Raw genomic sequence first — 115,343 nt, forward strand, 5'->3', positions numbered from 1 at the left:
GTTCCACCCCGCTCGGGTCCAGGTGGCGCTCTACAACCTGGCGGAGTCGGGCGACAGGAACATCGACGCGGCGATCAGCGAGATGCGCCAGGCCGCCGTCGTCGATGCTCAGTACAAGAACGTCGAGGCGCTCGTGCACCTCGCGCTCCTGTACATGAAGCGCGGCAACCAGGTCGCCGACAACGATGGCCCCAACGACTTCCAGCGCGCGAAGCGGTACATCCAGAGCGCGCTGGCCGTCGACGACGCCTTCATGCCCGCGTTCAACCAGCTCGCTATCTACTACCTGGAGACGGCGAAGCAGAAGGCGGGCAGGAAGTCGGGCAAGGCGGTCGCGACCAACGTCAGCAAGCAGAAGAAGGTCGACACGCAGGCGCTGGAGCTCGCGGCGCTGGTCTGCTCCCAGGCCATCCGCAAGAACCCCAACTACGCGCCGATCCACAACACCGCGGGGATGATCCAGGTGGAGCTCGCGAACCTGAACGGCGCCGTGCAGGAGTTCAACATCGCGAGGAAGCTCGACCCGACCTTCTACGAGGCGCAGATGAACTACGCGGCGGTGAACCTCCAGTTCCGCGGGTTCCAGCAGGCGGACGAGGCGTACCGCGCGGCCCTGAAGATGCGTCCGAACGACTACGACGCTCATCTGGGCCTCGCGCTCGCCCTGCGCGGTCAGATCGATGACTCGAACTTCGACAGCATGGTGGCGTCCGCCAGCGCGGAGCTCGATGCCGCCAAGAAGGTCGCCCCCGAGCGCGCCGAGACCTACTACAACGAGGCGATCCTGACCCAGGAGTACAAGGCGAAGTCGGGCGGCAAGGGGGCCGAGGGCGCCCTCATGTCGGCGAAGGGGCTGTTCGGTCAGTTCATCCAGAAGGCGGGCGCCAGCACCGAGTTCGCCGACGCGGTGAAGCGGTCGAAGGAGCGCATGAGCGAGATCGACCAGATCATCGCCTTCAACAAGCAGACCGAGGCCGAGCGAAAGGCGGCCGAGGCTGACATGAAGACGAAGGAAGCCGAGCAGGAGGCAGCTGCCGGGAGCGAGGGCGAAGGGGGCGAAGGGGGCGAAGCGACGACCCCGGCCCCGGCTCCTGCCCAGTAGCGGAGCCTCGTCCTGGGCGCTGTCCGGGTCGCAAGGAGGGTGAGCGAGGGATACGGTAGTATTCCGGGCGAGCTCGACGGGCGGGTCGGACCGCGTGGCGGTGCGACAGACAACGGCACCTGAAGCCCCCTTCTCTCGCTGCACGAAGCTGCATCAAGGAGAAGGGGGCTCGTTCTTTTCGTCTTCGTCGCAGCGCTCTGGGAACCTTGGGTGGAATCGGTTGTCGAGGCGTGTGTGGGTCGTGCTCTCCGACGCCTCGATAGCATGCGAAGCTGGTTGACCGGCCGCCGCGGAAGGCGGTACAATGGCACTGTAACAGCGTCGAAACATTGTGAGGAGGCTGGAATGAGAGGGTTGACCCGATTGGGTGCGGGAGTCGTGGCTGCCGTTCTTATGAGCGTGGTCGCCTCATCGGCGTTCGCGCAGGGAGCGGCTCCTGGCGCTGGGAAGAAGGATGAGGGGTACGGGTACGAGTTCTCGGACGATCCGCTGAACGCCGGCGGGTTCGGCCCCAACGACGCCACCATCCGCGTGCGGCCCGGCCCTGTCCGGACGACGCTGATCAGGCCCCGCACCTCGTTCGTTCCGGAGATGCTCAAGTCGGTCGAGAACCTCTGATGTGATGGGCAGGTTTGGCACCTGCCCTATCGATTTACCCCCCGGTGCTGGGGGCGTGCGCCGCGCGGCGCACAGGGAAGGCTGGCGGAGATGGAAGGCAAGCAAAGGGTCGCTCTCACATTTGCGCTCTACCAAAACGAGGCGCTCGTCCGCCGGGAGACGATCACCCAGGATATCGTCAAGGTAGGCAAGGACGCGAAGAGCCATCTGCGTGTCGATGACGAGCTTGCCTCGCGCATGCACGCGGTCATCGAGGTCGCCTCCCCGCAGGACATCACGCTCATCGATCTCGGCAACGAGCCGGGCACGATGGTGAACGGGGCGCGCGTCAACAAGTGCAAGATCAGCCCAGGCGATCAGCTGCAGATCGGCGGCACGAAGATCATGCTGGAGCGCGCGGAGCCGGTGGCGGTCGCCGCGGCGGCGGGCCCCGCCAAGCCGGTCCCCGCAAACCCGTTTGCGGCGGCGCCTGGTGGGAACCCGTTCGGCGCTGCGGCGCCCGGGAATCCGTTCGCGGCCGCGCCCCCTGGGAACCCGTTCGCAGCCGCCTCCGCGGGCGGGGCGGACCCGTTCTCCTACAACAACCCGTTCGCGCAGTCGGCGCCGGCCGTCGACGAGGTGCCCCCGGACGCGCCGGAGGGCTCCTACACGTACACGCTCGTGAAGAACGGGCCGGACGTGCCGAGCGAGGAAGTCGAGGTCCCGGCGGCCTCCGTCGAGGTCATGATCCTGTGGGATGCCGCGGTGCTCCACGTCGAGCACCTCACGCCGCCGCGCTCCTTCTACGTGGGTGAGGAGGCGGGGAAGAACTTCAAGTGCGACTACTTCATCCCCTCGGAGAAGCTCGGCACGACGCGGGCGCCCATCCTCCTCGCGGATCGCTCCGGCTCGGTCTCCGTGGTGCTCCTGCCCCGCGCGACCGGCACCATCGAGATCCCGGGTAGGCCGAAGATGACGGTGCAGCAGGCGATCGATCAGGGCCTCACGCAGCCGTGTTCCGAGCTCTCTGGCGCCTATCAGATGGCGCTTCCGTCGGGCGGTAAGGCGAAGGTCGAGCGACGGCATCGTCTTCCAGGTGTCCGCCGTGAACGCGGGCAAGGTCGTGGCTGGCCACCTCCAGCTGGACACCCAGAGCCTGCTGTACACGGGCCTCTCGATGGCGGTTCACCTCGGGCTGCTCGCTGCGATGGCCTTCTTCATGCCGCCCCTCGGCGATACGGGCGAGGACGGGATCTCCGCTGACCAGCAGTTCCTGATCCAGCAGTACCTCGCGGCGGCCGCCGAGAAGGAGATGGAGGAGAAGGAGACCGAGCAGGTCGCCGAGAACGCGGCGGACAACAAGGAGGGTGGCACCGGTACACGCGCCAAGGGTGAAGAGGGTTCGATGGGTAACCCGAACACCAAGGCCACCGGCAACCGCTACGGCGTCCAGGGGCCCGCCGACAACCCGGATCCGCACATCGCCCGCCAGGCCGCGCTCCGCGACGCCGCGGAGTTCGGCATGATCGGGCTGCTGAACGCCGGCGCCGGCGGCGATCCGAACGCGCCGACCGCGCCGTGGGGACGCGACGATTCGCTCGGGAACGATGCGCTGAGCGCCCGCGGCAACATGTGGGGCGATCAGATCGGCGACTCGTTCGGCGCTGGCGGCCTTGGCCTCTCCGGCATCGGCGAGGGTGGTGGCGGGCGCGGCGAGGGCATCGGCCTCGGCTCGATCGGCACCATCGGGCACGGCGCCGGCACCGGCACCGGCCAGGGCTTCGGCTCCGGCCATGGCCGCCTCGGTGGGTCTCATCGCACCAAGCCGCCGCAGGTGCGTATGGGTGCGACCAGCGTGAGCGGCCGCCTGCCCCCCGAGGTCATCCAGCGTATCGTCCGTCAGAACTTCGGTCGATTCCGGCTTTGCTACGAGAACGGGCTCAGGAACAACCCGAATCTGCAGGGCCGTGTCGCGGTGCGCTTCGTCATCGGGCGCGACGGCGCGGTCTCCAACGTGGGTAACGGCGGTTCGGATCTGCCCGATAACGGCGTGGTTTCCTGCGTCGTTCGGGCGTTCTACGGCCTGTCGTTCCCGCAGCCCGAGGGCGGTATCGTCACCGTCGTCTACCCGATCATGCTCAGCCCCGGCGGCTGAGTTCGCCTCGCCGCTCGGTTCGAGCGAACGCCCCGCACCTCGCGTGCGGGGCGTTTTCCGTTTCAGCGCTGGACGCGGCTGGCGCTGGGCGTGGCCGGGGGTCTGCGGCGAGCGCCCGTGGGGTGGCCAGCTCGGCGTTCGCCGCGCGGGGGAGGGTGGGGGCCCGGCGTGGAGGCGCTGCAGCGAGGCGCATGCGCGGGGTCTGAAGCCCTGGACTTCCGCGGTTGCCTCCGCCTATTCTCGCGTCGCCGCGCGAGGTTCGACGCGCGCCACCTCGGGACGCTTGTGACGGTGCCACACGGAGCGGCGCAGCCGTCTCCGGGATTGGGGACGGAGCGGCGCAGCCGACTCCGGGACACTGAAGGAGCGGCGCAGCCGGCTCCGGGACGTTGAAGAGGGGCGACGCGACGCCCAGGTCACTCAGAGGCCGGCGATGCCGGGGCCATTCGAAAGGTGAGCGAGATGAAGCTTGGGGCATTCTTGATGGTTGGCCTGGTCGCGGCGAGCGCGGCGGGCCTGGGCTGCAGCCGGCACCGCCAGGAGGCCGTCATCCTGGCGAATCAGGCCGACAAGGAGGTCGCCGTCAACCCCGACGGTGCGGCCAACAAGTACGAGCAAGCGACCAAGCTCGACCCGACCAACCACCGCATCTTCTTCAAGCTGGCGATGGCTCACAAGAAGCAGGAGGAGTGGGACAAAGTCGCATCGACGCTGTCTCGCGCCACGCAGATCGCCCCGAAGTTCGCCAACTACTGGTTCGAACGGGGGTGGGCGCTCGAGCAGCAGGCGAAGAAGAAGACGATCTCCTACGAAGAGTCCAAAGAGCCGTACCAGAAGTGCATCGAGAACGACCCCAACTTCGCGGACTGCTACTCCCAGCTCGGGAACGTCTATCTCTGGACGGACGACGAGCAGAAGGCGCTCGAGAACCTCACCAAGGCGATCGAGCACAACCCGAACGAAATCCGCTACTACGCGGCGCTCGCCGACCTGTACTCCCGTCTCGGGTACACGAAGGAGGCCGAGCAGGTGCTCAAGGAGGCGATGTCGTTCGCGAAGCCGGGGGACAAGTACCTCTTCGGCATCCACAGCCTGCTCGCGTCGGTCTACCAGGACCGGGGGTCCACGGCGGAGATGGTGTCCGAGCTCGAGGCCGCCAAGGCGGTGGCGCCGACGGATGGTCCCGAGTCTGTACAGATCCTCTGGAGTCTCGGGAGCACCTACGCGACCCTGGATCCGCCGCGCAAGCAGGAGGCGATCCAGATGCTCAAGGGGTTCACCACCCGCGCCTGTAAGGGCTCGAAGGCGGCGAGCTTCAAGACCGAGTGCGAGACGGCGAACACGCTCGTCGCGCGGCTCGGCGGTCAGTAGCCGTGATGCCGCGCGCGGCACGGGGCACGTAAGCGTTTCAATTCGTTCGAAGGTCGGGGCCGAGGGTCGATAATCAATGGATCTTGCGCAGCGTCTCAATCATCTCGAGTCGGTTCATGACTGGCAAGGGCTCGTCGAGGAGCTCGAGAAGGGGATTGCGGCCGAAGGGGACGCCACCCGGAAGGCGGCATATCACCTGAAGCTCGGGCGGCTGCTCGAGGAGAAGTTCCTTCAGGCCGTCAAGGCGCTGAAGCACTTCCAGGACGCCTACAAGCTGAATCCAGCGCTGCTCGAGGCGCTGGAGTCGGCTCGTTCCATCTACTGGGACCTCGGCAAGACCAACATGGTCCAGAAGCTCCTGGAGCTCGAGCTGAGGAACGCCCCCGAGGGGACCGCGGCCGCCGAGCTCCGCGTGGAGCTCGGCGACGTGCTCTGCGACGCGGGCGATTTCGAGCGCGCGACGGAGATGTACGCGAAGGGGCTCGCTGCGTCCGGCGGGACGAGCGAGGAGGCGAGGGCCTGCCTCTTCGACATGCAGGTCGATCAGTCGTCGTGGTCGGCGCGCATGGCGGAGCTGGTGGACGCGGCCGACGCGGCCGCGAGCAACGACGAGCGCAAGCGGCTGCTGCTCCGCGCGGCGCGCCTCGCGAAGCGCTTCGATCGCGGTCAACTCGAAGACCTGCTCCGGAGGGCGTACGAGACCGCGCCCTCCGACAAGCAGGCAGCGACGATGTTCGAGGGGCTCCTCGTCGAGGCGGAGCGGCCGCAGGCGATCGTGGAGACGCAGCGCCGCATCCTCGACGCGCGCGCCGGCGTGGCGCGCGGAGAGGCGGCCTTCAAGTTCGGCGTGCGCTGGGCCACGCGGCACCAGAACGTCGAGATCGGATCGAAGCTCCTCGAGGAGTCGCTCCGGTTCGATCCCTCGAACGAGGCTGCGTTCGCCTACCTGCGCGAGCTCTGGGGGACGAAGGAGGGCAACTGGGAGCGCGTCGCGTCGCTGGCGGAGAGCGCTGCCAACCAGAACGGCAGCTCCCCGTACATGATCGCGCAGGCGGGCGGCATCGCCTGGCGTCAGCTCGGCAACCTCATCCGGGCCAGGAGCTGGTTCGAGAGGCTCTCGGCGGTCGCCCCGACGCACCCGAGCGTGAGCGCGTTCGAAGCGCAGATCGGCGAGCGCCTGACGGCCGCGCCTGTCGCGCCGTCCGCGCCTCCGCCGGCTGCTGCCGCGCCTGCGCCCGTCGCGCCCGCGCCCGTCGTCGTCGCGCCCGCGCCCGTCGTCGTCGCGCCGCCTGCGCCCGTCGCCGTCGCGCCTGCGGACGCCACGCCGCTTCCCACGAGCGCGCCTGCGCCCGTCAGCGCGCCTGCGCCCGTCAGCGCGCCTGCGCCCGTGAGCACGCCAGCGCCGCTCAGCACGCCAGCCCCGGTGAGCGGCAGGGTGAGCGCGCCCGTGAGCGCTCCTGTGGATGCCTCGTCGGTGGACGAGCGCGACGCGAGGTCCTCGGTGGCCGACATCGAGCCGCCGCCGCCTGCGCGGGCTCCCGCCGAGAGCAGGCCTGCCGATTCGGAGGTCGGCCGGCGGCCGACGGCGCCGCCGCCTCCGGCCGCGGAGGCCGCGGGCCGCGTCGAGGAGCTCAAGGCCAAGGCCCAGAAGCAGGAGCAGGCCAAGCGGTACAACGAGTACGTCAAGACGCTGATCGAGATCGCCGAGGCGGTCTCGGATCCCGCCGAGAAGATCGACAACTACGCGAAGGCGGCGGATCTCTACTCGGGCAAGTTCTCGAACGCGGCCGAGGCGGTGAAGTGCTACGAGGCGATCCTCGCGATCGACGGCGAGCACGCGCAGGCGATCGACTTCCTCCGCCAGAGCTACGAGAAGCGGCGCGACTGGGAGAAGCTCATCGGGCTGCTCCGCCGCGAGGCCGCGGCGCTCCCGGAGGGCGGCGATCGCGCAGCGAAGTACCTCGAGATCGCGAAGCTCGCGTCGGAGCGGGTGAAGAAGGTCGACTTCTGCATCGAGCTCTGGGACGAGGTCCTCGCGAACGACCCGGAGAACCCCGAGGCGCTGAACGCGCTGGCCGGGCTCTACGAGAAGAACAAGGACTACCAGGCGTTCGCGAGGGTGCTGCAGAAGCAGGTCGACACGACCTTCGACAGCACCCAGAAGCTCGCGCTCCTCAGCAAGCTCGCGCAGCTCTACGGCGAGCGCCTCAAGGACGACGAGGCGGCCGTCAAGGCCTGGCAAGAGGTGATCGCGCTGAACCCCCAGGACCGCAAGGCCCAGGAGGCGCTCAAGAAGGCGTACCTCCAGCTGCAGCGCTGGGACGATCTCGAGGTGTTCTACGCCGAGAGCGGCAAGTGGGACGAGTTCATCCGCGTCCTCGAGTCGCAGGAGGCCAAGGAGACCGACGACGCGGCCAAGATCAGCCTGCTGGTCAAGATCGCCGATCTCTGGATGGTCCAGAAGCAGAAGGCGGATCGCGCGGCGCGCGCCTACGAGAAGGTGCTCTCGATCGACGGCTCGCACCTCGCCGCGGCCGAGGCGCTCATCCCGATCTACACGCAGGCGAACAACCCGAAGGGGCTCGCCGGCGCCATCGAGGTGAAGCTCTCGCACGACCAGGACGACGTCTCCCGGCTCGACCTCTACCGGCAGGTCGCGGCGCTTTACGAGACGCGCCTCAAGGAGCCGCAGCGGGCGTTCGAGCGTTACCTCTCGGCCTTCCAGATCGCGCCGCAGGACGAGCAGTGCATCGATGACGTCGAGCGGGCCGCGCGCTCGACCGAGGGGTGGGACGCCCTGATCCAGGCCTACTCGTCGGCGATCTCGCGCGCCGAGGGCGAGGGGGACATCGCGCTCGGGGTCGATCTCCGGCTCCGGCTCGGGCGGGTGCTGCTCGATGAGGTGAAGCGCATCGACGAGGCGCTCTCGCAGTTCCGCGCCGTGTACGAGGCGGACGGCGAGAACCAGGCCGCGATCGGCGCGCTGGAGCGGCTCTACCGCGAGACGGGGCGGTTCGGCGAGCTGCTCGGCATCTACGAGAAGAAGCTCGGCATCGTCACCGAGCCGGAGGAGCGCAAGCAGATCCTCTACGCGATCGCGGAGCTCTACGAAGGGGAGCTGCGCGACGCGGCGCAGGCGATCGGGACGTACCGCCAGGTGCTCGACGACGAGCCGACGGACCCGCAGGCGCTCGCGGCGCTCGACAAGCTCTACCGCGAGCAGCAGGACTGGGCGTCTTACGTCGACGTGCTCCGCAAGCGGATCGACTCTCCGCTCGACGAGCAGGCGCTCATCGACCTCAAGTTCCGGCTCGGGAGCACCCTCGAGAAGCACCTGAACGATGCGGCCGGAGCGCTCGAGAACTACAAGGAAATCCTGATCCTCGATCCGGGCAACGACGCGGCGCGCCTCGCGCTCGAGGCGCTGCTCTCGAACGAGTCCCTGCGGGCCGAGGCGGCGGCCATCCTGCAGGAGATCTACGAGGGGCGCGGCGACTGGGAGAAGCTGATCCAGGCGCTCGAGATCCTCGCCGCGGCCGAGGGCGACACGGCGACGCGCGTCGCGCTGCTCCGGAAGGTGGCGCGGACGGCGGCCGAGAGCCTGAGCGACCTGGGCCGCGCGTTCGACGCGCAGTCGCGGGCGCTCAAGGACGACCCGTCGCACGCCGAGACGCGGGCGGAGCTCGAGTCGCTCGCCGCGCAGGCGGGCGCCTGGGACAGGCTCGACGTCATCTTCAGCGAGATCGCCGATTCGCTGAGCGACGCCCGGCTGAGCCGCGAGTACTGGATGCGCCTCGCGAGCATCCACGAGCGGCTCGGCAAGGTCGAGGAGGCGGCGAACGGCTACCTCCGCGTGCTCTCGATCGATCCCGCCGACTCGGAGGCGCTGGAGGCGATGGACGAGCTCTACCGGCGCACCGAGCGCTGGGGCGATCTCATCGGCGTCTACCGGCGCCGCATCGAGCTCGTCCACGAGCCGGCCGAGCGCGAGGGCCTCTATGCGCAGATGGCCGAGGTCTACGAGCAGCGGCTCGGGCAGCCGGAGGAGGCGATCGCCGCTTACCGCGAGGTCCTCTCCATCGACAACACGAGCATGGTGGCGCTGGCGGCGCTCGACGGGCTCTTCAGCCGCCAGGGCATGTGGGAGGAGCTGGCGGACAACCTCGAGGCGCAGCTCGGCATCGCCGTCGACGAGGAGTCCCAGATCAGGCTGATGCTCCGGCTCGCCGCGCTGCGGGAGTCGCGGATGCGGCTCGTCGACTCGGCGATCGACATCTACAGGCAGGTGCTCGAGCGCGAGCCGACGAACGTCGAGGCGCTCGGGGCGCTCGAGCGCCTCGGGAAGGTCGCCGAGCACGAGCTCGCGATCGCGGAGATCCTCGAGCCGCTGTACCGCCAGTCGGGCGACTTCCAGAAGCTCATCGGGGTGCACGAGGTGCAGGTGCGGCGCAGCGACGACGTGACCCGTCGCGTCGAGCTGCTCCACCAGATCGCCGTGCTCTACGAGGACGCGGGCGGCGACCTCAGCTCGGCCTTCGACACCTACGCGCGGGCGCTGAGCCAGGATCCGGCCTCGGAGTCGACGCAGGAGGGGCTCGACCGGCTCGCGCGCGCGACCGGCCGCTTCGCCGACCTGGCGCGCGTGTTCGAGACGCTGGCGGCGCAGCAGACCGACGCGGAGCTCGCGAGCTCGCTCTACACGATGAGCGCGCGGATCTACGAGGGAGACCTCGGCGACATGGACAGCGCCGTCGGGCACTACCGGCGCGTGCTCGAGATCGATCCGCGCAACCTGCACGCGGCCGAGTCGCTCGAGCGGCTGTTCAGGACCGCGGAGCGCTACAACGAGCTGTCGCAGATCCTCCAGCAGAAGGCGGACATCCTCGACGACCTGAACGAGAAGAAGCTCGCCCTCTTCCAGGCCGCGAGCATCGAGGAGGAGGTGCTCGAGCGGCACGATCCGGCCATCGCCGTCTACGGCAAGGTGCTCGAGCTCGACGCCGAGGATCTGCGGGCGATCGACGCGTTGACGAAGCTCTACCTCAGCCTCTCGCGCTGGCAGGAGCTCCTCTCCGTCTACGCGAAGAAGGCCGATCTCGTCCTCGATTCGAACGAGAAGAAGCGCATCTACTACCAGATCGGCGCGGTGTACGAGCGCGAGCTCGGTAACGTCGCGAGCGCGATCGACACGTACCAGCGCGTCCTCGAGATCGATCCGGACGATCTCCAGGCGCTCGGGCGGCTCGACGTCCTCTACCAGACGTCGCAGAACTGGCTCGAGCTGCTCAGCGTGCTCCAGCACGAGGCGGAGATCACCGCGGACCCGGCGGAGGGGATCAGCTACCAGTACCGGATCGCGGAGCTCTACGAGAAGCACCTCGACGACGTGTCCCGGGCGATCGAGCTCTACCGCGATCTCCTGCAGCAGATGCCCGATCACGAGCCGACGCTGCGGGCACTCGAGCAGATCAAGGACGGCAGCCGTGAGCCGCTCGGCGCCGCGCTGGTGCTCGAGCCCATCTACGACGCGTCCGGCGAGTGGCAGAAGCTGATCAGCGTGCTCGAGGTCCGGGTCAAGGTGGCCGAGGACCCGTACGAGAGGGTCGATCTGCTCCACCGCGTCGCGCGCCTCTCGGAGGAGATGCTGAGCGACCACGTCACCGCGTTCGAGACGTACGCGCGGGCGGTGACGTTCGACATCGGCAACGAGGAGTCGCTCTCGAACCTGGAGCGGCTCGCGATGATGGTGAACCGCTGGCCGCAGGTCGCCGCGCTGTACGACACCGAGCTCGGACGGCTCGGCGAGGAGCCGGCGCGCTTCGTGGAGCTCGGGCTGCGGCTCGCGCAGATCTTCGAGACGCAGCTCGACGACATCGACAGCGCCGTCGCGCGCTACAGGCGCGTGCTCGAGGTCGAGCCGGAGAACCAGACCGCGATCGCGTCGCTCGATCGCCTGTTCACCGCGACCGAGCGGTGGAGCGACCTCGTCACCATCCTCTCGCGCGAGTCGGAGATCGCGCAGTCGCCGGACGAGATCCTCGAGTTCAAGTACCGGCTCGGCGTGGTCTATCAAACGCGGCTCAACGACCTGCCCGCGGCCATCGGGGCGTACCGCGAGGTGCTCACGGCGGCCCCCGAGCACTCGCCGACGCTGGAGGCCCTCGAGGGGCTCTTCGCGGCCGGGATCAAGCAGATCGAGATCGGCGCCATCCTGGAGCCGCTCTACCAGGCGGCGGCGGAGTGGGAGAAGCTCGGCGGGGTGCTCGAGGCGGAGCTCACCCACCTCACCGAGCCGCAGGAGCGGCAGGCGATGTACTACCGGCTGGGGGAGCTCCAGGAGGAGCGCCTCATCTCGCCGGACGGCGCCCTCGCGGTCTTCATGCGGGCGCTGAAGGAGTACCCCGGCGACGAGAAGACGCTCGAGGAGGTCGAGCGGCTCGCCGGCTCGGTCGACGGCGGCTGGGAGATGCTCGCCAACGCGTACGCCGACGTGCTGGGCATCCACAGCGACAAGGACGTCCAGACAGGCATCGGCAAGCGGCTCGCGCGGGTCTTCGAGACCGACCTCAGCGACGTCGCCAAGGCCGAGGAGACGTACCGGTACGTGCTCGGCATCGAGCCGCTCGAGGCCGAGGCGCTCTCGAACCTCGATCGGATCTACACGCAGCTCGAGCAGTACCCGGAGCTCGCGAGCGTGCTCGAGCAGCGGGTGCGAGCGACCGAGGATCGCCCGGAGCTCGTCGACCTCTACCTCCGGCTCGGGCAGACGTACGAGGAGCGGCTCGGGCAGCTCGACGACGCCATCCGCGCGTTCAGGCGCATCTTCGACGAGCTCGAGACGACGAACGAGCAGGCGATCAGCGCCCTCGAGCGCATCTACACGGCCAAGGGGGCCTGGACCCAGCTCAAGGTCGTGCTGGAGCGGGAGCTCGAGAACGCGATGGGCGACAGCCAGGAGGCGGACATCCGCGCCAAGATGGCGCACCTGCTCGCCGATCGGCTGAACGACGTCCAGGGCGCGGTCGAGACCTGGAAGCGCGTCCTCGACCTCCGCGGCGAGGATCCGGAGGCGCTCGGGGCGCTGTCCAACCTCTATGAGCGGGTGGGGCAGTGGTCCGAGCTCTGCGACGTCCTCGAGCGGCACTACGACATCGCGATCGACGATGAGTCGCGCGTCGCCGTGCTGCTCCGCCGCGCCAAGCTGTTCCACGAGCAGCTCGGCCGCGACGACTCGTCGCTCGACGACTACCAGCGCGTCCTCGACATCGACTACGCGAACCTCGAGGCGCTCTACGCCATCGCGGCGATCTGGCGGCTGCGCAACGAGCCCGAGCAGATCGTGAGCTCGCTCCACCAGACGGTGGATCGGGCGCGGGACGTGCTGCCGGCCGAGAACGTGATCGCGCTGTACCGCGAGCTCGGGACGACCTACCAGCACGTCCTCGGGCAGGCGTACGACGCCATCGACGCCTGGAGGAAGCTGCTCGAGGTCGACCCGAAGGACTTCGAGGCGATGGCCGCCCTGGAGAACCTGCTCCGGGCGGAGGGGCGCTGGGTCGAGGTCATCGACGTGAAGATGGGCCGGGCGGCGGCCTACGAGTCGCCGGCGGACAAGGTGCGCGAGTACCTCGAGGTGGCGCAGATCTGGGAGCACCAGGTCGAGGAGAGGGACCGGGGCACGCTCGCGTACGAGAAGGTCCTGGAGCTCGAGCCGACGCACGATCAGGCCTTCGCGGCGCTCGAGCAGCTCCACGACGCGGCCCGGCGGAGCGAGCCGCTCATCGAGCTCTACCTCGCGCGGCTCGACTCGCGCGAGGAGGTCTCCGAGAAGACCGACATCCTCCGCAAGGTGGCCCGGGTCTTCGAGGAGCAGCTCGAGGACAAGCCGCAGGCCTTCGACGCGCTGCTCACGGCGTTCGAGATGGACTTCTCCGACATGGACACGGTCCGCTACCTCGAGCGCATGGCGCAGGCGACGAACCGCTGGCCCGAGCTCGTGCAGACGGTGAACGGGTGGCTGCAGCAGCAGACGGCCCCGCTCCAGAAGATCACGCTCTGCCTGCGCCTCGCCAAGTGGTACGCGGAGGACCTCGGCCACCCCGAGTACGCCCAGCCGTACTACCAGCAGATCCTCGCGCACGACCCGAACAACGTCGCGGTGCTGCGCCAGATGGCGAACTTCTTCAAGAAGACCGGCCAGTGGCAGCAGCAGGGGCAGATGCTGACGAGCGCCCTCAACGTCGCGGTGACGGACGTCGATCGGAAAGAGGTCCTGACCGAGCTCGGCGAGGTCCTCGAGAAGCACATGGGCGAGGTCGAGCAGGGGCTCAGCTTCTACCGGCGCGCCCTCGACGTGGATCCGCTGCACCTGCCGGCCCTCGAGGCGCTGGAGCGGATCTACACGGATCGCGATCAGTCGAACGATCTCGTCGACGTCCTGCTCCGCAAGGCGCGGGCCGTGAGCGAGTCCGACGTCGTCGCGGCCGTGAAGCTGCGCACCGCCGGCCTCTACGAGTCCAAGCTCGGCCTGATCGAGAAGGCCGGCGCGGTCTACCGCGAGGTGCTGGACATCGACGCCTCGAACCTCCTCGCGATGCGGGGGCTCGAGCGCGTCTACACGGCCACGCACCAGTGGCCGGATCTCGTGCGCGTCCTCGAGATGCAGCTCGACGTGGTCACCACGGAGCGCGAGCGCATCGACGTGCTGATGAAGATCGCGAACCTCCAGGAGGAGCAGTTCCTGAAGCCCGATCTGTCGGCCGCGCGCCTCGAGCAGGTGGTCGAGATCGACCCGAGCCACGAGCCCGCGCTCGAGGCCCTGGAGCGCTGCTATCGCCGGCTCCGCCAGTGGCACGATCTCATCAACACCTACGATCGCCACATCAACGCGGCGGAGGATCGGCAGAAGAAGATCGAGCTCTGGGCCCAGACGGCCAAGGTCTACGCGGAGGAGATCGAGGACCTCGACCGCGCGATCGACGCGTACCTGAACATCGTCGACATCCAGGACACGCACATCCCGGCCCTGGAGGCGCTGGCGAAGCTCTACGAGAAGCAGGACAACTCGGCGAAGGCCATCGAGTACATGACGCGCGTCGCCGACCTGACGGCCGACGGCAAGCAGCGCGTCGAGATGTACTTCCGGATCGGCCGGCAGCTCGACGAGAAGCTCGGCGAGCGGGTCCAGGCCCAGGAGCGCTTCGAGATGGCGCTCGATCTCGATCCGTCCCACGTGCCAACGCTGGCGGCGCTGCGGGTGATCGCGATCGACGCGGCCGACTGGGACCGGGCGGCGCGTTACCTCGACCAGGAGCAGATGAACACCGACGCGCCCCGCGCCAAGGCGCGGCTGCTCGTCGAGCTCGGCAAGCTCCGGGACGACATGCTCGGCGAGCACGCGCTCGCGGTGCAGGCGTACGAGATGGCGCTCCAGAGCGATCCCGACAACGAGGACGCCGCGATGCCGCTCCTCAACGAGTACGTCTCCACGGAGCGGTGGGCCCAGGCCGAGCCGCTCGCGGAGATGCTCGTCAGGAAGAGCGGCAAGCGCGACAGGTCAGAGCAGCACCGGCTGCAGCGGACCTTCGGGCGGGTCCTCGAGCGCCTCGGCAAGGACGACGCCGCGCTCAAGGCGTACACGGCTGCGCACAACCTCGATCTGACCGACCAGGAGACGATCCGGGGCCTGGCGGACGTCAGCTTCAAGCTCGGCGACTGGGCGAGCGCGCTGACGAACTACCAGAAGGTGCTCACCAGCCTCGACGAGGCTGAGACCGAGGAGCGCGCGACCGTCTACTACAAGCTCGGCTGCATCAAGCAGGCGCAGGGGCAGTCGAAGCAGGCGGTCAACAACTTCGAGAAGGCGCTCGGCGCCGAGCCCGCGCACCGGCCGACGCTCGAGGCGATGGTCGCCGTCTACGACGCGCTCAAGGACTGGAAGCAGGTCTGCCACTACAAGCGGCTGATCCTCGACAACATCATGGACGGCGTCGAGCGGTTCAGGATGTTGAACGACATCGGCGACATCTGGGTCGACAAGGAGAACAACATCTCGAAGGGCGTGGAGGCCCTGGAGGAGGCGCTCGACCTGGAGCCGCAGAACCACGTGCTGCTCCACAAGCTGCTCCAGCTCTACCAGCGCACGGGGCAGTGGGAGCGGATGGTGGACTGCCTCCAGCGCATCGCGGAGCTCGAGCCGCAGCCGGATCGGAAGAGCCGTTACCTCTACACGATGGCGCAGATCTACCGCGACAAGCTGGACGACCCGGCGCGCGCGGTGGAGCTGTTCAACGACACGCTGGACCTGAACCCGCACTCCCTCGAGGCCTTCGAGCGCATCAACAAGATCCTCACGGCGCAGAAGGAGTGGAAGCAGCTCGAGCGGGCGTACCGCAAGATGCTGCACCGGGTGGCCGGCAAGGGGAACACGGACCTCGAGTACAGCCTCTGGCACGCGCTCGGGCTCATCTACCGCGATCGGCTCGGCGACAGGACGGCCGCCGTCGAGACGTTCCGCATGGCGTCGCGGCTCAAGCCCGAGGACGCGACGGAGCACCTGATCCTCGCGGAGCTCTACGAGCAGTCGGAGCAGTTCGATCTGGCGACCGGCGAGTTCCAGGCGATGGTCAAGATCGATCCGATGAAGATCGACCCGTACAAGCGGCTCTACCGCCTGTACGTGGACAGCAAGCGCTACGACCAGGCCTGGTGCGTCGCGGCGGCGCTGTCGTTCCTCCGCAAGGCCGATCCCGACGAGCAGCAGTACTTCGAGGACTACCGCCCGCAGGGGCTCATCCAGGCGAAGAGCCGGCTCGACAACGAGCAGTGGATCAGGAACCTGTTCCACGAGGAGGAGAACCTCTACGTCGGCAAGATCTTCGAGATGATCGCGGGCGCCGCGCTCAGGGCGAAGATCGAGACGCTCAAGCAGCGCCGTGAGCTGCCGGTCCTCGATCAGCGCTTCCTGCAGGATCCGGCGACCTCGACGGTGACGTTCGCCCGGACCTTCGGGTGGGCGGCCAACGTCCTGGGCCTGCCGGCGCCGCGGCTCTACGTGCGGAGCGACGTGCCCGGCGCGCTCGTCGCGGTGGCGAACGAGCAGCCGGCGTCCGTCGCGGGTCAGACCGTGCTGACCGGGTTCTCGCCGCAGGAGCTCACGTTCATCGTCGGCAAGCACCTCGCGATGTACCGCGGCGAGCACTACATCAAGACGCTGTTCCCGACGGTCACCGAGCTGACGGTGCTGCTGTTCGCCGGGATCAAGCTCGTCGCGCCCGACACGTCGGTCCCGCCGGACATCGAGAAGCAGATCACGGCGACCGCGCAGACGCTCCGCGGGTTCATGCAGCCGATGCAGCTCGAGGGGCTCCGCATGGTGGTCAAGAAGTTCCTTGCGGAGGGCGCCAAGGCCAACATCAAGCGGTGGGTCCAGTGCGTCGACATCACCGCGGCGCGCACCGGCCTGCTCCTCTCGGGCGATCTCGAGATCGCGAAGAAGATCATCGCCGCCGAGCCGCAGCAGCCCGGGGATCTCCCGCCCCAGGACAGGCTCAAGGAGCTGATCGTCTTCTCGACGAGCGATCAGTATTTCGCGCTGCGTCAGGCGCTCGGGATCGCCATCGGCGAGGGGTGATCCCGCGCGGCAGTCGGGCCTAAGTAGCGGAATTCACCTCATTAACCGGAGCACCCGGGGCATTCAGGGGGAGCGCGCGCGCGCTCCTCGCCCCGGGGCTCCGCTGTGCCGGAGGGATGCACATCTCCATGAGTCTGCTTGACGAGTCAGCAATCCTTACGAACGATCAGGTGCTGTGACCTCGTCATCGATGATCGTCCGGCTCCCCGTGCAGTCCGCGAGAGGCTTCGGGAGATACAGGCTGATCGCAAAGCTTGGGCAGGGAGGGATGGCCGAGGTCTTCCTCGCTGCGCATCGCGGCCCGCTCGGGTTCGAGAAGCTGGTCGTGATCAAGCGGCTCAAGCCGGGGATCGCGACCGAGCCCGAGGTCAACGCGATGTTCCTCGACGAGGCGAGGCTCGCCGCGCGGCTGAACCACCCGAACGTCGTGCAGACGTACGAGTGCGGCCAGATCGACGACCAGTACTACATCGTGATGGAGTACCTGGAAGGGCACTCGCTCGATCGGATCTGCAGGAAGATCGACCCGTCGCGTCACCGCGCGGTCTACCTGGCGATCCTCGCCGACGCGCTCGCCGGGCTCCACTACGCGCACGACCTCATGGACTTCAACGGGCAGCCGCTCCAGGTGGTCCACCGCGACATCAGCCCGCACAACATCTTCGTCACCTACGACGGGCAGGCGAAGGTCGTCGACTTCGGCATCGCGAAGTGGGCGACGCGCGACGCGGACACCAGCACGGGCGTCGTGAAGGGGAAGATCCGGTACATGGCGCCGGAGCAGGCCCTCGCGACGATGGTCGACCGCCGCGCAGACATCTTCTCGATGGGCCTCATCTTCTGGGAGCTCGTCGTGGGCGAGCGCTTCTGGGGCGATCTCTCCGACGTGCAGATCCTCCAGCGGCTCACGTTCGGCGAGATCCCGAAGCTGCGCGAGCGGTGGCCCGCGGCGCCTGACGCCCTCGAGCGGATCTGCTCGCGCGCGCTCGCGATGGCGCCCGAGGAGCGGTACGCGACCGCGGCCCAGATGCGCGACGACGTCGAGGCGTACCTGGCGACGATGGGCCGCCGCCCCTCCTCGGCCGAGATCGGTCGCCTCATCGGTGAGACGTTCGCGCACCGCCGCGCCGAGGTGAGGTCCGCGATCAGCGACCAGCTGGGGCGGCTCCACGCCGGCGCGGCCGAGGGCGGGGAGGAGTTCGAGATCCTGCCGGTGCTCGAGGAGCGCGGCGCCGTGCCGTGGTCTCAGCGCATGCCGCTCTCGCAGATGTCGCAGCAGTTCTCCGCGCCGGTGGGGGACCAGATGCTGGGCGACGACCCGTCGCGCGAGGACAGCATCTCGAACCGCCAGACGATCCCCACGATCATGGTCGCCAACACCAAGTCGACCCGGCGAAAGGCGCTCTGGAGCGCGGGGATCGCCGTGCTCTCGGTGCTGCTGATCGGCGGCGCGTGGGCGGTCCTCACGCTCCGGACCCCGAGGACCCCGCCGGAGGGCGATCTCCCGGCGGAGACGAGGGACGAGCCCACGACCCCTCCTCCTACGACCTACGCGCCCCCGGTCGCCAACCTCGTCGAGCTCCGGATCATCGCCACGCCGCTGGACGCGAAGATCTACCTCGACGACGTGGAGCTCCCCAGCAACCCGTTCTTCGCGAGGTTCAGCCGGGATGGCACCGGGCACCGCATCCGGGTCACAGCCGACGGATACACCCCGGAGGCGCGCTTCGTGGTGTTCACGCGCGACGAGGTGCTGACCATCAACCTCCGCCAGGTGCCGTCGACGTCCCCCAAGGCGGGCGGCGGCGCCGCGCCGCGGAAATGACGGGCAGGGCCGCGGGCTCGGCCTAGCCGCCGGAGGCGCTGCGCGGGGCGTCGGAGCGCCGCGCGGGGCGTCGGAGCGCCGCGCGGGCTCTACGGCCGGCCGCTCAGCATCGCCTCGAGCTCCGGCGGCACGCAGCCGTAGGCCTCCGCGGCCACGAGCAGCGCCGAGTTCTGCGGCAGGTTGAGCAGGAACGAGCTGGCGTAGGGCGTCCCCTCGAGGCCCTTCAGCCGGCGCAGGAGCGGGGGCATCGCGCGCTCCATCGCGGCACGCGCGCCCTCCAGATCGCCCATGTCCACGCAGGCGTCGTGGAGCGCGAGGTAGATCGGCGCCTCGTTGAGCAGGCTCGGCGCGCCCGCCTCGACGAGGGCCGCCGCCTCCCGCGCGATCTCGCGGGCCTGCTCGGCGTTGCCGAAGCGGCGCTCCGCCTCGGCGCAGAACCCGAGCGCCACGGGCAGGACGTCGCGGTTGTCGGTGACCCGGTACGCGTCGGTGGCCTTCTTCAGCAGCGAGCGCGCCCGCGCGAGGCCCGACGACTCGAGGCGCAAGAGCTCGCAGCCCCGGTAGAACAGGATGCCCAGCGTCACCCGGTCGCGCACGACCCACATGCTCCCCGCGGCCTCGTCCGCGCTCGCGCGCGGCTCCGCGAGCACGGCGTCGAGCCGAGGCTCGGGGCCGAACGTCGCCGCCCAGCAGAGCAGGATCATCTGCCCGTGCCGCGCCGCCCCGGAGCTGCCGATCGCCTGCGCCCTGGCGATGCCCCCCTCGATCTCCTGGAGCGCCTCCTCCCGGGCGCCGATGGTCGTCAGCGCGAAGCCGACGTTCATCGTCAGCATCGCCTCGCGCTCCTGCAGCCCGGCCCGGCGCGCGGCCCGCGCCGCGTTCCGGCGCGCCCCCAGCGCAGCGGCCGGCTCGCCGCGCGTCTGGTGGGCGACCGCGCGCGTCTGCCACGCGTCGACCGCCGCCCAGACGAGGTTCCGCCGCGCCGCCAGGTCGAGCAGGTGCGCGGCCTCCTGCTCGGCCATCGCCAGCTGCCCGGCGAACGCGTGGACCTGCGCCAGCGTCGCCGAGCACTGCGCCTCCTCCTCGACGAGATCGATCGACCGGGCGCGGTCGCGCAGCGCCGTCAGCCGCTCCTCCAGGTCGATCCCGGAGCCGCACGCGTGGTCGTAGCGCGCGCGGGCCGTCAGCGTGCGCAGCTCGCTCGCCTCGTCGAAGACGTTCTCCCACATCGCCCGGATCGCCGAGTCGCGCTCGGGCGAGCGCGCGTCGAGCCGCGAGTACGCCTCCTCGAGGAGGACCGCGCGCGCGAACGCCGTCGGCTTGTCGGGGGAGAACACGAGCGCGCGATCAGCCATGGTGACCGCGTCGCGGAGCGAGTTCGTCGCCAGGGCGCGCCGCGCGGCGGCCTCCCAGCGGATCGCGGCCTCCTCGTGCTCGCCGCCGAGATCGAAGTGCTGCGCCACCGTCGCGCTGTCCTCGCCGAGCCGATCGAGCCAGCGCGCCGCCGCGGCGTGCAGCCTCTTGCGGAGCTCTTCGCCGACGGACGCGTACGCGACGTCGCGGACGAGCGCGTGCTTGAACAGGAACTCGCGCGCGGCCGGGAAGCGCGACGCGGGCTGCGCGACGAGGAGCTCCGCGGCGATGAGCTTCTTCAGCGCCGTCGCGGGCTCGGCCACCCCGACCTCGGCGAGGCCCAGGTCCCACACCGACAGGCCGAAGACGCTCATGCGCACCACCGCCTCCCGGGTGGGCTCGTCGAGCGCGTCGAGGCTCACCTGGATGGCCGCCTCGATGGTGGGCGCCGTGGCGGCGTCCTTGCCTGACGCGATGACCCGCGCGAGCTCCTCGGCGAAGAGCGGGGAGCCGGCCGCCTGCTGCGCGACGCGGTCGAGCGTCGCCTCCTCGAACGGCCGCGCGGCCGCGGCCGCGCTGAAGACCGCCCGCGCGATCTCGCGGGTGGCCCGGCGCGCGATGGGGCGCAGCTCCACGCGCACGTGGTCGCGGCCGGCGAAGCGCTGGCCCTGGTCGCGCCAGAACGCGGGGCGCACCATGAGCAGGATGAACAGCGCCCTCCCGGTCGCCCGCCCGAGGAGGTGATCGAGCCACGCGACGCTCTCCGGGTCGGCCCACTGCGCGTCCTCGACGAGCAGCGCGCACGGCTCGCTCGACGCCGCGTCGACGGCGATGTCGGTCATCGAGAGGTAGAGCGCGTCGCGCGCGCCGCGCAGGTCGACGCCGTCCGGGAACGGCTGGTTCGCGAGCAGGCGCGCGAGGAGCCCGCCGTCGCCGTGGAGCGGCCGCCGCGCGCGCACCGCGTCCTCGGCCTGCTCGAGCGACGCGCCCTTCGGCAGGCCCATGAGGACCCGCAGCGCGTCCGTGGCGACGCCGAGCGCCTGCGCGCGGCCGAACGACTCGCAGCGCAGCTGGACGAGCCGCGGCGGATCCGGTCGATCCACGATGCGGGCGACGAACTCGCGCGCGAGCCGGCTCTTGCCGATCCCCGGCGGCCCCGAGATGCTCATCACGACCGGCGTCCCGTCCTCCACGCACCGCTCGAACGCCGCGACGGTCGTGATGAGCTCGGCGTCCCGCCCCACGAACGGCGTCTGCGCGTCGGGCCGCTTCGGCGCGCGCGCGAGCACCCGCACGGCGCCGCTCTCCAGGGGCTCGCCCATGAAGCGCCCGCGGGACAGCTCCACCGTGGTGGCGTCCGCGAGGACCCTGCCGAGGCCCGCCTCGCGCGCGAGCGCGACCGCGCGGTCGACGACCTCGCCGGCGGCGCGCGTCCTGTCGACGCGCATGCGGCCGGAGGCGACGCCGACGCGGCCGCCACGGCCGCCGAGCGCGAGCCCGAGCTCGAGGGCGCGGGACGCCTCGTCGCCGTGGGCCTGTCGCACGCCGAGGTGGGCGGCGATCGAGTCCGTGCCGAGCGGCAGCGCGTCGGCCCCGCGGCGGCGCAGCGCTTCGAGCTCCCGCTGCCGCTCCTCCCCGGTGGCCACGTGCAGCGCCACGATCGTGGTCACGAGCCGCGTCCCCATCGCGCCCGGCGGGTTGTCGCTCACGCGCAGCGGCGACGGGGTGGGCAGGTACGGCTCGTCGGCGAGCGCCGCGAGCCTGTCCGCCACCTCGCGCGCCGAGCTCGGCCGGAGCTCCCGGTCGGCGAGCAGGAGCGCGTGGATCAGGTCGTCGAGCGCCGGGACCACGTCGAGCAGGAACTCCGAGAGGCGCGGCGCGGGCGTCGTCGCCAGGCGGACGAGGGTCGCGATCGAGCTCGGCCCCATGTGCGGGGGCCGGCCGGCGACCAGCTCGAACAGCGTCGCGCCGAGCGAGTAGAGATCGCTGCGCGCGTCCACCGTCGCGTCGCCGCGCGCCTGCTCGGGCGAGATGTACGCCGGCGTGCCGACGAGACCCCCCGCGTCCGTCGTGAGCACGACCTCCTTCGACGCCGCCACGCCGAAGTCCACGAGCTTGGTGCGGAGCGGGGCGTCCGGCGAGCCGCGCAGGAGGATGATGTTGGAAGGCTTGATGTCGCGGTGGACGACGCCCGCGGCGTGCGCGGCCGCGAGCGCGTTCGCCACCTGCCGCCCGACCTCGATCCCCTCGCGCAGCGAGAGCGGGGAGCGCTTCTGGCGCGCCGCCAGGTCCTCGCCGTCGAGCCATTCCATCGCGATGAACGTCGCGCCCTCCTCGATGCGCCGCCCCTCCGCGTCGACAGCGCTCGCCTCGAGCGTCCCGAACGCAACGACCCTCACGATCGCCGGGTGATCGAGCTCCGAGAGGACCTGCCCCTCGCGGGAGAGCCGGGCCTGGCCCTCGGCGTCGACGCCGACCGCCGTGATGATCTTCAGCGCGACGTAGCGCTCTGTCTGCACGTCGAAGGCGCGGTGCACGGTGCCGATCCCGCCGCGGCCGACCTCGTGCTCGATGTGGAATCGGCCTGCGACGAGCGGCCTTGCGGACTCGATGCGCGCGGAGCTCATGCGCTAGCCGACGTGGTTTGTGGGATGGGCGCCGAGGGGGCTCCGGCGCAGCGGAGAGGCGATCTCATCGCGTCGGGCCGCGTGGGCCTGCGGTGTTCCGACAGGGCGCATTCGCGAAAGAGACTACGCCGTCGCTCATGGCAGTTCCAGTGTCGCGGTCGCTGGGACCCGGCAGCGTGGCGGACGCGGCGAGCCGGCAGGAGATGTCGTAGAGCGCGCGGCGGGCCTCTCTTGACGGATCCGGCGGCTCCTCCTACGGTCTTCGGCTCCGCTGCTCCTCCAACGTTGCGCTACGTTGCGTTACGTTCGAGCGGCGGGAGCCATTTCGATGCTCGATCGCGTCGCCGTTCACCAGACCCGGCTGCGCACGCCCGGCCTCGGGCTCGACGCCAAGGGGGTCGCGCTCGGCGCCAAGGGGCTCGTCCTCCTGCCGTCGATCGATCGGCTCGTGGCCTTCCTGGCGCTCTACACGCGGCAGGGCTCGCTCGCGGACATCCTCCGCTCGCTCGTCGTCGAGATCGTCCGATCGAAGCTGGGGGCGCGGGAGGTCACCCTCCTGTTCGCGGCCGAGAGCAGCGATCGGCTCGACCGTGTCGCCGAGATCGCGCGGCTCGCGGGCGGCTACAGCTTCACCGGCACGAGCCGGCACTTCGTCCAGTACCGCGACGCGGCCGCGCCGTTCGGGTACGACGTCCCGCAGATCCTGCCCAGCGACGCGGCGCTCTCGCTCTATCACAACGCCTTCTCGCAGACGTACGAGGTCGAGCGGCGCGTCGACGTGCGCACGCTCCTGCTCCGGCTCGAGCCGCACCTCGATCCGGCCGCCGGGCGGGACCCTGGCCCGCGCTGGCTGCTCGCGGAGTCGGGGCTCGGCCCGGCGCTCATTCGCTACTTCTCCCGGAGCAGCGTCGAGGCCGAGGTCGGCCTGTGCGAGTGGCCGCCGGAGTCGAGCTTCGACGACGCCCCGGTGCTCCGGTACCTCTTCCGCGCGCCGGCCATCCCTGCCCGGATGGTCCCGCTGCTCACGAGCACGCCGGGGCTCGGGTATTTCGTGCCGGTCGCGCCGGGCGCGGCGGTGGAGGTGGGGTTCCGGCACCCGGTCAACCTCCGCGCCTGCCCGGTGTTCGGCGAGGCGGGCCTCGTGCTCTTCCGGGGCGGGGGCCGCGAGGCGCTGGAGATCGCGAAGCTGCCGGCGATGGGCGACGTCGCGGCGTTCGCCCGGGTGGAGCTCGGCCGCGAGCCCGTCGCGGCGAAGGTGGCGGCGGAGGGCGACGCGCAGCGCCCCGCGTCGGTCGTGCTGTCGCTCCGCCTCGTCCCGAGCTCCGAGCCGTGGCGCTCGGTCACGGCTTCATGGATCCGGCCGCAGGAGATGCCGCTCCTGCGGCACGTCGCCTACGCGCTCGGCCCCGAGACCCTGCGCCGCGCCCGCATCGCCTTCACCGCCGCGGGCGCGTTCCTCCGGCACCCCACCGGCATCGAGGGGATCCCGGTCGGCGAGTTCTTCCGGGAGGTCCATCCGGGCCTCTACATCCCTGCCGGCTACGACGCGGTCCCTGCGGTCGCGCCCGGCGTGCTGTTCCGCGCGCTGGGCGCCCCCGCCGGGCAGGCGCTGTTCATCGGGCGCGACGGGGGGGCGATCGGCGTGCCGGAGGAGGCGTTCGTCGCCCTCGAGACGGCGCTGCTCGAGGCCCAGCAATGGTCGGCGGTGGCCGCGTCGTCCGCGGGCCTCACGGCGGCGCTGGCCACCGAGCTGCCCGAGGTCGTGCTCGGCGGCGTCGGCATCCGGCCGCTGCGCGATCTCGCCCCGTCCGAGGCGCTGGCCGAGCCGAGGGCGCTGCCGCCGGGCGCTGGCCGGGCGCCCCAATGACCCAGGCTGAAGCGATCGCCGAGCGGCTCTCCGAGCTCCAGGCGAACGTGCTCGCCCCGCTCGTCCTCGGCGGTCCTCTGCGCCCGGTGCGCCCCTTCGGCGTCCGGCTCGCGCTGCTCCTCGGCGACGGCGCGCCGGCGATCGATCGCGACCTCGGCTCGCGCATCGATCTGGTCCGCGTCCGTGTCGCCCGCCTCATCGCCCCGATCGACGTGCTCCCGGGGCTCGCCGCTGCCGAGTGGGCGCTCCTGGCCGCGCTGAACGACCTGCTCCAGCTCACGAACCACGAGCTCGCTGGCGTCCTGACGCGCAGCCGCTATCCCCGCCTGCTCGCGAGCGTGCGCGACCTCTGCGAGCTCGTGCCCGCGCCGGTGGACGTCGGGGCCGCGCTCTCGCGGCACGCGACGTTCGCGCGGGTGCTCGACTGCTTTCGCACGGACGCGCTCGTCGCCTGGTGGACGGGCCGCGCGAGCTTCCGCGGCCAGCGTCCGCCCGCGCGGCTGCTCCGGTGGCGGCAGCTGCGCGGCGTCCAGGTCGACACCCGGCGCGTCGGCCTCGCGGACATGGGCCACGACGTCCCGGGGCTCGCCCCGCCGGACTTCGCCGAGGCGCTCTCCCTCTGGATGACGCGCACGCCGCTCACGGATCTCGCGACCGCCGCGCGAAAGGACCCGCCGTTCGCGTGGTCGGCCTCGACGCTCGCGGTCGTCGCGACGCCTCCTGGCCGGAGCCTCGCGTACCGCGTCCTCCTGCGCCAGCCCCACGACCTCGCCGTCGCGGCGCTCGCCCGCGCCGCCCGGGAAGTCCCGCCGCGGTTCGGCCAGGCGCGGGTGCTCGCCGAGTCGTTCGCCAGCGAGGTCGCCGCCGGCATCAAGCTGCTCGACGAGCGCTCCGCGGCCGGCTGACCCGCGCCTGCCACGCGCTCGTCCTGTCATCTCCACGCACCGCGCGCGGCTTTGCTCGGCTCAAACGGTGCGTGGTACGCTCCGTCCTCCTTGCAGTGCGGAGGCGCGCCGTCCTTGCGCTCGCGCCTTGGACATCACCTCACGGGCATCGCCCTGGGAGCGACGGACCGTTTGAACCGGCAAGACGCTGAGACTTCCGACAAGTTGCTTGCTTCCCCCTGGCGCGCGCGGCGCCGCGGATCCTGCGTCGAGGCGTCGCGGCGCGCCTGGAGCGCCGGGCGCTCCTGCGCGCGCCTCGCCGGCGTCGCGCTCGCGCTCGCGCTCGCGGTGAGCCCGGGCGTCGCGTTCGCGCAGGCGGAGGCGCTGCTCGACGAGGGCAAGAGCCTGATGAAGAAGGGCAAGGTCGCGGAGGCCTGCCCGAAGCTCGAGGAGAGCTACAGGCTGAGCCCGAGGTCGGCGACGCTCCTCGCGCTGGCGATGTGCCACGAGAAGCAGGGCAAGGTGGCGACGGCGTGGGCCGAGTACATCGATCTCGGCGCAGCGGCCCGCAAGGAGGGCAACAAGCGCCTGGAGGCCGACGCGAAGGCGAGGGGAGCGAAGCTGGAGCTGTCGCTCCCGCGGCTGACGCTGAGCGTGCCGCGCGCAGCCGCGGTCGAGGGGCTCGAGGTGACGCTGGACGGGGCGCCGGTCGACGGCGCGCTCTGGGGTCAGGCGAGGCCGATCGATCCTGGCCAGCACAAGGTGAGCGCGAGCGCCCCTGGCCGAAAGCCGTGGGAGAAGTCGGTCTCGATCAAGCGGGGCGAGCGGAAGACCGTGGCGGTGCCGGCGCTCGCCAAGGACGCCTCGGCCGCTGCGCAGCCTGCGCCCGCAGCGGAGGCGCCCGCGGCGGCGGCGCCGGTGGCGGCGGCGTCGGAGAAGGGGAGCGCGGCGGCTGGGGACGGCGCTGCGGGGCCGGGGAAGGGCGCTGCGGGGCCGGGGAAGGGCGCTGCGGGGCCGGGGAAGGGCGCTGCGGGGCCGGGGAAGGGCGCTGCGGGGCCGGGGAAGGGCGCTGCGGGGTCTGAGAAGGGCCCGGCTGCGGCGGAGGCTGGGAAGGGCGCTGCCGGGCCTGGGAAGGCTGCAGCGGGGCCGGAGACCGATGCGTCGCCTGCGGCGCCTCCTGCAGCCGAGGAGCCGGAGCCGAGCTCTGGATCTTCGCCGAGGCACACCGGGAGCTTCGTGATCGAGGCCGGTGTGGCCGGCGGCGCGTTGATCGGCCTGATGGACTCCGGCAGCTTCGGCGATCTGAGCGCGTACTCCTACAGCTACAACATCCCGGAGGGTGAGCTCATCGCGCCTTGTGACGATGAGGTCTGCCATGCCAGCTTCGATCCGGCGATCGGGCCGTTTGCTGGCGGGGAGGCGTTCATCGGGTTTGCGATCTCCGAGGATCTGCACCTTGGCGCGCGTGTGCTGGGCGGCTACCGCTTCGGCGGCGGCTATTTCGTTGTCGGCGGCCCCTCCGTCTCGATGCGCCTCGGGCGCGTCTGGCTCGGCCTTTCAGGGCTCGTGGGCCCGGTGGGGCAGCAGGCGAAGGTCACCGGGATCAAGGGGGAGATCCCCTCCGAGGTGGTCCACCTCAACTACGGTCGGAGCGAGGTCGCCGTGAACGCGCGCGAGGGCAGCCTCCCCGAGAGCGCGCTCGTCGAGACGCTCGCGTTCGGCGGGAGCGTCGACGTGTCGCTGGTGCTCGCGGACCTTCCGAGCGCGGGCTGGACGTCGGGCGCGCTCCTGCTGAGCGTCTCCCCGACGGTCATGAAGGGCCTCGACGGCTGGGTCTTCGCGGCCCCGGCGAGCCTCGGCTACCGCTTCTACTGAGCGGGCCCGCGAGCCGTCGCCCGACCGAGCGCTCGATGACGCGGCTGCCATCGATGCACAGCTCGACGTGCTCGTCGCGGCGGTCGACCCGCAGCGCGAGGCTGGTCGGCAGCATGACAGCGTCGAGGCGACGGTGGAACGAGATTCGCGAGGTCGTCGTAGTCCCCCCGAAGCTAAAAGAGGAATCCTCCGAGAGGAAAGCCGGCGATCGCCTCTCGATCTACTTCTTCGAGGCCGGCGCGGATCCGGTCCGTCCAGATCACGGCGGGCCAGTCGGCAAACTGGGCGACGAGATCGGCGGGGGCGCCGTGGCGCGGAACGACGAGCCGCTGCAGATGAGCGAGATCCCTCCGCCGCGTGAGCAGCGCCTCGTACATGCCGCGTTGGGGCGTGATTTGTGACCAGAGATCGAGGCTCCTGAGCTGTGCCATGATCGGTTCGTCGAGCATTGCGCTCGTTGACTTTGCGTCGAGCGGAGCGTCCCACAAGGCGAGGTGCTGAAGCGCCGGGAGCTGGTCAGCACTGAGTGCAGCCAAAACCGAGGACAGCTGCGCCGCTTCCCAGCGGACCGTGACACGCTCGAGCTGCAACAGCGGCGCAGCGGTCCAGCCGCCGAGCGATCGGGCGTAGCAGGCGAGGGCACGCAATCCAGGCAACGACGGTCCGAGCGCGCCTCCGGCTCGCGACGTAACGGTCAGGTGCGAGACGCGGTCGATGCGCCCGTGCTCCATGAGGAGAGAAAGGAACGGTTCGAGCTCCGCGTGGACCTCGATGCGCAGACGGCGGATGAAGCGTCCGGCAGGATGATGCAGCAAGCGGCGGAGCGCGTGGATGGCGTAAGTGTGGGGTGCTGGTCGATCGACGCGGGGATCGAAGCCGAGCTCCCGTCGATCGGCACGCAGCAGCGGTGGTTCAAATCCGTCCGCAAGGGCAACAGCGTCGGCGCCTGCGACGGACGCCTCGCGAACGAACCCAAGGAAATTCTCGTACGAGAAGGTGCCTGGAAGAGCGCGCTGAACATCATCGAGGGCACCAAAGAGGTGGCCCCCGTGCGCCCGGAGCAGATCCTCCTCGCGCCTGCGCAGATCCGGCGTGTCCGCGTGAAGGCGTGCAGCTTCAATCTCAATGAGCTCACCGCGTGGGTCTGCTGACGCGCGGAGCAGCTCCGCGAGAAGCAGGTAACCTGTGGGCTCTTCAGGCTCCTCGTCGATGAGCGACTCGACGTCAGCATGGAGTGAAGGAGGTGGCAGGGCATGGCGGAAGCCTGCCGCGAGGAGCTTCATCAACTGATGCTCGAACGCTGTTACCGCCGCGATCGCGCTATCCAATCTATGATGCTTGGCTTCGTGAATGCCGCCGCCCGCGAGGCTCTGCTCGAAGATGTGGCCGAAAATGCGCAGTGTTGCGAGCTGAGAGGTGCTCGGTTCGACAAGGTTGAGTTCGAATACTCCGGCGGGGAGTGAGTCTCGATGCTCCGCTCTCATGCTACGATCTGCCATGGAGTAAGTCCCTAAGAGCCTTTGTGGATGAGCATCGAGTGCGCGCTCAGCGGTTCAGTGACGGTGCCAGAATCCGCGCTCTTCATCATATGTCCAGGTGCCGAGCCCGCTGCGTCCGGGTGTCTGTCCTGGAGTCCCGCTGCGGTTTCGTGGATCGTTGAAGCTGGAGGCAGTGCGGTTGCTGTTGTTGAAAAGGAAGCCGCTTGCGGGTCTGGTGGTCCTTGTCTGAGTCCCACTGCGTTCCTGACCCTCGTACCCCGGAGCAATCACGCCGTTCGGTGGATTCATCCCGGCGAGCGTGTAAAGGCGGGGGATCGTCTGTGAGCAGTTGGGGCACGACGCGCGTGGGACTCCGGCCATGGACGAGGCGATGCCGTCGTTCTCGTTGATCTCGCGCATCGCTTTTCCCAGGTGTTTCCTCCAATTTGGATCACCTGGCCGGCACGATAGGCCAGTTCTGCTCTCCCAGTCCTCCAGATGGGCGCTCAACGCCTGCGGTTCGGCGCAGTCCTGTGGCAGGACGTTCGCGTCGCTGCCGCGAGCGTTCGATGGAGGCAGCGCCGCCTGAACGGCAGGGTGGATATCGCTCCGGCGCCGCCCGCGGCTTAGTGCCGTGATCGTCGAGCCATCCGTCCGCGTGATGGTGCACTCCATCCGCGTAAGGCCGTTGAAATCGACCCAATCCACCGGGTAGTTGTCGACGTACGCATACGGCTTGAGGCTCCCTTCGATCCCGATCGGCTCCGGGCTGAGGTACTCCCCGGTCTCCGGGTCGTAGTACCTGTGCCCGTTGTAGTGGAGCCCGGTCTCCTCGTCGGCATACTGCCCCGGAAGCCTGAGCGGTGTGATCCTGGCCTGTTCGGCCGACAGGTCGCCGTACAGGCCTGCCTCGAGCTCCGTCGCGGCGCTCCCGTCCCCCTCGAACAGCGCCTCCGGAAACCCGTTCACCCCATGCACGAAGTACCTGAGCGCCCCCGCCGCGCCCTCCCTCTGTGCGAGCGGCAGAATGCTCTCCGGCAGCGTGACGTAGCTCCGCTCCTCCACGACGGGCGCCTCGTCGTGCAGCGCGCGCTCGGTGCGCTCGTGCACCATCACATCGCCGCGAAAGGCATACCGGGTCACGCTCTCGACCTGCCCGAGTCGCGCCACGCGCTTCTCGACCCTGCGGCCGAAGGCGTCATAAGCGAACGAGATCGTCCTCCCCTCCGGGGTCCGCGCCGCCATGAGCCGCCCGTCGCCGCTCCAGTCGTACGTCCACACGCGCTCGCTCCGCACCTCGCCCTGGCCGTCCAGCTCGCTCACGCGCTTCCGCACCACGTCGCCGCGCTCGCTGTACTCGTAGTGCACGGTCTCTTGTCCCGCGCTGCGTGCCGTCAACCGCCCCCCAGGCGCGTAGGTACGTCGCTCGCCAGCTCGCTCCATCTCTCCCGCAGCGGTGAAGCGGAACCGCTCGGCGGCTCTGCCCGCCTTGCGCCGCTCGACGACGCGGCCGTTCGCGTCGCGGAGCAGCTCTCCCATCTTGCCGCCGAGGTCCTCGTGGGTGCGTAGCAGCCCCGCAGGCGACCAAGCGTACGTCTTGCGCCACGTCTCGCGCGACGGCATCGGGCGGGCTCTCCCGGGGCGACGCGCGGCGCCGTAGCCATCCCGAGCACCCGCTGCCGATCCATCCACCCGTCCGCGTCGACGTCGGTCGCAATCGTGCCGCCGCCTGGCAGGAGCCGCTCGACCTCGAAGCCGCGCGCATCGTAGGCGAGGCGCAGCGGCTTGCTCTCCCCGCCGATCTGCACGGCGACGGGCCGCCCCCTGAGGTCGCGCTGCACGCTCATCTCGCCCCCCGGCCCGCGCACGGAGGTGGCCTTGCCCATGGCGTCGTAGGTCCACGCGAACGCCGCGAGCACCTCGGCGCCCCGCCGCGTCACCTCGGCCGTCACGCGCCCCCGCGCGTCGTAGATGTACTCGCACTCGATGTCGCCGCTGACCGCGCGCTCGATCCGGCCGAGCGGATCGTACTCAAAGGTATCTTCGCGCCCGTCGGAGGTGCTCCGCTTCACGAGCCTCCCGAGCGGATCGTACGCGAGACCGACGCTCTCGGAGCCACACTCCCTCCGTACGATCCTGCCCAGCAGGTCGAGCCTGTACCGGATCGCCCGCCCATCGAAGGTCCGCTCGCCGGTGATGCGCCCCTCGGCGTCGCGCTCGATCCGGTGCTCCTCACCGGCCTCGTTGACGATGCGCACCAGGTCCTGCTCGCGGTCGTAGCGATACCGCACCGCGCTCCCGTCGGGCCGCACGAGCTCGGTGACGACGTGGAAGCCGCCCCAACGTAGCGTGGTCGTGCGCCCGTCGGCGTCGCTGATCCTCGCCAGGTTGCCGTCGACGTCGAAGTCGTAGCGCGTCACCGCGCCGCTCGGCCCGAACACGGCCGCGAGCCTGCCGCAGGCGTCGTAAGCGAAACGGGTCTCGTGCCCGCGCTCGTCGGTGAAACCCATCACCCGGCCGAGGAAGTCGTATCGGATGCGCCGCTCGGCGCCGTCGGGTTCGATGACTCGGATGCGGTTCGCGAGCGCGTCGTACTCCATGCGCGTCTCGCCGCCGTTCGGCAGGGTCGCGCCGACCAGCAGGCCACGCATGTCGTAGGCGAATCCGACGACGAACCCCATGTCGTCGTAGACGGCCACCACATCGCCGCGCGCGTCGCGCTCGTAGCGCGCCGTGCCGCCGAGCGCGTCGATCATGGCCGAGACGAGCCCGCGCGCGTCGTGCTCGTAGGCGGTCCTGTTCGCCATCGGATCGACCTCGGCCAGAACCCGCCCCTCGGTGTCGCGCTCCCAGCGGAAGACCTGCCCCAGCGCGTCCTGGTACGCGCACAGCGCACCGGTATCGTCGTAGCCGAACATATGCACGCCGCCGCCGGCTCCCCAGACCATCCTGTCGAGCTTGCCGAAGGCGTTTCCGTCGACCCGTCGGATGGCGCGCGAGGTGATCACCTCGGTGAGCGCGACGTCGTGGTGGTCGATCTTGACGTGCAGGAACCCCTTCGCCGGCGAACCGTCGCCCAAGGCCCCCGGCACGCCGTCGTCGAGCGCGTCGTTGCCCTCGCGGTGACACCACGCTTCGATGCAGCGCGTGTCCTTGTAGCGAAACTCCGCCACGAGCCCGCCGGGCTCTTCCCGCCGCACCAGGCGATGGTCCTCGTCGTACGCGAACCGGTGCGCGTGCCCCGCGGCGTCCTCGGCTGCGATGAGGTCGCCGCGCGCGTCGAACGCGTACCGCCGCCGTGTCTCCCATCGACCGTGCGCGAAGGCGTTCTTGACCTCGAAGGCGGCGATGTGCCCGTCGCTGTGGCGACGTACGCGCACGACACGGCCTGCGCTGTCGATGACCTGCACGAGGCGGCCGTCCTCGTACGCGAGCGAGATGGCGTTGTCGTGCGCGTCGACGATCCGGCTCAGCAGCCAGCGGCTGCCGAGCGGCTCCGCGAACAGATACGCCAGCCCATCGGCCGCGAGCGCGTAGCCCCAGGGATACCGGGTCAGTACCCCGCACGGCAGCCGCACCGATTCGCCCTCATCGAGCTCCTGCGGCAGCTCCGTCGCCGCCGCGTGCGGCTCCAGCACCCGCACGCCGCGACGCCGCTCCTCGATCTGCCACGCGAGCGAGTGCGTCCAGCCAAAGCCGAGGCCGCAATCGTCCTCGACGAGCGCCGAGCTGTAGCTGCGCTTGACCACGAGCGGGATCGCGCCGGGCAGCGCGAGGTCGACGACCGCCACCGTGTAGACGCGCCCTGCGATCGGATCGACCGGATCGCCCGCGTGCGTGCCGCCTCCGCCGCCGTGTGCGGGGTTGGGACAGCCGCCGCCGCTGCCGGGCCCGCAGCTCCCCGCGTCCTTGCCGCCGCCGCGCGCGCCGTTGCCGCCGTTCTTCCCATCGCCACCTTGACCGCCGCCGCGGCCATTTCCGTTGCGGCCATTGCCACCTCCGCCGCTTCCGCCGCCGCCGAGGATGAAGACGCCGGGGTTCATGCCGGGGATCACCGCCGCATTCGGAAACGGGGCCGTTCGCGCCATGCGGGCATGCTCGGCGACGGGCGTGCCGCTCGCAACCTGCCGGCGGTTCCTCGACGCCGTCCGCGGCGGTCCCCGCACGCGGCGGTGCATGCCGGCGGGCGTCCCCGCACGCGGCGGTGCATGCCGGCGGGCGTCCCCCCACGCGGCGGTGCACGCCGGCGGGCGTCCCCCCACGCGGCGCTGGCCTGCCAGGCCGCCCGCCGGCGGCCGGTTCCGGGCATCCGCGAGAGCTCGCCCTAGCGGACCGCGTTCCCAGAGAGGCATCGACGGCCGACCTCTCCCGGCGCGCGCGATGCCCCGCAGGCCTCCGCCGCTCCTTGGTGCCCCCACTTGGGCAGGCTACCGTCCCGCCATGTCCAGGACCGGGCGGCGCAAGCAGAAACCCACGCCGCGGCAGGGCGCCCCGGAGCTCACGCCGAAGAACGTGGCGCGCATGGAGGTCGACGCCGCGGTCTACCGCCTCGTGAAGCTCCTTGGCCGCTACCCGGACGGGCACCCCGACGCGAAGGCCCGCGGCGCCCTGGAAAAGACGCTGCCCGTCCTCGACGCGCTCCGCGCGAGCCACCCGGACCACCCGCAGGTCGCCTGGGTCTCCGGGATGATCCTTCGCAAGCTCGGCCGCCTCGACGAGGCCGTGCAGCTCGCCCGCCGGGCGTTCGAGCTCGATCCGACGTTCGCGACCGCCGTGAGCCTGGCCTACGTCCTCCGCGAGCGCGGCGAGATCGACGCGGCCCGCGACGCGTTCGAGGCCGCCGCTCGCCTCGATCCCGAGGACGTCTCGGCCCGCTGCGACCTCGGCGCCATGCTCTGCGAGGCCGGCCGCACCGACGAGGGGCTGCGCCACCTCGAGGCCGTCCTCGCGGCGCAGCCGGCGCACCCAGCCGCCTTCCCGATCCACGCCTACCACCGCGCCGCGCGCGACGGCGACGCCTCCGCATATGACAAGCTCGCGGCCTACGCCAGGGCGCACCCGGAGAGCGCCGCCGCCGCGTGGGCGCTCGAGCGCCTGCGCGCCGAGGGGCTCCACCATCCCGCTCCCGCCGCGGTCGTCGAGGGCTTCGTCGCGGGCGCCGCCGAGGCGCTCGACCACCTCCACCGCGATCACGATCCGTGGCTGAACCGCTTCGGCGCCCGCGCGCACGGATACCGGCTCCACCCGCCGCTCACCGCGCGAGACATCGAGCGCGTCGAGGCCTCGTGCGGCGCTCGCATACCCGCCGATTACGCCGCCTTCCTGACCCGCGTCGGCAGCTCCGGCGCCGGCCCGTACCACGGGCTCCTGCCGCTCGACGGCCCTGGACAGCTCGAGAGCCTGACCGGCGAGTTCCCCCATACGAGGGCCTACCGACCCGATCCACGGACGCTGACCGCACCCCAGCGCGCCGCGCTCCAGACCGACGAGGTCGTCCGCGGGACCGTCGCCCTCGCGCACATGGGCTGCGGCTACTTCTCCGTGCTCGTGATCCGCGGCCCGCGCGCGGGCAGCGTCTGGGCGGATCTTCGCGCGGCAGGCCTCGGCGTCGTCCCGACCCACGACAGCTTCACCGCGTGGTACCGCGGCTGGATCGAGGCGCTCTCCAGGGGAGAGCCGGCGCGGATCCCCGTGGAGCCAGGACGGTGCTCGGCGCCCGCGGCGCTCAGCGACTACCTTGCTTCATGGGAGCGGGAACACGCGCTCCGGCCCGGCACCCTGGACGAAGCAGGGACGCGACGGGCGCTGCGCGAGATCCCCGACGCCGGGATCGCGATCCAGGCGGCGGCGTCCAGGTACTTCGACGCCGGCGATCCCGTGGACCCCTGTCCCAGCTGCCAGCACATGTTCGATCACTTCCTCCGGAAGAACATGCTGCAGCCCGCGCAGATCCGCCCCGGCGTGCCACCCAGGGCAGCGCGGCGGGCCCCGCCCGAGGCGTAGCCTACCCCCTCGGATCCGCGCGCCGCCTCCGGGCGCGGCGCGGCTCGCCGCGGACGCTGTCCGCCCCGCTGGCGGGCTCGGGCGACGGGGCGAAGCCGATCGCCGCGAGCTCGCTCTCGCCGATGACGTCGCCCTTGGCCACGAGCGCCGCGCGGAGCAGGACCGCGCCCATCTCGGCGTCGTTGCCGGGCCACGGGTGGTCGAGCACGGCCTGCAGCGCCCGCAGATCGAGGCCGAACGGACGGCCCCGCAGGCGGACGCCGATGCGCGCGAGGTGATCCAGCGCGAGCGCGCGGAGATCCTCGGCGCGCGACGACAGCGAGGGCAGCGCGACGGCCCGGTCGCCGAGCCGGTCCGCGAGCCGCTCGCTCAGCTGGCCGGTCGCCGCGAGCGCGTCCACGGTCTGGGGCACCGCCACGACGAGCCCCACGTCGTCCGGCAGCGCCGCGCCGAGGTAGCTCTGCACCTCCGACGGCAAGGCCTGGGCGTCGAGCACGAGCAGCGTGCCCCCCCGCGCCGCCTCGATGGGCGAGCTGTCCGGATCACGCCACAGTGCGAGCGCGGTCGGCGTCCCCGAGGAGCCCTCGATCGCCGCCGCCTCGTCGCGCGCCGGCGCAGCGCCCCGCTCGTCGCGCGCCGGCGCAGCGCCCCGCGCCTGCGCGAACGCCTGCGCGAACCCCTCGGGGAGGGGCGCCGCGCCGTCGACGATCGCCAGCGGGCCGCCCGCGCGCGGCGAGGTCAGGTGGACGACCGCGCCCCACGCCACGGCGTCGATCCCGGGCGCCGTCAGCAGCGTGACCGGGCCGCCGGCCACGCCGAGCCGCTCCAGCTGCTCGAGCGCCGCGCGGGCGGCGGGGCTGTAGGCGGCGGCCCGCGCCGGCCGCGCGAGCAGCGCCGCGATCGCGCGGAAGCGCCCCGCGCCCTGCGCCACGGCGCGCTCGAGCCGGCTCACCTCGCGCGCGCGCTCCTCGGCCTCGCGGCGGGCGGCGACCTCGCGGCCGCGCGACCCCGACAGCATCGCCGACACCGCGATCACCGCGCCGAGCCGGTCGGCGACAGCGCGCAGGCCGCTCACCTCCTCCAGCGTCATCGGCGACGCGCGCCGGGCCCGCGGGATGGCCAGGGCCCCGATCGGGCCCTCCGCGTCGTTCACCAGGGCCACGACGCCGACGTCGCGCTCCGCGAGCCAGGCGAGCAGCGGGCGCACCTCCGGCCGCCGGACCTCGACGGCCTCGGCGGCCTCGACGCGAAGGACGCGCTCCGGCTCGATCTGGGCGAGCTCGATGAGGCGCGCCGGCACCTCCGCCGGCTCGGTGTGCGCGTAGCCGGCGCGATCGACGGTCACCCGCTCGGGCGGCGAGAGCAGGTAGAGCGCCGGCGGGGCCTGCCCGGCGACGCCGGCGTCCGACGCCTCGCGCAGCGCGGAGAGGGCCGCCTCGAGCGCCGCCTCCGGCTCCGGGTTCATCGCCGCGCGCGTCGCGGCGTCGAAGGCCCCGAGCCAGCGCGCCCCCTCCGGCGCGAACCGGCGCGCGAGCGCCGGCGCCGCGAGCCCCGCGAGCGCGCACAGCGCGCACGCGCCGAACACGGCGACGCCGACGGAGGACTGCGGCGCGCCCCGGAGCCCGAGATCGCCGCGCGGCGCCTCGTGCACGGCGTAGACCGCGAGCAGCGCCGGCGGGGTCGCGAGCGTCGCGACGGCGAGCGTGCCGCGGAGCGCGCGCGAGACCTGCGCGGCGTCCGCGGCCACGGTGCAGAACGCGACGCAGACCGCCGCGACGGCGCTCGTGACCGGCAGGATCGACTCGGGGGGCGCGACGCCGACGAAGGCCGCCGCGAGGCCGACCGCCAGCGCGGTCGCGGTGAGCAGCAGCGCGGCCTCGACCCTGTCGGCCACGCCGAGCTCGATCCGCCGCGCGATGCGGACGCGCGCGATCGCCACGAGCGTCACCGTGAGCGAGCCGAGCGAGGCGGCGGACGTGGCGTAGTGGACGAGCAGCGGATCGAGATCGGCCGTGCGCTCGGGCGCCACCGCGGAGACGGCGGGCAGGGCGATCGCCACGGTCCAGAAGAGCGAGGCGAACGCCGCCGCGTCGAGGCGCCGCGTGCTCGGCGGAGGCTCGAGAAGGCCGCCGAGGCCCGCGATGCGCGCGAGGCCGACCAGGGCGGCCATCGCCGCGGCCGCCGCGCCGAGGTTGCCGAGCGCGATCAGCGCGAGCCCGGCGGGGCCGCTCCGCGCGGCGGCGAGCATCGCGGCGCCGGTGAGGCAGACGGCGGCCGCGCTGCGGGCCGCCGGCTCGATCCGGTCCTCTCCCCGCGGCGGCCGCTCTACCCAGCGGAGGCCAAGCGCGAGCAACGCGGGCAGCCCGAGCAGGGCGAGCCACGCGGGCCCGTGGCCGCCGGACGCCCGGAGCGCGGCGAAGGCGGTGTAGGCGACGGCGGCCGCGGCGATCCAGAACGAGCGCCGGCGCAGCATCGCGGCGAGCGTAGCGTCTGGTCACGGGGGCGCCAACGAGGCGGTCTCATCGAGGTGACGACCGCGCCGCCCGCGCCGCTGCCGCGGCCAGACGCTCCTTCGCTACCTCAGGGCGGGAGCGCCGCGATGTAGTCGTAGAGACACTTCTTCTCGTCGGCGCTGAGCTCCGGGCCGAGCGGCATCCGGCTGTCGCACGGCGGGGGGTCCGAGAGCTTCATGTAGAGCAAGCTGGCGTCCGGATCGCCCGGCACGATCACCGTGCCGTTGCCGCCGCAGTCGGACGCCTGGCCCGCGACCCTGGTCTCCCAGCCCGTCGTCAGATTGAGGCCCCCCAGGTTCGCTTGCCCATCGTGGCAGCCCGCGGTGGCGCACTTCGCCGCCACCAGCGCCTGCGCTTCCGCGCATCCGGTCCCACCGCCGCTGCTCGCGCTGGTGGTCGCAGCGTCGCCGCCGCTGGTGGCCGCAGCGTCGCCGCCGCTGGTGGCCGCAGCGTCGCCGCCGCTGGTGGCCGCGGCGTCGCCGCCGCTGCCGGTCGTCGCGCCCTGGCCGTTTCCGCCGCCAGGCCCGTCGCCGCCGGCGAGGTACTGGTCCTTGTCCTCGAGGGTCCCCGCGCAGCTGATGATGAACGCAGCGCCGCTCATCACGGCGGCGGCGAGCGCGGTGCGCCCGCCAAGGAAAGCGATGTACGTCACGTGCTACCTCTCTCTCTCGCTCAGTAAACGTAGGCTCCGGCGAGCCGCACCCCAAGGTACTGGTCGATCGCCCCGCCGGCCACGTACGGGTCGCCGATCGCGGGCTCGAACGACGAGAAGAACCGCGCGTACTCGACGAGGAGCCGCGCCTCGACGCCGGTCGTGACGGGCACGAGCACGCCGGCCATCGCGCCGATGCCCTGCACGCTCGCCCCGGCGAACCGATCGTAGACCGGGCCTGACGAGAGCGGGAAGAGGTAGTCGGCGCCGAGCGCCAGCGCGACCGGGCCGGCCGGCACCCGCAGGTCGAGGCCGCCCCGGACCAGCGTGTAGGAGACGTTCGGCACCGTCCTGGCCAGGGCCTCCGGCGCGTCGACCTCGAAGGTCAGGAGCCGGAGCCCGGCGGAGATGCCGAGCACGGCCGACTCGCCGATCGACAGCCGCTCCCGCAGCCCCAGGTTGACGCGCTGGTAGGTCGTGCTGATCGGGTCGCCCTCGCCCACCGCCGAGTTGAGGCCGAGCGCCAGCATGTACCCCGCGGTGATGCCGAGGCCCTTGAGCACCGGGATGTCCGTCGACGCGAGCGGGTACACCTCGCCGGAGATCGACACCGCGGGCTGACCGAAGACGTCGTAGGGCCGGAGGTTCTGCGTGACCGGATCGGAGTACTCGAACCAGCGGCCGGTGAACTCGACGCCGGCCTCGACTGAGAACAGCGCCGAGCGGGGGTCGTGGCGCTTGCGCTTCCCGCCCTTGTCGCCGTCGTCGCCGCCCTTGTCGCCGTCGTCGGCGCTCTTGTCGCCGTCGTCGCCGTCCTTCTCGTCGTCGCCGTCCTTCGCGCCGTCGCCCTCGTCGCCGCCGTCCTTCGGCTTGTCCTCGTCGGCCGCGGCGGCCGCCGGCGCGATCTGCGAGAGCGTCGGGCCGAGCAGCTCTTCCAGCGCCTTCTTGCGGTCGTCCCGCGAGCCGCCCAGCGGCACCGCGCCGTCCACCGCGAGGTCGCCGGCGTTCTCGTCGACGTAGACGAGGTGGACCTCTTTCTTCTTCTTCTTGTTCGTCCGCGAGACGCCGTAGATCACCCCCTCCACCTTGGCGGCCTTGCCCGCCTTGCGGATGCGGTCGATGGCCTTCTTCCGCTGGGCCTTCGCCACCAGCGCGTCGCCCACCGGCTTGGTCTGGCCGGCGCCGCGCAGCGACTTCGAGAACGCGTCAGCGTCCACGACCTTCAGCGTCTCCGGGACGAGGGACGCGATGTCCTCGCGGATGTCGTCCGCGTTCGGCCCCTCGATGTGGATCGCGATCGACTTCGACCCCTTGGGGGCGGCGAGCGCGATGGGCGAGAGCGCGAACGTCGTGACCGTCGCGGCGGAGAGCCCGAGGAGGATCCTCCCGCAGAGGCTCAAAGAGAGGGACAGCGTTCTGAACCTGGTCGGCTTCCGCGTGGGCCTTTTGCCGGCAGCGGCGTCAAACGAAGCTTGCACGCGCGCGAGCCTACAGGCGATGTCGCGGCTGGATCCAGCGTCTTTCGAGGGGGGTGAGCGACATTTCTGGTGACGCGCAGTGTCGCTACGAGACTCCGCTGCAATCGGACTCGCGGGCCTCGCGGAGCCTCGTCTTCCTTGGCGCCTTGACGGGCCCCAGCGAAGGGAGAAATGTCGTCGCACGATGCGCAGCGCCGCAACGCAGCGCATCGCGGGCCAGCGCGTCCCCCCGGGGAGAGGACAGATGGATCGGTCAAGAGGACGGCACCGCCGCGCGGCGCGCGGCCCCGGCGGCTCTCTCGGGCTCGCGATCGTCGTGGCGGCGGCCGCCGCCTGCTCCGGCGGGCGCGGCGGCGGGGCCGCGGGGGGAGCGGAGGGCGAGGCGCCGCGCTGCGCGGACATCCGGCCGGGCGCGTCGCCGCTCCGGCGGATGACGCGCTTCGAGTACAACAACACGATCCGCGATCTCCTGGGCGACGACAGCGCGCCGGCCGACGCCTTCGTTGTCGAGGAGGAGGCGCTCGGGTTCAACAACCAGGCGGCGGCGCTCGGGGTCACGCAGCTCCTCGCCGAGCAGCTCATGAAGGCCTCCGAGGCGATCGCGGCGCGGGCCGCGAAGGATCTCGGGAAGCTCCTTCCGGGGTGCGACCCGGTGGTGCAGGGGCCCGACGTGTGCGCTGCCGAGCTCATCGAGCGCCTCGGCAAGCGCGCGTTCCGCCGTCCCCTCGCGCCCGCGGAGAGCGAGCGGCTCGCGCGGCTCTTCGCCTCCGGAAACGACGAGCACGGCTTCTCGACCGGCGTCGAGCTCGTGATCCAGGCGATGCTCCAGTCGCCGCACTTCCTTTACCGCGTCGAGCACGGCATGCCGGATCCGGCCGGCGAGGGCGTGGTGGCGCTCTCGGACCACGAGATCGCCTCGCGGCTCTCGTACCTGCTCTGGAGCTCGATGCCCGACGACGCGCTGTTCGCTGCAGCCGACGCGGGGGAGCTCCGCACCGCGGAGCAGATCGCCGCGCAGGCCCGCCGCATGCTCGAGGATCCGCGCGCCCGCGCCGCCGTCGCGAACTTCCACGCGCAATGGCTGCAGCTGTCGAACATCGACACCCTCACCAAGGACCCGGCGGTCTACCCCGGCTTCCACGCCGGGCTCCCGGCGCTCCTCCGGGCGGAGACCGAGGCGTTCCTCGATCACGTCGTGTTCGAGGACGACGCCGGCGACGTGGCGACCCTGCTGACGGCGCCCTACTCGCTGATGAACGCCGAGCTCCGCGCTTTCTACGGGCTGGGAGCGGCGGGCGGCGCGGAGGCGCCCGGCGCGCTCTCGGTCGTGCCGCTCGATCCCGCGCAGCGCGCCGGCTTCCTCACCCAGGCCAGCGTGCTCGCGGTGCTCGCGAAGCCGGACCAGTCGTCGCCCGTCCATCGCGGCAAGTTCGTCCGGGAGCGGCTGCTCTGCCGGACGCTGCCGCCGCCGCCGCCCGACGTGGACATCCAGCCGCCGCCGGTGCGGGACGGGATCCCGACCCGCAGGCAGTTCGAGCGGCACGCGGAGGACCCGGCCTGCGCCGGTTGCCACCGGCTCATGGATCCGATCGGCTTCGGGTTCGAGCGCTACGACGGGATCGGCCTCTACCGCGAGGTCGACCAGGGCGTCCCGGTCGACGCGAGCGGCGAGATCGTGGGGAGCCGGGACATCGATGGGCCCTTCGACGGGGCGGTGGAGCTCGCGCACCGCCTCGCGGAGAGCGACGAGGTGCGCCAGTGCGTCGCGACGCAGTGGTTCCGCTTCGGCTACGGCCGCGCCGAGCAGGCGGAGGACGAGTGCAGCATGCGCCAGATCCAGGCGGCGTTCGCCGAGAGCGGGTACAACATCAAGGCGCTGCTCGTGGCGCTGACCCAGACGGACGCGTTCCGCTACCGCCGCGCGGCGCGGGGCGCAGGGGGCGCGCCGTGAGCGGGGCCGTGCAGCGCCGCGCGTCGAGGAGGCGCCTCGATCGCCGCGCCTTCCTGCGCGGGGCCGGCGGGCTCGCCCTCGCGCTCCCCTTCCTCGACGCCATGGCCGGATCGGCGAGCGCGGTCGATTTCCCGAAGCGCTTCGTCGTCTTCTTCACCGGCCTCGGCACGGTGAAGGAGGCCTGGCAGCCGATCGGGACCGAGACGTCGTTCGAGCTCGGAGAGATCCTCGCGCCGCTCTCGCCCTACCGGGACAAGCTGCTCGTCGTCGAGGGCATCGACATGGAGTCCGCCTACCACGGGCCGGGCGACTCTCACCAGCAGGGCATCGGCCAGGCGCTCACGGGCACGGAGCTCCAGGAGGGGACCCTCTTCCCGTACGCCTGCAACCCCGCCGCGCGGGTCGGCTGGGGCGGGGGCATCTCGGTCGACCAGCTCCTCGCCGCGAGGCTCGGGGCTCGCACGAAGCTCTCGTCGCTCGAGCTCGGCGTCCAGGTCCAGTACGCCAACGTCTCGTCGCGCCTCTCGTACCTCGGCCCGGGCCAGCCGGTCCCGCCGGAGGACGATCCGCGCGCGGCCTTCGACCGGCTGTTCCTGGACCTCAGCGCCGACCCCGCGGAGCTCGCGCGGCGGCGCGTCCTGCGCCGCCGGGTGCTCGGCAGCGTCATGGAGGACTACGGCGCCCTCGCGCGCGAGCTGGGGGGCGAGGACCGGCAGAAGCTGGAGCGGCACCTCGACGCGCTGAACGACATCGAGCAGCGGCTCGACGTGCCGGCGCTCCTCGGCGGCGCGTGCGCCCTGCCGGCGCTGGGCGAGCCGCTCGACGTCTACGCGAACGACAACTTCCCCGCGATCGGGCGGCTGCAGACCGATCTGCTCGCGATGGCGCTCGCCTGCGATCTCACGCGGGTGGCGTCCATCCAGTGGAGCGCGACCCAGGCGGGCAAGGTGTTCACGTGGCTCGGCCAGTCGGAGACGCACCACGCGCTCTCGCACTCGAACATCGCCGACGCGGACAAGCAGCGGCAGCTCGTCGACATCGGGCGCTGGCAGGCGGAGCAGCTCGCGTACCTGCTCGAGCGGCTCGACGCCGTCCAGGAGGGCACGGGCACGCTCCTCGACAACACGCTCGTCCTCTGGTGCACGGACATCTCGGAGGGGCAGAGCCACTCGCGGCGCGACATGCCGTACGTGATCGCGGGGGGCGCCGGCGGGGCGCTCAGGACTGGAAGATTCTTGCGCTATGCCGGCGATCCCCACAACAACCTGCTCGTCGCGCTGTGCAACGCGATGGGCGTGGACGTGTCGACGTTCGGCAACCCCGCGTACTGCACGGGGGCGTTGCCGGGCCTCTCGGTCTAGTTGCGCGCGCCGGAAATCCCTCCAGGGATCGCTGACGCGCGCAACCAGGGCGACCGCGAAGCGGACGCCGGGGTCCGGGGCGGAGCCCCGAGGAGCCAGCCGCCGGCGCGCGTCCGCCGGGTGTTTTGGGCTTTTCGTCGCGCGCCGATTTTGGCAAGTAGGCCCGCATGGGCGCCCTGCTGTCCTCCGGGAAGCCTCACGGTGCGCGGCGCGCGGCGCGCCTCGCTCTCTGTCTCGCTCACCTCGCGGCGCTCACGGCCGCGGCGTGCGGCTGTCGCAAGCCCGCGGACGCCTCCGCGGACGCGGGGGCCGCGGCCCCTGCCGGCGACGCGGGCGCCGACGCGGCCCCCTCGGCGCTCACAGCGACCGAGGGGCAGGCCGCGCCTGCGGCGCCCGCGGCGTCCGCGTGGCCGCCGAGCGACAAACCGCTGCTCGGCGTGACGGCCTTCGTGGCGACCGTCTACAAGGAGCCGCGCGACACGTCGAAGAAGCTCGGGTACCTGCGCGTCGGCTCCAGGGTGCCCCGCTCCGCCGAGCCCGCCGGCACCGCGGGCTGTCCGGGCGGCTGGTATGCGATCGAGCCCCACGGCTACCTCTGCGTTGGCGAGGAGGCGACGCTCGACCTGAACGACCCGATCCTCAAGGCCGCCGGCCCTGGGCCGAACCTGAGGACCGCGCTCCCGTACCGGTACGCCTTCGTCCGCGCGGTGCTGCCGCTCTACCTGCGCGTCCCCACCGCCGAGGAGCAGCGCAAATCGGAGTTCAAGCTCGACGAGCACCTGTCGTGGTTCGAGGAGAACAAGGCGACCGTGCAGCGGGTCGTCCTCGGCGCGAACGACGTGGCGATCGACGCGCGCGGCGTGCCGCTTGCTGGCAAGCAGCTCGGCGAGCTCGGCCTTGGGAAGAACTCGCTCGAGATCGGCGAGGGCGCGCTGCTCGGCGGGGAAGGGGACGGCGACCCGATCCCGTTCTGGCTCGAGGGCGGCAAGCGCCTCATCCGCAACATCAGCGACTTCAAGGTCCCGGACTACGCGGTCTTCGCCGATCGCGCGCGGCGCTTCACGGGGCTGTCGCTGATCGGATCGTTCACGACCGGACCGGAGTCGCTGAGCCGGCGGTTCGCGATCACGACCGATCTCCGGCTCGCGCCTGCGACGAAGATCAAGCCCGACACCGGCTCTCCCTGGCACGGCGTCGAGCTGACCGACGCGCTCACGCTGCCGCTCGCCTTCGTCCGCGCGCGGAGCGCCCGCGACGTCCAGATCCAGGGCGACAAGGCGACGCCGGGCAAGGAGCTGCCGTTCCGGGACATCGTCCCGCTGACCGGCAGGATGCGCCGGATCGAGGGCGTGAAGTACTACCGCACCCGGGATCAGCGGTACGTGAGCCAGCTCGACGTCGGGCTCGCGGTCGCGCCGTCCGCGTGGCCGGAGGTCGCCGAGAAGGGCGAGAAGTGGATCGAGGTGTCGATCACGCACCAGACGCTGGTCCTCTGGGAGGGCAAGCGCCCGGTCTACGCCACGCTGGTCTCGACCGGCCAGGCCGGGGTGGCCGATCCCAAGACCACGACCGCGACGGTGCGCGGCATCTTCCGGATCCGCAACAAGCACATCACGGCGACGATGGACTCGAACGAGTCGTCGAGCGTCGGCGGCCGCGCGGAGACGACCGCCGACGCGCCGTCGGCCTCGCGCGGCGCGAAGCCGGAGAAGGGCGGCTCCTCGAAGGAGCGCTCCTCGAAGAAGCCGGGCGCGAGCGCTGCGGCGAAGCCCGCGGCAGGCGAGAAGGTGGTCCCCCGGAAGGGCGACGGGGAGTACGGCGTGACGCGGCGCCGCGGCGAGGGGACCTATGCCCTCAAGGACGTGCCGTACATCCAGTACTTCGCGAGCGGCTACGCGCTCCACGCCGCGTACTGGCACGACGTCTTCGGCACGCCGCGCAGCCACGGCTGCATCAACCTGTCACCCATCGACGCCCACCGGCTCTTTCTTTGGACCGATCCCCCGGTGCCGCCCGGATGGCACGCCATCAACACAGGCGAAGAGCTGGGCGAAGGAACGACGGTCATCGTGCACGAGTAAGAGACGCGATCGCTGTCTGGATGAAGGGGTGCGGGGGCGCTTCAGTGCTTCGGCGCGGTGCGGAGGAGGTCGGTCAGGGCGTCGTCCGCGGAGGCGGCGAGGGCGTCGAGGAGCGCGGCCAGGCGGGCGTGCTGGTCCGGGGTGAAGGGGGGCATGCCGAAGCGCGCGCGGACGCCTGAGAGGCGAAGAGCTAGGCCGGCGCCGTCCTGGTAGCCGGCGATCCAGGGGCCGCGGAGGAGCTCGTCGCAGATGCGATGGAGCCGCGACTCGAAGGCGGCGCGATCGGCGAGGGCGCCGGCAGGGGAGGGGGCGCGCTGCTGGAAGTGGTGGATCGAGGCGGCGGTCTCGGTCGGGGCGCCGTCGATGGCGTCGAGGCCGGCGCGGAGGTCGTCGAGGAGGGGCGCTAGGCCCGTCCTGCGGACGAGCGCGCCGTCGAGGCACATCTCCCAGAGCACGTGCGCGAACAGCGCGAGCCGGGGCGCGCCGAGCGAGGCGGCGCGCAACGCGGCGGCGAGGCGGCGCTCACCCTCCACGAAGACGGGGGCGGCGTGGAACCAGCGGTCGACGGCGACGTGGTGGTCGATGCCGGCCAGCACCTCGGCGAGGCGGGGCGGCGGGGCGGCAGGGCGATCGGGCGCGCGGGAGGGCCTGACGCGCCGGTCGGCCATGCGCCAGAGGTCCGGGAGCATCGCCGCTGCGCCCGCGGCGGCCGAGCCGAGGTCGCGCGCGGCGAGGTGGCGATGAAGCAGGAAGTTCATGCGTTCAGGATGGCGCTGCCGTCCGCGGCGGTCGACGATGAACCGACGCGGCGCGCTCTCCCTCGCCCTTTCGATTCCCGCTCTGGGGCAAGGGATACTGCTTCTTCGGCGTCCCTGCGCGCCCGTGAGCGCCTGAAGCGCAGGCCGACCGTGACAGGCAAAGAGCGAGTTCGGCCGCTGCGCTCATGTAGGCAAATCAGCGCCGTCGAGCTCGAATCACCGGCCTCATCATGACCCGGCCGGCGGAGGCGGCTCCATGCCAGTCGCCCGTCGCGGCCGTCAGGGCCTCTTTCCCTCCCTGGAGCCGCGGGCGAGGGGATGTGCGAGGCGGGGCGCGCGTGGAGACGGGCCGCTGTCCGAGCACTCTTGCCGCTCGCGCCTCCCACGCGCAGCGAGGGAGGCGCGAGCGGCCCATGCGAGTTCGGCGGGCCCCACGCGCGCCCCGCCTCGCACATCCCCTCGCCCGCGGCCGTTGCTTCTCTTGCTCGGGGTTCGGCGCAACAGGTAGCCTAGGCAACGATGCAGGCCAGCGACCCGTTCGGCTGGGTGGGGTCGATCATCGACGGCCAGTTCGCCGTCGAGGCGCTGGCGGGCGAGGGAGCGTTCGGCGTCGTCTACCGGGCCCGGCACCTCGGCTTCGATGCGCCGGTCGCCGTCAAATGTCTCAAGATCCCCGCGGGTCTAAGCCCTGACCAGCAGGACGGCTTCCTCGCCAAGTTCCGCGAGGAGGCGCGCCTGCTCCACCAGCTCTCGCGCCGGACGATGGGCATCGTCCAGGCGCTCGACATCGGCGCTGCCGCGGCTCCGAAGGGGCCCTGGACGCCGTACATCGTCATGGAGTGGCTGGAGGGCGAGACGCTCGAGCAGGATCTCAAGCGCCGCAGCGCCGAGAAGCTCCCGCCGAGGAGCCTCGGCGACGCGATCCGGCTCCTCGCGCCGGTCGCCTCCGCGCTCGCCGTCGCCCACGACGAGAACGTGTCTCACCGCGACGTCAAGCCGGCCAACCTGTTCCTGCTCGGCGACCGCATGAAGGTGCTCGACTTCGGGCTCGCCAAGGTCTTCTCGGAGACGCCGACGTTCGCAGAGGCGCTCGTCCAGACGGGACGAACGTTCCGCGCCTTCACGCCGCAGTACGGCGCGCCGGAGCAGTTCAGCCCGCGGTTCGGCGCCACGGGGCCCTGGACCGACGTCTATGCGATGGCCCTCATCCTCGTCGAGGTCGCGAGCGGTCAGCCCGCCCTCTCGGGCGGCGACGTCATCCAGCTCTTCGTCGCCTCGAGCGACGAGGCGATCCGGCCGAGCTTCCGTTCCCGCGGGGTGAACGCGAACGCCGACGTCGAGGCGGTCCTCGGCCGCGCGCTCGCGATCAACCCCTCGCAGCGGTTCCACAACCTCGGCGAGATGTGGGCCGCCCTGGAGGCCGCCCACCGCTCCAGCATCGTCGTGGTGGCGCGCGACACCCTGCGCGCGCCCGCCTTCGGCCCGAGCGACACGAACGACGACGCGGACGGGCTGCTCGACCTCGCCACCGTCCACCTGCCGCCGCTGCCGCCGCCGCCGGCGCTGTCGGTCCCGCCGCCGTCGCTGCCGCCGTCGTCGAGGTCGTGGCTGGCGCCGGACAGCAGCGGGATGAGGGGGAGCGTGAGCTCCGATCGCGGCTCGCCGCGGACCCGGGCCGCGCTGCCGTTCGAGGGTGGAGAGCACCGGATCTGCACCGTCCTGTTCGCCGATCTGTCCGAGGCGACCGCGCTCTCGTCGCGGCTCGATCCCGAGGACGTCAAGGACGTCGTCGACCGCTGCTATCAGGAGCTCGCGGAGCACGTCGAGCAGATGCACGGGATCGTCGAGCGGCCGATCGGCGGGCGCGTCATGGCCGTCTTCGGCGTCCCTCGCTCGACCGACAGCGACGCCGAGCGGGCGATCGTCGCGGCGCTCGGCGCGCAGGCCGCGATCCCGCGCCTCGCGCTGCCGCGCGCCGCGCGATCGGTCCGCCTCTCGGTGCGGTTCGGGATCGCGACGGGGCGGGCCTTCGTCGGCGCGGGAGGCTCGGCGCGTCAGGACCTCGCCGTCATCGGCGACGCGGTCGACGGCGCGGGGCGCCTGCAGCAGCTCGCGCCGCGCGGCGCGATCGTGATCGGCCGCGACACCCACCGCCTCGTCCTCGGGCGCTTCCACGTCGAGCCGATCGACGCGGGCGCGGGTGCGGTCCGGGCGCCGGCGGCGCCTCCGGCGTCCACCGCTCACGGCGCGGCGCAGCCGATCTACCGCGTGCTCGGCGAGGCGCCGCTCCACCACGCGTTCGCGCCGCCCGATTTCCATGGGCTCTCGACGCGCCTCGTCGGGCGCGGCGCGGAGATGCAGCGCCTGTGTGATCTCGTCGAGACCGCCTTCCACGAGCGGCGGCCGCGCCTCATCACGCTGGTCGGCGCGCCCGGCGTGGGACGGACGCGGATGCTCGCAGAGCTCTTCGCGGGCCTCCGCGACGGCGGCGCCGGGGGCGGCGCGCCCTCCTCGGAGCGCGGGTACGCGCTCGCGCCGCCCGGGGAGCTGCTCACCCTCTCGGCGCAGTGCTCGGCGCTCGCGCAGGAGTCGAGCTATGGCCTGGCCGGCGCGCTGCTCCGCCGCTGGTTCGGGATCCACGAGGCCGATCCAGCCCAGGTCATCCTGCGCAAGCTGCGCCGCGGTCTGCGCTGGATCCGGCTGCGCGCCGCGCGCGCCCGCGTCCGCGCCGAGCGGGAGGCCGCCGGGGCGGGGGCCAGGGCCGCCGCGCTCGGGGGCGCGTCGCCCATCGTGACCCGCGCGTCGTCCGTCCCGCTCCGAGGGCCGATCAGCTCGACCGTCAGCGGGCGCAGGGGAGCCGGGGCGGCGCGGTACGAGGACGACGACGAGCTCGATCCGTCGCCCTCGCTGTCGAGGCCGAGCGGGGGGAGCGACCTCGAGGAGATCCTCGCCCGGCTGGCGGCGATCCTGGGCGCGCGGCCTGCGCCCGCAGGGCTGCTCGAGGCCGCGGCGCGCGGCAGCGTGCTGGCGAGGCGCCGGATCGCCTCCGCGCTCGTGCTGCTCGTCACCTTCGCCCTCGAGCGGACGCCGATGGTGATCGTGTGCGACGACCTGCAGTGGGCCGACGACGCGACGCTCGACCTCGTCGAGGAGCTCGTGGCGCACGCCGAGGGGCTGCCGCTCTGCATGGTGTGCACCGCGCGCCCCGAGCTCTACGAGCGCCGCCCCGACTGGGGCGTCGGGAAGGAAGCGTACGTCCGCGTCGACGCGTCACCGCTCGCGCGGCGGCACGCGGAGGAGATGATCCGGGATCGGCTCCGCGGCGCCTCCGCGCTCGATCTCGAGCTCGTGCGCGCGATCGCCGAGCGCTCCGAGGGCAACCCGCGAACCGTGGAGGAGACCCTCCACCTGCTCGTGGACGCCGGCGCCATCGAGGCCCAGGAGGGCGCGTGGCACGTCCGTGACGACGCGCTCAGCGCGCTGAGCCTGCCGCCGGCGGTGCACGGCGTGGTCCAGGCGCGCCTCGACCGCCTGGACGAGGCCGCGCGCGGCCTCCTCGCGCAGGCCGCGGTCGTCGGCCGGACCTTCTGGGAGGGCGCGGTCGAGCGGCTCCGGAACGACGCCCCGCAGGCGCGCTCGCCGATGTCGAGCGAGCGCATCCTCGCGGAGCTCCAGGATCTCGATCCGCCGTTCTCGGTGCGCCACGGCGGCAGCGCGTCCACCGCCGAGCTGCTCGCGCGCCTCTGCGAGCGCCAGCTGATCCGGCTCCGCTCCCCCGCGTCGTTCCCCGGCGAGCGCGAGTACGTGTTCGTGGAGCAGGCGACGTGCGAGGTCGCCTACGAGATGCTGAGCCTCAAGATCCGCCGGCGGATCCACCTGCTCGTCGCCGACTGGATCGAGCACCGCGCCCCGAACGCGGCGGCGCGCGACGAGGGCGCCGCCCTCCTCGCCCACCACTATGAGCGGGGCGGCGATCTGCGGGCGGCCGCGGCGGCGTACGACCGCGCCGCGGCGCACGCCACCGCGATCGGCGAGGGCGCCGCGGCGGCGCGCCACGCGGCGCGCGCCCGGGAGCTCCACGACGAGCTCGCGGCCGACGACGCGTAGGCAGGCCGCCGCTACCGCGCCTTGCCGCGCGCGTTCGGCAGCCGGGCGCCCGACACGACCAGCGCGTGGCGCAGGGCGTCCTCGAGCGCGCCGAAGGTCTCGAGCATCCGCGCGTCGCTTCCCAGCGTCACGATGGCCTGCGCGACCCCGGGGGAGATGCCCGACACGAGGCAGCGGCTGCCGAGCAGGCTCGCGGCCCGGGCCACCTGGAACAGGTGGTCGACCGTCGGCGTGTCCGCGACCTCCACGCCGGTCAGATCGAGCACGGCGAAGTGGGCCTGCGTGCGGACGATCTCCCCGAGCAGCTTCTCCATGATGTCCGTGGCCCGGACGCCGTCGAGCGCGCCGATGATGGGCAGCACGAGGACGCCCTCCCACGCCTGGATGATCGGCGTCGACAGCGCGCGGATCGCCTCCTGCTGCTGGCGCAGGACGCTCGCGGTCCGCTCGCGTTCGGCGTTCTCCGCGGCGAGCATCCGGTTCTTGCCTTCCAGCTCCTCGGCGTACACCTCGAGGCGCTCGATCGACTGGCGCAGCTGATCTTCGAGCCGCTTGCGCTCGGTGGTGTCCCGCATCGTCACGGCGACGCCGCCCTGGATCGGCACGATCTGATGGTGCACCCAGACGCCCGGGCGCGACGCCTGGGCGGTCGGCGCGGGCAGGAGGATCTCCTCCTCGATCGGCGCCCCCTTCCGGAGGCCGCGCAGGCACCTCGCGAGGAGGACGCCGGCCTCGACCGAGTGGACGAGCTCCGAGAGCCGCTGGCCGAGGAGCTGCTCGCGCGGCATCGACAGCATCGTCGCGGCGCGCGCGTTGAGCCCCGTGATCACGAAATCGGAGATCTCCTCGCTGTCGTCGCGGCGGGAGGCCAGCGTGAGGAACGCGTCCATGCTGGCCTCGACGGCCGCGTGGAAGCGCGCCTCGCTCTCCCGGCGCTGCTCCTCGGCGCGCCGGCGCTCGGTGATGTTCTCCCCCACGATGAGCGCGTTCGTGACCTCGTCGGCCCCGCGGATCGCGCTGACGTGGTTCGCGTACCACGCCCGCCCGCCGTTCGCCCCGAGGCCGACCACCTCGTAGCTCGCGCGGCCCCCCTCCTGGAGCACCGTCCGGAGCGCCTCCCTCACCGTGGCGTGGTACTCCGGCGCCGTGAAATCGTAGAGGCTCCGGCCGACGATGCTCTCCTCCCGGACCCCGGGAGACGGCCGGTTCACCGAGACGATGCGCGCGTCCTTGTCGACGACCACCAGGTGGTGCGGGATGCCGTCGTAGAGCGCCCGCAGCTTCTCCTCGGACTCACGGAGCGCGATCTCGGCGGTCTTGCGCCGCGTAACGTCGCGGGCGACGAAGTAGACGAGCCCCTCGTCGAGCGCGAGCATCGCGTTCCACTCGAGCCACCGGTACGAGCCGTCCTTGCAGAGGAAGCGGTTCTCGTAGGTGATCGTCTGCGCGCCCGTCGAGAACGTGTCTGTCTCCGAGAGGGTGCGCGCCTTGTCCTCGGGGTGGATGAACTCGAGGTAGGGCCGCGCCATCAGCTCCTGGCGGCTGAACCCGAGCGTGCGCTCCCACGAGGGGCTGAGCTCCTTGAACCGCCCGTCGAGCGTCGCGGCGCCGAGCATGTCGACGGCGAGCGCGTAGAGCCGCCGCTGCTCCTTGTCCTCTTCGCGCACGACCGCGCGCAGGATCGGCCCTGCTCGGTCGGGGAGGGGGAGCCGCGCGATCTGCGTGTCGGCCTGGATGAAGTCCCCGCCTGGGCGCCGGTAGAGCCACCGAAACCGCTGCGGCTCGCCCCGGCCCGCCGCGTCGAGCCGCTGCGCGAGGCCTTCGGCGGAGGCCTGTCCGTCGGGCTGCAGGAGCGGCGCGAGGTCCGCGAGCTCCCGTCCGACGAGGCCGTCCGCGGACCCGGCGAGCAGCCGGATCGCGCTCGGGTTGGCGTCGATCACGCGGCCGTTCTCCAGGAGGAGGAGCGCGTCTTCGGCCGCCTCGAACGCGGCGCGGTGGAGATCAGGCTGGCTCATCGTGGGCGCCGCAGGGTGTCAGGAGCGCCGTGCCGCCGGGTTGTCCTCTCGATCTCGATCGCCAATCAGCACCTCGAGCGGCCGCCGACACCCCCGCTCGGTCGCTGCCGCCAGCGGCGCATTGTGCAGGAAGCCTCGGTCGAGGTCCATGAGCCCGCGCGCGGCTCGGCGCGGGCCGTTGTCGTCGTCGCCGTCCTCGTCGTCTTCGTCCCCGTGCGTTTCGTCTCTCATCCGCTCCCTGGTTCGGGATCCGTTCCGGTGCAGGCCGCTCGCGCGGCGGCATTCGAGCGCTGTTGCCTTCGTCAATGTTGTCTGCCTGCCACCTGCTGGCGACGGCCTCTCGCGTGCTGCGGGCGCCGTGGTAGCGTTGGTCTGTATCGCGGGGGGTTCCTTCTGCGCTGCCTGTCGGCAGGCAGCTCTCGCGCGGTGCGAGGGGGTTCGATGATCTCAGAGGCGTGCGGGCTCTGCGCTTGGCCGGCGAGCCTTCTCGTCGACGACGTACAGCGGCACAAGAGTGCGCTCCTGGACATGGCGCTGCAGATGCGTGCGGACGACAAAGAGCCGCTCGCGCGCGTGGCCTTCCGGGGCGCGCTCTACTGGCAGCGCTGGCTCCTGACGAAGGAGCCTGGGCTCCACGAGGAGGCTCGGGTCGTCTCCGGGCTCGAGTTCGCCCGAGAGGCTGGCGACTGGAAGGAGGCCGACATGCTCCTTGCCCACGCCGACGGCTCGAGCGCCCTCGCCGGTCTGCCGTTCGTCGATCACTGGAAGGCGCTCGTCGCGCAGCACTTGCCGGAGCAGGTGAGCGACGAGCACGAGCTCGAGGAGACGTTCCAGGAGTTCCGGCGGCACCCCAGCGAGGAGGCCGCGGAGAGCGTGCGGCGCTGCGCCACGGCGATCGCGCCCCTCGGGTCGCCGGTCCCGGTGCACAGCCTCCTTGCGCGTGTGGCGATGGATCTCGGCCAGACCGAGGAGGCGGAGTTCCACCTCGCCGCGCTCGTCGTCTGCAGGCCGCTCTGGATCCCCTACGTCGTGCAGCTGGCCGAGCACCAGGCGAGGCTCGATCTGCCGCGCGCCCTCCGCACGATCGAGGACGCGCGCCGCCTCTTCGGCCCCGACTTCTGGCTCCCTCTTTGAGCGGGGCTCACCCGCTTCGGATACGGGCCCATCTCGGCGTTTTCGGTGCTCAGCGCACGGGAGTGCGCCTGCGCGCCGAAAACGCCGATCTGGACCCGTCTCCTGTGCGGGTGAGCCCCGCTCGGCGACGCAGCTCGGGAGAGCGTCAGCCGTCGACGGCCTTTGATCCTTTGGAGCGCACTTGTGGCCGGATCCAGTGCCCCCGGCCTCGCCTCAGGCGCTCTCGAGCGTGCGCATCCAGCCGCTGATCCGCGTCCCCGCCGGCTTGGGCCAGCCCATCCGCGCGAAGCGCTCGAGGAGCTGCGGCGTATGGTCTCCGGTGCGGCTGTCCTTGAAGGCCGCCCGCGCCGCGTCGAGCTCGCGCGCCGCCTCGTGGAAGCGCCCCTCGTGGTACGCGAGCCACGCGAGCGTCAGGTGCCGGTGCTGCCGGGGCTCCGCCTCCGCGAGCGCCACCGCCTCGCACGCCATCAGGTGCTCGCGAGCGAGCTCCGCGTCCCCGCGGTGGAGCGCGATCTGCGCGAAGAGCAGCCGCGCCTCCACCAGGCCCCACGGATCCCCGAGCCGCTCGAAGAGCCTGCCGGCGGCGAGCGCGTGCTCCTCGGCGAGCTCCGGCGCGCCCGCGTCGAGCGCCACCATCGAGAGGAGGCGCTCGCACCCGGCCTCGCCGCGCGGGTTCGCGACGTCGCGGAAGCTCTGCCGCGCCGCGAGCGCGCCCGAGCGCGCCGCCTCGAAGTTGCCGACGCGGTGGTCCGAGTGCGACAGCGCGAGGTCGCACTGCGCGAGCCCGAGCCGGTAGCCGATGGCGTCGAAGTCGGCGTGCGCGGTCGTGAGCAGCGCGCGCGCCGCCTCCGAGGTCGCCCCGGCCTGCTCGACCATGCTCTGCAGCAGCAGGCACTGCGCCCGGCCGAGCCGATCGCCGACCTCCATGAACCTCGACGCCCCGGACGCCAGCACCGCCCGCGCCCGCGCGTGCTCGCCGAGCAGGTAGTCGATCTCGCCGAGCAGCACCTCGCACTGCGCCTGCCCGTGGCCGTGGCCGATCTCGTCGAAGATCGCGTGCGCTCGCGCCACGAGCCGCCGGCCCTGCGCCTCCGCGCCGAGGTCCGACGCGATGTGCCCGAGCAGGCGCAGGCAGTGCGCCTGGTTCTCGCGGTCGCCGGCTTGCTCGAAGATACGCCGCGCGTCCTCGGCGTCGCGCCGCGCCTCGTCGAGCCTCCCCGCCAGCCGCAGCGCCTCGCCGCGGAAGCGCAGCTGCGTCCCGAGGCGCGTCCCCGTCAGCACGGGCCGCGCGTCCACCCCGCCCCGGAGGCCCGGGCGCGAGTCGCTCCCCCCGGGCAACTTGCCGTCGAGCACGGCGAGGTCGCGGAGCGTCGCCGCGATGTCGCGCGAGCTCTGCCAGTGCGCCGCCACGTGCGCGTGCATGAGCGCCGCGGCCTCGTCGGTGTCGCCGGCGCGCAGCAGGCTGACCACCCGGTGCCGGAGGATGCGGCGGCTCGACGCGGCCGGGTGCGCCCCGAGCGCGTCGGCGGCGGCGCGGAACACGCGGGCCGCGTCCGGCTCGAGGAAGAGCTGCGAGAGGAGGTGCTCCTGGAGCAGCGCGTGCGGCCAGCGCAGGCGATCGCCCACGGCGAGGAGGATCTGGGCGCGCTGCATGGACGCGATCGCCCGGTCCGCCGAGATGTCGAGCGAGGTGAGCAGCGCGCGCAGGATCTCGCGCCGGATGTCGCCGCCGAGCGCGGCGGCGGCGCGCGCGCCGGTGCGGAGCTCCTCGGGCAGCGCCGCGAGGCGCTCTTCCCAGAGGTCGGCGGTGGTCGCCGCCTGCACGGCCATCGACGCCCTCGGCACGAAGTACTTGCCCGCGCGCAGCTGGAGGTGGCCGCCGCCTGCCCACGCGTGCAGCAGCTGCAGCGCGAAGAGCGGGTTCCCCTTGCTGCGGGCCGTCGCCGCCTCGGCCGCCGCGTCGTCGAGCGGCAGCGTCTCCCGGAGCAGCGCGTGCGTCTGCGTGGGGTTCAGCGGGGCGACGTCGAGCCGCTCCCCGACGTAGGCCGCGAGCGCCCCCTCGATGCGCCTCGCCGCCACCGGATCGCACTCGACCGCCTCGCTCCTGACCGTCGCCACGACGAGGAGGCCCAGGTTCGGCGCGTCGCGGTGGAGCGTCATGAGCCCCTCGAACGTGGTCGAGGAGGCGTAGTGCAGGTCGTCGAGCCAGAGCAGCACCGGCCGGTCCCGGCCGATCCTCTCCAGGGTCTTGCGGATGATCAGCCAGCGGAGCTCGGGGCGGTCCAGGCGGAAGCGCTTCCCCGTCGGGCCGACCGCCTCGCTGCCCGGAGGCGACGGCTTGATCCACTCGGCGGTCGCCGCGACCCACGTCTTGCCGACCTCGTCCTCGGGCGGGACCTCCCAGAGGTTCATCAGCACCTTCTCGACGATCTCGCGCTCGGCCCGCTCCAGCCGGTAGTGCTGGGTCACCGCGCCGAGCACGCCGTCGAGCGGCGCCGCGATGCGCCGGTAGCGCGCGCGGAGCGGCACCATGAGCGCCCGCTCGTGGACCTCCTCGCAGAGCCACTCGGCCAGCCGGCTCTTGCCGACGCCGGCCTCGCCCGCGAGCAGGACGAACCGGTGCATCGCCTTCGGCGCGTCGACCATCTCGGCCACGACCTCCATGAGCCGCGCCCGCTCCCCGGTCCGCGCGACGAACGGGCTCGGCCGGAGCGCGAGCAGCCCGGTGGTCGTCACGGACGGCGGCGGGTCGTCGTCTGGAGGCTCGATGAGCTCGGGCGTGAGCAGCTCCTTGCGGCTCGGGGGCAGACGGCCGCTCGTCAAGAGGGCGATCGGCAGCGGCGTCGCTGTCACGTTCTCGTTGTTGCGCGGCTCGAACCGCTTCCACACCCGCCGCGCGTCGCCAGCGAAATCGAAGCGGTGCCAGGGCCGCTTCGCGAGCAGCCGCTTCGCGAACTTCGCGACGTCGCCCGGCACCACCGGGGGGAGGGGCAGGTCCGGGATCGACGCGCTCCGGTGCTGCTGGAGGAGCTCGTCGTTGTTGCCGTCGTAGACCTCGCCGCCGGCGAGCAGGGCGTAGAGGATGCAGCCGAGCGCGTAGAGGTCCGTCGGCGGTCCGACGTGGGGCGCCGCGAACCGGATCTGCTCGGGCGCCATCCAGCCCGGGGTGCCCGCGCCCCAGCGCACCGTGGGTTCGCTCTCCCTGGAGCCGTCGAGCCGGTGATCGACCCGGTCCTGGATGAGCCAGGCGAGCCCGAGGTCGAGCACGTGCACGAGCGGCGGCTCGCCCCCGTGCTGCAGATCGACGAGGACGTTGGACGGCTTCAGGTCCCCGTGGATCACGCCCCGCGCGTGCGCGTGCGCCAGCGCGCCGAGCACCTGGTCGATGACGCTCCAGATGATCGGCCAGGGCAGCGGGTCCTCGAGCCGCGCGAGGTAGAGCCACTCGTGGAGCGATCGCCCCGGGACGGCGTCCATCACGAGGTACGGCGTCCCGTTGCTGAGCGCCCCGAAGTCGCGGGCCTTGACGAGCGCCGGATGGGAGAGCCCGGCGAGCGCCCTGGCTTCTTCCTGGAACCACCAGGCGTCCTCGGGGCGGGCCGCCGCGCCTGGCCGGTCGAGCAGCTTCACGGCCACGCGCTCGTCGAGCACGAGATCGCGGCAGAGATAGACGACGCCCATACCGCCGCGACCCAGCTCTCGGCGGACCTGATAGCGACCGGCCAGGATCGTGCCCGGCAAAAAGCCTTCTTCCGACATGACGGTGAGCCGCCCGATGATAGCCGTGCCGGCCGGGCCCGGTAGACTCGAATCTCGCCAGGCGCCAGGCGCCAGGGCGGCCCGAGGTCGCTTGGCGGCAGTTCGTCGTGTCGGGTCAGCGGAGCGATGCTAGGTTGCGGTGATGGATGCAGCGGTACGCGTGCTTGCATTCGCTGGCGCGAGGGATGTGCTGGGCACCGGAGAAGTGGCGCTGCCGCTGGCTGGTCCCTGCACCGCAGCGGAGCTCCTGGAGCACGTCTGTGCTCGCTATCCGGGGCTCGGCCCCTACAAGGGATCCATCCGGGTGGCCGTGAACGGCGTCTATGCGACGCCGAGCGATCCTGTAGGTTTCGGTGACGAGGTCGCGCTCATCCCGCCGGTGGCGGGCGGCTAGAGGACCGGAGAGGGACGCTGCATGCCTTCTTCTATTGGTGCCCTCGATCCTGCGCGCAACGCCGGCGACGCGCCGGCCGAGCGGAGGCGATCGCTGCCGCTCGTCGGCGGCGGAGAGGCCGGGCGACGCGCCGCCGTGATCCCGTACCGCGACGGCGCCCGCGAGGCCGCTGGCGCGCACGCGGGGCCCGCACCGCGGAGCGCGCGCATCTCGGTCACGGATCGGTGCGACTTCGCGTGCACCTACTGCCGCCCGTCGCGGCATGACGGCTACGCCGACGGCAAGCTCATGACGGCCGCCTGGCGCACCATGTTCGAGGCCCTGCGCGACGCCGGCGTCCGGCGCGTGCGCCTGACCGGCGGCGAGCCGCTGCTCCACCCCGAGATCGTGTCGATCGTCGGGTGCCTCGCCTCGCTCGGCTTCGAGGATCTGGCCCTCACGACGAACGCGTCGCAGCTCGCGCGGCTCGCCGGGCCGCTGCGCGCCGCCGGGCTGCACCGGCTGAACGTCTCGATCGACACCCTCGATCCTGCGCGCTTCCACGAGGTGACCCGGGGCGGCGAGCTCGCCCGGGTGCTCGACGGCATCGACGCCGCGATCGCGGCGGGCTTCTCGCCGATCAAGCTGAACACGGTGGTCCTCCGCGGCGTGAACGACGACGAGATCGAGCGGCTCGCGCTGTGGGCCTGGGAGCGCCGGATGGTGCCGCGCTTCCTCGAGGTGATGCCGATCGCCGAGGGCGCTCGGCTCGTCGGCAAGCACCTCGTCACCGCGGCCGAGATGAGGGCGCGCCTCGCCGAGCACCTCCTCCCCGAGGAGGCGGCGGCCGAGCCCGGCCTCGGCCCGGCCAGGTACGTCCGCGCTCGCCGCGACCCGTCGCTCCGCGTGGGCTTCATCACGGGCACGAGCGACACGTTCTGCGAGAGCTGCGATCGCCTGCGCGTCTCCTCGACGGGCGTGCTCCGGCCGTGCCTCGCCACGGACGACGGCGTCGACGCCTCGCGCGAGGCGAAGATCGGCGATCGCGAGGCGATCCGCCTGCGCCTGGACGAGGCGTGGCGCCTCAAGCCGGACGGCAAGGTCTGGAAGGGCTGCACCGAAGAGACGGCCTCCGCTGTGTCGATCCGCGCGATCGGCGGCTGAAGGAGCGGGCGATCGGCGCGGGGCCGGATCACGTTCGGCTACCGGTCCTCGGGGCCGCCGTGTCAGATTCCGGGGCGATGCCGCGAACCCCTGATCGACCCCGCGAGGGCGAAGCGCTCTCGACTCACCTCTCTCCGAGCGGCGAGGCCCGCATGGTGCCTGTCGAAGGCAAGCCTGTCACGCACCGCCGCGCGGTCGCGTCCGGCGCCGTCCTGATGCGCCACGAGACGATCGCCCGGGTCGCGCGCGACGACGCCCCGAAGGGCGACGTCCTGGCCGCGGCGCGGATCGCCGGGATCATGGCGGCGAAGCGCACGCCGGAGCTCATCCCGCTCTGCCACGGCATCGCGCTCACGCACGTCTCGGTCTCGCTCGACGTGGACGAGCCGTCCGCGTCGATCCGGGTGACCGCCGCCGCGGAGGCGGTGGATCGCACCGGCGTCGAGATGGAGGCCATGGTCGCGGTGAGCGCCGCGTGCTTGACGATCTACGACATGCTCAAGGGGATCGATCGCGAGATGGTGATCTCGGACATCAAGCTCCTCGAGAAGAGCGGGGGCCGGTCCGGCCATTTCCAGCGGAGCGCGCCGTGAGCCGGATCCGCGCCGAGCCGCTCCGACTCGACGAGCTCATCGCCGCGGTGTCTCACCCTGGCGCGGGCGGCATCGCCACGTTCCTGGGCGTGGTGCGCGACGTCAACGAGGGCCGTTCGGTCACGCTGCTGGAGTACGAGGCCTACGGGACGATGGCCGAGGCCGAGCTGGAGCGGGTCCTGTCGGAGATCGCGGCAGAGCTCCCCGGCGTGCGCGTCGCCGCGACGCACCGGGTGGGCGCCCTCCACGTCGGCGACGTCGCCGTGGCCTGCGCCGCGAGCGCGCCGCACCGGGCAGAGGCCTTCCGCGGGTGCCGCCTGCTCATCGATCGCATCAAGGAGCGCCTGCCGATCTGGAAGCGTGAGCACGGGCCGGACGGCCCGTACTGGGTCGGATGGGAGGACGCCCGCTGCGCCGGCGAGCACGGGCACGAGGCGCCCCACGGGCACGCGCACGGCGATGAGGAGCCCCACGGGCACGGCCACGGCGGGACGGCGCCTCCGGGCAGCGCAGGCGCCTAGCGCAGGCCGGGCAGGCGCCTAGCGCAGGCCGGGCAGGCGCCTAGCGCAGGCGAAGCCCGGCCGGCGGCGGCGAGGAGAGCGGGTCGTTCTCCTTCAGGCGGTTGTGGTGCCGGATGTCCGTCCCCTTGACGAGGAAGACGACCGACTCCGCGATGTTCATCGCGTGATCGGCGATGCGCTCCAGGTACTTGGCGATCGACTGGATGCGCGTGGCCCTGTACACCGTGCTCGGATCGCGGCTCATGACGAGGAGCACCTCCTGGAAGATGCGGGCGTAGTGCTCGTCGATCACGTCATCGCGCGTGAGCAGCTGGTTCGCTCGCTCGCAGTCGCGGGCGACCAGCGCGTCCAGCGCCTCGTGCACCACCTCGATCGCCTCGTCCGCGAGGCCTTGCAGATCCGCCACCGGCGCGAGCGGCGGCTCCTCGTTGAGCTCCTGCACACGCTCGCAGACGTTCACAACGAGGTCGCCGACCCGCTCCAGATCGGTGACGATCTTGAGCGCCGTGGTGACGAAGCGCAGGTCGGACGCCACGGGCTGGCGGGTCGCGAGGATCCTCATACAGAGCTCGTCGACCTCGCACTCGAGGCGGTTGATCCGGCGATCGAGCCGGATCGTCGCCTTGGCGAGGCCCGTGTCGCGCGTCGTGAGCGCGGTCGAGCCTTTCTGGATCATCTCCTCGACGAGGCTCCCCATGAGCAGCAGCTTCTCGCGAAGCGTGCGTAGCTCGTGCTCGTAGACCTTGCTCGTGTGCGACGTCGGCATGACTCTATCCCCCGCTTCCATCAGCCGAACTTCCCGGTGACGTAGTCTTCCGTCTTGCTCTCCTTGGGGTTGGTGAAGATGGTCTGGGTCCTGTCGAACTCCACCAAGTCCCCCATGTAGAAGAAGGCGGTATAGTCAGAGCACCGGGCGGCCTGCTGCATGTTGTGTGTTACGAGCACGCAAGTATACCGCTCTTTCAGCTCGTCGATGAGCTCCTCGACGCGCGCGGTCGCGATGGGATCGAGCGCCGAGCACGGCTCGTCGAGCAGGATCACGTCCGGCTCCACCGCGAGGACGCGGGCGATGCAGAGCCGCTGCTGCTGGCCGCCCGAGAGAGATAGCCCGGACTGATCGAGCTTGTCCTTCACCTCGTCCCAGAGCGCGACTTGGCGCAGGCACTTCTCGACGAGGCCTGTGGGATCCTTGACGGAGATGCCGTTCAGCTTGTGTCCAGCGAGGACGTTCTCGCGGATGGACATGGTTGGAAACGGGTTGGGTTTCTGGAACACCATGCCGACGCGCCGCCGCAGCCGCACCGGGTCGACGGCTTTGTCATAGATGTTCACGCCGTCGATCATGACGGAGCCCTTCGCCGAGGCCCCGGGCACCTGCTCGTGCATCCGGTTGAGACATCGCAGGAACGTCGACTTACCGCACCCGGACGGGCCGATGACCGCTGTGACCTGGCCGTCGGGGATATCCAGCGTGATGTCGTGGATGGCGTGGAACTTATGAAAATAGGCGTTGAGCCGAGTGACGCTGATCTTGGCAGGCGGCGCCTCGTCTCCTGGCTCGATGGAGCGGCTGTCGATGCCGTCCGTGTCGAGCCCGCTGCGGCGTTCCCCGGACCGTCCTTTGTGGTGCAGTGAGTCGAACGAGCTCATCGAGTGCCTTTAGCGCGCCTTGACGCTCCGCGACGTGGCGATGCGCGCGAGCAGGTTGAGGAGGAAGACGATGATGATCAGCACGAGGGCGCCGGTCCACGCCTCCTGCTGCCATTTCGGGTAGGGCGATGTGGCGTTCCGCCAGATCTGCACCGGCAGTGAGGCGATGGGGCGGTCGATGGCGAAGCTCCAATACGATGAGCCGAGCGCGGTGAGGAGCACTGGCGCGGTCTCGCCGGCGATGCGGGCCACGGCGAGCATCACGCCGGTGCCGATCCCGGGCGAGGCCGTCCGGAGCACGACGAGGAGGCTCGTGCGCCACTCCGGCACGCCGAGGGCGAGCGACGCTTCGCGGAGGTGGGCGGGCACCAGCTTGAGCAGCTCCTCCGTCGTGCGGGTCACCGTCGGGAGCATCACGATCGCGAGCGCGATGCCGCCGGCGAGCGCCGAGAAGCGCTTCATCGTGACCACGACGAGGGCGTAGACGAACACGCCGATGGTGATCGAGGGGACGCCGCCGAGCACGTCGGCGATGAACCGGATGGCGGCCGCGAGCTTGCCGCGCCCGATCTCGGCCAGGTAGATGCCGGCGAGGATGCCCGTCGGCAACCCGATGCTGCAGCCGATGGCGACGAGGATGAGCGTGCCGACGACCGCGTTGCCCATGCCGCTCCGCTCGTCGCCGACGGGCTTCGGCAGCTGGGTGAAGAAGTCGAGGGACAGCCCGCTGAGGCCCTTGCTGACGACGTAGATGAAGATCAGGAACAGCGGGACCAGGACGACGACGGCGCTCGAGACGCAGAGCCCTTCGAAGAAGTAGCTGCGCGCGCGGCGCAGCGTCTCGCCGGGCGCGGGCTCGAGCAGCGTGCGCTTGGGGGCGCTCGTGGGGCTCGCCACGGGGACAGGGGTGTCGCTGTTCATGCGCGCTTCTCCAGCTTGCTCTTGGTCGAGCTCACGAGCCACCGGGCGAAGAGGTTGAGGAGGAGGGCGACCCCGAAGAGGAGCAGCGCGATCTTGGACAGCGCCGACACGTACATATCGCTCGTCGCCTCGACGAACTCGTTGGCGATGACGCTCGCCATCGAATAGCCGGGGTGGAAGATCGACGCGCTCACCTTCGGGACGTTGCCGATCATCATCGTGACGGCCATCGTCTCGCCGAGCGCCCGGTTCAGCCCGAGGATGATGGCCCCGATGATGCCTGAGCGCGCCGACGGGAGGACCGCGTAGCGGATCGTGTCCCACGCGCACGCGCCGAGGCCGACCGCCGCCTCGCGGTGCAGCTGGGGCACCGCCTGCATCACCTCGCGCGACACCGACGTGATCGTGGGGACGATCATGATGGCGAGGATGACGCCCGCCGCGAACATGCCGAAGCCGAGCGGCGGGCCCTCGAAGAGGGGGATGTAGCCGAAGTACTTGATGATGACCGGCTCGACGGTGTCCCGGAGCCAGGGGCGGAGCACGGCGATGCCCCAGAAGCCGTAGACGACGCTCGGGATCGCCGCGAGCAGCTCGACCATGAAGCCGAGCGGCTTGCGGATCCGGTGGGGCGCCAGATCCGACAGGAAGATCGCGAGGCCGAGCGAGACGGGGACGGCGAGCACGATGGCGATCAGCGACGTGACGACCGTGCCGTAGACGAACGGGAGCGCGCCGAACTCCTCACGCGCAGGGTCCCACACGCGCCCGGTGAGGAACCCCAGCCCGAACTTGTCGATGGCGAGCCGCGATGAGCGGATGAGCTCCAGCACCATCAGCGCTGGCACCGCGAGCACCGTCAGGCCGAACATCGTCAGGATGGCGCGGAACGCTCGATCTGCTCCGCGCGTGCCATGTGGCGCGTCGCTCTGTGGCGCGGACGAGGCGGCTTGTTGCATCGGGACTTCTACGGTGCTCATGGACCTATCCTGCGCTCCTGCGCGCACGCCAGCCGCGCGCGGCGGAGCGCCGTTCGCACGGCCGAGGCGCATTCCTGGGGGTTATGGGGCGAGCAGGGGCTTGCCGTCAGGGCCGACCAGCGCGGCGAGCTTCTTGTCGACCTTCTCGACGACAGCCGCGGGCAGCGGGGCGTAATGGAGGTCGTTCGTGAACTTCTGGCCGTCTTGCATCGCCCACTTGACGAAGTTGGCGAGCACCTTGCCCTTCGCGAGGTCCTTCTGCTCCTGGTACACGAGGAGGTACGTGAAGCCGGCGATGGGGTATGCGTCCTCGCCCTCGGCGTCCACGAGCGAGATCCGGAGGTCTTCCGGCATCTTGGCGGCGGCGCCGGCGCCCGCGGCGGTCGTGCTCTCCAGCGACGGGGTGATGAACTTCCCGCTCTTGTTCTTGAGCGAGGCGAACGTGAGCTTGTTCTGCATCGCGTACGCGAGCTCGATGTAGCCGATCGAGGCGGGCGTGCTCGTGATGAGCGCGGAGACACCGTCGTTGCCCTTGGCGCCGAGGCCGCCAGGCCAGTTCACGCTGGTCCCGGTCCCTGGTCCGCTCTTCCACTCCGGGCTGACCGTGCTCAGGTAGTCGACGAAGATCTTGGTCGTCCCGCTGCCATCCGAGCGGTGGACCGTCGCGATCTCCTTGTCGGGGAGCTTCACGTCCGGGTTCTCCTTCTGGAGGGCCGGGTCGTTCCACTTCTTGATCTTGCCCAGGAAGATGTGCGCGGCCGCCTCCGGCGTGAGCTTCAGGCCAGACGGGACACCCTCGAGGTTGTAGGTCAGCACGACCGCGCCCAGGCAGGTCGGCAGGTGAAGGATGCCGGCGGCCTTCCCGAGCTGCTCCTCGTTCATCGGGGCATCGGAGGCGCCGAAATCGACGGTCCGCTCGGTGATCTGCCGGATCCCACCCCCGGAGCCGATGGACTGGTAGTTGATCTTGACCTTGGAGTTGGCTTTCTGAAACTCAGCGATCCACTTCGTATAAAGAGGGTACGGGAACGTCGCACCCGCGCCCGTCAAGGTGATGTCCCCGTCAGCGGTCGGCTGCGGCGCGGTGTCCTTCTTCGCGCCGGGGAGCGAGCCGGTTTCTTGGGGGGCATCAGAGCGACCGCACGCCGCGGTCAGGAGGAACATCGCCAGGGTGAGCAGAATTCGAGCCATGCACAGCAAGGCGTAATCGAGTTTTGTGACAGCTCCGTGACGGCAAGGTGGAACAGCGAGTACCGCGCTTTCCTGGCTTTGCGTGGTTCGCGTGGATCACTCGGCGCGCGCCAGGCGGACGGTGAACTGGGTGCCGCGGCCGATGGCGCTCTCGACCTCGATCGAGCCGTTCATCAGCTCGACCAGGTGCTTCACGATAGCGAGGCCGAGCCCGGTGCCGCCCAGATCGCGTGAGCGGCCGGCGTCGACTCGATAGAACCGCTCGAAGATGCGGCCCAGGTGGTGGGGCGGAATACCGGGGCCGTCGTCGGCGACGGCGATCGTCACCTGGTGATCGACCGAGCGCGTCTTCACCGTGACGTGAGCTCCCTCGCCGGCGTACTTGATGGCGTTGTCGAGCAGGTTCATGAGCACCTGCTCGAGCGCGCGGCGGTCGCACCGAGCGGGCGGGAGCGCCGAGGCGTCGACGGTCAACGTGACCCTGCGCCGGCGCGCCGCCTCCGCGAGCAGCTGCGTGACGTGCTCGATGGCGGGGGCGATGTCGAGCTCCGACAGCGCGAGGCGGAAGTTCTTCGCCTCGATCTTCGAGAGGTCGAGCAGATCGTCGACGAGGTGGCGGAGGCGCTTCGCGTGCCGATCGATCACGTCGACGAACTCGGCGGCCTCGTGGGGATCGTTCAGCGCGCCGAGCTGCAGCGTCTCGGCGGCGGTGCTGATCGCGGTGACCGGGGTGCGCAGCTCGTGGGACACGTTGGCGACGAAATCGGTCCGGATCGTCTCCAGCCGGCGGAGATCGGTGACGTCGTGAAACACCGCGATGAGCCCCGGCTCGGCGGACGCGCCGTCGTGATCCGCGCCCCACGCGGCGAGGGCCTCGCGCTCATCGTGCCCGAGCCGCTCCGGGCCCTTCCGGCGCGACACGCGCACGAGCAGCCGCCTCGGGAGCGTCCGCCCGAGCTCGACCTCGACGTCGACAGGCTCGTCCCGCTTGCCGGCGAGCTGGATCGCCTCGGTGAGCCGCGCGTTGCGGATCGACTCGATGACCGATCGACCGAGCGCGTCCTCGCCGAGGGAGGCCATCGCGCGGAGCGCCCGGTTGGCGAGGAGGATCCTCCCGTCGCGATCGAGCACGAGGACGCCCTCGCTCATCCCGTCGAGGATGCCCGCGAGCAGGGCGCGCTCCGTCCGGACCTCGGCGGTGGAGCGGGAGAGCTCGCTCGAGAGGTGGTTCAGCGCGCGCGCCAGCTGACGCAGCTCGCCCGAGCCGCGCAGCGGGGCGCGCGTCGACAGGTCGCCCTCGGACATCGCCTGCGCGAAGCGGGTCAGCCTCCGGATCGGGCGCGTGACGAAGAAGGCCGTGGCCGCGCCCACCGAGACGGCGACGACGATCACGGTGCCCATGCCGAGCAGCAGGGTGCGCCGTGAGCGAAGCAGGGCGGCGTCGACGGCGGCGCGCGGGCTGTGCTCCGCCAGCAGCGCCGCTTCCATGTCGCGCGCGGCGAGGCGCTCGATCGGGACGCCAGCGACGAGGAGGGCGAGCACCGTCCCCGCCGCGAGCTTCGCGCCGATGCCCAGCCCCCTAAGCAAGCGCATGGGCCCCTAGGCGACCTCGGGCTCGGCGCGGAACCGGTAGCCGACGCCGCGCACGGTCTCGATGTAATCGCCCGCCGCGCCGAGCTTCTCGCGGACGCGCTTCACGTGGGTGTCGACGTTGCGCGCGGTCACGTCGACGTGCGAGCCCCACACCTCGTCGAGCAGGAGATCGCGCGACAGCACGCGCCCGCGGCGATCGTAGAGCATCATGAGCAGGCGGAACTCGAGGGCGGTCAGCGCGATCTCGGCCTCCTGAACCCAGGCCCGGTGCGCGGCGCGATCGACCCGCAGGATGCCGAAGTCGAACTTCTCCGGCGCCGACGCCGGGCTCTCCGAGCGCTTGAGGATCGCCCGGGCGCGCAGGATGAGCTCGCGCACGCTGAACGGCTTGACGACGTAGTCGTCGGCCCCGAGCTCGAAGCCGACGATCCGGTCGATCTCCTCGCCCTTGGCCGTGACCATGATGACGGGCACCGCCGATGTCTGTGGGTTCTGCTTGAGGCGGCGGCAGATCTCCGTGCCCGACATGTCCGGGAGCATCAGGTCGAGCAGGACGAGATCGAACCGCTCCTCCTTGACCGCGCGGAGCGCCGTCTCCCCGCTCCCAGCGGACACCACATCGAACCCTGCCTGACGGAAATTGTAGGTGAGGACGCGCTGCAGGTCGCGCTCGTCCTCCACGATGAGCACGTGGCTCGGCATGGCCGATGTATGTAGCAGCGCATTGTGACAGCTTGATGGCGATCGCGCGTGTCGCGCGTCGCCCTCGCGAGACGGAATTGCGACAAGGACGCGATGGCGCGCGAGCGCGAGGAGAGCGCGGAGAGCCGAGACGGACAACGGGCGGGCGGGATCGGACGTGGCCGATCCGCAACCTGGGGCGCGGCCGGGAGAGCAGCCTGGAGCGGTGTGGCGGGGCGGACAGCGATGACGGAAGCGCGACCAGCCGAGGGATCGTGCAGCGCGGCGGGCTGCGGACTCCCGGGACGGAATGCGTGATGCTTGCAACGCTCGGCGTTTTCGCCTAACTGGGCCGCCCATGGCCCTCGAGCGAACACTCTCAATCATCAAGCCTGATGCGATGGAAAAGAACACGGCCGGCGCGATCGTCGCCCGCCTCGAGCAGGAGGGCTTCACGGTCAAAGCGATGAAGCGCATCCACCTTACCCGCGCGGAGGCCGAGGGCTTCTACGCGGAGCACCAGGGGCGCGGCTTCTTCGACGAGCTCGTGACGTTCATGTCGCGAAGCCCCATCCTGGTGATGGCGCTCGAGCGCGAGGACGCGGTGGCGAAGTACCGCGAGGTCATCGGCGCGACGGACCCGGCCAAGGCGGCGGCAGGGACGATCCGCAAGCTCTACGGGGCGAACGTGGGCGAGAACGCGGTCCACGGGTCCGACAAGCCGGCGACCGCCGCGCGGGAGATCGCCTACTTCTTCGCGGGTTACGAGGTCGCGCCGAGCGCGACGGCCTGATGCTCGGCGAGCGGCTCGCGGCTGCGCTCGGCGCGGCGCGGGACGGCGCGGCAGGCATCGAGAGCTTCGCGCACCTGCTCGGCTCGCGCCGCGTCGGGCCGCGTGGGGTCGCGCTCGCGCTGCCGGAGGTCTGCGAGGGGTGCGCGGCGCTCGTCGTTGCCCTCGACAGCCTGTCCGCGGCGGTCCGCGACGGCTTCGTCGAGACAGACGCCGCCGTGGCGGCCGACGCCGCGGCGGCCGACGCCGCCTGCGCGGTCCTCGGCCACGCGGGCGTCGAGGTCGCGCGCCTCACGGACGAGCTGTCCCGCGCCGCGGCCGGCGCCTCGCCGGCGCGCGGCCCTGGCCGCGGTCGCGGAGATCGCGGCGGCTCCGAGCGCGGCATCGACGCGCGGCAGCGCCTCGGGCTCGAGGCGTCGGTGCGCAGGACGGCCCGGGAGCTGAGCGGCGCGCTGCGCCTGTCCGAGCTCGTGATCGCGACCCTCGAGCTGCGCCCGACGCCGCTCGATCTCATCGACGTGCTCCGCAACTGGAGCGCCGCCCCGGCCGAGGGGCGGCCCGTGGTCGGCATCTCGGTCGCCTCCTCCGACGGCCGGGCCAACGAGGTGGAGGGCGACGTCCGCGCCGTGAGCGGGCTCATGGAGCTCGCTGTCGGCATGGTCAGCGCCGCCGGTGTCGCGAGCCCGCACCTCACCGTGTCCCGCCTCTCGGACGGGCGCTCGGTGGTGCGCATCGCCGAGCGCGGCCCGCGTGAGGGGGCGCCGGCGGTCGCCCTCGACGTGGTGCTGCGCGACGGCGGCGAGCGGGCGGCCGCCGTGGCCCGCGTCGTCGCGCGCCGCGCGCGCATCGAGCTCGTCGAGGGGACGGGCGGGCGCGTCGTCACCATGACGTTCTGACCCCGGTGCCGGTGCTGGCTCGGCCGTGCTAAAGGCGGCGCCATGGCCACCGAAGAATCCATGAAGTCCCTTGTCGAGGCGGCGTTCCGCGACCGCGAGCTCCTGCGCTCGCCCGCGCACGAGGCCGCGGTCCTCCGCACGATCGAGTGCCTCGATCAAGGCCAGCTCCGCGTCGCCGAGCCCGACAAGACCGCGCAGGCGGGCGGCGAAGGCGCGGCGTCCACCGGCGAGGGCGCGCCGCACAGGTGGGTAACGCACGCGTGGATCAAGGAGGCGATCCTTCTCTACTTCTCGGTCCGCGGCATGAGCGTGATGGAGGCCGGCCCCTTCGAGTTCCACGACAAGATCCCGCTCAAGCGCGGCCTCGACAAGGCGGGCGTGCGCGTCGTCCCGCCGGGGACGGTGCGCTACGGCGCATTCCTCGAGCAGGGCGCGATCGTCATGCCCGGCTACGTGAACATCGGCGCGTGGGTCGGCTCGGGGTCGATGGTCGACACCTGGGCGACGGTCGGCAGCTGCGCGCAGATCGGGCGAGGGGTGCACCTCGCCGGGGGCGTCGGCATCGGCGGGGTGCTCGAGCCGCCGGGGGCGCGGCCTGTGATCATCGAGGACGGCGTCTTCGTGGGCTCCCGCGTGATCGTGGTGGAGGGCGTCGTGGTCGAGGAAGAGGCGGTGCTCGGCGCCGGCGTGGTGCTCACCGCGTCGACGGCGATCCTCGACGTCACGGGGCCGGAGGTCGTCGAATACCGCGGCCGGGTGCCTGCGCGCAGCGTGGTGATCCCGGGAACGCGGCCGAAGCGCTTCCCCGCAGGGGAGTTCTCGATCCCCTGCGCGCTCATCATCGGCAAGCGGAGCGAGGCGACGGACCGCAAGGTGTCGCTGAACGCGGCGCTGCGAGATTTCGCGGTGCCGGTGTGAGCGCGCGCGCCGACGCGGGCGCGGCGGCCGCGGCCGATCTCGCGGACACGCTGCTCTGGCTGTGCTCCGTCCCGTCGCCCACGGGCGAGGAGCAGGAGCTGTGCTGCGCGGTGGCGGAGCGGCTCGGTCGGGCCCGGCTCGCCGCGCCGGTGCGCCGCCACGGCGACTCGCTCGTCGTGCAGGTGACGCAGGGCACGGGCGGCCCGAAGATCGCGCTGGCCGGGCACCTCGACGTGGTGCGCACCTCGCACGACGGGCCGCCGCGGATCGAGGGGGATCGCCTCTACGGCCCCGGCGCGAGCGACATGAAATCGGGGCTCGCGCTGATGCTCGACCTCGCCGAGGGAGAGCGGGAGGCGATCGCGGGCGTCGATCTGACGCTCGTGTTCTACGCGCGGGAGGAGGGGCCGTACCTGGAGAACGAGCTCGCGCTGGTCATCGAGCGCGAGCCGGATCTCCGCGCGCTCGATCTCGCTGTGTGCCTCGAGCCGAGCGACAACCGGCTGAGCCTCGGCGCGAGCGGGTCGCTCCACGCTGGGCTGACGTTCCGCGGGCGGACGGCGCACAGCGCGCGGCCGTGGCAAGGGGAGAACGCCATCTACAAGGCAGGCCCGCTCCTGGTCGAGCTCGCTGCGCTCGCGCCGCGCGAGGTCGAGATCGACGGATTCGTCTACCGCGCCGTCACCACGGCGACGATGGCGCAGGGCGGGCGCGGGCGGAACGTCGTGCCGGACGAGTTCACGATGAACCTGAACCACCGCTTCCCGCCTGGGACGTCGATCCAGGAGGCGCAGCGGACCATCGAGGCGCTCGTGGACGGCCGCGCCGAGATCGCCTGGCGCGATCTCAGCCCTTCGGCGCCGCCGCACGCGTCGCACCCGCTCGTCGTCGCGCTGCGCGAGGCGGGCGTCGCCGCGGTCGAGCCGAAGCAGGCGTGGACCGACGTGGCCCGCTTCGCGGAGCTCGGAGTGCCTGCGGTCAACTTCGGCCCTGGCGAGAACGCCCAGGCGCACCAGCGCAACGAGTGGTCGTCGCTTCAAAAGCTGTCGGAGGGTCGCGCGATCCTCCGCCGCTGGCTCTCGGCGCTCGGACCGGCCTGACGCCGCGCGCGCACCCGCCGCGCGCGCTCCGTGTCAGGGGGGAACCCGCCTGATCGCGCGCGGTGCTCGGGGCGCGCCCCGGCGACCCTCGTGCCCCTCAGGTGCCTGCGCGCACCGAGAGCCCGGCGGCGGGGATGGTGAAGAAGAACGTGCTCCCCTGGCCGGGCGAGCTCTCGACCCAGATCGTACCGCCGTGGGCCTCCACGATGCCCTTCGTGACGAACGCCGCGAGCCCCATCCCCTGTCCCATGGGCCTTCGAGGGAGCGCGTGGCGGGTGAAGAGAAGCGGGTGCTGATCCGGGGAGATGCCAGGTCCTGTATCGGAGATCGAGAATCGCGCGTCGGTGCCCGATGGCTCGGCGCGCACCGTGATGCGTCCGCCCTTCGGCGTGAAGCGCATGGCGTTGCCGAGCAGGGTGGCGATGACCTGGACGATGCGCTCGCGATCGCACGCGATGGGCGGCAGATCGTGCGGAAGCTCCTTGGCGATCTCGAGCGGCTTCAGCGCGACCGTGGGCGCCACGAGCTCGATCGCCTTGTCGAGGATCGGCTCGACCTCGTGCGCGCCCTTGCCGACCTTCAGCGAGCCGCTCTCGATGCTCATGGCGTCGACAAGGTCCTGCGCGAGCTGGTTGATCTCGTCCGCCGCGCGGGTGATCGCCTCGAGCTGCCGCCTACCCGGGCCCTCTTGAGCCACGGATCGCATCAGCATGCGGGCGCTCACGACGATCACGCTCAGCGAGTTCCTGAGGTCGTGAGAGATGGTGGATACGGTGTCGCGCAGGAGGCGCTCCGCCGCCTCCGCGCGACGCTCGAGGAGCTGGCGCTGCTCCTCGATGATCCGCTCGCGCTTGGCCGCGTCGCCCCGTGGGGCGAGCCGCTCCGCGTCCGCCTTCGATCGCCTGGGCGCCCTGGCGCGCAGGGTCGCCGGTCCCGCGGATCGAGGCCCGCTCGCTGCAGCGGACGCCGAGCCTCTCTTCGGAGCGCGCAGGGGCGCCGCCGTGGTGCGCCCGCGGAGCGTGCGGCCGTGCGCTGCATCCGCGCCGTCCGCCGCGTTCTTCCCGGCTTTTTTTCTCGTCACCCCCGCCATTCTTGTCCCCTCGTGCCTCTCAAGCGCTCAGTTAGCCAGAAAGACCGCACCGAGAATAGTCAGGTGGTGCCGCAGTCAAGTCCTGGCAGCGCGGGAGCGCAGGTGCGCTATTCGCGGTCTCGCCGCGGTCTCGCCGCGGTCTCGCCGCGGTCTCGCGGGGGGGCCACGCGCCTCGGGGATCTCGCGAGCTCGTGCGCGCTGTGTGGGTTTCGCTGGTTCCGTGGAGCGGGGATTCGCGGCGCGTCAGGGCGTGCTTTCCGGCTGCGATGACGCGACGCCGCGCGACAGGAGGCGGCGAATCTCGAGCACGAGCGTGTCCGGCAGACACGGCTTCGTCAGGAAGGCGTCGCACCCCGCGTCCTTCGCCTCGCGCGAGTGCCCCGCGAGCGTGTGACCCGTGAGGGCGACGATGGGGATCCGCATGGTGCGAGGATCGCTCTTGAGGTGGCGCGTCGCCTCCCAGCCGTCGATCTCGGGGAGCGAGAGGTCCATCAGGATGAGGTCCGGGATCAGCTCGAAGGCGCGGTCGAGCGCCTCGCGCCCCGTCGCCGCCTCGGCCACGCGGAACCCGGAGAAAGACAAGTACTCCGCGAACATCTCCCGGTTGTCCTGGAAGTCGTCCACGACCAGGACGAGCGGCGAGACCGCGTTGTCATCAGACTTCACTTCCATCCCAGTGAACCTTTCCATTTCCTCGGCGCACCGCGCCGCCCGATCGGTCGTAAGGGGCTCCGGCATCGCTCGGCCGGCCTCTCACGAAGGTCATGTAGGGGGGCGATCCGCTCGGGTCACGTCATGTTTGTATACCTGATAGCGGGCACAATGCCGGGCATTTCCCCTCCCGCGCAGGGGTTATCCTGCATTTGCCCTGAAGGGGTCTCAGGTTGCTCCTGACGTGGCCTAGGTAGGTCCGTAGGGTCGGCGGACGCCGACGATCTCGTGGAGCAAACGAGCGGCGCTGTCCCAGTCGACCGGCTTCACGAGGACGCCGTCGAACGCCGAGGCGTTGAGGGCGGCGCGGGCCTCGAGATCGCGCCGGCCGGTGCACGCGAAGATGGCGACGTGCTGGGTCGCCGGATCGGCGCGCAGCGCCTCGGCGACGACGAAGCCGTCGATGCCGGGCATCCTCAGGTCACACAGGATCACATCCGGCACGTCCTGCGTCGCGAGGAACACGCCACGCAACCCGCCGGTTGCCCGCTCCACCAGGAAGCCGTGCGCAGCGAGCGCCGCCTCCGCCATGACGAGGAAATCGGGATCATCATCGACGATGAGGACCCTGCGCCGCCGCTCGATCACCAGGGTATCCTCATCTCCCTGCTCGTCGTGATGCTCGGTGAACTCACTGCGCTCTGCCTCGGACATGCTCCCCCGCTCGCGGCTCGGCTGACAGCGCTCCCCAGGTGCTCGGGCTTCGATGCGCGATGCGCGGAAGCATGACCATGGGACCATGGAAGGAGAGCAACGGCCTCCCGCCGGCGTTTCTGGAAAGGCCCCCCCGCGCTGGTGGAGGCGGAACCTGAACCCCAGGTACACCTTGTGCCCAGGTCGCTTATCCGCAACCATCAACTGTCCAGCGCAGATGGGGGGTCTCTGCGCGGCTCACCCCCAGCGTCCGGCGACCGCTGTTTCGGGGCAGCCCCGACGACGGTTGGCTTGCTCGTCTGATGCTCGAGGTCCGCGCTGCTGCATATTCGGAGCAGGCGTTTATGTGGATGGATGACGAGTTCTTCGCGCGTGTGGGCCACGATCTTCGGGGTGAGCTGGCGACCATGCTGGCGGGGGTCCACTATCTCCTGCGTTACCAGAAGGACCTCGGGGCGGCGCCGCGAGACATGCTGGAGCGCGTGCGCGGCGCGGGCGAGCGGCTGAAGCGGCTCCTCGACGAGTTCGACAACTCCATCTGGCTCCGCGCGGACGCGAGCCGTCCCATGGCGATCGCGTCGTGCGATGCAGGCGAGCTCGCCCGCCGCGCGGCGGGGCACCTCGAGGAAGCGGCGACCGCGCGTGGCGTGCGCATCTCGTTCGATGCGGAGCCCGACGGGGGCGCCCCCGTGGAGGGGGATCCTGAGCTGCTCCGGGTGGCGATCGAGTACGTGCTCGGCTTCGCCATCCTGCGCTCGCGCGATCGCCCCGTGCAGATACGTGTCTCGATCTCTGGCGGTGAGGCGGTGGTGACCGTCATCGACGAGGCCGGCCCCGTCGCGCCAGAGCCGCTCGCCCGGCTGCTCGATCCGTTCGGCGAGCGGGCAGCGATCCCCGCCGACCCCGTCGCGCCGCGCCGTCGAGAGCGGCTGGGCCTCGGGCTCGCGATCGCGCGTGGCATCCTCGGCGCGCACGGGGGCGGGCTGACCGTGGAGCCGTCGTCCGAGCGCGCGGACGGCAGCTCGACGGAGCCGGCCTCGGGGCTCTCCCCGACGGGTCTGCGATTCTCGTGCTCTCTCGGCGGCGTTCAACGGGGCGCTCCCCCCAGCTCGCCCGAAACGAGGGGTCGCGGCGGCGCGGCGAGCGCGAGCGGCGATGGCGGATGAGGTCCTGCCCTGGGCTCGCAACGCGCGGATCGTGTCCGATGAAGACTTCGTCTAGGATGAACGGGGTCGCACGTCGCGAGCGTGCTCCAACTTCCACCGCCCACCGATGAATGCGCCTCGATGCCGACGCTGAGCTCTCTCCTCGTGCAGCATGGGGTTACCTCGATGCGGGTGGTCGAAGAGGCGATCGCCCGCCAAGTGCTCCACGGCGGCGACCTCGCCACGAATGTGCTGGAGCTGGGGGCGGTGCGTGAGCGGGAGCTCACGGCGCTGCTCGCAGAGAGCCTCGGGCTCCCGCCCGCCGTGGGCCGATTGCGGCCCGCGTCGCCCGAGGTGCTCCGGACGATCCCGGTCGATCTCGCGGTCCAGCACCGCGTGTTCCCCCTCGACGTACGCGGAGGCCTCGACGTGGCAGGGGCGGGAGCCGCGCAGCGCGAAGCGACGCTCGTCATCGCCACGGCGGAGCCCCTCGCGTTGCCCGTGGCGGAGGAGCTGAGCTTCGCGCTGGGGGTCAGCCTGCGGCAGCTCGCCGCGCCGCTGGTGCGCATCCGCCAGGCGCTCGCCGAGCACTACGGCGTGGCCCTGGAGCGGCGGTTGTCGCGGCTCGTGAAGCAGCTCGACGCGCGCGCCGAGCCGAGCCCCGACGAGCCGAACCAGTCGAACGGGCCTGGGCCAGCGGTCACCGCAGCGGTCCCGCCGGCGGCGTCGGCGCCCGCCTCACCCGCGGGCGCCGACGCGGCTCCACGCGCAGCGGTCGACGCCACCTCGTCCGCGCGGGTCGACACGACGCCTCCTGCCGAGGTCGTCGCGGCCCGCCCGGTCGAGGTCGCTGCGGCCTCGCCCCCTGGCGCCGATGCGGATTCACCGGCAGGCGCTCGCCCCACGTCGCCTCCAGGAGTCGACGCGTCTTCGCCGGCCAGCGTCGAGGAGCCCGAGGAGGCTGCTGAGACCCAGCAGCGGCGGCACAGCATCGAGGATGCTCCGACGGTCGAATCGCTGACCTCGATCTACGACGAGGACACGGTCGTCGCGGACGTCGCGCTCAACGAGGCGGTGCCCACGCCGAGGAAGCCGCCGCTCCACGAGATGGATGACGAGCCGACGGTCGTCGCTGCGTATCCGCTCGATCTGTCCGCGCTCCGCTATCCCGAGGCGCACATGCCTCGGGTCGAGGCGGTCGCTTCGAAGCGCGCCGCGCCAGCTCGTGATGAGGCGGCCGCGCCCACCGGCCAGGCCGCTGCGCTGCAGGAAGAACCGGCGATCGAGCCGGCAGTGCCGACGCCGCGCTCCGAGCAGCTCGCGCCGCACCTCTCGCCGCTGGCGCCATCGGACGCCGTGCACACGTCGCCGCGCGTGGAAGCGCCGGGGCCGCCCGTCGAAATCCCGGAGTCGGCTCCGAAAGCAGCGGCCTCGCCGGCGTCGGCGCTCTCCGGCGCGCGTTCGCCGGCGCCAGGTACTCAGCTCCTGACGGGCTGGCTGAAGCGGGCCTCTGCGGCACACCGGCCTCAGCGAGAGCCGCTGCCGCAAGCCGCCTCGGCGCTGCAGCAGCGGCCGGACGGATCCGCGCCGACGGCGTCGGCACCGTTGCCGCTACCCGCAGTACCGACACCCGAGGCGCCGGTCCCCGAGGCGCCGGTCCCCGAGGCGCCTCCGGCCGAGCGACGCGAGCTCTCCTCGATCACGCCAGCGGCGAAGGTCTCCATGCGAGAGGCGGGACGGTCTGCGCCCGCTGCGCAGAGGCGTAAGGGCCCCTTCACGCTGGCCATGGCCGAGCAGGCGCTCGCCGCCGTCGGCTCGAGCGAAGAGGTGCTCGCGGTCCTCTTCGACTTCGCTCAACAGTACTTCGAGTACACGGTCCTGTTCACGGTGCACGGCGAGCGCGCCGAGGGCCGCAACGCTTCAGGTCCAGGCGCCGAGCGTGAGCGCGTCACGAAGATCACCGTGCCCTTCGAACGTCCGAGCGCCCTCGCCAGGGCGCGCGCGCTCCGCGCGCCGCTCGTCACCGCGATTGCCGGCAGCGCTCCTGACGCCGAGCTCCAGCGCGAGCTCGGCAGGAAGGTCCATGCGGCCGCTGTGGCGGTCGTCCCGATCGTCGTGCGCGGCCGCGTCGTCGCGCTCGTCTACGGTGACGACGGCGCCACCTCGGTCGAGCTCTCGAGCATCGGAGACCTCATCGCGCTCGCCGGCATCGCGGCGACGGTGCTGGAGCGGCTCATCCTGCGGAAGAAGCTGAACCGCAGCGGTGGTGCCCAGCAAAGCGACGGCCCGGCGCCCCACGATGCCGCCACGCCTCCGCAGAAGGCGCCCGCGCCGCTGCATCCCGCACCTGCGCCTCCGGAGGACGCCGCCGCCGGACCTTCGGAGGGCGCTGCTGCGCCTCCAGAGGACGCTGCTGCGCCGCTGGGCGAACAGGCCATCGAGGGACCGCTGTCCCTGCGCACCCGCGCCGCGCTCATGGAGCTGAGCAGCATGGTCCGCTCGGACGCGCACGGCTCGCACGTCGCCGCCGCAGGAGCGCAGCTGCCCGCGGCGGATGCAGATCGCGACGCGGGAGAGCCCCCGCCCGCCGACCCCTCGGACGTCGCGCCGCGAGCCGTGCGGCCGCAGGGCGGCTGGACGACGGAGGACGGCGCTTCGGGGATCGATGCCGTCGCGCGTGCCTTCGGCCTTCGCGGCACCGGCGTGGAGGCCGAGTCCGTGCCGCCGGAAGAAGGTGTCGCGCACGCGATGGCCTTCAGCTCGACCATCCCGCCGGCCCCGACGCTGCACGCACAACGCCTCGGCTCCGAGCCGCAGTTCCGGTCGGGCCTCGAGGTGGACGCGGACGTCGTGTCGGGCACGGCCGTCACGGCGCCGATGATGCCGGCGATCACGCCGCCGATGATGCCGGCGGTCACAGCGCCGATGATGCCGGCGGTCACGCCGCTGCCTGCGTCGCGCGCCGCAACGTCGTCCGCGCCGGCGATCATCGACGAGATCCCCGACCTCGAGATCCCCGCGGCGCCGGTCCCCTCGGCGTCGGAGGACCTCGATCTCGGCGAGCCGGAAGAGGCGCGGACGAAGCGGTACTCACGGCCTCCGTGGATGCTCGACAGCTCGATCACGCCGGGTGCAGAGGAGCACCGGGAGCTCGGACCGGCGCCGGCAGCGGGGCGCCCCTCGTGGCGCCGCCGCACGCCTGTCGCCGTCGAGACCGCCACGTCGTACGCGAGGCCCCCGTCCGAGCGCCGCGCCGCGGCCTCGCAGTCGCCGGCCGGCGACCTGCGCGCAGAGTACAGCTCGCTCCTTCAACACGTCCTCGCGGGCGGCGAGTCCGGCGCGAGGGCGTTCGCCGAGCTCGTGCGGAACGCCGACACGGCGATCTCGATCGTCGCCGCGCGGTTTCCCGGTCCGCTCCGGGTCGACCGTCAGCGCTTTCGTGAGCAGCTGGCCGGACCGGAGGGCGCCGCGATCGTCGCCACCGCGCCCCCCGCCTCCCAGTGCGGGCCGCTGCTCGAGCTCATCGTCGCGATGCGGCGGCCGGCGCTCCCCTTCATGACCGTGCGGAGCGCCTCGCCCGATCCCGAGGTGCGCCTGTGGGCCACGCACGTGCTCGGCGAGCTGCCGTACCCGGAGGCCGCCAACGCGCTGCTCCCACGGCTCTTCGACGACAGCATCGCCGTGCGGCGGATCGCGATCCAGTCGGCCGCCTCGCTGATCGCGGCGCCGCCTGCGGGCGGCCCGATCCTGCAGGGGCTCGATCACATCGCGCGCGATCGCGAGGAATCGTCCGCGCGACGGCTCGCGGCCATCGAGACGATGACCGAGATCCGCTCCGGAGCCAGCGTGCCGGCGCTCATCAGCGCGCTCACCGATCCTCACGAGGCGATCGTCGAGGCGGCGGCGCGGGCGCTGATCGTCATCACGCGGGACGATCTCGGCCGAGACGCGCGCAGGTGGCTGTCGTGGTGGTCGAGGAACGGCGAGCGCCATCGCATCGAGTGGATCATCGACGCGCTCACGCACGAGAAGCCTGCCATCCGCCGCGCGGCGATCGACGAGCTGAAGGGCATCACCAAGGAGTACTTCGGCTACTACGAGGACCTGCCGCGGCAGGAGCGGGAGGCCGCCCAGGAGCGCTACCGCGCGTGGTGGATCTCCGAGGGGCGCTCGCGGTTCCGCACCACCGGCTGAGGCTGCAGGGGGGCGGGCGGCTCAACCGCTCAGCGGGAGCCGCCCGTCGGGTGGGCTTCAGGGAAGGGAAGGGGAAGGGAGAGAGCGAACCGCGCGGCGGCGGTTCACTTCGGGGTGGCGGGGGCGGCGGCCGGCTGCGCGGCGGGCGCCGGCTTCTTGACGGGCAGCCCGGCGGGCGCGGTCTCGCCGGCCTCCTTCATGGCCTTGTCGATGAGCTTCTTGAACTTCGAGAACGGCTGGGCGCCGCTGATGAAGTAGCCGTTCACGACGAACGCCGGCGTCCCGCTGATGCCCGCCTTGTCCGCGACGGCGCTCTCGGAGTCCACGAACGCCTTGTGGGTGTTCGCGTCGAGCGCCTTCTTGAACTTCGTCAGGTCGAGGCCCTGCTCCTCGGCGTACTTCTCGAGCGAGGCGCGCGCGAGGCCGTCCGGCTGCCCCTGGTTCTTGAAGAGCTCCTCGTGGTACGCCCAGAACCCGGCGTTGCCCTTCTGCGCGTACGCCTCCTGCGCGGCCTCGGACGCGAGCGGCGCGTTCTTGTGCATCGGCAGCGGCCGGTGGCGCCACACGATCTTCAGCTTGTCGCCGTAGGTCTTCGAGATCTGGGAGACCGTGTCCTCGACGCGCTTGCAGAACGGGCACTCGAAGTCCGAGAAGACCTGCATCACGACCTTGGCCTTCTCGCCGCCCTTCCACGGGCTGTTCGGCGGCGGCGCGGAGACCTCCTTGCGCTCGGGCGGCGGCGGCTCCTTGCCGTCCTTGATGATCTCGGCGTAGAGGTCCTTCGCGGCGACGCCCTTGGCGAGCAGCGCCTCGGACTTCTTCAGCTCCTCGTCGATGATCGCCTTGAACTTGTCGATCGGCTGCGCGCCGACGAGCCGGCGGCCGTTGATGAAGAAGTGCGGGGTCCCGGACGCCTGCAGGTCGTCCGCGAGCTCCTGATCGGCGGCGATGGACGCGCCGTGCTTCTTGGTGGCGATCGCGGCCTTCACCTTCTCGACGTCGAGCCCGAGCTCCTTGGCGTAGCCGAGCAGGTCCTCGTCGTTGAGCTTCTGCTGGTTCTTCCAGAGCAGGTCGTACGCGTCCCAGAAGCCCTTGTCGCCCTTCTGCGCGCGGGCCTCCATGGCGAGCTCAGCCGCGGGCTCCGCGCGCTGGTGGAACGGGAGCGGGTTGTTCTTCCAGACGAACCGGACCTTGTCCCCGTAGGTCTTGACGATCTCGTCGATCGTCGGGACGACCTTGCTGCAGAAGGGGCACTGGAAGTCGGACCACTCAACGATGGTGACCAGCGCGGTGGCCGGACCCTTCGCCGGCGCCTCGCCGACGGGCACCTTCCAGACGGTCTTGTCGTCCTCCTGCGGGCGCTCGCGGTCCTTCTGGGGCGGCGCCTTCGCCTTGTTCTCCGCGGCGAGCTTGGCGTACACCTTGTCGGGCTTCGTCCCGGAGGCGACCGCCGCCTGCGCGGCCTTGAGCTGCTCGTCGATGACGGACGTGAACTTGTCGATCGGCTGAGCGCCGCTCAGGAACACGCCGTTGATGATCGACGCGGGCGTGCCGGTGACGCCCGAGGTCTTGCCGACCGCCATGTCGGCGTCGATCTTGGCCATGTACTCCTGCCGATCGAACGCCGCCTTGAACTTCGCCCTGTCGACGCCGGCGTCGCCGGCCCACTTCTCGAAGCTCTCGGGCGAGAGGCTCTTCTGGTTCTGGAAGGCGAGCTCGTGGAACTTCCAGAACGCCTTCGAGCCGCCGAGGCGGAACACGGTCTCGGCCGCGAGCGCCGCCGGGCGCGCGTTCTTGTGGAAGGGGAGCGGGTTGTTCTTCCAGATGATGCGCAGCTTCTCGGGGCCGTACTTGTCCTTGAGCTGGCTGATCGTCGTCTCGACCTTGCTGCAGAACGGACACTCGAAATCGCTGAAGACGACCATCGTCACCGGCGCCGCCCGCGTGCCCCACAGGGGGTCCTTCGACGACACCGGGATCGCCGCGTCCTCGTCGGTCCACGGCTGACCGTCTTCGACGGCGGCCGAGATCTCATGGCCGCGCGAGCCGGCGCTCCGATCGATGCTCCACATCAGCCCCATCCCTGCGATGAAGCAGAGAAGAAAGCCGACGATGGCTGTTCCCTTGTTCATGATGTTTCCTCTCTCAACGTGGGTGGGGCTCCGCCAGGCGGGCCCCTCCTTCAACGCGGGTGCGGCACCGGGTGCAGCGCCCGCGACAAGATCGCCAATCGTGAGCTCCCGGGGCGGCGCGCCACCCCGGGCCAAGGGAGCCGCCGCCGCGTGCCCACAGCGCAGCCCCCGGCGGAGCGCCAGAGCCGCTCTCGACCCCTCACGCCGGCGCCTGCGCCCGGCCTCGAGCGCGGCTGGCACGTCGCCCTCGAGAGGGCGAGCCTGCGCGACGTGGGACCGGACCGGCGCCTAGGAGGCTCGGGTCAGACCGGCAAGCGCTCCGGATCTCGCGGCAGCACCGCCCTCGCGCCTGGAGCGGTCTCCGAGAGACCGAGCGGCGCGATCGCGTGCGGGCTGCCGGCGAGCTCGCCTCATCGAGGCGGGTGGTAGACGCCCTGCGCGACGCCGGGACGCGGTCCTCCCGAGACCGCCCCGAACGAGAAGAGCGAGACGGGCGCGCACGGGGGAGGGAGGACGAGCTCCGGAAGGAGCAGCGCCTGGTGCGGAGCGCTGGCGAGCTCGCTCACAGGACCTGGGTGTCGCGAGTTCGGCCCCACCATCGGCCCGCCATCGAGCCCGGCGCAGCCTGGCGCCGCGTCGATCCGCGCGTCGGTGATCGGGAGGGTGCGGGGCGGAGCGACGGCGGAGGCTCCGCGGGGATCACAGATGGGCGCGTCCCTCGTCTCGCCCGTCGCATCGTCGACGCTGGTCAAGACGGTGCACGACGGCTCGTCCGGCGGGGCGACGATCGTCATCCGGTCGTCCTCGCACACCGGGATGATCGCAGCGCGCGCTTTCAGCGGCAGGACCAGCGCCAACGCGAACGTCAGCACGGTCATCAGGCGCTGGACAGCGTGTCGCGACATCCCTCGCAAGGATTAGCCGAGGCGTGCAGGGAGAGCAATGGCCCGGATCCCCGAGGGAACGCGGCACTCCGGGCCTTCCTGGACGGAGCCCGACGCTTCTCCAGGGTACCGCCCGGAGGACGCCACTTGTCGACAGGGTGTGGATAACCCTGTGGATAAGTTGGAGAGCCCCTGTGTCGAACCGGTGGTTCGAGCAGCCCGCGCCAGCAGGAGCACGGCCGGTTTCAGGGTTGTGCGGCGATCCGCGCGAACTTGGCCCACCTTGTCCTACATCCGGTAGGTTCGCTTCATGGCGAACTCCTCCGCGACCGTGCCTCGCCCGGTTCCTCCGCCCTCGCATGAGCCCAACAAGAGCGGCTTCGCTGCGGACGATGTTCCCCGGCCGCTCGGTCGTTACGTGCTCCTGCGGCGCATCGCCCGGGGAGGCATGGGGGAGGTGTTCCTCGCCTCCACGACCGGGCTGGAAGGGGCCGAGCGCCCCGTCGTCGTGAAGATCATCCGCCGCGAGCACGCGTCCGATCCGAGCTACATCGCCCGCTTCCTCGACGAAGCGCGGGTGCAGGCGCAGCTCCAGCACTCCGGCGTCGCGCAGGTCATCGAGGCGGACGTCGACCCGGCGACGGGGGAGCCTTACGCGGTGGTCGAGCACGTCGAGGGCCGGAGCCTCGGCGAGGTCCGCGCCCGCGCGGTGCAGCTCGGGCACCGCTTCGACTGGGCGGAGGCGGTCGCGATCGCGACGATGATCGCGGAGGCGCTCGCCCACGTGCACGAGCGCAGGGACCCGTCGGGCGCCGCGCTCGCCATCGTCCACCGCGATCTGTCGCCGCAGAACGTGATGCTCGGCTTCGCCGGTGACGTGAAGATCATCGACTTCGGCACCGCCCGCGGGCAGAACCGGCGCTGCCACACGGTCGCGGGCGTCGTCTTCGCGAAGCCGGGCTACGTCGCGCCGGAGGTCGCCAACGGCGATCCGGGCGACGCGCGGGTCGATCTCTATGCGCTCGGGATCATGCTCTGGGAGCTGTGCGCGGGGCGCCGGTTCCTGCAGGGCGACGCGCAGGCGCACATGGCCGCGGTCGCGCGCAACCAGAACGACCCGCCGCCGATCGCGCTGTCGCTCGGGGCTCCATCGGCGCTCGACGCCGCCATCGGGCGGCTCACGGCCTTCGACCGCGACGCCCGCTACCCGTCGAGCCGCGCCGCCGCGCGCGACCTCGCCGCGCTCCTCGGGGCGGCGGTCGCCCTGCCCGGCGGCGAACGCGGCGTGCGCGCGCGGGCCGCGCACCTGATGCAGCGCCTGTTCCCCGGCGAGCCGGGGCGCTCGCGCAGCGAGTTCGCGGCCCTCGTCGCCGCCGCCAAGGCCCACCGCGCCACGGCCGTGACGCCGGTGAGCCCGCGCGCGGAGGCCATGGCCTCCGCCGAGCGCGTGGACGACGGCACGCTGCCCGGGACGCGCTACCGGCTGCTGCGCGAGATCGGGACGGGCGCGAGCAGCACCGTCCACGAGGCGGAGCACGTCGATCTGGGGCGCCGCGTGGCGCTCAAGGTCGTCTCCGCGGAGCACTCGGCGACCGACGTGGTCGCGAGCCGCTTCCGGCGCGAGGCGCGCGTCCTCTCGCGCCTCTCCCACGAGCACCTCGTGAAGGTCCACGATTTCGGCATGGCCGCGGATGGCCGGCTGTTCTGCGCCATGGACCTCCTGGAGGGCGAGACGCTCGACGCCCTGCTCGTCCGCGGCGGCGCGATCGACTGGAGGGACGCGCTCGCGATGGCCGCCAAGGTGCTGAGCGCGCTCGAGCTCGCGCACGCCGAGGGGCTCGTTCACAGGGACATCAAGCCCGAGAACCTGTTCATGACGCGCCCGCGCGCCGCCGAGGGGGCGCTCTCCCTCGCGGACGCCGGCCTGAAGCTGCTCGATTTCGGGCTCGCGAAGCGCCTCTCCGAGGATCGCGGCGAGGCCGACGGCGTCGCGGACGAGACGGGCGCCGGCGAAGGGCCGGCCCGGGCCGCGGTCGCGATCGTCGGGACGCCCGAGTACATGGCCCCCGAGCAGGCCGCGTCGGGGCGCATCGACGGCCGCGCCGATCTCTACGCGCTAGGCTGCGTCCTCTACGAGATGCTCACGGGGCGCCTGCCGTTCGTCGAGCACAGCCTCGTCGCGCTGATCGACGCGAAGATCAAGGGCAGCCCCGAGCGCCTCCGCGAGCGCGCGCCGACCCGGCAGATCCCGACCTTCGTCGACGATCTGGTGATGCGCGCGCTGGCCCGTCATCCGAGCGTCCGCTTCCAGAGCGCCGCCGAGATGCGAAAGGCCATCCTGGATGCGCTGGGGCAGCCCGCGCGCGCGCGCACCCGCCGCCGCGCGCTGGGGTTCGCCGCGGTGGCCGCCGCGATGACGCTCGCGGGCGTGCTGGTGGTCGGCAAGGGGCGCGAGCTGGTGGCCAGCGTCCCCGCGGTCGCTGCGCTCGTCGGCGCCGCGGGCGAGGCGACCGCGGCGTCGGGCGACGAGGCGCAGCCCGCTGCGCCCGGCGCGCCGGCAATCGCTGCGGAGGCGCCGGCAGTCGCTGCGGATGCGCCGGCGGCAGCCGCAGAGGCGCCGGCAGTCGCTGCGGATGCGCCGGCGGCAGCCGCGGATGCGCCGTCGCTCGCGGCAGCTTCCTACGCGCCGGCGTCCGCCGCGGCAGCTCTCGCAGCGGCCAGCGCGCCAGGGCCTGGCGCGGCAGGGCAGGGGAGCGCCACGCCTTCGACCCTCGCCGCTGTGTCCGCCGCCGGAGCTGATGCCGCCGCGCCCCGAGAGGGAGCCGCGCTGCCCGCGGCGGTGGTGCCGCATGCGCAGGCCGCCATCGCGAAGAGCGACGCGGCGAAGCCACCGGCGAGGGACGAGCCCGCCCGGCGCGCCTCGGCGACGGCCGCGCGCGCACCGGCGCCCAAGGCCGCCAAACCTGCGGCGCGCGGCGCGGCGGATCGCGCCTCCCGCGAGGTTGCGAAGCGCGAGCAGAAGGCGCGCGAGCGATCGTCCTCGTCCGCGGCGCGCGAGTCGGCCGCGCCGACACCCGCGCGTGGCGAGGCTGACACGGCGGCGAAAGACGCGCACGAGGATCGCGGCGAAGCGAAGCGGCGCCGTCACAAGCGGCGGTCCCGGGTCGCGAAAGCGGAGTAGCCCCGCGTCGCGCGGCGCATTTCGCTCGCGCGTGGGCTGCGGCGTTGTATACCGCGCAGCCTGCGATGGCTCAGATCGCCCTGTCCGCGCCGGGTTCGAACGCCGTTACGTCGGGGCCACCCCATCGCGCGATCCTGCGGCTCGCGCTGCCGACCGTGGCGGCGATGCTCACCCAGAGCATCGTCAACGAGGTCGACATCGTCTTCTTCGCGCACCTGCCGTGCCCCGAGTCCTCGAACGCGCACGCGGCGCTCTTGCCGTCGCTGATCGTCCTCTGGCTGTTCGGCGGCTCGCTCAGCGCGATCTCGGTCGGCACGCAGGCGTTCACGGCGCGCCGCTTCGCCGAGAATCGCCCCGGGGACGCCGGCGCTGTCCTCGCGAACGCCCTGTTCTTCGCGATCGTCGCCGGCGTCGTGTTCTCCGCGATCGGGTACCTGACGATGCCGTACATCCTGTCCGTCATCATCAAGGTGCCGGACGCGCGGCATGCGGCGCTCGACTACCTCGGCTGGCGCCTGCTCGGCGTGACGTCGATGGCGGCGACGTTCGCGCTGAAGGCGTTCTTCGACGGGATCGGCAAGACGCACATCCACCTGGTCTCGGCCCTCGCGATGAACGGGCTGAACATCGTGCTCTGCCTCCTGCTCATCTTCGGCAACGCCTCGCTCGGCATCCCGAAGTACGGCATCGCCGGCGCGGGCATGGCCGGCTTCATCTCGACCTACGTCGGCCTCGCGATCATGCTCGCGTACGCGCTCCTGCCGGCGTACCGGCGCCGCTATCGCCCGTTCGCCACGAGCAAGCTCTCGGCCCCGCTCGTCTGGTCCATCCTCAGGCTGTCGATCCCGAGCGCCGTCGCCACCGTCGCGATCATGACGGGCTTCGCCCTCTTCTACGCGATCGCCAGCAAGCTCGACCAGGTCGCGCCGGCGGGCGTTGTCTCGCCGCTCTGTCCCGGCGGCCGCGCGGAGCCGGTGTACGGCGCCGCCACCACGGTGATCGTCGGGATCCTGAAGCTCACGTTCACCGCCTGCCTCGCCTTCGGCACGTCGACGGCGACGCTGGTCGCGCAGTCGCTCGGCGAGAAGGACGGCGACAAGGCCGCGCGCTTCGGCTGGACCAGCGTCCGGCTGGGGCTCGCGATCTTCGGGGTCGTCGGCCTGCTCGAGGCGATCTTCGCGCGGCAGATCCTCGCGTTCGCCAGCAGCAGCGAGCTCGTCCAGGCCGCGGCGCTCCGGCCGCTGCAGGTCATGGGCATCTGCACGCCGCTCGTCGCGGTCGGCATGATCCTGACGCAGGCGCTCTTCGGCGCGGGCAACACGCTGTTCGTGATGGTCGTCGAGCTCATCCTGCACTTCACCTGCCTCGTCCCGCTGGCGTGGCTGCTCGGCATCACGCTCGGCTTCGGCCTGATGGGCATCTGGGGCGCCGGCGTCGCCTACGTGGTCCTCCTCGCCGCGACCATGGTGTGGAAGTTCCGCTCGGGGGACTGGAAGAAGATCCGGCTCGACGCCCATAAGCCCCTCGACGGGGCCGCGCTCGGCGAGGGCGGCGGCGGCGCGAACGCGTAGGGCGCTGAGCCGACCGGCTCAGCGGGGGAAAGCGGCGGCGTTCCCGCCGTCGACGGTCACGACGCAGCCCGTCGTGGCCTCGGCCGTCGCGAGGTAGAGGAACGCCTGCGCCACGTCGGCCGCGGTGGTCTCGCGCCGGAGCAGGTTGTCGCGGAAGTAATCGTCGACCGAGACGTTGCGGGCGCGGGCGCGCGCCTCCAGCAAGCCGGCGCCGAAGAGCGCGGTGCGGATCCGGTCGGCGTTCACGGCGTTGGCCCGGATGCCCTGAGGTCCGAGGTCCACGGCGTACTGGCGCATGAGCGAGACGAGCGCCGCCTTGGCGACGCCGTAGGGGCCGAAGTCGGGCCCCTGGTTGAACGCGCTCTTCGAGGCGTTGAACAGGATCGCGCCGCCTGAGCCCTGCGCGAGCAGCACCCGCGCCGCCGCGCGGGCGACGTTCTGGTGGCCGAGCAGGTTCAGCTCGAGCGAGGCGCACAGCGCCTCGTGCCCCTCGGACGTGTGGAGGGAGCCCGAGAACGCGCGGCCGGCGTTCGAGACGACGACATCGACGCCGCCGAAGTGCGCGGCGCTCTGCGCGAACGCGCGGTGCACGCTCGCCTCGCTGCGCACGTCGCAGGCGACCTTCATGCAGCGGCCGCGGTAGCGGCCCCCGAGCTCGGCGGCTGCCTTCTCGAGTGACTCCTCGTCGCGATCGGCCAGCACCACGTGCGCCCCCGCGGCGAGGAACGTCGCCGCGGTCGCGTGGCCGATCCCCGAGGCGGCGCCCGTGATCAGCGCGATCCGCCGATCGAGCGGGCCCCTCTGGCCCGCCCCGAGCTTCAGCTTCGCCTGCTCGAGGCTCCAGTACTCCATGTCGAACAGGTCGAGCTCCGGGACCGGCTGGTACCCGCCGAGCGCCTCGGCGGCCTCGATCACGGAGACGGTATGAGCGTAGACGTCCGCGACGATCTCCGCCTCGGCGCGGGAGCCGCCCACGCACAGCGCGCCCGCGCCGGGGAACAGCAGCACCCGCGGGAACGGATCGAGCTCATCGCGGACGACGCCCCGCGCCGCGCAGGAGCGGCGGAAGTACTCGTGGTACTCGGCCACGTACCTCGCGATGGCCTGCTCGACGGTCGCACGGAACCGCGCCGCGTCGGTGATGGCGTGGGCGTCGATGACGAGCGGCCGCGCCTTGGTGCGGATGACGTGATCCGGCGTGGCGCAGCCGATCTGCGAGACCCTGGCCAGATCGTCGCGCGCGCAGAACGCGAGCAGCTCCAGGCCGGTGCGGAGCGTGCAGACCCAGGGGCGCCCCGACGCGCGGGCGAGCGCTCCGCGGACGACCGGCCCGATGGCGGCCCGGAGGTCCGGATCCGCCGCGACCGTGGGGTGCGAGACGACCACGCTGCGCTCTTCGATGTAGTGCTCGGCGCGCGTCACGGCGTCGATCATGCGCGTGTAGCTCTCCTCGGCGGTGTCTCCCCACGTGAAGACGCCGTGCTTGTCGAGGATCATCAGCGACGGGAGCGCCCCTCGCGCGAGGCGCTCCCGGACGAGCTCCGCGACGCGGCGGGCGAGCGCGAAGCCTGGCATCACGTACGGCACGAAGAGCGCGCCGTCCCCGTAGATCGCCTGGACGACCTCGGCCGAGCCGGGCTGATCGATGACCGCGAGCACCGCGTCCGCGTGCGTGTGATCGACGAACTTCGCCGGGATGATCGCGTGCAGCAGCGCCTCGACCGACGGCGTCGGGCTCGCCGGATCCAGCATCTGGCCGCGCAGGAGCGCGACCATCTGCTCGTCGGTCATCGCCTCGAGCGCGCACGCGCGCTGGAGCGGCGCGAGGCGGCACGCCGGGAAGCCGCGCGGCTCGATGGTCGCGAGGTCCCACCCGCTGCCCTTGATGAAGAGCACCTCGACGCGATCGCCGAGCAGGTCGACGGCCGTGCTCTTGACGCTCGTGTTCCCGCCGCCGTGCAGGACGAGCGACGGATCGGCGCCGAGGAGGCGGGAGGTGTAGACGCGGAGGGCGAGATCCTCGCCCCAGATCGAGGCGTAGGTGTCGAGGGTGCGCTGGGCTTCGTCCTTGCTGTGGCGAGGATCCATCGATCGGCCGCCTACCCCAGCGGCGGAGGCGCCGAAAGCCCGCCGCTCAGTAGCGGTAGTTCTCGGCCTTGAAGGGGCCCTCGGCGGGGACGCCCAGGTACTTCGCCTGCTCCGTCGTGAGCTGGGTCAGCTCGACCCCGAGCTTCGGCAGGTGCAGCGCCGCGACCTTCTCGTCGAGCTTCTTCGGCAGCAGGTGGACGCCGATCGTGTGCTTCTCGGTCCACAGGGCGATCTGCGCGAGGACCTGGTTGGAGAACGAGGTCGACATCACGAACGACGGGTGGCCGGTGGCGCAACCGAGGTTCACGAGCCGGCCGCGCGCGAGGACGATCAGCCGCTTGCCGTCCGGGAAGATGAAGTGATCGACCTGCGGCTTGATGTTCTCCTCCTTGATCTCGGGGTTCTTCTCGAGCCACGCGATCTGGATCTCCGAGTCGAAGTGCCCGATGTTGCAGAGGATCGCCTCGTCCTTCATCGCGAGCATGTGCTCCGCCCGGACGACGTTCTCGCAGCCCGTCGCCGTGACGAAGATGTCGCCGACCGGGGCGACGGTCTCGAGGCGCTTCACCTCGTAGCCCTCCATCGCCGCCTGCAGCGCGCAGATCGGGTCGATCTCGGTGATGATCACGCGCGCCCCCAGGCCGCGCAGCGACTGCGCGCACCCCTTGCCGACGTCGCCGTAGCCGCACACGACGGCGACCTTGCCGGCGAACATCACGTCGGTGGCCCGCTTGATCCCGTCGCCCAGCGACTCGCGGCAACCGTAGAGGTTGTCGAACTTGCTCTTGGTCACCGAGTCGTTGACGTTGATCGCGGGCACCTTCAGCTTGCCCGCGCGGTGCATCTCGTAGAGCCGGTGCACGCCGGTCGTCGTCTCCTCGGAGAGCCCGCGGATCGGGTCGGCGCCGGTGAAGAGCTCCGGGTGCTTCTCGTGGGCGACGATCGTGAGATCGCCGCCGTCATCGAGGATCATGTTGGGCCCCTTGCCGCCCTTGAAGGCGTAGAGCTGCTGCTCGATGCACCAGTCGTACTCCTCGAGGGTCTCGCCCTTCCACGCGAAGACCGGGATGCCGGCCGCCGCGATCGCCGCCGCCGCGTGGTCCTGCGTCGAGTAGATGTTGCAGCTCGTCCACGTGACCTCCGCGCCGAGGGCCACCAGCGTCTCGATCAGCACCGCCGTCTGGATCGTCATGTGGAGGCAGCCGGCGACGCGCGCGCCCTTGAGCGGCTGCGTCGGGCCGTACTCCGCCCTGAGCGCCATCAGCCCGGGCATCTCCTTCTCGGCGATGCGGATCTCCTTGCGACCCCAGTCCGCGAGCGTGATGTCGGCGACCTTGTAGGAGAGCTTCTTCTCAGCAGTCATGGTGTCCCTTTGCCTTTTCGGTGAATGCGCTTGTGCGCGCGCCGCGCCAGCCGACGAGCAGCTGCCAAACCAGGTGTCGATCCGGGCCTTCGCCCTGCCATGCGGACGGCAGCCGCCGGAGCTCGACGCCGCAGAGCCCGGCCTCCTCGGCGAGGCCTCGGAGGTCGCCCGGCGAGAAGCCGAGCCAGATGTCCGCCTCCTGCTCCCGGAGGGCCTGATCGTGGTGCGCCTCGTAATCGAGCACGCACACCGCGCCCCCGCGGGCGTGAGCGCCGTCGCCGCGGCCTTGGGCGGCCGGGCGCGCGAGCTCGACGAGCGCGCGCATCGCCTTCGCCGGCTGAGGCGCGTGGTGCAGCACGCGCGCCGCGAAGACGACGTCGGCGCCCCCGGAGAGGGCCTCGCCGGCCTCCGGAGGATCGCCGCCGAGCGCGCGCGCCACGGCCCGGATCACCTCGGGCCCGTCGATCTCGCCGCACACCAGCTCGACGTTCTCGAGGCTGCGCCTCCGCAGGCGCTCCCCGGCGAGCTGCAGCTGCGCGCTCGCGCGATCGAGCGCGACGACGCGATCGAAGACGGGCGACAGCACCTCGAGCAGCGCCCCGTCGCCGGTGCCCGCGTCGACCGCCAGCCGCCGATGGGGCAGGAGCGGCGCGAGCGCCGCGAGGTAGGCGGCGAGCTCGGACGGCGGCCCCGGGCGCAACGGCCGCCCGCCGCGCGCGAAGAACTCGCGCGTCTCGGCGTCGCGCGCGGCCAGCACCTCCTCGACGCGCGCGAGCGTCCCGTCCGCCGCGCACGCGCGCTGGCCCGCGCGCACGGCGTCGTCGACCACGGGATCGGTCGTCGCGCGCGGGTCCAGGCGGAGCAGCGTCCACGTCCCCTGGCGCCGGGCGAGCAGGATCCCCGCCTCGCGGAGCGCGGCCGCGTGGCGGGAGATCTTCGGCTGACCCTCGCGGAGCAGCTCGGCCAGCTCTCCGACGGCGAGCTCTTCCGCCGCGGCCAGGCCGAGGAGCCGCACCCGCACCGGATCCGCCAGCAGCCGGTACAGCTCGCACCGCGCGACCGCCTCCTCCGGTTGAGCCGGCGTCTCTACGACCGAGACCATGGCTCATACATATGTGTTGATGCGCATGGATGCAAATAGATTATTCAAGGCCCTGAACGCGCTCGGTTCCCCTCGAAAGCCCCCGCTGACACGTATGCCCGGGCACCACGGCTCGCGCGCCGGGGCAGGTAGCAGGGGCGAGCGATGCGCACGGGGGCGCCCTTCAGCGACCGCCCCCTTGCCGGGCCCCTTCCGCTTCCTCTGCGATCGTCGCTGTCGTGGTGCGTCGCGGCTCTTGGCTCGCGCTGGGTCAACCGAACGAGCGGACGGCCTTCTCCAGCTTCGCCTCTTCCGAGGAGCGGAGCAGGCCCACGGCCACCACGGTCAGGCGCTCCGGCCTGAACAGCGCGCGCGCGGCGTCGCGCACGTCGGCGACGCTGACGCGCGCGAGCTCCTCGTGCCGCGCCTCCGGGGTGCGCGTGATGTCGGCGAGCGCGGCGAGCCCATGGAAGCCGGCGGTCGCCTCGACGTCGTCGAGCATCGCCTCCACCGACCAGAGGTGGCGGTCCCGCGCCTTGGCGAGCTCGTCCTCGCGCGGGCCGACCTCGGCGAGCTCGCGGAGCAACGCGAAGATCTCCCGGACCACCACGGTCGCGCGGTCGTGCTGGACGCCCGCGGCGATGTCGACGACCCCGTCGTCCTCGTAGGCCTCGAACATCCCCGACACGTCGTAGCAGAGGCCCAGCCGATCGCAGATCCGCTCGTACAGCCGCGTCGACATGCCGTCGTCGAGGACGCGGAGCAGCATCTCCACGGCGGGCTCGCGCGGATCGCGCTCGCTCACGCCCCGGAACGCGATCCGCAGATCGGTCTGGCTCGACTGGTTCTCGATGAAGCGGAACCTCGGCTTCTTCTGCCCGTTGGGCGGCGGCGCGGCGGGCACCTGCTCGCCGCGCGGCATGGCGCCGAAGTGCCGCTCGGCGGCCCGCGCGCACGCCTCGGGATCGAGCCGACCCGCCAGGCAGAGCACCGCGTTCGCCGTCGTGTAGTGCCGGGCGTGGTGGGCGCGCAGCATCGGCTCGTCGAACCGATCGAGCGCCGCGATGTCGCCCGTGATGGTGAACCCGAGCGGGTGTCGCTCGTACATGAGCGCGCGCGCGTTGTTGTCCGCGTCGATGTCGCGCCCCTCGTCGTCGAGGTCCTCGAGGATCTCCTCGCGCACGATGCCGCGCTCGACCTCGATCGCGGTGAAGCGGGGCGACGTGGTCACCTCGCCGAGCAGGGCGAGCACCGGCTCCAGGTTCGTCGGCGGCACGGAGATGCTCATCACGCCGTGGTCGACGTGGGTCGCCGCGTAGAGCGTCCCTCCGAGGCGCTCGAAGGCGAGCGCCTGCGCGTGCGCGGACGGCAGCGTCGACGTCCCCCGGAACACCATGTGCTCCAGGAAGTGCGAGATTCCGTTGTTCTGCTGGCTCTCGAACCGTGAGCCGACGCGCAGGTACAGCGAGGCGACCGCCCGGTGGACGTGCGGTTGCGGGACGAGGACGACCTTGAGGCCGTTCGGGAGGACGACGTCGCGCGCGTCACGCAGCGGGAGCGACGTCATTCCCCCTCGTCTTCGAGCGGCAGCGGCGGCTCGCCGGAGCCATCCTCGGCAGGCTTGGACTCCTTCAGGAGGTTCTGGTCGTACTTCACCTCGCTGCCGATCGTCGACTTCAGCCGGCGCACGTACCCGATGAGCGCGTCGTTCTGCTTCGCGGCGCGCATGGCCGACGTGTAGAACTCGCGGTCCTTGTCCCACTGCTCCTGGCTCGCGGAGGTCTTCTCCTTGAGCTGGATCACGGCATAACCGTTCGCCAGCGCCACGACGTCCTTGGGCAGATCGCCCGGCTTGTCGAGCTGGAAGGCGATGCGCGCGGCCTCGGTGCTGTCCTTCGCGTCCGCGATGGGCGAGCCGGAGACATTGAACGGCAGGCTCGTCTCGACGGTGGGCCGGTTCGGGTGGTTCGCGATCGTGTAGGGAGCCCGCGCATCCCCGGCATCGGCCTGGCCATCCTCCTTCGCGCCCGCCTCCTTGTTCCCTTCCTGCTTCGCCGCGGCGGGCTCGCCGCCCGCCTTCGCGCCCGGCGCCGCGGTGCCTGCCTTCTCGCTCGCTTTCTCCTTCGGTTTCGCCGGCGTGAGCTGGGCCATGTAGGCGGCGAGCGCGTCCTCCAGCGACTTGCCGCCCGCGGCGGCGGCGAGCACCTGCTTCGCGGCCTCGGCCGCGAGCCGCTCCGACTCGTGGGCGATGTAGAGGTCGCGCGCCGCCTCTTGCCGGCCGATCTTCTCGGCCTCGGCGTCCTTCGCGATCTGCTCGAGCTTGATCACGTGGAAGCCGTCCTCGGTCTCGATGAGGTCCGACACGTCGCCCGCCTTCATCTCGAAGAGCTTGTCCTCGACAGGCTTGCTCAGGCGGCCCTTGGCCACGCATCCGAGCTCGCCGCCGCGCGCCGCGCTCGGCCCGTCGCTCGCGGTGCGGGCCACGTCGGCGAAGCTCTCGCCCTTCTTGAGGCGCTGGACCGCGCCCTCGATCCGCGCCTTCGCGGCCGCCTTGCCCGCCTCCGGCCCCTGCTCGGCCTCCTCGGGCTTCACCTCGACCACGAGCTCTCGGGCGACGCGGCACTCGGGCTGATACTGCGCCTTCCGCCCCTCCCAGGCCTTGTCGAGCTCTTCCTTGTTGGTGTCGGCCCAGGCCTGGATCGCCTTCTCCGACGTGTCCACGATGAGGTCGCTGTAGAAGCGCCGGTCGAAGCGCACGTAGGCGAGCGTCCTGGTGGATTTCTCGCGCGAGAACTGCTCGAACGCCTCATTCTCGCCGACACGGACCCGCGCCCGGATGAGGTCGCGCATCCGGGCGGCGATGAGCTCCTTCCGCTGGTAATCGCGGAAGTCGGTGGGGCTCATCTTCGTGATGTTCCGGATTTGCTTCTCGTACTGCTTGTTGTCGAATTTCTTCGTTTGCCGGTTGCGGACGTCCAGGTAGCGAGTGAGGTCTTCCCGGAGGCTGAGGGCGTAACCGACCTGGCGGATCTTGTCTGCCGGGAGCGAGACATGGACCCTGCCAGACACGAGCTCGTTCGTGAGCTCGTCGTCCGAGACGGTGATCCCGAGGCGCTTCGCGTCCTCATTGAGGAGCCACCGCTCGTAGAGCCCCTCCGCCGTGAGCCGCCGGTAACCCATCGCCCGGAGGCGGTTTTCGTCGACGCTCCGCATCGCGAGCAGGTTCTTGGACGCGTTGAAGTCGGTCGAGGAGATGCAGCTGCCTCGGACCTCGACGGCACAGGTCCTTCCGGCCGACTGCACGGGGCCCGTGCTCGGGCGGAACTGGACGATGAAGACGACGGCGATCGCGATGATGATGGCAGCGCCGAAGATTTGGCTCAGTCTGTTCACGAAGGGCTCGCTCCCGGGGCGTGCGCCGCTCGCTCTTCGAGCGGCCTCCCGCCTTGGCCTGGCGCGGCATAGCACGGCGTCGACGGCGTGTCTTTACGGCGGTCGGGAGCGGGGCTAGGGGCTCATGCCATGGCAAGCTCGAAGTCACAGCTCCCCGATTGCGGCCTCTACCTGACGACAAAGCCGCTCCCCGGACACGAGGACAAGGTGCCTGCTGGCACCCTCGTTTCCTTCCACAACCACTCGGACAACGGTCTGCCGACGGTCACGACGCCCGACCACAACGTTCACAACCGCTGGCACTTCCACGGTCCTGCGGTCGCGTTCCGGGGCACGACGTGGGCGGACTCCCTGCAGCGCCTCCCCGCCGAAGGGTTCTACACGCTTCGCAAGGAGCTCGCGTTCGACGGCGGCAACTGGCCGAAGGGCACGCTGGTGCAGCTCGGTTACACGCAGGCGGGCATGCCTATCCTGTTCATCGCCCGTGTGCGTTCGCGGCTTCAGGAGAACGACCTCTTCTTCTCCGACAAGGGCGTAGGCATCAAGCGCGAGCAGCTGTCCCTGCTCGAGCCCGTCTCCGTCTTCGAGGAGCCGAGCGACGGCTCCGGTCACCAGCCCGACCACGCAGACGCGCACTGAGCGACCGCTGTTGGGGGCGCGTCCTCGTGCGCCATGCAGGACCCAGCTCTCCCGTCCACGCTGAATATCGACCGGAGCCCACATTTCTGTCCCCAGGTACGGCGTGTGCTTGTAATTTTCTTTCGTGATTCGACGCAGAACCCTCACACCCCCGTCCCTCCAGATTCCCCCTGAGCTCCTGGCCAACCGTCGCAGGAGCCCCCGCCGCGAGCTGAGCGAACGGGTACGCCTGGAGACCGGCGAGCGCGCCGTCGCCGGCTGGACGCTGAACGTGAGCGTCGGCGGGCTCAGGGTAGTGATAGAAAATTCACTCGACCCTGGTACGGAACTAACGGTCTGGCTCGACGGCAGGAGCCCGCGTCCAGGTAGGATAATGTGGGTACAAGACGAGCCCGATGGGTCGATCGTCGGTGTGTGTTTCCTGGATGGTCTGGAGGATCGAGAGGGCATCAACGGCCTGGGGGGCCTGGAAGGCGGCCCCTCGAGGTCGCCGCGATCGAGCTCCTGAGCACACACGAGCGCGCCGGCGTTCCAGAGCGCCACACGTGGTCGGCGCTGTCGGCTTGACGAGGCACCCGCAATTTTGCGATGGATGTTCCTGCTGACAGCTGGGGGTAGCCGGAAACCAGCGGAAGATGCCGACACCCGCGGAGATAAAGAAGGCCCTGCTCCAGGCCGGATTCGAGGTCTACCGCACCCGGGGCGACGCCGTGCAGGTCGCGGAGCGGGTGCGGGAGAACCTCCTCATGGACTCGGGGATCGTCGTGGGCGCCGAGCCGCTGCGGGTCGGGTTCATCGTGCGCGCCCAGCGCAACGATTTCCCGGGGGCGGCGGACGAGCAGCTCTTCGAGCGGGCGCGCGGGATGGCCGAGGTCGCCGTGGCGCATGGCTACACCGAGGCCGAGGCCGCCCTCCGCCACGTCCGCGACCCCGGCGACGCCGAGCGGACGCTCGATACGTGGTGCGAGGTCCACTTCGAGAAGCGCGTGGCGTCGCTCGAGCTCGCCGTCAGCGAGGTGGGGTTCGCCCTCTCGCTGGAGAAGACCGCCCTGCCGCGCTGAGCGGTACGCGATGCCCTTCGATCGAGCCGCGAGCCTGCTCGGGCCCTCTGGCCCGTTCGCGCGTGGCCTGGACGGGTACGAGGACCGAGAGGGGCAGGTGGCGATGGCGAGCGCCGTCGAGCGGGCGCTCGCGGAGGACCGCATCCTCCTTTGCGAGGCGGGCACCGGGACGGGCAAGACGCTCGCCTACCTGGTGCCCGCGATCCTGAGCGGTCGCAAGGTCGTCGTCTCGACCGCGACGAAGGCGCTCGAGGACCAGATCTACACGAAGGATCTGCCGCTCGTGGCCGAGCACCTCCGGCTGGATCCGCGCGCGGCGCTCGTGAAGGGGCTCGGCAACTACCTGTGCCTGCGGCGCTTCAGCGAGCTCCGGACGAGCCCCGGCGCGGGCGCCGGGATCGCGGGGCGCTCGCTGCCGCTGATCGAGGCGTGGGCGCAGGAGACCGAGATGGGCGACGTCGCGGAGCTCGCCCACCTCGCCGAGGGGGATCCGCTCTGGCGAGAGGTCGCGTCGTCCAGCGAGACGCGCCTCGGCGCCTCGTGCGAGCACTTCGAGCGGTGCTTCGTCACGCGGATGAAGCGCGACAGCGAGGCGGCGCGCCTCCTCGTCGTCAACCACCACCTCTTCTTCGCGGATCTCGCGCTGAAGATCGCCGGAGCGCGCCGCGGCTTCGCCGGCGCCGGCGCGCTCCCGCCGTACGATGCGGTCATCTTCGACGAGGCGCACCAGCTCGAGGACATCGCGACGGGCTTCTTCGGCGTCCGCGTCTCGCGCGCGCGGGTCGACTCGATGCTGCGCGACGCGGACCGGGCCTTCATCGCGTCGGGCCTCGCCGATCGCATCCTCGGGCGGGGCGAGGGGACGGCGATCACGGCCGTCGTGCGCGAGTCCGCGGACGCGCTCTTCGATCGGCTCGCCTCGCTGGGCGGCGCCGCCGCCGGCGGCGGGGATCGCGGCGAGGCCCGGAGCCCGCTCGCCAGGGACGCCTGGTCCGGCGAGCTGCTCGACGCGTACCACCGCCTCGACGACCACCTCGAGGCGCTCGCGGCGTACGCGAGCGCGAACGCGATCAGCGAGGCGGTGCAGCTCGTCGGCAACCGCGCCGCGCAGCTGCGGGACGACGCGGCGCGCATCGTCGACCCCGCGACGAACCAGGTCACGTGGGTCGAGGTGCGCGGCCGCGCCGTCTCGTTCGGCGCGTCGCCGGTCGATCTCGGGGACATGCTGCGCGAGCACGTCTTCGAGCGGATCGGCGCCGTGGTGCTGACGAGCGCCACGCTGACGACGAGCGGCTCCGCCGGGGCAAAGTTCCGCTTCCTCCGCTCGCGCATGGGCCTCGACGAGGACGTGTCGGTCCCTGTCGACGAGCTCGAGGTCCCGTCGCCCTTCGACTACCCGACCGCCGCGCTGCTCTACACGCCGCGCGATCTCCCCGAGGCGACCGACGCTGCGTTCGTCGAGCGCGCCGCCGATCGCGCGGCCGAGCTCATCGGCATCACGGGCGGCGGCGCGTTCCTCCTCTGCACGTCGATCCGCGCGATGAACGCGCTCGCCGCGGCCCTCCGCGTCCGGTTCGCGCGCGCCTCGGCGGTCGCCCGGGCGGACGGGAGCGCTCCGGGGCGGCAGGCTCCGCTGCTCGTGCAGGGGGACGCGCCGAAGGGCGCGCTGCTGCGCCGCTTCCGCGCAGAGCGGCACGCGGTGCTCGTCGCGACGATGAGCTTCTGGGAAGGGGTGGACGTCCCCGGCGAGGCGCTGCGCCTCGTGATCATCGAGAAGCTCCCGTTCGCCGTGCCGACCGATCCCGTCGTCGCGGCCCGGTGCACGGCGATCGAGCAGAACGGCGGCAACCCGTTCATCGCCTACAGCGTGCCGCAGGCCGCGATCACCTTGAAGCAGGGCTTCGGCCGGCTGATCCGCGCGCGCACCGATCGCGGCATCGTCGCGATCCTGGACCGCAGGATCCGCACGCGCGGCTACGGCCGCGTGCTGCTCGACAGCTTGCCCGACGCGCGCCGGACCGACCGCATCGAGGACGTGCGCGCGTTCTGGGCGGCCCGCGCGGCCGACGCGGAAGCGGAGCGAGGAGCAGCGCCGGCCGGGACAGGCGCGCGGACGTGAGGCGCGGGGCGAAGGGGCCGCGAGGCGAAGCGCGAGACGAGGCGCACGCTCCGGCGACGCGCGCGCTTCGTCGGAGCGCTCGTCAGGGATACGACGTCTTCCCGTAGATGCACCAGGCGCCGCCCTTCCGGAGGGCGATGGCCTGGAGGAGCCTGTAGTCGGCCTTGAACCTGGGGTCGTCGTACGAGGCGCGGGAGGAGGGCACCGTCGGGTTCTTGCAGTCGATCCCGGAGGAGATGACCAAGAAGTAACGCGGGTTCTTCGCGAAGATCGCGTCGGTGTAGCCGGCCCCGACCTTGTGCGTGTACCCGCCCGGCAGGCGGGAGACCTCGGGGCTGAGCAGCCCGAGCATGTCGACGACCGGGAAGCCCGTGCGGTAACCGACGTAGCCGATGTCGGCCAGCGCGATGGGGCCAGGCTCCGCGTTCTGGGCGAGCCACTCCGCGGAGCGCCCTGCCGCGTCGTCCCAGAAGCCCTTGTCGTTGACGAGGAGGTTCCGCTGGGCCCGCACGAGCTCGCCGGCGCGGGTCGCGATCGTGATCGCGCCGAACGCTGCGATCGCGATCGACGCCACGCGCTCGCGGCGCGCTGCGATCGCGCGGACCGCGTCGTCGACGAGCAGGAACGCGAACGGCTCTGCCGGCGCGAGGAACCGGAAGTAAGGCATCCAGTCGCCGCCCACCGCGACGACGTACACGCCGAAGAGCAGCGCGATCGACGCGATCGCGAGGCCGCTCCGGCGCCGGTGGACGATGGACGAGGCGACCGACAGGAGCCCGAGCCACAGGAAGGCGCCGGCGTGCTGCGCGTACTTGCGGACGTAGTCGCCCCCGCCCTGGATTTGCAGCGCGAAGTCGCCCGTCTTCGCGGCGAGCGTGTTCGGGAGCCATGCGCCGTAGTAGCTGTGCCGCCACACGAGGTGCGCGGCGACCGGGAGCGCGAACGCGACAAGGCGCAGCGCGCTCCGGCGCGAGAGCGCCTGCTCCGAGTGCCAGACGACGAGCAGACCGAGGAACAGCGGCGCCTCAGGGCGGGTGAGCGCGGCGAGCGCGAACACAGCGCCGGACAAGGGGAACCAGGGGAACGAGGAGAAGACGAGCGCGGATCGAGCGCCGCCGTCGTCGCTGGCGGCGTCCTCTTCACGGAAGAAGAGCTCGGTCCCCGCGAGCGTGAGCAGGAGGAACAGCGGCGTCTCCAGCCCGAACACCGCGTAGCCGGAGAAGAGGACGCTCATCGCGAGCAGCCACGTCGCGAGGCAGGGCACGTTCGAGAACGGACGCAGCCGCCGGGAGAGGAGGTACGTCGGGACGAGCGCACCTGCAGCGCAGGCGGCGCCGAGCACCTTCGACGCCGCCGCCGGCGCCGCGCCGAGCTTCACCGCCGCGGCGAGGAGCACCGTCCAGAGGAAGTTCGTGTAGCCCTCGACGCGCTCGCCCACGTTGTAAACGAGCCCATTTCCGTTCGCGAGGTTCTCCGCGTACCGGAACGAGATGTATGCGTCGTCGATCGTGAAGCTCGCGACGCGGAGCGCAGCCGCGATCGTGATCACCATCGGCGCGAGCAGCCCGAGCGTGAGCTCCAGCGAAGCGGGGAGGGGAGCGCCAGCGAGCCAGCTTCGAAGATCGCGCGCCGGCGAGGCGTGGCGCTCCGCTCCCGACGGCTCCTCGCCTTCGAGGGACTCGTCGTATCCCACCTCCTCGCTCCTCTCCCCTGTGGCCACGGGCTCGTCGCTCATCGGGCGCCGACCATACCGCGATTGTCACAGCCACAACGTCGAGCCGCGTAAATCGGGACAGGATGGTGTGCGCACATCCCGACGCAGTGCGAACGAAATTGCGCACTCCGACTGCAGGACTACGCTGTCGAGGCAGCCACGGCGACGGCTTCCCGTGCTGACAAGGAAGGAGTCGAGTGATGAGCGAGCTCGTTGCGCACCTGCCCGTGATCGGTCCCCTCGTCGCCCTGGTGGCGCTCGCCCTCGCCGCCGTCTTCCTCGCGCGCAGGGCGTCGGCTCCTGCTGCTCCCTCTTCCGCGCTGTCCGTGAAGGAGCGGGCCATCGTGGCGGCCTGCGCTGACGCCCTGTTCCCGGCCGGGGGTCCAATCCCGGTCTCCGGCACGGAGGCCGGGCTGGTCGAGTACATGGACCGCTACGTCGCGCGCACGCCGCGGCCTCTCCGGCCCTACATGCGGCTGCTGTTCCACTTCGTCGAGCTCTCGCCGTGGGTCTTTGGGCCGCGCCGCGCCCGCTTCACGCGTCTCCCGCAGGCCGATCGCATCGCGGTGCTCGCGTCGATGGCGCAGAGCTGCATCTATCTCCGGCGGGTGACGTTCCTCTCGCTGCGGACGATGCTCTCGATGGGGTATCTCGCGAACGAGAAGGTCGCCGGCGCGATCGGCGTCGCCTGCTGCGCCACGCCCTTCGAGCGCCGCGCCGCCGGGAGAGCGGCGGGTGAGCCCGCCGCCGCGGCGCCCCCGTCGCTCGTGCCGGGGGTGACGGCATGAAGCTCCCCGTCTTCCCGGAACCGCCTCGCGCCGTGAGCCGCGAGCGCGGCGAGCGGCGCTCGCTCTCCGAGGCCACGCTCCGATCGCGGGGCGCTGTGGAGCCGCTCGCGCCCGGCGAGCCGCGCACCCAGGTGAAGGTGTTCGCCGACTACGAGGGCGAGGTGCGGGCGTCGTGCGAGGTGCTCGTCGTCGGCTCGGGTCCGGGCGGCGCGGTCGTCGCCAAGGAGCTCGCCGAGGCGGGGCGCGACGTGATCCTCGTCGAGGAGGGGCCGCCGTTCGGGGTGGAGGATTTCCGCCAGGAGGCGGGCGAGTCGCTCTCGCGCACGCTGCGCGAGGGCGGGATGCGCGCCGCCCGCGGGCGCATGCTCATCCCGACCATGCAGGCGATCGCGCTCGGGGGCGGCTCGGTCGTCAACTCGGCCATCTGCGCGCGCTCGCCCGCCTGGGTGTTCGACAAGTGGGCAGAGCGGACCGGCACGGCCTCGCTCACCCTGGACGCGCTGCTGCCCCACTACGATCGCGTCGAGCGCCTGCTCGGCGTCTCGCCCACGCCGATGGAAGTGCAGGGCGAGCGCAACCTGCGCTTCAAGCGCGGCTGCGATGCGCTGGGGCTGTCGAGCGAGCCGACCCACCGCAACGTGCGCGGCTGCCGCGGCTCGGGCGAGTGCTTCACGGGGTGTCGCAACCGCGCAAAGATGTCGACCGACGTCTCGTACGTCCCCGCCGCGATCCGGGCGGGCGCGCGCGTCTTCACCAGCGTGCGCGCCGAGCACCTGCTCCTCTCCGGCAGGCGCGCCGCCGGGATGCGCGGGCGCACGATCGAGCCCTTCACGTGGCGCGAGGGGGCGCCCGTCGAGATAAGGGCGGAGCTCGTCGTGCTCGCGGCCGGCTGCATGGCGACCCCGCTCATCCTGCTCCGCAGCGGCGCCGCCGGCTCGAGCGGCTACGTGGGCAACGAGCTGCAGCTCCACCCGGGGCTCGCCATCATGGCGGTGTTCCCCGAGCCCATCGATCCATGGGAGGGCGCGACCCAGGGCTATCATTCGCTCCACTTCATCGAGCAAGGGATCAAGCTGGAGGTCCTCTGGTCGCCTCCGGCGGTGCTCGCCGCGCGATTCCCCGGCTTCGGGCACGACTACCAGCGTCACCTCCGGACATACAACCGGATGGCGCCGTTCGACGTCATCATTGCTGCCGAGCAGTCGCGCGGGACGGTGCGTCCGAAGCGAGGCAGCTGGGACCCTGATGTGCGATTCGACTACGCACCGCGCGACGTCGAGAAGATCCAGCGCGGTCTCGGCATCCTGTCCGACATCTGCTGGGCGGCGGGGGCCTCGTCGATCCTGCCCGGGCTGCACGGGGTGCCCGACGAGCTGAGGTCGCCGAAAGAAGCCGAGATCCTGAAGAGCAAACGGCTCGACGGACGAGACACGATCACCGCGGCGAATCACGCCTTCGGCACGGCGCGGATGTCGAGGCGCCCGCGGGACGGGGTGGTCGATGAGGAGGGGCGCTGCCACGATCTGGACAATGTGTACGTCGCTGACACGAGCGTCTTTCCTGGAAGTCCCGCAGTGAATCCGATGCTTACGTGCATGGCGCTGGCCGATCGGATCGCATGCGGCATCATCGAGCGCTGGTGAGGCGCGCGGCGGCGTGTCACCACAGGAGTCAGTGAGCCAGGGGCGCCGCATCCGTCGGGCAGGCACGGCATGTCGCGGACGGTATGTGAGGGGGGCTTTGCACCCGAGAAGGAGGCAACTCCCGAGTTGATACGAGGCCCCCGCGAGGTACAAGTTTAACGGCACGTTTCAACTCGCACGGGGCCGAGCCGTCCGTCCGCCGAGCTGGGAGGGAAGCTTTGGGACCGAACGCAGTTTCAGCTGCAATTCCGCGCGGATCGCGCTCGCCGCATCGGAGCCACAGCCATCACGGCCGCGTGCTCCTCGTCGAAGACGAGCCCGACCAGGCGGCCATCCTCGAGGCGGTACTGCGCCACGAAGGGCTCGACGTCGTCGTGGCGTCGAGCGGCGAGCAAGCGCTCGAGATCCACCAGCGGACGCCGGCTGACGTGCTCGTCACGGATCTCAACCTGCCGGGCATGACGGGGGTCGATCTGATGCGCCGGCTCTCGCCCGGCGAGCTCGAGGGGCCCGAGCCGAAGGCGCCGCCGCCCCACGTGGTCATGGTCACCGGCGCGGCGTCGATCACGAGCGCCGTCGACGCGCTCAAGCTGGGAGCGGCCGACTACCTCCAGAAGCCGCTCGATCCGGCGCGCCTCGTGCTGCTCGTGCGCGAGCTCCTCTCGTCGCCGCCGACCGAGTTCGACGACGACGATCCCCTCCATGGGCAGCTCGTGTTCGAGGGGATGATCGGCGGCTCGCCGCGGATGCGGGAGGTCTTCACCCGCATCGATCGCGTCGCCGCGACGATGGCCCCCGTGCTCATCGTCGGCGAGAGCGGCACGGGCAAGGAGCTCGTCGCGCGCGCCATCCACAACCGGAGCCGCCGCCGCGCGGGACCGTTCGTGCCGGTCCACACGGGCGCGATCCCGCGCGAGCTCATCGGCAGCGAGCTCTTCGGCCACGAGAAGGGCTCGTTCACCGGCGCGTTCGCGGCCGCGGAGGGCAAGTTCGAGGCGGCGGCTGGCGGCACCGTCTTCCTCGACGAGGTAGGCACGATGGACGCGGCCGTGCAGGTCAGCCTCCTCCGCGTGCTCGAGACGTACAGGTTCACGCGCGTCGGCGGGCGCAAGGAGATCGAGGCCGACGTCCGCGTCGTCGCCGCCACGAACAAGGACCTGCTCGACCTCGTCGACGACTGCGTCTTCCGCGAGGACCTCTACTACCGGCTCAACGTGTTCACGGTGACGCTGCCCCCGCTGCGCGAGCGCAGGGAGGACGTCCTGCCCATCGCCGAGCGCTTCCTGCTGAAGTTCGCCAAGCGCTACGGCACCCCGGCCCGCCGCCTCTCGGACGCCGCCGTCGAGCGGCTGGCCGAGCACGACTGGCCCGGCAACGTCCGCGAGCTGCGCAACGTCATCGAGCAGACGGCGCTCTTCGCCTCGAACGAGCTGGTGTCGGCCAACGACGTCCAGCTCGGCCAGGGCCGGATCGAGCGGCGCGCGGGCCGGCGTTCCTATGACAGCATCCCGTCGGCGAGGGTGGCGGCGCCGGTCGCCCCTGCCGAGCCGGCCGAGCCGCTCTCCGTGCCGATCGTTCATGCCGCCGACCTGGTGGTCCCCTCCGAGCCCGTGCCGTCGCACGTCGGCGCGCAGCCCGTGCCGTCCTCAATCGGCCCTGCCTCGATGCCGCGGAGGCCGGGGGAGGCGGGCACGCACGAGGCCGAGCCGTCGCGGGACGCCGGCGAAGCGGCGGAGCACCCGCTCGTGCTGCGCCTTCCTGTCGGGACGCGCCTGGCGGATGCGGAGCGCAAGCTCATCCTGCTGACCCTCGAGGCGGTGCGCGGCAACAAACAGCGCGCCGCCCGCGTGCTCGGGATCAGCCGCCGCGGCCTGTACTCGAAGCTGCAGGCGTACGGGGAGCACGTGGGGAGCCACGAGGCCCAGGGGCACAGCGAGAGCGCCGAGCCGCAGGACCCGGTCGACGACGTGCCGGTCGTCACCGACGAGCCCGCCCTGGAAGAGCTCGGCTCCGCGCGCGGCGACGCCTGACGGGCATCCTTGCCGCTCCGCGCCGCGAACGCACGCCGCGCCGCGCCGCGAGCTCACACCGCCACACCGCAGGTTCGCAGTACCGCAGCAATCACGGGTCGCGCGGGCGCGCCGAGTGTGAGCCGCCTCCCAGCGCGGATGGGCCCATGAGCCGCGCCGCGAGGCGGCTGGTCGCACTCCGGGACCCGACCTGCGCGCTGCTGCGCCGCACCCCGACAACGGTCCCGTCGGCGGTCCGTCCCTTTGTGCTTTACGAAGGGACGACGACCTCGGCTATCGTAAAGCGGAGCTGCGAGATCAGACGCGCGACTGGCACGTCAGAGAGCGGGCCACCGGCGCGGTATCAAGGTAAACTCTACGCGACGCCTCGCCGGCACTACACCCCAGCGGGCCAGCCCCCAATGAAGATCACCTGCCAGTCCTGTCAGTCGAAGTACACCGTCTCGGACGAGAAGGTCCAAGGCAGAACCGTCAAGATCAAGTGCCGCAAATGCGGCGCCACGATCCTCGTGAACAGCTCGGGCGTGACGACGAACGGCGGGCTCGCCGATCCGGTGTCCGGCACGAGCGTTCCGAATGACGGGACGACGTACCTGGTCAACGTGGCGGACGGCGATCAGCGCTCGATGGCGCTGGCCGAGATCGTCACGAGCTACCAGTCGGGGGTGATCAACGCCGAGACGTACGTCTGGGCGGACGGCATGGCCGACTGGCAGCCGCTCGGCCAGATCGACTCGATCGTCGCGGCCCTGCACGCAGGCAGCGCTCCTGCCTCTGCGGCCGCGCAGGAGCCGGCGCCGGTGCAGTCGACGTCCGTGCCCAGCGGGGGAGCGGCCCTCGGGCAGACCTCCCCGGGCGTCGAGTCGGTCGCGGCGGCCGCTCCTCGGGCAGCGGCGGTGCGTCGCGATCCAGCGCGCCCGACGCAGGATCTCTTCGGCGGGAGCCCGGGCGTCGAGGCGCACCGGCCCAGCTCCGACGATGTGGCGACGAGCGCACCGCTCTTCAAGAGCGGCGCCGCGCCTGGCCAGCGCGACGAGAACTCGATGCTGTTCTCGCTGAGCGCCCTCACGGCGAAGGCCGCCGCTCCTGCCCCGGCGCGGGCGGCCGTCAGCGCCTCGGAGGACTCCGGCCTCATCGACCTGAAGGCCCTCGCATCGGGAGCCGGCGTCCGAGCGCCGTCGCCCGTCGCGAGCATCGTCGCCAACGATGGCGGCCTGTTCCAGCTCAGCGCGCCGATCGTGACCACGGCGCGAGCGCCGTCGGTCGCGCCGCCGAACGTCGGCGAGGCCCCTTCCAAGAACCGCGCCCCCTTGATCATCGGCGCGGGCATCGCGATCGCGGGCATCGCGATCGCAGGCGTCTTCTTCCTGATGAAGGGCGGCGGCAGCACGCCGGTCCCCGCCGCGGTGGAGACGACGCCGCCCACGGCCGCCGCGCCGGCGACGACGGCGCCCCCCGAGCCGGAGCCGGCGCCCACCGCGTCGGCGACGGCGTCGGCGACCGCGACGGCAGAGCCGGTCGCGAGCGCTGCGCCGAGCGCCACGCCGACGGCAGCAGGGGCGCGCCCGAGCACGAGGCCGTCGACGCGACCGAGCACCGGCGGCAGCACCGCAGGCAAGCAGACGCCTGCTGCCGCCGCCCCGGCGCCGGCCGCTCCGGCCCCCGCGAAGCGCGGCGGCTGCGGGTGCGCGGCCGGCGATCTGATGTGCGCGATGCAGTGCTCCGCAAAGGGCAAGTGAACGCGCGCAGGCCGTCGTCCGATCGGTGAGCGCAGATCCTCGTCGCCGGAGCCGCGCGCGCGGCGGCTGCTCCGGCGCCGGCTCTGCAATGCGCGAACGGCATGAGCCAGACGCGGCAGACACGCACGACGCGCGCCGCGGCTGGACCTTCGAGCGGGCGCCCGCAAGGACGGTGCGGCGCCCGGACCGCCGCGCTAGCATCGTCCGTCATGAGTGAGCCCGACGGGCGGCTGCGCGCGCCGATGCCTCGGTGGATGCCGGGCGCGGCGCGGCGCTCCGCGATGGCGCTGCTCCTCTGCGCGAGCGCGGCAGGGTGCGGTGGACGGGCGGCGATGACGCCATCCGGAGGACAGCCGTCGAGCGATCGCGGCGCCGCTGGGCACGCGTCGCGCCAGGCTCCGGGCGGGCGAGCCTCGCAGGGCGCGCTCGTGACCATGGTCACTCCATCGCGGCTGCTCCCGGACCTCGTCGGAGAGCGCGGCGTGGTGGCCAGCGAGGCGGGGGCCAAGCGGGTGCTCATCGATCGCATGCGCGTCGTCGCGCACGACGACGGATCGCTCGAGCGCGCCGCCGACCTGTTGCCGTCGGGTCAGGTCACCTCGCTCAAGCTGCCGACGCGCCTGGGCGGCGGTTACCTGTTCTACTCCTCGAACCGAGGCAGCGCGCAGCTCTGGCGGGCCCAAGCGTGGCTCGCCCCGCTCGAGCCGCTCGTCCAGCTGCCGTCGGAGGCGAACGAGATCCTCGCGGGGTTCGATCGCCTCTACGCTCGGCTCTCGCACAGCCACCGGCTCCTCGCGATCGACGCGCAGACGGGCGCGGCGATGCCGCTCGGCCCGCTCCCACCGGCGAGCTCGTACGGCCAGATCGCGTTCGCCGACGGCTGGCGCGCCGTGGTCGAGGCCGATCTGCGCGGCTTGCTCGTCACGTTCGACGCAGGGGCCACCTGGCGTGAGGTCGAGATCGACGCGCGGCCGACCTCCGTCGCCGTCGTCGGCGGCGATCCTGCCGTGATGACCGCGAGCGGGCTCTACGCGGTCGATGCGCGCGGCGGCGTGACGTACCGCACGCTGGAGGCCTCCGACGAGGTGCACGAGCCGCCGGCGCGCGCCCAGGGGCCTCTCGGGAGGCGCCCGCTGCGCGCGGCGGTCGAGGACGGGTGGCCCGACTCAAGCACGACCGCGGTGGTGGCTCGCGGCGGCGCCCTGGCGCGCGTCTCGCTGCGCGACGGGGCGGTCATCGACGTCGCGCCCGACGCCTATCCGGAGCGAGAGGCGGCCTGCCATGCGATCCGCGCGGGGGCGTCGTTCGGGTTCGTGTGCGGCGAGCGCGAGGGGCCGACGACCCTGTACGCCTTCCAGCCGCCGCTCGGCATGCGCCGGCTGATGCGCTTCGACGAGCCCCGCTTCGTTGTCGCGAGCGGCAACGGTGCGCTGGTGATCCGCGGCTCCTGCAGCGAGGACAGCGCGGTGCGCGCCGGGCGTGCGTACTGCGTCGTCGCCGCCGACGGGCGCACCCGCGAGATCCACGTCCGCGCGCCCGCGCGAGACGCCGGCATCGAGCGCGTCGTCGCGCTGTCCGACGGCCGCATCGCCGTCCTCTCGCCGCCTCGCCTGGACGCATCGGGGCAGCTCACGCTGCTCGAGGGGAGCGACGTCACGACCGTCCCGCTGATCCTCCCGGGAAAGCCGCGCAGCACCGCGCGCGATCTGCAGCGCGGCATGTGGATCGAAGGGTTCGAAGAGCGTGAGCCCGGCGTCATCGGCGGCTGGGTAGAGGCAGGCGGTCCGATCGTGGGCGTTCGGATCGACGCGAAGAGCGGGAAGGTGACCGCCGGCGCGCCGCGCCAGGACGGCACGGGCGCGCTGTTGTCAGGGCGGTTCGCGTTCTCCCTCGGAGAAGGCGAGCGCGCCGCCGAGTCGACGGACGGCGGGATGACCTGGCGCGCGCTCGATCTGCCGGAGCGGGACGACGACACCGCGGCGTCGAGGACGCGCGCGTGCGGCCCCGTCGGCTGCGTCTTCAGGGGCTGGATCCGGGTCGGCTGGGGCAAGGCGGCGATGCCGGACGATCTCGCCGAGGCGAAGCCGCCGCCGGTGCTTCAGATGCCGCTCCGCGCAGGGAGCCCGATCGCGATGCGCTGCGAGGCCCTCGGCTCCTCGACGCCACCGCTGCCGGACAAGCCTTCCGCCGCGCCGTCTGCGCGCGCCGAGGGAGCGCGCCCGGCCTCGTCGGTCACGCGCTCGGCGTCGACGGAGACACCGACGTCGCCGTGGGCTCCTTTCCGCAACACGCCGCCGCCCAAGCGCGGGGCGGACGAGATCGGCCTCGACAACGGGGCTCCGTACGACATCGTGACGATGCGCGCCTACGCATGGGGCAAGCGAGGCGCAGACTGGGCGCGCGCCGGGCGCTGGCTCCTCCGTTTCGACGATCGCTTCGACCCGGATGGCGGGGTGCGCTCCAGCGGCGTGAGCGCCTCGCCTTGGTCGGATGAGGCGTCGGCCGCCGAGGCGCTCGGGGTGGTGAGCCAGGGGGCGGCGTCCTGGGGCGCGTACCTCGACCCTGGCGGACGGGCCGCGCTGACCCACGTGTGTCGCGGCGCCGGATGCAGCCTGTTCGCAGCCTCTGAAGGGCTGCCGATCCTTCCGTTGCGCGACAGCGCCGGCCGCGCCGGCAATTTCCTCCGGCCGTTTCCGAGCGGCGCCGTGCGGCTCGGCGAGACGTGGTTCTTCGTGACGCCCGGCGGCTCGTATGACGTCGTGGCGCTGTGGCGCGCCGACCTCGGGATCGCGCGGCAGCTGGCGACCTACTATCGGCCTGGCCGCGCCGGCTACGGCGTGGATCCTCCGCGCCTGGTCCGGCGTGCGCTGGGCGGCGGTGTCGGCCTGCTCATCTCGGCGGCTCCCGACCCTGGCGTGCGCGCCGGCTCCTGGCACGTGCTCCCGATCGACCGCGAGACCGGCGCGCTCGGCGAGGCGGTGCCGCTCGGCCGCAAGGACCTCGCGGATACACGGCTCGAGCGTTGTACTCCGGGGCAGGACGGCTGGCTCCTCGACACGAGCCTGGAGGGCTCGCCGAGCTTCGATGTCGTCGGCAGCTCTCCCTCCCTCGACGGCGCCGAGTTCAGGCTTCGCCTCGATCCAGGCAGCGCGTGCGTCGAGGCGATGGCGGTGAGGCTGCAGGGCGCCTTCTCGAAGGCGCCCGAGAAGCAGAGCGACGTCGGCGCCGGCGCGATCCCGCTCGCTGCGACCGAGCGCGCGACGGGTCGGAGGTGGCGGTTGCGCTGCGAGCCGAAGGACGCCGCCAGATGATCCGCTAGTGGGTGATGGCGTCCGGCGAAACCGCGTTCACCCGCCCTTCGACGCCGACCTCCTCGCCTTGCCCGTAGCGGATGGCCCCGAGCCAGTCGGCCGTCCATGCGATCGGCGTGGCGGAGCTGTCGAGCTGCGCAGGGCCTGACGCGTTCACGACGATCTCGCCGATCATCCCTGCCTTCTCCGATGCCTCCGTGCCAGCGCGCCACAGGAGCTTGAGCCCGCCAGCGCACAGCATCGCCATGCAGTCGCTGGAGCAGTCGGAGTAGCCGCCGAGCAGCTCGCCGAGCGCCTGGCACTCTGCCGCAGCGGCGAGCGCTGCAGGGACGGACTCCGCATCCGCCTCCGCTGCGACCCCGAGCCCGGTCACTCCGCCGATGTATCGGGTCGGCGACCACGTCAGCGTCCCCGCGAGCCGGAGCACGTCGCCGGGATCCGCCGTCCACGACATGAAATGTTCCGATGGTACGCCCGCGTTGTCAGCGGTCACGCTGCCGAGCCAGCTCGCCTCGAAGAGCGCGCGTCCCTGCATGTCTCCCGCGCCGCTCAGCTGGCCATCGAGCGCGAGCGGCGTACCCGCGAGCCCGGCATGGGCCCATCCACGACACCTGTTGCGCAGGGGGACTGGGAGGGCGGCGAGGTGCGCCTGTGCCGCCGCGTCCCAGTCACCCTCGATGCGCTGCGCGGCAAACGCGGTCGCCTGGGCCGGCGGCGCCGCGCGCTGCATCGCGTCGAGCAGGGACGCGGCTTCCGCGCCGGCAGGCAAGAACGCGTCGAGCAGCTGCTCGGTCGCTGCTTCGAGCATCGCGGTCAGCCCCTCAGCCGTCACGAGGGTCAGCTTCGTGTCGAGGCGCGTCGCCGCCATATCGATCGGCAGGTCCTTGATCGGGACCCAGACGTCGCGCGCCGACCCGGCCAGCAGCTCTCGTTCGCCCACGCAACCCCACATGATCCGACCGCTGTGCAGAGCGACGGTAAGGCTCGGCCCTACAGGCGCGCCCTTGACGACCACCGGCTCGCCTGGACCGCCGTGCGCCACGAGCGCGCCCACGGGTGCTTCGGGCGCAGCAGCCGCGATCTCCTCGCAGGTGGCCTCCGCGACGACGCTCGCCGTCCAGCCCTTCGCGACCCGCGTTCCGTCGTAGACCGGGATGACGCGGAGCGTGCCGAAGCCCTCTGCGCTCACCGAAACACCGAGCTCGGCGGATGGCCCCTTCTTCGTCGCGGCGCGGAGCCGAAACGTGCTCCCCAGAGTCGACGCGTGGAGCTGAACCGAGGCCCTGCCATTTTCGTCCGCGACGGCCGTCGTGCGGTCGACCCATGCACCCGCAGCTTCGCCGAGGAGGGTGAAGCTCACCTCGTAGGGCGCGGGCGGTTGTCCCGTGACCCAGACCGTGCGCAGCTCCCCTGGCACGAGTTGGAGCGTACCTTCCTCCTCGAACGCCAAGACGGTGGGTTGAGCGGCGTCCCCGGGCGTATCGGGGCCATCCACCGACCCCTCGGCCATACGAAAAGAGCAGGACGCCAGTCCGACGATGGCGATCCAGGGAGCCGAGTACTTCCAAGGCAAGCTCACGCTTGGAGTGTACCTTGCATCTCCCCCGGCGAACAGCGGAGGGCGAAACGTACGACGTCCTTCCGGGTGAGCCATGTCCATCGACCACCGACCCTGCCGAGCAGAGCTTGGGGCGAGCGGGTTCACACAGGGGTGACGTCGCGAGCCGTGCCGCGAGGCGGTGGTGCCAGGGCCACGTGGCGGCAGCGGACGACCGCAGGGCAGCGGACGTCCCGCTGTGCGAGCGGTGGCGCCGCGCCTCGAGGCACGAGGCAGACGGCGCCGGACCGCAGGGACGCGACTACTTCACGTAGATCTGGGCGACGGCGAGGCCGCTGCCGCGGACGGTCATGATGGCCTTCGCGGGGCCGCCGACGGGGAGCGGATTCTTGAAGCAAGTGCCTTTGCCGCCGAGCGTGGCGTTCGGTCCGGTGGTGTTGTCCTGAGAGAGCACCACGGGCGGCAGCATCGGTGCGGGCTGGGCGACGATCTGCAGGTTGAGCTCCTGGACGCCGAGGCCCACGCCGATCACCGAATAACACTTGCCCGGCTGGATATTGAACGGCTGCTCGAGCGTCTGGCCGTCCTGGAACTGCCCGGCAAACGCGCCGCCTTCCGGCTGCATGCCCTGGACCTCGGAGGCCGCCATGGCGGTGAGGATCGGGGTCGCTGCGCTGACCGCGGCAGGCGCGATCGGGGTCGCCTGGCCGGTGCTCGTGCCCGTCGCGGTGGGCGTCTGCGTCGGGGTGGGGGTCGTGGTGGCAGGCGGCGTGTACTGGCCCGGCTGCTGGGTGGGTTGGCCGTACTGGCCCGGCTGGGCGGGCTGACCGTACTGTCCAGGCGGATATTGTCCGGGCGGGTACTGGGTTGACGCCCCGTACTGGTTCTGCATCTGCGACGGGTTGTTCGGCTCCGGGTCGCTGCCGCCGCAGGCGAGGGGCGCGAGGCCGAGCAGGGCCGCTGGGATGAGGACGTGCAAGCGCATACGAGGCTCCTTCAGGGTTGTGCGGGTGAGGCCGCGACAATGGGACGCTCGCCGCACCCGCGGCGGCTCACCGCCGCTGGTCACGGTCGGTGAGACGGCCGAGGTGGGGGCGTGTTCTACAACGACTTGGCAGCGCGAGGCCAGACGCTGCGGTGCAGGCGGCACGAGGCGCGTCCAGCGGGCCGAAAGCGCGGCGTCGCCGGGGCCTGGGTACACAGGTCCTGGAGCACGTTGTCGACCAGCATTCGACGTTCCGGTGTCCGCAGGCGGGCGCGCGCCGTATCGATCGCCCACCGTGTCCCTGCCCGGCCGCGGCCGTCGAGCCCCCTCGGTGGATGCGCTGAGCCCGGTCGGCGCGGCCCACCGACCCTGCGCCCCTCGCGAAGACGCACCTAGCCGTCGCCGCACCCGCCCGAGGATACACTGGTCCCTGCGGCCCTCCATGAGACCCCTGCGGCGCTCCATGAGACCCCTGCGGCGCTCCAGTCCAGTTGACGCGGGCGGAGGGCGACACCAGAAACCCCGTTCACAACCGCGCGCGGGGCGGGGCGGTCACGTGGTCCGCTTGGCGAGCCAAGTGCGGTCCCGTCGCGAGCCCCGCCGGACGCCACGGCGTGCGGCCCGGCGGTCACGCGCCGCTTCTGTGTAGATTGAACAATGGGCGATCCCGCTCGCGGCGGGAGATCAGGAACGAGCCATGAGCGACATCCACCAGGCAATCAAGGATACCGTCGAGAGCAACCGCGTCGTCCTCTTCATGAAGGGCACCAAGACCTTCCCGCAATGCGGGTTCTCGGCGCGGGCCGTCGACATCCTGAAAAAGTGCGGCGTGGACTTCAAGGACGTCAACGTGCTGTCCGACCCCTCGCTGCGCCAGGGGATCAAGGACTACTCGCAGTGGCCGACGATCCCGCAGGTCTATGTGGACGGGAAGTTCGTCGGCGGCTCCGACATCCTGATGGAGATGTTCCAGTCGGGCGATCTGCAGAAGCTCCTGTCGAACCAGAGCTAACGTCCGGATCGCTCGGGGGCGCGAAGCCCTGCTGCGCTCACCGCGCGGCGCAGGACCTCGTCGAACATGTCGCCGGTGAGCCGCCCCGTCTGGGTGTTCTGCTGGCTGACGTGATAGCTGCCGAAGAGCAGCGCCGCCGCGGCGCCGCCGCGCGGATCGGGGATCGACGCCTCCACGCCGTGCGCGAACGGCGGCAGGCGTGGGTGAGCTTCCGCGCGATCCCCCGCGGACGCGCGGCGTGCCCGGGCGAGCGCGCCGACGGCGTCATAGCCGATCTTGCCGAGCGCGAGGTAGACGCGCGCCCGATGCAGCGCCGCGAGCTCTCGGTCGATCCACCCACGACACGCCGCGAGCTCGGCGATCGTGGGCTTGTTGTCCGGGGGGGCGCAATGGCAGGGGGCGGTGATGAACACGCCCCGAAGCGAGAGCCCATCGTCGCGCGAGGTGCTCGTCGGCTGCGAGGCGAGCCCCGCTCGATAGAGCGCCGCGTAGAGAAAGTCGCCCGATCGATCGCCCGTGAACATGCGACCGGTGCGGTTCCCGCCGTGCGCCGCCGGGGCGAGCCCGACGATCACGAGCGGCGCGTCCGGATCGCCGAAGCCCGGCACAGGGCGGCCCCAGTAGGTCTGGTCCCGGTAAGCGCGCCGCTTCTCTCGCGCGACGTCCTCGCGCCACGCGACGAGCCGCGGGCAGCGCCGGCACTCGACGAGCTCCGCCGTGATCTGAGCGAGCGCGCGCGCCGCGCCGCCGCGGCTCACGCGGCGGGCTCGCCGCGCGCGCTCGTCGAGGCGCTGGTCTGCTCGAGGTCTACGCCGCGCTCCGACGCGCGCGCGTCAGCGAGCGGGCGCGGCGGCGCCGCCGCGTGCTCTGCCAGGCCGCCCTGCTCGCCGGCCACCATCCCGGTCACGATGCGGTCGAGCACCGCGTCGAAGCGCAGGCGATTGAAGCGGGCTCCGCTCGCCAGCCAGTCGATGTGCCCGCCCTTGCCCGGAAAATGGCCGACGATGTCCAGGTGGTCGGCCTTGCCGGCCCAGATGAGCTCCCCCCAGACCTGCGAGGCGAGCGGGACCACGCCGTCGTTGGCGTCCGGCGGCGGCAGCTCGCCGAGCACGCGCGCGAGCTTCTGCTCGATCGAGCCGTCATGGGAGCGGCAAGGGTAGTGCTCGTTCAGGCGGGCGGTGATGTTCGACAGCGCGGTGAAGATGGCAGCCGACATGGCCCCCCACGGCGACCGGAGCGCCGATACCCAGTCACGGACGGCGTTGCGTGGCGCGTACGTCGCGACGCTCTGGTACCGCAAGCCTGCGCGGTCCTCGAGGCCGGCGTGGAGCAGATCCATCGCCTCGGGCATGAGCTGGACGATGGCGCCCTGGTCGTCGCGCAAGAGCTTCAGCCAGGCGCGCAGCTCGCGGCTCGACGCGTCGTCGAGCACGCGGATGAAGCTCTCGACCGCGCGATCGATGAGCTCGATCTCGAAGAAGCCGAGCTGCGCCCGGCCGAAGGCGGCGACCAGCGCCGACGCGGCCGCGAGCGGAGGCGCGCCGAGCTTGAGGCCGGCCACCGTCAGCGCGGTGACGGCGTAGAGCAGGCGCTGGCCGCTCACCGTGGCGAAGAAGGCGGCGAGCGGGGTGCCGAAATGAGGCGTGTTGATGGTGGTGACGGACCGCAGCCGGCTCGTCCAGCCGAGCCTGCGATGAGCGTTCCCGGGGAGCCGCGCCGTCGGCGAAGCGACGAGGCGGGCGTCCAGGCCTCCGGTCGAGTGGCCTACGATGTGGATAGGGCCGTCATCGTCTCCGGCGCTCTCGTCGACGAGGCGGGCGAGCTTCGCCGCCCGGCGGAGGATGGAGGCCGTCGGGTGGACCTCGCAGACGTGGATCTCGACGATCCGGCCGCGATCGCGGAACCGCTCCTCGATCGCGCGGATGAAGTGCTCGAAATACTCGAGGGAGGCGAGGGTCGCGAAGCCGAACATGCCCGGCGACAGGTAGACGCGCGTCTTCTGCACGCGCGGGAATGTGACATGCCCGCCGGCCCTCCGCGGCATTTCCATCGCCGCCCGCGCCTGCGGCCACGGCAGCCGGGCGGCGTGAAGAAGCGGCGGCATGCCGGCCGCAAATCCGGCTACCCTGCGAGCGTGGACGACCCCAGCGCGCGGGAGATCGAGGCGGCTGTACAGGAGGCCCTGGGCCTGTTTGGAACATCAGGCTCGGTGAGCGTGCAGGGGCGCCAGATCGCGCTGCGTGGGCGCGGTGCGCCCGTGGCCATTGATCTGGAGCAGCTGGTCGAGCAGTGGCCGCTTCTGCCGCAAGAGCTGCGCACGCGTAAGGCGTCCGACATCGCGCGGCGGCTCGCTCAGGCGCACCGCGCGGTGAGCTCGCTCGCGCCGCCAGCGCCGGCCGCCCGGGTCCGGCCAGCGCGGCACCTCGTGATCCCCGTCGGCGTGATCGCGCTCGTGGTGGTCGGCGCGCTCTTCGCGTCGCGCATGTTCCGATCGCGCGAGGCCCCGGCCGCCTCGCCCACAGAGCCGGAGACGACCGCCGGCGAGGATGCGGCGCGGAACGCGCGCACGTGCGAGGCCGCGCGCAAGCGGATCTACGCCGGCGCTTCCATGGGGCCCTTCGAGCTCGCGGGCTGGGCCGCCGAGCTCTGGCTGGCGATGCCGCGCGGCGCCGCCGCAGCGGAGGTCGCCGCCGGCGCCGGGGAACCTCCAGCCCTGACCGCCGAGTCCGTGGGGCTGGGCGCGCTCATCGCGCAAGGCAAGCTGACGGCGGGCGCCGACGCCGATCTCGCCGCGATCACCGACGGGGTCGTGGAGATCGTCCCCGGGTTCGACGCGGAAGAGGCGAAGCGCTCGCCGTCGTGGCGCGCGATCACCGCGCGCTTCTCCGGCGGATACGCGCGGGCATACTTCGATCCCGCGCACCGGGCGCGCTTCGTCGCGCTCGGCGATCGCATGGCCGACGCGTCCGCCGCGGCGCTGGGCGCCCTGTACGCGCGCTGCGCGCACCTGCCCTACCACGACGCAGGCGCCTGGTTCCGCGGCTCGGATCCGGCCGCGGCGGCGACGGCGCTCGTCTATGCGTCCGGCCTCTTCGCCGAGATGTCGGCGGTCGATCGAGGGGCGCTCGCTGCGCTGCCAGGGGTGGGGCCGATCGACGCCTTGCGCGGCGCCGGCGCCTCGCTCGACGCGGCGAGCCTTGGCAAGCTGGTGGGGGCGCACGGCGGGGGCATCACGAAGGGCGGCACGGGCGCGGTCGTCATCACGTTCCCCGTCGGCGGGCCGACCCGGGCGACGACCGCGAGCCGCA

General features: G+C 71.8%; 72 protein-coding genes (2 of these 72 cut by a window edge). 39 read left to right on the forward strand and 33 right to left on the reverse strand.

The genetic code is table 11. The features are described 5' to 3' along the window. The 7 genes from POL72_RS25330 to POL72_RS25360 all read left to right on the forward strand — a co-directional run. Positions 1-1,102, forward strand: partial view of a tetratricopeptide repeat protein gene (locus POL72_RS25330; protein ID WP_272098135.1) — the 3' portion only. Its footprint begins 389 nt before the window's first position; only the last 1,102 of its 1,491 coding nucleotides appear in the window; its start codon lies off the left edge, out of view; its stop codon occupies positions 1,100-1,102. A gap of 378 nt (positions 1,103-1,480) precedes the next feature. After that, the gene (locus tag POL72_RS25335) at positions 1,481-1,720 is read left to right on the forward strand and encodes a hypothetical protein (protein ID WP_272098136.1); all 240 of its coding nucleotides are present in this window, start codon (positions 1,481-1,483) and stop codon (positions 1,718-1,720) included. 90 nt (positions 1,721-1,810) lie between these two features. Then, positions 1,811-2,962, forward strand: coding sequence for an FHA domain-containing protein (locus tag POL72_RS25340; protein ID WP_272098137.1), 1,152 nt, complete (start codon positions 1,811-1,813; stop codon positions 2,960-2,962). Continuing rightward, the gene (locus POL72_RS25345) at positions 2,907-3,854 is read left to right on the forward strand and encodes an AgmX/PglI C-terminal domain-containing protein (protein WP_272098138.1); all 948 of its coding nucleotides are present in this window, start codon (positions 2,907-2,909) and stop codon (positions 3,852-3,854) included. Before POL72_RS25340 ends, POL72_RS25345 begins: the two co-directional genes overlap by 56 nt. Positions 3,855-4,316: 462 nt before the next feature. Continuing rightward, the gene (locus tag POL72_RS25350; RefSeq protein WP_272098139.1) at positions 4,317-5,225 is read left to right on the forward strand and encodes a tetratricopeptide repeat protein; all 909 of its coding nucleotides are present in this window, start codon (positions 4,317-4,319) and stop codon (positions 5,223-5,225) included. 76 nt (positions 5,226-5,301) lie between these two features. Beyond that, entirely contained in the window at positions 5,302-16,857 is an 11,556-nt protein-coding gene (locus tag POL72_RS25355) for a tetratricopeptide repeat protein (protein WP_272098140.1), read from the forward strand. 268 nt (positions 16,858-17,125) lie between these two features. Continuing rightward, entirely contained in the window at positions 17,126-18,682 is a 1,557-nt protein-coding gene (locus POL72_RS25360) for a serine/threonine protein kinase (protein ID WP_373372242.1), read from the forward strand. A gap of 89 nt (positions 18,683-18,771) precedes the next feature. Here the strand turns inward: POL72_RS25360 and POL72_RS25365 are convergent, their stop codons facing one another. Next, the gene (locus tag POL72_RS25365; RefSeq protein WP_272098141.1) at positions 18,772-22,662 is read right to left on the reverse strand and encodes a serine/threonine-protein kinase; all 3,891 of its coding nucleotides are present in this window, start codon (positions 22,660-22,662) and stop codon (positions 18,772-18,774) included. A 328-nt stretch (positions 22,663-22,990) separates the two neighbouring features. Here POL72_RS25365 and POL72_RS25370 point away from each other — a divergent pair, with 328 nt between their 5' ends. The 3 genes from POL72_RS25370 to POL72_RS25380 all read left to right on the forward strand — a co-directional run bounded on the left by POL72_RS25370 (position 22,991) and on the right by POL72_RS25380 (position 27,288). Next, positions 22,991-24,529 (forward strand): hypothetical protein, encoded by a 1,539-nt coding sequence (locus POL72_RS25370; RefSeq protein WP_272098142.1) that lies wholly within the window; start codon positions 22,991-22,993, stop codon positions 24,527-24,529. After that, positions 24,526-25,434 (forward strand): hypothetical protein, encoded by a 909-nt coding sequence (locus tag POL72_RS25375; RefSeq protein WP_272098143.1) that lies wholly within the window; start codon positions 24,526-24,528, stop codon positions 25,432-25,434. Before POL72_RS25370 ends, POL72_RS25375 begins: the two co-directional genes overlap by 4 nt. Positions 25,435-25,638: 204 nt before the next feature. Then, positions 25,639-27,288 carry a tetratricopeptide repeat protein gene (locus tag POL72_RS25380; protein WP_272098144.1) on the forward strand — a complete coding sequence of 550 codons (1,650 nt, stop codon included), beginning with the start codon at positions 25,639-25,641 and terminating at the stop codon, positions 27,286-27,288. Between the two features lie 173 nt (positions 27,289-27,461). Here POL72_RS25380 and POL72_RS25385 read toward each other — a convergent pair whose 3' ends face one another. Genes POL72_RS25385 through POL72_RS25395 form a run of 3 tightly spaced genes read right to left on the reverse strand, consistent with a single transcriptional unit; the run spans position 27,462 to position 32,854 of the window. Then, positions 27,462-28,787, reverse strand: coding sequence for a hypothetical protein (locus tag POL72_RS25385; protein WP_272098145.1), 1,326 nt, complete (start codon positions 28,785-28,787; stop codon positions 27,462-27,464). Between the two features lie 54 nt (positions 28,788-28,841). Continuing rightward, positions 28,842-30,209: an RHS repeat-associated core domain-containing protein gene (locus tag POL72_RS25390; RefSeq protein ID WP_272100007.1), complete on the reverse strand. Its 1,368-nt coding sequence runs from the start codon at positions 30,207-30,209 to the stop codon at positions 28,842-28,844. After that, the gene (locus POL72_RS25395) at positions 30,161-32,854 is read right to left on the reverse strand and encodes a DUF6531 domain-containing protein (protein ID WP_272098146.1); all 2,694 of its coding nucleotides are present in this window, start codon (positions 32,852-32,854) and stop codon (positions 30,161-30,163) included. The genes POL72_RS25390 and POL72_RS25395 overlap by 49 nt, the downstream gene beginning before the upstream one ends. Before the next feature lie 352 nt (positions 32,855-33,206). Between POL72_RS25395 and POL72_RS25400 the strand changes: the two genes are divergently transcribed. Beyond that, entirely contained in the window at positions 33,207-34,769 is a 1,563-nt protein-coding gene (locus tag POL72_RS25400; protein WP_272098147.1) for a tetratricopeptide repeat protein, read from the forward strand. Between the two features lies 1 nt (position 34,770). Here POL72_RS25400 and POL72_RS25405 read toward each other — a convergent pair whose 3' ends face one another. From POL72_RS25405 to POL72_RS25415, 3 genes are all read right to left on the reverse strand, one after another. Then, a complete protein-coding gene (locus tag POL72_RS25405; protein ID WP_272098148.1) occupies positions 34,771-37,242 on the reverse strand; it encodes a DNA-binding transcriptional response regulator in 2,472 nt (823 codons plus the stop codon). Positions 37,243-37,349: 107 nt separating this feature from the next. Beyond that, positions 37,350-37,934, reverse strand: coding sequence for a c-type cytochrome domain-containing protein (locus POL72_RS25410; protein ID WP_272098149.1), 585 nt, complete (start codon positions 37,932-37,934; stop codon positions 37,350-37,352). Between the two features lie 20 nt (positions 37,935-37,954). Then, on the reverse strand, positions 37,955-39,334 hold the full coding sequence (locus POL72_RS25415) for a hypothetical protein (RefSeq protein ID WP_272098150.1): 1,380 nt from the start codon (positions 39,332-39,334) through the stop codon (positions 37,955-37,957). 322 nt (positions 39,335-39,656) lie between these two features. On the opposite strand from POL72_RS25415, the gene POL72_RS25420 reads away from it, so the two are divergent. The 3 genes from POL72_RS25420 to POL72_RS25430 all read left to right on the forward strand — a co-directional run bounded on the left by POL72_RS25420 (position 39,657) and on the right by POL72_RS25430 (position 44,805). Beyond that, a complete protein-coding gene (locus tag POL72_RS25420) occupies positions 39,657-41,363 on the forward strand; it encodes a DUF1592 domain-containing protein (protein ID WP_272098151.1) in 1,707 nt (568 codons plus the stop codon). Further along, positions 41,360-42,724 carry a DUF1552 domain-containing protein gene (locus POL72_RS25425; RefSeq protein ID WP_272098152.1) on the forward strand — a complete coding sequence of 455 codons (1,365 nt, stop codon included), beginning with the start codon at positions 41,360-41,362 and terminating at the stop codon, positions 42,722-42,724. Before POL72_RS25420 ends, POL72_RS25425 begins: the two co-directional genes overlap by 4 nt. A 167-nt stretch (positions 42,725-42,891) precedes the next feature. Then, complete coding sequence (locus tag POL72_RS25430; protein WP_272098153.1) at positions 42,892-44,805, forward strand: L,D-transpeptidase; 1,914 nt, start codon at positions 42,892-42,894, stop codon at positions 44,803-44,805. 41 nt (positions 44,806-44,846) lie between these two features. On the opposite strand, the gene POL72_RS25435 is transcribed toward POL72_RS25430, so the two are convergent. Then, positions 44,847-45,563: a hypothetical protein gene (locus tag POL72_RS25435; protein ID WP_272098154.1), complete on the reverse strand. Its 717-nt coding sequence runs from the start codon at positions 45,561-45,563 to the stop codon at positions 44,847-44,849. Between the two features lie 519 nt (positions 45,564-46,082). Between POL72_RS25435 and POL72_RS25440 the strand changes: the two genes are divergently transcribed. After that, complete coding sequence (locus POL72_RS25440) at positions 46,083-49,670, forward strand: serine/threonine-protein kinase (protein ID WP_272098155.1); 3,588 nt, start codon at positions 46,083-46,085, stop codon at positions 49,668-49,670. Between the two features lie 11 nt (positions 49,671-49,681). Here POL72_RS25440 and POL72_RS25445 read toward each other — a convergent pair whose 3' ends face one another. Next, positions 49,682-51,685, reverse strand: a complete 2,004-nt coding sequence (locus POL72_RS25445) for a PAS domain S-box protein (protein ID WP_272098156.1) — start codon at positions 51,683-51,685, stop codon at positions 49,682-49,684. An 18-nt stretch (positions 51,686-51,703) separates the two neighbouring features. Next, a complete protein-coding gene (locus POL72_RS25450; protein WP_272098157.1) occupies positions 51,704-51,916 on the reverse strand; it encodes a hypothetical protein in 213 nt (70 codons plus the stop codon). A gap of 309 nt (positions 51,917-52,225) precedes the next feature. Between POL72_RS25450 and POL72_RS25455 the strand changes: the two genes are divergently transcribed. After that, positions 52,226-52,819 carry a hypothetical protein gene (locus POL72_RS25455; RefSeq protein ID WP_272098158.1) on the forward strand — a complete coding sequence of 198 codons (594 nt, stop codon included), beginning with the start codon at positions 52,226-52,228 and terminating at the stop codon, positions 52,817-52,819. A gap of 213 nt (positions 52,820-53,032) precedes the next feature. Here the strand turns inward: POL72_RS25455 and POL72_RS25460 are convergent, their stop codons facing one another. After that, a complete protein-coding gene (locus POL72_RS25460; protein WP_272098159.1) occupies positions 53,033-56,578 on the reverse strand; it encodes a serine/threonine-protein kinase in 3,546 nt (1,181 codons plus the stop codon). Positions 56,579-56,738: 160 nt separating this feature from the next. Between POL72_RS25460 and POL72_RS25465 the strand changes: the two genes are divergently transcribed. From POL72_RS25465 to POL72_RS25480, 4 genes are all read left to right on the forward strand, one after another. Continuing rightward, positions 56,739-56,972, forward strand: a complete 234-nt coding sequence (locus tag POL72_RS25465) for a MoaD/ThiS family protein (protein WP_272098160.1) — start codon at positions 56,739-56,741, stop codon at positions 56,970-56,972. Positions 56,973-56,993: 21 nt separating this feature from the next. Further along, the gene (gene moaA, locus POL72_RS25470; RefSeq protein WP_272098161.1) at positions 56,994-58,115 is read left to right on the forward strand and encodes a GTP 3',8-cyclase MoaA; all 1,122 of its coding nucleotides are present in this window, start codon (positions 56,994-56,996) and stop codon (positions 58,113-58,115) included. A gap of 77 nt (positions 58,116-58,192) precedes the next feature. Further along, positions 58,193-58,708 (forward strand): cyclic pyranopterin monophosphate synthase MoaC, encoded by a 516-nt coding sequence (moaC, locus tag POL72_RS25475; protein WP_272098162.1) that lies wholly within the window; start codon positions 58,193-58,195, stop codon positions 58,706-58,708. Next, complete coding sequence (locus tag POL72_RS25480) at positions 58,705-59,229, forward strand: molybdenum cofactor biosynthesis protein MoaE (protein ID WP_272098163.1); 525 nt, start codon at positions 58,705-58,707, stop codon at positions 59,227-59,229. The genes moaC and POL72_RS25480 overlap by 4 nt, the downstream gene beginning before the upstream one ends. Before the next feature lie 40 nt (positions 59,230-59,269). Here POL72_RS25480 and phoU read toward each other — a convergent pair whose 3' ends face one another. The 7 genes from phoU to POL72_RS25515 all read right to left on the reverse strand — a co-directional run bounded on the left by phoU (position 59,270) and on the right by POL72_RS25515 (position 66,266). Next, positions 59,270-59,995, reverse strand: coding sequence for a phosphate signaling complex protein PhoU (gene phoU, locus POL72_RS25485; protein WP_044964959.1), 726 nt, complete (start codon positions 59,993-59,995; stop codon positions 59,270-59,272). A gap of 20 nt (positions 59,996-60,015) precedes the next feature. Then, positions 60,016-60,879 (reverse strand): phosphate ABC transporter ATP-binding protein PstB, encoded by an 864-nt coding sequence (gene pstB / locus POL72_RS25490; RefSeq protein WP_272098164.1) that lies wholly within the window; start codon positions 60,877-60,879, stop codon positions 60,016-60,018. A gap of 9 nt (positions 60,880-60,888) precedes the next feature. Then, the gene (pstA, locus tag POL72_RS25495; RefSeq protein ID WP_272098165.1) at positions 60,889-61,800 is read right to left on the reverse strand and encodes a phosphate ABC transporter permease PstA; all 912 of its coding nucleotides are present in this window, start codon (positions 61,798-61,800) and stop codon (positions 60,889-60,891) included. Then, complete coding sequence (gene pstC / locus POL72_RS25500; protein ID WP_272098166.1) at positions 61,797-62,780, reverse strand: phosphate ABC transporter permease subunit PstC; 984 nt, start codon at positions 62,778-62,780, stop codon at positions 61,797-61,799. The genes pstA and pstC overlap by 4 nt, the downstream gene beginning before the upstream one ends. A gap of 81 nt (positions 62,781-62,861) precedes the next feature. Beyond that, positions 62,862-63,971 (reverse strand): phosphate ABC transporter substrate-binding protein PstS, encoded by a 1,110-nt coding sequence (pstS, locus tag POL72_RS25505; protein WP_272098167.1) that lies wholly within the window; start codon positions 63,969-63,971, stop codon positions 62,862-62,864. Between the two features lie 96 nt (positions 63,972-64,067). Further along, positions 64,068-65,564 carry a HAMP domain-containing sensor histidine kinase gene (locus POL72_RS25510; RefSeq protein WP_272098168.1) on the reverse strand — a complete coding sequence of 499 codons (1,497 nt, stop codon included), beginning with the start codon at positions 65,562-65,564 and terminating at the stop codon, positions 64,068-64,070. Positions 65,565-65,570: 6 nt separating this feature from the next. Next, positions 65,571-66,266 carry a response regulator gene (locus POL72_RS25515; RefSeq protein ID WP_012235579.1) on the reverse strand — a complete coding sequence of 232 codons (696 nt, stop codon included), beginning with the start codon at positions 66,264-66,266 and terminating at the stop codon, positions 65,571-65,573. Between the two features lie 337 nt (positions 66,267-66,603). Between POL72_RS25515 and ndk the strand changes: the two genes are divergently transcribed. From ndk to dapE, 4 genes are read left to right on the forward strand one after another with little or no spacing between them, the layout of a single operon-like run. Next, the gene (ndk, locus tag POL72_RS25520; protein WP_272098169.1) at positions 66,604-67,038 is read left to right on the forward strand and encodes a nucleoside-diphosphate kinase; all 435 of its coding nucleotides are present in this window, start codon (positions 66,604-66,606) and stop codon (positions 67,036-67,038) included. Next, entirely contained in the window at positions 67,038-67,931 is an 894-nt protein-coding gene (locus tag POL72_RS25525; RefSeq protein WP_272098170.1) for a hypothetical protein, read from the forward strand. The genes ndk and POL72_RS25525 overlap by 1 nt, the downstream gene beginning before the upstream one ends. 42 nt (positions 67,932-67,973) lie before the next feature. Continuing rightward, complete coding sequence (locus POL72_RS25530; protein WP_272098171.1) at positions 67,974-68,849, forward strand: 2,3,4,5-tetrahydropyridine-2,6-dicarboxylate N-succinyltransferase; 876 nt, start codon at positions 67,974-67,976, stop codon at positions 68,847-68,849. Continuing rightward, a complete protein-coding gene (gene dapE / locus POL72_RS25535; protein ID WP_272098172.1) occupies positions 68,846-69,949 on the forward strand; it encodes a succinyl-diaminopimelate desuccinylase in 1,104 nt (367 codons plus the stop codon). The genes POL72_RS25530 and dapE overlap by 4 nt, the downstream gene beginning before the upstream one ends. A 97-nt stretch (positions 69,950-70,046) precedes the next feature. On the opposite strand, the gene POL72_RS25540 is transcribed toward dapE, so the two are convergent. The 3 genes from POL72_RS25540 to POL72_RS25550 all read right to left on the reverse strand — a co-directional run bounded on the left by POL72_RS25540 (position 70,047) and on the right by POL72_RS25550 (position 72,404). Beyond that, positions 70,047-71,039 (reverse strand): sensor histidine kinase, encoded by a 993-nt coding sequence (locus POL72_RS25540; protein WP_272098173.1) that lies wholly within the window; start codon positions 71,037-71,039, stop codon positions 70,047-70,049. Positions 71,040-71,282: 243 nt separating this feature from the next. Then, positions 71,283-71,711 (reverse strand): response regulator, encoded by a 429-nt coding sequence (locus POL72_RS25545; RefSeq protein WP_272098174.1) that lies wholly within the window; start codon positions 71,709-71,711, stop codon positions 71,283-71,285. Between the two features lie 228 nt (positions 71,712-71,939). Then, positions 71,940-72,404: a response regulator gene (locus tag POL72_RS25550; RefSeq protein WP_272098175.1), complete on the reverse strand. Its 465-nt coding sequence runs from the start codon at positions 72,402-72,404 to the stop codon at positions 71,940-71,942. Positions 72,405-72,748: 344 nt separating this feature from the next. On the opposite strand from POL72_RS25550, the gene POL72_RS25555 reads away from it, so the two are divergent. Both POL72_RS25555 and POL72_RS25560 read left to right on the forward strand, forming a co-directional pair. Further along, positions 72,749-73,570 carry a sensor histidine kinase gene (locus POL72_RS25555; protein WP_272098176.1) on the forward strand — a complete coding sequence of 274 codons (822 nt, stop codon included), beginning with the start codon at positions 72,749-72,751 and terminating at the stop codon, positions 73,568-73,570. 120 nt (positions 73,571-73,690) lie between these two features. Beyond that, a complete protein-coding gene (locus POL72_RS25560; RefSeq protein WP_272098177.1) occupies positions 73,691-77,743 on the forward strand; it encodes a GspE/PulE/PilB domain-containing protein in 4,053 nt (1,350 codons plus the stop codon). 104 nt (positions 77,744-77,847) lie between these two features. Here the strand turns inward: POL72_RS25560 and POL72_RS25565 are convergent, their stop codons facing one another. Together POL72_RS25565 and POL72_RS25570 are read right to left on the reverse strand one after the other, a co-directional pair. Next, positions 77,848-79,875 (reverse strand): DsbA family protein, encoded by a 2,028-nt coding sequence (locus POL72_RS25565; RefSeq protein WP_272098178.1) that lies wholly within the window; start codon positions 79,873-79,875, stop codon positions 77,848-77,850. 410 nt (positions 79,876-80,285) lie between these two features. Next, positions 80,286-80,780 carry a hypothetical protein gene (locus tag POL72_RS25570; RefSeq protein WP_272098179.1) on the reverse strand — a complete coding sequence of 165 codons (495 nt, stop codon included), beginning with the start codon at positions 80,778-80,780 and terminating at the stop codon, positions 80,286-80,288. Positions 80,781-81,069: 289 nt separating this feature from the next. Between POL72_RS25570 and POL72_RS25575 the strand changes: the two genes are divergently transcribed. Both POL72_RS25575 and POL72_RS25580 read left to right on the forward strand, forming a co-directional pair. Beyond that, complete coding sequence (locus tag POL72_RS25575; RefSeq protein ID WP_272098180.1) at positions 81,070-83,940, forward strand: serine/threonine-protein kinase; 2,871 nt, start codon at positions 81,070-81,072, stop codon at positions 83,938-83,940. Positions 83,941-84,005: 65 nt separating this feature from the next. Beyond that, complete coding sequence (locus tag POL72_RS25580; protein ID WP_272098181.1) at positions 84,006-85,511, forward strand: MATE family efflux transporter; 1,506 nt, start codon at positions 84,006-84,008, stop codon at positions 85,509-85,511. Between the two features lie 18 nt (positions 85,512-85,529). Here POL72_RS25580 and POL72_RS25585 read toward each other — a convergent pair whose 3' ends face one another. The 5 genes from POL72_RS25585 to POL72_RS25605 form a co-directional block, all read right to left on the reverse strand. Further along, positions 85,530-87,599 carry a bifunctional aldolase/short-chain dehydrogenase gene (locus POL72_RS25585; protein WP_272098182.1) on the reverse strand — a complete coding sequence of 690 codons (2,070 nt, stop codon included), beginning with the start codon at positions 87,597-87,599 and terminating at the stop codon, positions 85,530-85,532. Between the two features lie 46 nt (positions 87,600-87,645). Further along, on the reverse strand, positions 87,646-88,962 hold the full coding sequence (gene ahcY / locus POL72_RS25590) for an adenosylhomocysteinase (RefSeq protein ID WP_272098183.1): 1,317 nt from the start codon (positions 88,960-88,962) through the stop codon (positions 87,646-87,648). Next, positions 88,952-90,064 carry an ArsR/SmtB family transcription factor gene (locus POL72_RS25595; RefSeq protein ID WP_272098184.1) on the reverse strand — a complete coding sequence of 371 codons (1,113 nt, stop codon included), beginning with the start codon at positions 90,062-90,064 and terminating at the stop codon, positions 88,952-88,954. Before POL72_RS25595 ends, ahcY begins: the two co-directional genes overlap by 11 nt. 250 nt (positions 90,065-90,314) lie before the next feature. Then, positions 90,315-91,610, reverse strand: coding sequence for a M16 family metallopeptidase (locus tag POL72_RS25600; RefSeq protein WP_272098185.1), 1,296 nt, complete (start codon positions 91,608-91,610; stop codon positions 90,315-90,317). Continuing rightward, entirely contained in the window at positions 91,607-93,436 is a 1,830-nt protein-coding gene (locus POL72_RS25605) for a peptidylprolyl isomerase (RefSeq protein ID WP_272098186.1), read from the reverse strand. Before POL72_RS25605 ends, POL72_RS25600 begins: the two co-directional genes overlap by 4 nt. Positions 93,437-93,565: 129 nt before the next feature. Between POL72_RS25605 and POL72_RS25610 the strand changes: the two genes are divergently transcribed. From POL72_RS25610 to POL72_RS25620, 4 genes are all read left to right on the forward strand, one after another. Beyond that, complete coding sequence (locus POL72_RS25610) at positions 93,566-94,075, forward strand: hypothetical protein (RefSeq protein ID WP_272098187.1); 510 nt, start codon at positions 93,566-93,568, stop codon at positions 94,073-94,075. Positions 94,076-94,199: 124 nt separating this feature from the next. Further along, positions 94,200-94,583, forward strand: coding sequence for a PilZ domain-containing protein (locus POL72_RS51835; RefSeq protein ID WP_373372243.1), 384 nt, complete (start codon positions 94,200-94,202; stop codon positions 94,581-94,583). A 127-nt stretch (positions 94,584-94,710) separates the two neighbouring features. Then, the gene (locus tag POL72_RS25615; protein WP_272098188.1) at positions 94,711-95,136 is read left to right on the forward strand and encodes a hypothetical protein; all 426 of its coding nucleotides are present in this window, start codon (positions 94,711-94,713) and stop codon (positions 95,134-95,136) included. 10 nt (positions 95,137-95,146) lie between these two features. Further along, positions 95,147-97,255, forward strand: coding sequence for an ATP-dependent DNA helicase (locus tag POL72_RS25620; RefSeq protein WP_272098189.1), 2,109 nt, complete (start codon positions 95,147-95,149; stop codon positions 97,253-97,255). An 82-nt stretch (positions 97,256-97,337) separates the two neighbouring features. Here the strand turns inward: POL72_RS25620 and POL72_RS25625 are convergent, their stop codons facing one another. Next, on the reverse strand, positions 97,338-98,990 hold the full coding sequence (locus tag POL72_RS25625) for a DUF8728 domain-containing protein (RefSeq protein WP_272098190.1): 1,653 nt from the start codon (positions 98,988-98,990) through the stop codon (positions 97,338-97,340). 179 nt (positions 98,991-99,169) lie between these two features. On the opposite strand from POL72_RS25625, the gene POL72_RS25630 reads away from it, so the two are divergent. From POL72_RS25630 to POL72_RS25650, 5 genes are all read left to right on the forward strand, one after another. Next, positions 99,170-99,757, forward strand: a complete 588-nt coding sequence (locus POL72_RS25630; RefSeq protein ID WP_272098191.1) for a gluconate 2-dehydrogenase subunit 3 family protein — start codon at positions 99,170-99,172, stop codon at positions 99,755-99,757. Continuing rightward, positions 99,754-101,400, forward strand: a complete 1,647-nt coding sequence (locus POL72_RS25635; RefSeq protein WP_272098192.1) for a GMC family oxidoreductase N-terminal domain-containing protein — start codon at positions 99,754-99,756, stop codon at positions 101,398-101,400. Before POL72_RS25630 ends, POL72_RS25635 begins: the two co-directional genes overlap by 4 nt. Before the next feature lie 296 nt (positions 101,401-101,696). Further along, positions 101,697-103,430: a sigma-54-dependent transcriptional regulator gene (locus POL72_RS25640; protein ID WP_272098193.1), complete on the forward strand. Its 1,734-nt coding sequence runs from the start codon at positions 101,697-101,699 to the stop codon at positions 103,428-103,430. A gap of 401 nt (positions 103,431-103,831) precedes the next feature. Beyond that, positions 103,832-105,169 (forward strand): zinc-ribbon domain-containing protein, encoded by a 1,338-nt coding sequence (locus tag POL72_RS25645; protein WP_272098194.1) that lies wholly within the window; start codon positions 103,832-103,834, stop codon positions 105,167-105,169. A 209-nt stretch (positions 105,170-105,378) separates the two neighbouring features. After that, positions 105,379-108,480, forward strand: coding sequence for a hypothetical protein (locus POL72_RS25650; RefSeq protein ID WP_272098195.1), 3,102 nt, complete (start codon positions 105,379-105,381; stop codon positions 108,478-108,480). A gap of 4 nt (positions 108,481-108,484) precedes the next feature. Here the strand turns inward: POL72_RS25650 and POL72_RS25655 are convergent, their stop codons facing one another. Further along, positions 108,485-110,059 carry a hypothetical protein gene (locus tag POL72_RS25655; RefSeq protein ID WP_272098196.1) on the reverse strand — a complete coding sequence of 525 codons (1,575 nt, stop codon included), beginning with the start codon at positions 110,057-110,059 and terminating at the stop codon, positions 108,485-108,487. 280 nt (positions 110,060-110,339) lie between these two features. Further along, a complete protein-coding gene (locus POL72_RS25660) occupies positions 110,340-111,023 on the reverse strand; it encodes a hypothetical protein (protein WP_272098197.1) in 684 nt (227 codons plus the stop codon). A 697-nt stretch (positions 111,024-111,720) separates the two neighbouring features. Between POL72_RS25660 and grxD the strand changes: the two genes are divergently transcribed. After that, entirely contained in the window at positions 111,721-112,035 is a 315-nt protein-coding gene (grxD, locus tag POL72_RS25665) for a Grx4 family monothiol glutaredoxin (protein ID WP_272098198.1), read from the forward strand. Here the strand turns inward: grxD and POL72_RS25670 are convergent. Both POL72_RS25670 and POL72_RS25675 read right to left on the reverse strand, forming a co-directional pair. Beyond that, complete coding sequence (locus POL72_RS25670) at positions 112,032-112,793, reverse strand: uracil-DNA glycosylase (protein WP_272098199.1); 762 nt, start codon at positions 112,791-112,793, stop codon at positions 112,032-112,034. The two genes, grxD and POL72_RS25670, sit on opposite strands and share 4 nt — an antisense overlap. After that, positions 112,790-114,139, reverse strand: coding sequence for an esterase/lipase family protein (locus tag POL72_RS25675; RefSeq protein WP_272098200.1), 1,350 nt, complete (start codon positions 114,137-114,139; stop codon positions 112,790-112,792). The genes POL72_RS25670 and POL72_RS25675 overlap by 4 nt, the downstream gene beginning before the upstream one ends. A gap of 30 nt (positions 114,140-114,169) precedes the next feature. Between POL72_RS25675 and POL72_RS25680 the strand changes: the two genes are divergently transcribed. Further along, positions 114,170-115,343, forward strand: the 5' portion of a protein-coding gene (locus tag POL72_RS25680) for a hypothetical protein (protein ID WP_272098201.1). The gene runs 41 nt beyond the window's last position; the window shows 1,174 of its 1,215 coding nt (coding positions 1-1,174); its start codon is at positions 114,170-114,172; the stop codon falls past the right edge of the window.

The sequence above is a fragment of the Sorangium aterium genome, from assembly GCF_028368935.1.
GTDB classification, from domain to species: domain Bacteria; phylum Myxococcota_A; class Polyangia; order Polyangiales; family Polyangiaceae; genus Sorangium; species Sorangium atrum.

Bases quoted from the DNA above. Each gene is read 5' to 3' on its own strand.
- POL72_RS25390 (WP_272100007.1), bottom strand. From the start codon at position 30,209: ATGGAGCGAGCTGGCGAGCGACGTACCTACGCGCCTGGGGGGCGGTTG.
- POL72_RS25510 (WP_272098168.1), bottom strand. From the start codon at position 65,564: ATGCGCTTGCTTAGGGGGCTGGGCATCGGCGCGAAGCTCGCGGCGGGG.
- POL72_RS25550 (WP_272098175.1), bottom strand. From the start codon at position 72,404: ATGTCCGAGGCAGAGCGCAGTGAGTTCACCGAGCATCACGACGAGCAG.
- POL72_RS25385 (WP_272098145.1), bottom strand. From the start codon at position 28,787: ATGGCAGATCGTAGCATGAGAGCGGAGCATCGAGACTCACTCCCCGCC.
- POL72_RS25435 (WP_272098154.1), bottom strand. From the start codon at position 45,563: ATGAACTTCCTGCTTCATCGCCACCTCGCCGCGCGCGACCTCGGCTCG.
- POL72_RS25440 (WP_272098155.1), top strand. From the start codon at position 46,083: ATGCAGGCCAGCGACCCGTTCGGCTGGGTGGGGTCGATCATCGACGGC.
- POL72_RS25555 (WP_272098176.1), top strand. From the start codon at position 72,749: ATGTGGATGGATGACGAGTTCTTCGCGCGTGTGGGCCACGATCTTCGG.
- POL72_RS25450 (WP_272098157.1), bottom strand. From the start codon at position 51,916: ATGAGAGACGAAACGCACGGGGACGAAGACGACGAGGACGGCGACGAC.
- POL72_RS25630 (WP_272098191.1), top strand. From the start codon at position 99,170: ATGAGCGAGCTCGTTGCGCACCTGCCCGTGATCGGTCCCCTCGTCGCC.
- POL72_RS25455 (WP_272098158.1), top strand. From the start codon at position 52,226: ATGCGTGCGGACGACAAAGAGCCGCTCGCGCGCGTGGCCTTCCGGGGC.
- POL72_RS25370 (WP_272098142.1), top strand. From the start codon at position 22,991: ATGCTCGATCGCGTCGCCGTTCACCAGACCCGGCTGCGCACGCCCGGC.
- POL72_RS25595 (WP_272098184.1), bottom strand. From the start codon at position 90,064: ATGGTCTCGGTCGTAGAGACGCCGGCTCAACCGGAGGAGGCGGTCGCG.
- POL72_RS25365 (WP_272098141.1), bottom strand. From the start codon at position 22,662: ATGAGCTCCGCGCGCATCGAGTCCGCAAGGCCGCTCGTCGCAGGCCGA.
- pstS (WP_272098167.1), bottom strand. From the start codon at position 63,971: ATGGCTCGAATTCTGCTCACCCTGGCGATGTTCCTCCTGACCGCGGCG.
- POL72_RS25530 (WP_272098171.1), top strand. From the start codon at position 67,974: ATGGCCACCGAAGAATCCATGAAGTCCCTTGTCGAGGCGGCGTTCCGC.
- POL72_RS25345 (WP_272098138.1), top strand. From the start codon at position 2,907: ATGGCCTTCTTCATGCCGCCCCTCGGCGATACGGGCGAGGACGGGATC.
- POL72_RS25600 (WP_272098185.1), bottom strand. From the start codon at position 91,610: ATGACGTCGCTCCCGCTGCGTGACGCGCGCGACGTCGTCCTCCCGAAC.
- POL72_RS25610 (WP_272098187.1), top strand. From the start codon at position 93,566: ATGGCAAGCTCGAAGTCACAGCTCCCCGATTGCGGCCTCTACCTGACG.
- POL72_RS25360 (WP_373372242.1), top strand. From the start codon at position 17,126: ATGGCCGAGGTCTTCCTCGCTGCGCATCGCGGCCCGCTCGGGTTCGAG.
- pstB (WP_272098164.1), bottom strand. From the start codon at position 60,879: ATGAGCTCGTTCGACTCACTGCACCACAAAGGACGGTCCGGGGAACGC.
- POL72_RS25615 (WP_272098188.1), top strand. From the start codon at position 94,711: ATGCCGACACCCGCGGAGATAAAGAAGGCCCTGCTCCAGGCCGGATTC.
- POL72_RS25400 (WP_272098147.1), top strand. From the start codon at position 33,207: ATGTCCAGGACCGGGCGGCGCAAGCAGAAACCCACGCCGCGGCAGGGC.
- POL72_RS25405 (WP_272098148.1), bottom strand. From the start codon at position 37,242: ATGCTGCGCCGGCGCTCGTTCTGGATCGCCGCGGCCGCCGTCGCCTAC.
- POL72_RS25625 (WP_272098190.1), bottom strand. From the start codon at position 98,990: ATGAGCGACGAGCCCGTGGCCACAGGGGAGAGGAGCGAGGAGGTGGGA.
- POL72_RS25660 (WP_272098197.1), bottom strand. From the start codon at position 111,023: ATGCGCTTGCACGTCCTCATCCCAGCGGCCCTGCTCGGCCTCGCGCCC.
- POL72_RS25565 (WP_272098178.1), bottom strand. From the start codon at position 79,875: ATGAACAAGGGAACAGCCATCGTCGGCTTTCTTCTCTGCTTCATCGCA.
- POL72_RS25585 (WP_272098182.1), bottom strand. From the start codon at position 87,599: ATGGATCCTCGCCACAGCAAGGACGAAGCCCAGCGCACCCTCGACACC.
- grxD (WP_272098198.1), top strand. From the start codon at position 111,721: ATGAGCGACATCCACCAGGCAATCAAGGATACCGTCGAGAGCAACCGC.
- POL72_RS25620 (WP_272098189.1), top strand. From the start codon at position 95,147: ATGCCCTTCGATCGAGCCGCGAGCCTGCTCGGGCCCTCTGGCCCGTTC.
- moaC (WP_272098162.1), top strand. From the start codon at position 58,193: ATGCCGCGAACCCCTGATCGACCCCGCGAGGGCGAAGCGCTCTCGACT.
- POL72_RS25340 (WP_272098137.1), top strand. From the start codon at position 1,811: ATGGAAGGCAAGCAAAGGGTCGCTCTCACATTTGCGCTCTACCAAAAC.
- POL72_RS25525 (WP_272098170.1), top strand. From the start codon at position 67,038: ATGCTCGGCGAGCGGCTCGCGGCTGCGCTCGGCGCGGCGCGGGACGGC.
- phoU (WP_044964959.1), bottom strand. From the start codon at position 59,995: ATGCCGACGTCGCACACGAGCAAGGTCTACGAGCACGAGCTACGCACG.
- ahcY (WP_272098183.1), bottom strand. From the start codon at position 88,962: ATGACTGCTGAGAAGAAGCTCTCCTACAAGGTCGCCGACATCACGCTC.
- moaA (WP_272098161.1), top strand. From the start codon at position 56,994: ATGCCTTCTTCTATTGGTGCCCTCGATCCTGCGCGCAACGCCGGCGAC.
- POL72_RS25515 (WP_012235579.1), bottom strand. From the start codon at position 66,266: ATGCCGAGCCACGTGCTCATCGTGGAGGACGAGCGCGACCTGCAGCGC.
- POL72_RS25675 (WP_272098200.1), bottom strand. From the start codon at position 114,139: ATGCCGCCGCTTCTTCACGCCGCCCGGCTGCCGTGGCCGCAGGCGCGG.
- POL72_RS25650 (WP_272098195.1), top strand. From the start codon at position 105,379: ATGAGTGAGCCCGACGGGCGGCTGCGCGCGCCGATGCCTCGGTGGATG.
- POL72_RS25460 (WP_272098159.1), bottom strand. From the start codon at position 56,578: ATGTCGGAAGAAGGCTTTTTGCCGGGCACGATCCTGGCCGGTCGCTAT.
- POL72_RS25430 (WP_272098153.1), top strand. From the start codon at position 42,892: ATGGGCGCCCTGCTGTCCTCCGGGAAGCCTCACGGTGCGCGGCGCGCG.
- POL72_RS25575 (WP_272098180.1), top strand. From the start codon at position 81,070: ATGGCGAACTCCTCCGCGACCGTGCCTCGCCCGGTTCCTCCGCCCTCG.
- POL72_RS25540 (WP_272098173.1), bottom strand. From the start codon at position 71,039: ATGGCGGGGGTGACGAGAAAAAAAGCCGGGAAGAACGCGGCGGACGGC.
- POL72_RS25560 (WP_272098177.1), top strand. From the start codon at position 73,691: ATGCCGACGCTGAGCTCTCTCCTCGTGCAGCATGGGGTTACCTCGATG.
- POL72_RS25350 (WP_272098139.1), top strand. From the start codon at position 4,317: ATGAAGCTTGGGGCATTCTTGATGGTTGGCCTGGTCGCGGCGAGCGCG.
- POL72_RS25420 (WP_272098151.1), top strand. From the start codon at position 39,657: ATGGATCGGTCAAGAGGACGGCACCGCCGCGCGGCGCGCGGCCCCGGC.
- POL72_RS25355 (WP_272098140.1), top strand. From the start codon at position 5,302: ATGGATCTTGCGCAGCGTCTCAATCATCTCGAGTCGGTTCATGACTGG.
- POL72_RS25580 (WP_272098181.1), top strand. From the start codon at position 84,006: ATGGCTCAGATCGCCCTGTCCGCGCCGGGTTCGAACGCCGTTACGTCG.
- POL72_RS25375 (WP_272098143.1), top strand. From the start codon at position 24,526: ATGACCCAGGCTGAAGCGATCGCCGAGCGGCTCTCCGAGCTCCAGGCG.
- POL72_RS25635 (WP_272098192.1), top strand. From the start codon at position 99,754: ATGAAGCTCCCCGTCTTCCCGGAACCGCCTCGCGCCGTGAGCCGCGAG.
- pstC (WP_272098166.1), bottom strand. From the start codon at position 62,780: ATGAGCACCGTAGAAGTCCCGATGCAACAAGCCGCCTCGTCCGCGCCA.
- POL72_RS25545 (WP_272098174.1), bottom strand. From the start codon at position 71,711: ATGGAAGTGAAGTCTGATGACAACGCGGTCTCGCCGCTCGTCCTGGTC.
- POL72_RS25395 (WP_272098146.1), bottom strand. From the start codon at position 32,854: ATGGCGCGAACGGCCCCGTTTCCGAATGCGGCGGTGATCCCCGGCATG.
- POL72_RS25645 (WP_272098194.1), top strand. From the start codon at position 103,832: ATGAAGATCACCTGCCAGTCCTGTCAGTCGAAGTACACCGTCTCGGAC.
- POL72_RS25445 (WP_272098156.1), bottom strand. From the start codon at position 51,685: ATGAGCCAGCCTGATCTCCACCGCGCCGCGTTCGAGGCGGCCGAAGAC.
- pstA (WP_272098165.1), bottom strand. From the start codon at position 61,800: ATGAACAGCGACACCCCTGTCCCCGTGGCGAGCCCCACGAGCGCCCCC.
- POL72_RS25570 (WP_272098179.1), bottom strand. From the start codon at position 80,780: ATGTCGCGACACGCTGTCCAGCGCCTGATGACCGTGCTGACGTTCGCG.
- ndk (WP_272098169.1), top strand. From the start codon at position 66,604: ATGGCCCTCGAGCGAACACTCTCAATCATCAAGCCTGATGCGATGGAA.